Source organism: Sinisalibacter aestuarii (genome assembly GCF_027923545.1).
Taxonomy (GTDB): domain Bacteria; phylum Pseudomonadota; class Alphaproteobacteria; order Rhodobacterales; family Rhodobacteraceae; genus Sinisalibacter; species Sinisalibacter aestuarii.
On sequence record NZ_BROH01000015.1, the window covers coordinates 1 to 111,559 of the forward strand.

Genomic DNA, 111,559 nt, shown 5'->3' on the forward strand with positions numbered 1-111,559 from the left:
AAACCGGAAAACCGGAAAACCGGAAAACCGGAAAACCGGAAAACCGGAAAACCGGAAAACCGGAAAACCGGAAAACCGGAAAACCGGAAAACCGGAAAACCGGAAAACCGGAAAACCGGATTTCTGGATCTCAACTTATCCGGATTTCTGGAGACCTGGCGCGCCTCCCTCAGCGATCATGTCTATGACGCCTGGTCGTCCTCCGGCCCCAGCCTGGCGAAGCGCCGCCGCTACCCCTTGTCCGCCAGCGGATGGTGGGTCAGCACCAGCTCCTTCAGCCGTTCATCCAGCACGTGGGTGTAAATCTCGGTGGTCGACACATCGGCATGGCCGAGCAGGGTCTGGATCGCGCGCAGATCCGCGCCATGGGCGAGCAGGTGGGTGGCGAAGGCATGGCGCAGCCGGTGCGGCGTAACCGCGTCGGGAGAGACGCCGGCAGCCACCGCGATTTCCTTGATCAGCCCGTGAAAGCGGTGGCGGGTAAGGTGCCCCTCCTTGCCGGATGAGGGGAACAGATAGGGCGAGGGCCTCGCGCCGGTTTTCACCGCCGCATCCTGTGCCGCGTCACGGGTGGCGAGCCATACGGCGAGCGCGTCGCGGGCGGGCTGCGAGAGTGGCACCATCCGTTCCTTGCCGCCCTTGCCACGCACGAGCAGCATCCGCGGATCGCCGCGCGCCGCCGCGGCTGGCAGCTCCACAAGCTCCGACACGCGCATCCCCGTCGCGTAGAGCAGTTCCATCAGGCAGGTATTGCGCAGCCGGTCGGCGGGGCTGCGGCCATGGTTGCGGGCGGCGCCGATGAGCCGCGTCACCTCGTCTTCCGAGAGCGTTTTGGGCAGCTTTTTCGCCTTGCCTGGGCCGGCGATCCGCATCGCCGGGTTATCGGTGCGCCAGCCCTCCTCGAAGGCGAAGCGGTAGAGTTGTTTCACCGCCGAAAGCCGGCGGGCGCGGGTCGCGGCGGCCAGCCCTTCGGTTTCGCAGCCGATCAGATAGGCCTCGATATCGGCCTTGCCGGCGCGGGCGAAATCGAGCCCCTGCCGGTCGAGAAACCCGGCGAAGGCTTTGAGATCGCGGCCATAGGCGAGCAGGGTGTTTTCAGCGGCGTCGAGTTCGGCCGCCTGCGCCTCCAGAAAGGCCGAGATCCAGCGCGCGTCGTCCGGGCCGAGGGTCATCCCCGCCGGTCCAGGATCAGAAATTCCAGCGCCGTGCGCCGTGCGGTGTCTTCGAGGCCGACGGCGCGCAGCAGAGCCAGCGCGTCGGTCACCTGGTCGAGATCGCCCGAGGCGCCTTCGCTCAGCAGCGTCATGGCGCGCAGGATCGCCTCGCCCAGCCGGCCGCTGTCGACGAGCGAGGCCAGCCGCACCGGCGCCCCGGCGGCGGCGAAGCCGCCCTGCACGGCGGCGCTGCGCGCGTCGGGCGCTGGCGCGATGCCGGGGCTGCCCTGGGCGATGGCGGCGAGCAGGCTGTCGAGCGGTGTATCCGGCACCGCCGCAAGGGCCACGGTTTCGTAGCTGTCCGAGAGCAGGCCCATATGGAAGGCGATGCGCCCGGCTTCTCCGTCAAGCGCCATGCCCGCCAGCGCCGCGCCATGGATGCGGGCGATCGGCACTTCGACGCGCGCCTCCTGCAGCGCGGCCCAGGCGGCGGGCAGTGCCGCGGCGGTGCCGGCATGGTGATTGGCGGCCATGTTGGCCTCCAGCGCCTGTATCGCGGCGACCCGGTCCCAGACGCCGCCCGAGGCCGCCGGGCGGCGCTCGGTATAGAGGCCGAGAAGCTGGTTGTCGGACACGGCGCCAGTGCGGGCAAGCCGTTCGCCGGCTTCGATCCGCGCTTTCCAGCCCGCGCTCGGCAGCAGGTCGGTCTGGGCGAAGGCAAGCGGCAGGCCGGCGGTGGGGATCGCATCGCCGATCGCCTCGAACATGCGGAAGGTGAGGGGGCTGGGGTTCAGCGGCAGCGGCAGCGGCGCTTCGCCCTCGAACAGATCGGGGTCGAGGAAGCGGGCGAAGAGATCGGCGTCGTCCTCCGGGATCAGGCCGAGCGCCGAGCCGGTGCCAAGCAGGAGCGACGCGCCGGTCCAGTCGCCGGCGCGGGCAAGGCAGAAGATCCGCGCCTGATAGGTGGGCGAAAGATCCGGCGTGCCGGCCATGGTTTCGCACAGCGCCTGTTCCTCGCCGATCAGCAGGGCCACATCGAACCAGCGGCGGAAGATCTCGGGCTTGTCCGGCCCGGCGCGTTCGAGAAGGGCATTGGCCTGATCGAGCGCGCCCAGTTCCAGCAGCTTGTCGACCCGGGCGAGAAACAGCGTATCGTCCTTGCCGCCGGGCGCGACGGGCGGGTCCAGTTCGGCGAGCAGGATGGTGTAGAGCAGCGCCTGCAGCGCGGGCAGCATGTCGGGCGCCAGCGCGCGTACCCGGCGGGCGAGGTCTTCGGCGCCGGAGCTGCCCCAGAGATTGGCGGGCAGGCCGGTGACGGCGGGCGAGAGAATGCCGATCGCGTCGGGCCGGTTGCCGCCATCGAGCGGGGCAACGGCCACCGGGTCCACCGTTGCGCCCGGGGTCACGGCGGGCTCGTCGATGCCCGCGCCGGGCGCGGCGGCGGGCATGGCGACGCTGTCGGAGAGCCAGTCGATGGCCGACATGGGCGCGCCGCTATCCTGCGCCGGGGCGGGCAGGGGCGACAGCAGCGCCAGGGCAAGCGCCGGCGCGGCCAGGCGCCGATGGCTAGCTGCCGGCATCCAGTGTCACCGTAAGGCTCTGCTCGGAGGGCTCGGGCGCGAGATCGCCGATATAGGCATAACCCACGAGGCCGATCACCCCGATGACAACCACCAGCAAAAGGAATTTCACAAGCCGCCCGATCATGCCTCGCCTTCCGCGTTTCGCAGGTTTCATCGCCCGCGCCGTTCATATATGGCATGAAATCGAAGGTCACGCCATCACGCGGCGGGACAAAAAATCGGCGAGGTGCTGCCGTTTGGCACTGAAGGTGAAAAAGCCCATCGTCATGGTGGGAATGATGGGTGCGGGCAAGTCGGCGGTCGGGCGCACGCTGGCGCAGGTGCTGGGCGTGCCCTTTCTCGACAGCGATCACGAGATCGAGCGCGCGGCCGCCATGTCGATTGCCGAGGTGTTCGAGCGCGATGGCGAAGCCTTTTTCCGCGCCCGCGAAACCGAGGTGCTGAAGCGGCTGCTGACCACCGGACCTTGCGTGATTTCCACCGGCGGCGGCGCGTTTCTTGCAGAAGAAAACCGGCAGATGATGCACGATATCGGCGTTTCGGTCTGGCTCAGGGCCGATCTCGATCTGCTCTGGGAGCGGGTGCGCCACAAATCCACCCGGCCGCTCCTGCATACGCCCGATCCGAAGGGCACCTTGCGGGATATCTATGACCGGCGGGTGGGTATCTATGCCAAGGCTGACCTCGTGGTCGATGCGCATCCGGCCTATTCTCTGGGCGACATGACGAAACAGGTGATCCGGGTGCTCAAGACCCGGCCCGACGTGCTGGAGGAGAAGCGCAAATGAGTGCGATCGACGTGGTCCGGGTGGAACTGGGCGCCCGCGCCTACGATGTGCGGATCGGGCCGGGGCTCATCGCCCGCGCCGGGGCTGAAGTCGGGCCGCTTCTGAACCGGAAACGGGTGTGGATCGTCACCGAATCCCGCGTCGCGGCGCTGCATCTCGACGCGCTGAAGGCGGGGCTTGCGGCGGAGGGGATCGAGGCCGAGGCGCTGGTTTTGCCGCCCGGTGAGGCCACCAAGAGCTGGCTGCATCTGCAGGAGGTGGTGGAATGGCTGCTCGCCGAAAAGGTCGAGCGCAAGGATATGGTCGTTGCTTTCGGCGGCGGCGTGATCGGCGATCTGGTGGGCTTTGCCGCGGCGATCCTGCGCCGGGGCGTGCGCTTCGTGCAGATCCCCACCAGCTTGCTGGCGCAGGTCGACAGCTCGGTGGGCGGCAAGACCGGGATCAACTCGCCGCATGGCAAGAACCTCGTCGGCGCCTTCCACCAGCCCGCGCTGGTGCTGGCCGATATCGACGTGCTCGGTACGCTTGCGGAGCGCGACTTTCTCGCAGGCTACGGCGAGGTGGTGAAATATGGCGGGCTTGGCTCGCTCGCCTTCTTTGAATGGCTGGAGGCGCATGGCCCGGCGCTGGCGGCGGGCGATGCTACGCTGCGCCAGGAGGCGGTGCGCCGCTCGGTGCAGATGAAGGCCGATATCGTCGCGCGCGACGAGACCGAGGCCGGGGAGCGGGCGCTGCTCAATCTCGGCCACACCTTCGGCCATGCGCTGGAGGCGGCGACGGGCTATTCCGACCGGCTGCTGCACGGCGAAGGCGTGGCGATCGGCTGCGCGCTCGCCTTCGAGACCAGCGCAAGGCTCGGGCTGATGAGCCAGGAAGAGCCCTCGCGGTTCCGCGCCCATCTGGCGGCCATGGGCATGAAGCGCGATCTGGCCGATATCCGCTCGGAACTGCCCGATGCCGCCGGGCTGATGGGCCTGATGGCGCAGGACAAGAAGGTGGAGGCGGGGCGTATCCGCTTCATCCTCGCGCGCGGGATCGGCGAGGCGTTCGTGGCCGAGGATGTGGACCCTGAGGTGGTGCGCGACGTACTGAGCGAGGCGCTGTCGGCGCGCTGACCGGCGGCACTGGCTCAGCGGCGGCGGGCATTCGCCACCACCATCAGCTCGCCAAGGTTCTCGCGGGTGATATAGCCCACCAGCGCGCCATCCTTGCCGGTGACGCCCACCGCCGGGGCGCCCGCCTGCATCTTTTCCAGCACCGATGACAGCCCTTCGCCAAGCCGGGCAATCGGCAGGTTGGGGATCATCACATCCGATACCCGGCGCGGACGCGGATCGGCATCGAGCGCGCGGTAGAGATCGGCGCGGGTGAGCAGGCCGAGCGCCGCGCCGGTGATCGGTTCGATCACCGGAAATTCATGCTGGGTGGTGCGGATGAGCGTGGTGGCGGCGGCGTCGATGCTGTCATCGGGGCGCAGCGCCTCGTATTCGGTGATCATCGCATCGCGGGCGGCCAGATCGCGCGCGAGGCTCATCATCGCTTCCTGCGAGCTTTCGGCCCCCGCCGAGAGGAAGATGAAAACCGAGATCAGCACCATCACCGGGTTGCCGCTGACAAGGCCGAACAGGCCGAGGCCAAAGGCCAGCACCTGTCCGGCGCTGGCGGCGATCCGGGTGGCGCGGGCGCGGTCGGTCATCGCGGCGAGCGCCGCGCGCAGCACCCGCCCGCCATCCATCGGGAAGGCGGGGAGCAGGTTGAAAGCGGCGAGCAGGGCGTTGAGGAGCGCGATCTGGGCGGGCAGATCGGCCAGCGTGATCTGGTCGAGCGTGGTGCTGGCCAGCCGGTCGGGGCCGAGGATCAGCGCAAGGGCAAGGAAGATCACCACATTCACCGCGGGCCCGGCCAGCGCCACCAGCACTTCCTGACCCGGTTTTTCCGGCATCCGCTCCATCCGCGCGAGGCCGCCGATGGGCAGCAAGGTCACATCCGGGGTGCGGATGCCGAAGCGGCGGGCCATCAGCGCATGGCCGAATTCATGGGCGACGACGCAGGCGAAGAGCAGGAGCACATAGAGGATGTGCACGCCTGCGCCGGCCGCGCCACCGATCGAATAGCCCGCGATCCCGATCCAGGCGAGCAGCAGGAAGAAGGTGGCATGAACGCGGATTTCACTGCCGAAGAGATGCCCGATCGGGAAGGACCATGCCATTGCCGGCTCCATTGCAAAGGGCGCGCGGTGTGGCCGCACGCCCTGACATGATGGGCCGCCCCGGCCGCCGGCTCAAGCCCGGCCTGGCGCGGTCAGAACGGGATTTCGTCGTCGAACCCGCCGGAAGAGCCGCCGCCGGAACCGCCCGAGGGGGCGCCGCCGCCGCTGTCATAGCCGCCACCGCCATAGCCGCCGCCCTGATCGCCGCCATAGCCGCCGCTGCCGCCGCCGTAGCCACCACCACCGCTGCCGCCTTCGCCGCGCCCGTCGAGCAGGGTCAGTTCACCGCGATAGGGGCGCAGCACCACTTCGGTGGTGTAACGGTCCTGCCCGGACTGGTCCTGCCATTTGCGGGTTTCGAGCTGGCCCTCGATATAGACCTTGGAGCCCTTGCGCAGATATTGCTCGGCGATCCGGCCCAGCGGTTCGGAGAAGATCGCCACCGAGTGCCACTCGGTGCGCTCGCGGCGCTCGCCGGTATTGCGGTCTTTCCAGTTTTCCGAGGTGGCGATGCGCAGGTTCACCACCTTGCCGCCGTTCTGGAAGGTGCGTACCTCCGGGTCGCGGCCAAGATTGCCGATGAGAATGACCTTGTTTACCGACCCTGCCATGGGTGCCTCCCGAATCTCGTCAAATGGTTCCCTTGGTTACAACACCCGCACTTGGTTAAGAAAAGCCTTAAATCCGCCATTTGTCGCGGGTACTGGTCGTCGGCGCGCAAATCCTGTATTTTTGTGTGCGGGAACCTCGAAGGGGGAAGGATGCGACGCTTCGTGCTCGGCGCTTGTCTTGTGTGCCTGCCGGTCGGTGGACCGGCGGTGGCCGATACGTTGTTCTCCTCGTCTTCGGGCCGGTCGAGCTTCGAGAACGCGCTGAAAGTGCTCGATGGCCGGGCGGCGCAGCAATACGAAAACTCGGTGCGGCTGACGCCGAATTACGTGCCCGATCAGGGCTCGGGCGTGATTCCGCGCTATGCCGGCAATTATCGGGGCCAGTATCTGACCCATGCCAAGGCGGCGGCGCAGAAGCATGGCATCCCGGAAGATCTGTTCCTGCGCCTGGTGCAGCAGGAATCGGGCTGGAACCCCTCGGCCAAGAGCCATGCCGGGGCGCTGGGGCTGGCCCAGCTCATGCCCGATACGGCATTGCGGCTTGGCGTCGATCCGCTCGACCCGCTCGCCAATCTCGATGGCGGGGCGCGCTACCTGCGCCAGCAATATGACCGGTTCCGCTCCTGGCGGCTGGCGCTGGCGGCCTATAATGCCGGGCCGGAGGCGGTGGTGAAATACGAGGGCATCCCGCCCTATGCCGAGACCGAAGGCTATGTGAAGGCGATCCTCGGCGGCTGAGCCGGGCGCTCAACTCACATCGGACAGCTCTTTGCGATGCATCCAGTCGGCGTGGCGCGGCGCCTTCTTCGTGCGCGACCATTCCTCCAGCATCTCCCATTTCACCGCGTCGAGCTTTTCGAGCATGGCCTGTTCCGCGGGATCGGGGCAGGCCAGTTCGATCCGGTGGCCGCTCGGGTCGAAGAAATAGATCGAGTGGAAGATCGAGTGATCGGTCACGCCCAGAACGTCGACACCGCTCTTTTCAAGATGTTCCTTAAATTCAATAAGTTCCGCGCGATCCTTCACCCTGAAGGCGATGTGCTGAACCCATTTCGGCGTGTTCTCGTCACGCCCCATCTCGGGCTTGGTCGGCAGTTCGAAGAAGGCGAGCACATTGCCGTCGCCCGCATCGAGGAAGATATGCATGTAAGGATCGGGTTCATGGGTCGAGGGCACGTGATCCTCGGCGATGGCGAGGATGAAATCCATCCCCAGCATGTCGCGATACCAGTCGACCGTTTCTTTCGCATCCTTGCAGCGATAGGCGACGTGGTGGATTTTCTCGATTTTCATGAGCGTCCTCCCTGTTTGGGGGGAGCATAGCAAAAAGAACGTTGCAAATGAAATGAATTATTAGGAAGCGGTCTCGGTGAGGGACACGGTCGAAAACCCGTCGGGCAGGAAACGAACGAACGCCTCCGTCCCTTTGGACTTGGGGTCCAAATCGAAGAGGTGTGGGCGGGCTGAGAGGTAGCGCCGCCAAGTTCGTTCGGGCAACTCGCTAATTTTTATATCAAAACGCGGACGCATCTCGCCGTTGAGGTTGGCCAGGCGCATCCCGGCACCATTGCGACTATTTTGGGCGATCACGGTTCGGATGTTGTGGTCGAGTTCCGTGACGGCGCTCGTGGGCGGCGCACTGTCCAGAAACTGGAACTCAGTGCAAGCCTCAGAAAATCGGCTCGGCTTCTTTGCCGCCTCGCTCATACCCACCACGCGCATCCCGCGTTCGCGCAGGCGGGTGGCAAGGTGAACGAAATCGCCGTCCGAACTCGCAATCACAACGGTATCGAAGGCACCGGATGGGCAGAGGTCCATCGCGTCAATGGCGAGTAGCAGGTCGGTTGCGTTCTTGCCAGTTCCGGCGTGCACGAGCCGCACGCCCGGCGCATCGTTCCAACCTTTTGCCGTGGCCGCGTCGAGGTAGGCGCGGTGGAGGTCGATGCGCCCCTCGGCCGCACCGCGCTGCGCGATCCGCGCGGCGTGGACGGCACTCACATTGTCAGCGTCAACAAATATCGCAACCCGCGTCATGGGCGAACCTCACATGCATGTGTTCACCAAGATCGGGTATGAATCGGGCACGGTTAGGGCAGGGCAGTGAAAAAAGCTCGTCGCGTCAGGGAATGCGCGGGCAAACCCTGCGGCACCAGAACCGCCTCAGCCGCCGCGGCGGAATTGCGAGGGGGTGCGCCCGGTATGTTGCGAGAAGGCCCGGGTGAAATAGGCGGGCGAGGCAAAGCCAAGCGCGGAGGCGATGTCTTTCACCGGCATATGGGTCTCGGTCAGCAGGCGGCGGGCCTCGTAATGCACCCGGTCGGCGAGGATCGCCGAGGCGGGGCGGCCGCAGGCCTTGTTGCAGACGCGGCTCAGATGCGTCGGCGTCACGCCGAGCGCCTGGGCATAGTCGCGCACGGTTTTGGAGGAATGGAAATCCTTCTCCACCAGCGCCGTATAGGCGGCGGCGAGGCGGGCGGTGGCGTCTTCGCGCGGGGCATCCTCGTCGGGATCGGTCATTTGCCGCTCAAGCCAGACCGAAAGCAGCCCGGCATGGCTCAGAAGCGCGCGGTCCGACGCGGTGGCGCCATTGTCGAGCTCGGTCTGGATCGCGTCGATCAGCTTGTTGAGCTCGATATGCTGCTCGGCATCCGACAGGCGCAGATGCACCGGCTCTTCCGGCAGCGAAAGCTGGTCGTCGACCCCGGAGGGGAAAACCACGATCATCCCGGCGACGGAATTGTTCATTTCAAACCCGTGCATCGTGCCGGGCGGAATGTAGATGGCGTTATGGGCGGTGTAGCCGGAGGTGCGGCCATTCACGGTGATCCGGCCCTGGCCGCGGGTGAACCACAGCAGCACCGGCGCGCCATAGCTGCGCATCGCCTCGGTGCGCCAGCGGCCGCCTTTGGCCAGTCGGGCGAGCGGAAGTACGCGGAATGGCGACGAAAGCGTTTGAGTCCGGGTCATTGGGTGGCAGCTGTCCCTGTTGTCGTTTTTTATTCGCGCACCCGAATTGCCTAGCCGATTCTGTTTTTTGAGTCGCGCGAGTTATCCACAGCCTCCGGGCATTTTCTGTGGATAAGCTGTTTCCCACCGGCAAGTGTCGCAATTGAGACACGCAGGAACCGTTCAGTCAAGCGCCGTGGGAGAAAGTGCTTGCCATGCCGACATCCGCGCCCGGAACCAGGTGCGCTGGCGCTTGGCATATTGCCGGGTGGCGATCACGGCACTGTCGCGTGCGGCATCGAGGGTCATTTCGCCCCTGAGATGCGCGATCAGTTCGCGCGCCCCGATCGCTTTGGCCGAGGGCAGCGTGTCGGACCAGCCCGGCAGATTGGCGCGCGCCTCGTCCAGCGCTCCGGCGGCGAGCATCGCGTCGAAACGGCGCGCGATCCGGGCGTTCAGCCAGTCGCGCGGGGCGTCGATCAGCAGGGCGCTGGCCTCGCTCAGCGGCAGCAGGGGCGGCGGTGTCTCGTCCTGCCAGGCAGCAAGGCCGCGCCCGGTGGCGCGGTGCACCTCCCAGGCGCGCTGGACGCGGGCGGGGTTGCGGGTGTCGATCCGGGCGCGCGTGGCGTCGTCGAGATCGGCGAGCAGGGCCTGCGGCCCGTCTTCGGCCATGCGCGTATCGGCCTCGGCGCGCACCGCGGCGGGGGTGAGCGGGATATCGGCCAACCCCTCCGTCAGCGCGGTGAAATAGAGCCCGGTGCCGCCGGTGATGATCGGGCGCGGGCCGTCGGCGAGCAGCGGGGCGAGGTCGCGCAGCCAATGGCCGACGGAATAGGCCACATCGCCGGGCACATGGCCATAAAGCGCGTGCGGGGCGATGTCTTCCTCGGCGGGCGAGGGCCGGGCGGTGAGCACGCGCCAGTTGGCGAAGACCTGCAGCGCATCGGCATTGACGATGCGCCCGCCCTGTTCGCGCGCGATGGCGATGGCGAGGGCGAGCGCGGATTTGCCGCTGGCCGTGGGGCCGGCGATGAGCACCGGGCGGTCGGCGGGGAGGGTGGCGATGATCTGGTCCATGTCGGCGCAAGATGGGGCAGGGCGGCGCGGTTTGGAAGGGGCTGGGGCTTCGAACCCCCGTGCGCCCCTCAAGCCTTGCCCAGCAGCGCGTCCACTTCGCCGCCGGTGATCGAATGGGCCAGCCGCGAAAAGTCGCCGCGCTCGAACATGTCATGCCCCGCATCCACGATCAGCCGGTGCGTGGCGCGGGCGAGCGATGAGCCGAGCGAGAGCCGGGCCACCCCGATCCCGGCAAAACGGGCGCGGGGGATCTCGGCAAAATCGCCGGCCACCAGCGCGTTGACCGGCAGGGTGGTGCTGGCGCAGATGCGCGCCTGCGCCTCGATCCCGCCGGGCACGGGCACATAGAGGCAATCGGCCCCGGCGGCCTCGAACAGCGCCAGCCGCGCCAGCGCTTCGTCGAGGTCGTATTGGCCATTCATCACCCCGTCGGCCCGCGCCACCAGCACGAAGTCGCGCGGCAGCGCCCGGGCGGCGGCGGCGGCGGCGCGGATGCGCTCGGCGGCGAGGGCGCGTGCGTAGGGAATATCGCCGGGCAGCGCCGTATCTTCGACGGAGATCCCGGCCAGCCCCGCCTCGAAGGCGAGCCGCACGGTTTCGGCCACGGTTTCGGGCGCTTCGCCAAAGCCGTTCTCGAAATCGCCCGAGACCGGCACATTCACCGCCGCCACCAGATCCTGCGCATGGGCCAGCGCCTCGTCACGGCTCACAAGGCCCATATCGGGCCGCCCGAGCGTGAAGGCATGAGCCGCCGAGGATGTGGCGATGGCGGAGGCGCCGAGGGCCGCGAGCAGTTTTGCGCTGCCCGCATCCCAGGCATTGGCGAGGATGAAAGGATCGCCCGGCCGGTGCAGGGCGCGCAAGGCGGCGCCGATATCGCGGCTCATGCCGCCAGCTCCCCGGCGAAGGCGATGAGGCGGGCCAGCGCGTCTTCGAACAGATCGTCGGCCACCGTCATCGCCACCCGCACATGGCCTGCCGCCGCCTGCCCGAAGCTCTCGCCCGGCATCACAGCGATACGCTCGGCATCGAGCAGCCTTTCGGCGAAGTCCTGCCCCGACAGGCCCGTCGCCCGGATGTCGAGCAAGAGATACATCGCGCCCTGCGCCGGGGCATGGCGCAGGATGTTCTGCGCGCCGATCAGCCGCAGGGCGGCCTCCCGCCGCCGCCGGAACGGCGCGGCCAGCTCGGCCTCGAATTCCGGCCCCTGGGTCAGCGCGAAGGCGGCGGCCTCCTGAATATAGCCGGGCACGCCGAAAGTGGTGTGAATGGCGAGGTTGCCGAGATGGGCGATGGCCTCATCCGGCCCGATCACCCAGCCCACGCGGCTGCCGGTCATCGCATGGCTTTTCGACAGCGACCCGATCACCAGCGTGCGCTCCGCCATGCCGGGCAGGCTGCGCGGGCTTACATGGCTGCCATCCCAGATCTGGGTGTCGTAGACCTCGTCCGAGATCAGCCAGATGCCCGCCTCGCGCACCACCCCGGCGATCTCCGCGAGCGTCGCCTCTGGATAGACCACGCCGGTGGGGTTGTTGGGCGAATTGATCAGCAGGCTCTTTGCGTCATGGGCCGCTATCGCGGCGGCGAGATCGGCGGCGCGGGGCAGAAATCCGTCTTCGGCCCGGGTCGCCACCGCCACCGGCACGCCGCCGACGCCCCGGATCGTGCCCGGATAGGTCGAGTAGAACGGATCGAGGTAAAGCCCGGTCTGGCCCGGATCGAGCGCCAGCGCATGGGTGGCGAACAGCGCGGGCTGGCCGCCCGGCGTGATCATCACATTCTCCGGCGCGGTCTCCACCCCGGTGCGCGCGGCGACCCGTCTGGCCACCGTCTCACGCAGATGCGCGATGCCGGGGATCGAGGCATAGCCGGTATTGCCGGCCTCTGCGGCTTTGTGCATCGCGTCGAGGATCGCCGGCGCGGTGCCGATATCGGGCTCACCGATGGTGAGCATGGTCAGCTCTTCGCCCGCCGCCGCCATCCGCTGGGCACGAAAGAACACATCCCACGCCGCGCCGCCGCCGGCGAGGCCGGTGATCCGGTCGGAATATCCCATCGCAATCTCCGTTTTTTGCGAACGGGCCACGGGTTGGAGCGATTGTCCACCCCGGATCGGGTGGAAAACCGGCCCGCACCCCCAAGAAATTGCGTCGCGCCCCTTCCCAAAGGGTCACCAGCGTGAAATAGGGACGTGCCAAACGAAAACTCCAAAGGAGGCCACTCATGGAGATTCGCGAGGCGCTCACCTTCGACGACGTGCTGCTTGTTCCTGCCGCGAGCAGCGTTCTTCCCGCCACCGCCGACACCCGCACGCGGGTGACGCGCGATATCACCATGAACATCCCGCTGCTGGCCGCCGCGATGGACACGGTGACCGAGAGCCGCATGGCCATTGCCATGGCCCAGGCGGGCGGCATCGGGGTCATCCACAAGAACCTCACCGCCGAGGAACAGGCCCGCGAGGTGCGCCGGGTGAAGCGCTTCGAGAGCGGTATCGTCTACAACCCGGTCACGCTCACGCCGGAGCAGACGCTGGCGGACGCGAAAGAGCTGATCGAACGCTACAATTTCACCGGCTTCCCGGTGGTCGACGAAAAGGGCCATGTGGTCGGGATCGTCACCAACCGCGATATGCGCTTCGCCACCTCCGACCAAACGCCGGTGAAGGTGATGATGACCTCGAAAGACCTCGCCATCCTCAGGGAGCCGGCGGATCTGGAAGAAGCCAAAAGCCTGATGAAAGCGCGGCGGATCGAAAAGCTGCTGGTGACCGACGACAAGGGCAGGCTCACCGGCCTTCTGACCCTGCGCGACACCGAACAGGCGGTGCTGAACCCGACCGCCTGCAAGGACCCGCTCGGGCGGCTGCGGGTGGCGGCGGCCACCTCGGTGGGCGATGCGGGCTTCGAGCGGTCGCAGGCGCTGATCGAGGCGGGCGTGGACATCGTGGTGATCGACACCGCGCATGGCCATTCCGACGGCGTGCTGGAAGCGGTGCGCCGGGTCAAGGCGGTGTCGAACGAGGTGCAGGTGATCGCCGGCAACGTCGCCACCGGCGAGGCCACCCGCGCGCTGATCGACGCGGGCGCGGATGCGGTGAAGGTGGGGATCGGCCCCGGCTCGATCTGCACCACCCGGATGGTGGCGGGCGTGGGCATGCCGCAGCTTTCGGCGATCATCGATTGTGCCGAGGCGGCGGGCGACGTGCCGGTCATCGCCGATGGCGGCATCAAGTTCTCGGGCGATTTCGCCAAGGCGATCGCCGCCGGGGCCTCTGCCGCGATGGTCGGCAGCATGATCGCGGGCACCGACGAAAGCCCCGGCGAGGTCATTCTCTATCAGGGCCGCAGCTTCAAGGCCTATCGCGGCATGGGCAGCCTCGGCGCGATGGCGCGCGGCTCGGCGGACCGCTACTTCCAGAAGGATGCGGCCAACGACAAGCTGGTGCCCGAAGGGATCGAGGGGCAGGTGCCTTACAAAGGGCCGGTTTCGACCGTCATTCACCAGATGGTCGGCGGTCTGCGCGCCGCGATGGGCTATACCGGCAATGCCACCGTGGCCGAGATGCGCGGTGGCTGCCAGTTCGTCAAGATCACCGGGGCGGGGCTGAAGGAAAGCCACGTCCATGACGTGCAGATCACCCGCGAAAGCCCGAATTACCGGATCGGCTGATGACACCGGCGGCCCGCGTCGCGGCGGCGATCGAGGTGCTCGACGGCTGGCTTGCGGGCGGCGCGGCGGAGCAGCTGCTGACAAGCTGGGCGCGCAGCCACCGCTTCGCCGGCTCGACGGACCGCGCCGCGATCCGCGATCTGGTCTATGACGCGATCCGTTGCCGGCGCAGCTACGCCGCCCTCGGCGGGGGTGAAAGCGGGCGGGCGCTGATGATCGGCGCGGAGCGCGCCGCGGGCCGCGATCCGGCTGAAATCTTCACCGGCGAGGGCTATGCGCCCGCCGCCTTCGGCCCCGGCGATGCACCGCCACGCCCGGATCTGAGCGAGGAAGAGCGGCTCGATTGCCCCGACTGGCTGGCGCCGCAGCTGCGCGCGAGCCTCGGTGCGGACTTTGCCCCGGTGATGGAGGCGCTGCGCCACCGCGCGCCGGTATTTCTGCGTGTCAACCTCGCGCGGATTGACCGTGACGAGGCGATCGGCACGTTGGCGCAAGAGGGGATCACGGCGCGCCCGCATCCGCTCTCACCTTCCGCGCTGGAAGTGACGGAGGGGGCGCGGCGCATTCAGCAGGGTGCCGCCTATGCCAGCGGGCTCGTCGAATTGCAGGACGCGGCGAGCCAGGCGGTGGTAGATGCGCTCGCCATCTCGCCGGGCGACAGGGTGCTTGACTATTGTGCCGGCGGCGGTGGCAAATCGCTCGCGCTGGCGGCGCAGGGGGCTGAGGTGAGCGCCCATGATATCGACCCGCGCCGGATGTCGGACCTGCCGGGCCGCGCGGCGCGCGCCGGGGTGACGGTGGGCCTCCTGCCCACGGACCGGCTGCCCGGGGGCGGGAGCTTCGATCTGATCTTTGCCGATGCGCCCTGTTCGGGCTCGGGCGCCTGGCGGCGAAGCCCGCAGGGCAAATGGGATCTGACGGCGCGGCGCCTGGATGAGCTTTGTGCTATACAGGCTGGAATTCTCGATGAAATTGTGCGTTTGTCCGGGCCGGATACCCGGATAGGGTATGCGACCTGTTCGGTGATCGAGGCCGAGAACGGCGCTCAGGTGGCAGCGTTTCTGGCCCGTCACCCCGGCTGGCAGTGCAGCCTCAGCCGCAGCTTTACCCCGCGCGACGGCGGCGACGGCTTCTTCATTGCCCTGTTGACGCAGCGGCATGAATAGCACAAATTCAACTTCAGGTTGTGAGTGTCATGGTTTGGCCGGTGTTAAGGCTGCGTTAACGGCTCCCCGCGCAAAGTGGCACGGACGAATCGGATAAGGGGCTGTCGTGTCGCATCCCGCGCTTTCTCCGCGGCCCGTCACCCGGGCGGCGCTGGAGCTTTCGCCGCGCGCGGCGTGGCTGGCGCTGGCCATGGCGGGCTGCCTCGCCATTGCCGCCATCGTGCCCTGGGCGGCGCTGGCGCTGGCCCTGCTGGTGACGGGGCTCACCTTCGGTGCGCTTGTGCTACTGGTGAAGGGCTTGAGCCTCGGTCATGCGCGGGCCGAAGCGCAATTGCGCGCCAGCCTCGCCGAACTGATCGCCGAAGATGCCGCCCCCGGTTTCCTGACCGACCGTGACGGCGCGATCTTCTACGCCAACGCGGCGGCCAAGGCCCGCTTTGGTGCGGTGACGGGGGCCGCGCTGCGCAGCGCGCTCACCGATCTCAGCCCGGCGCCGGCCTCGCTGCTCTATCGGCTTCAGAACCGGGCTCTGGCGCAGGGCGCGGCGCGGGAGGATCTGAACCTGCGCAGCGGTGTCGCGCGGCTGTCGGTGCATCGGGCCGGGCAGGCGGGCTTCGTCTGGCGGCTCGACGATCTTGGCCGTGCCGAGGGGCGCATGGGCGGCGAGATCGCGCTGCCGATGATGATCGTCACCGCGACCGGCACGATCCTTGAGATGAACGAGGCGCTGCGCCACCTGCTCGGCGGGCGCGAGGCCGCGCTCGACCGGGTGATCGCCGATCTGCCGCTGCGTTCGGGCGAAGTGCACCGGGTGAATGCCGGGCAGGGCGCGGTGGCGGCGCTCGCCATCGAGCAGCCCTTGTCTGGCGGGCGGCGTGAAATCTATCTGTTGCCCGAACCGGCACGGGCGCGCATCGCCCCGGCCGAATGGGGCGTGGTCGAGAGCCTACCGGTGCCGCTCCTGCGTGTCGACCGGGCCGGGCGCGTGATCATGGCCAACCGGCGCGCGCGGGGGCTTCTCGGCGTCGGTGCGGCGACGGGGCAGCACCTGTCGGATCTGGTCGAGGGGCTGGGCCGCCCTGTCTCGGACTGGCTGCGCGAGGCCTGGGACGGGCGCAATCTCGGCCGTACCGAAACGCTGCGCGCCATCCATGCCGAAGAGCGTTTCCTGCAGGTCACGCTGGAGCGCTACCACGATGAGACCGGCCCGGCGCTGGTGGCGGTGCTGCATGACGCGACCGAGCTCAAATCGCTGGAGACGCAATTCGTCCAGAGCCAGAAGATGCAGGCCATCGGCCAGCTTGCCGGTGGGGTGGCGCATGATTTCAACAACCTGCTCACCGCCATTTCCGGCCATTGCGACCTCCTGCTCCTGCGCCATGCCGACGAGGCCGACCCGGATTATGCCGATCTTCACCAGGTGGCGCAGAACGCCAACCGCGCCGCCGCGCTGGTGGGCCAGCTCCTTGCCTTTTCGCGCAAGCAGACCCTGCGCCCGCAGATCTTCGACATTGCCGATACGATGGGCGATCTGACCCATCTGCTGGGCCGCCTCGTCGGCGAACAGGTGCGGATCGTCTATGAGGCCGCGCCCGGCGTGCGCCCGGTGCGCGCCGACAAGCGCCAGCTCGAACAGGTGCTGATGAACCTCGTGGTCAATGCCCGCGATGCGATGGCGCCGGGCGGCGGGCGGATCCGGCTGGTGCTGGAAAACCGTCACCTCGACGCAGCGCTGGAACGCGACCGCGCCACGGTGCCGCCCGGCGATTACGTGGCGATCCAGGTGATCGACGAGGGCAGCGGCATCGCGCCCGAACATCTGGCGAAGATCTTCGAGCCGTTCTTCACCACCAAGGGCGCGGGCAAGGGCACCGGGCTGGGCCTCAGCATGGTTTATGGGATCGTGAAGCAGTCGGGCGGCTTCATCTTCGTCGATTCCGTGCCCGGCAGCGGCACCACCTTCACGCTCTATTTCCCGGTCTTCGACGAGGATATCGCACCGGCGGATGCGGCGGACCCCGACATCGAGCGCCAAGCGCCCGAGCCTGCCGCGCCGGTCGCCCTGCCGCCGCAGGCGCCTGCGGCGGCACAGGCGGAGGCGAGCGGCGTCGTCCTGCTGGTCGAAGACGAGGCGCCGGTGCGCGCCTTCGCTTCGCGCGCCCTGCGCCTGCGCGGCCACACCGTGCTGGAAGCGGCGACCGGCGAGGCGGCGCTGGAGATCCTCGATGACGCATCGCTTTCGGTCGATATCTTCGTCACCGATGTGATCATGCGGGGGCTGGACGGACCCACATGGGTTGCCGAGGCACTGCGCCGCCGCCCCGGCGTGCGGGTGGTTTTCGTCTCGGGCTATGCCGAGGATTCGGTTTCCGAGCATCAGGCGCGGATCCCGAACTCGGTGTTTCTGCCCAAGCCGTTCTCGCTTGCGGAACTGACGGCCATTGTTGCGAAACAGCTCCACGAGACGGGCCGGGAGGGCGCTTTCGCCGCGCCTTCCGCTCAGGAAATTTCATATATAACAGACAACTAAAAGAAATCTCTCAGGAGTCTCTGGCCCGTTCATCTTTGATTAACACTCGGCGTGGCAAAGTCTCTCGATAAAATACGGCTTGAAATGTTCTCATTTTGTTTGCAATACGGAACGTAAGAACATGAGGCGAACATGAGCAGCGATTGCCGCCCCTGCGCGGGTGTGGAATAAGGAGAGAAACGATGGCAACGGCGGATCTACTGGACATGACGAAAATGCGCGACGGCGACAAGCAGAAGGCCCTGGATTCGGCGCTGGCCCAGATCGAGCGGCAATTCGGCAAAGGGTCGATCATGCGCCTTGGCGCCGATAACCCTGTTGCCGAGATCGAGGCGACCTCGACCGGCTCGCTCGGCCTCGACATCGCGCTTGGCATCGGCGGCCTGCCGAAAGGCCGGATCATCGAGATCTACGGGCCGGAAAGCTCGGGCAAGACCACGCTGACGCTGCATTGCATCGCCGAGGAACAGAAAAAGGGCGGCGTCTGCGCCTTTGTCGACGCCGAACATGCGCTCGACCCGCAATATGCCAAAAAGCTCGGCATCGACCTCGACGAGCTCCTGATCTCGCAGCCCGATACCGGCGAACAGGCGCTCGAAATCGTCGATACGCTGGTGCGCTCGGGCGCGGTCAACATGGTGGTGGTCGACTCGGTCGCCGCGCTCACCCCGCGCTCGGAGCTTGAGGGCGATATGGGCGACAGTTCGGTCGGCGTGCAGGCCCGGCTGATGAGCCAGGCGATGCGCAAGCTCACCGGTTCGATCTCGCGCTCCAATTGCATGGTGATCTTCATCAACCAGATCCGCATGAAGATCGGCGTGATGTTCGGCAGCCCCGAAACCACCACCGGCGGTAATGCGCTGAAATTCTACTCCTCGGTCCGGCTCGATATCCGCCGCATCGGCGCGATCAAGGACCGCGACGAGGTGGTCGGCAACGCCACCCGCGTGAAAGTGGTGAAAAACAAGGTCGCCCCGCCATTCAAACAGGTGGAATTCGACATCATGTATGGCGAAGGCATCTCGAAAACCGGCGAATTGCTCGATCTGGGCGTGAAGGCTGGCGTGGTGGAGAAATCCGGCGCCTGGTTCTCCTACGGTGACGAGCGGATCGGCCAGGGCCGCGAAAACTCCAAGACCTTCCTGAAGGAAAACCCGCAGATCGCGCTGGAGATCGAAGACAAGATCCGCGCCGCGCATGGGCTCGATTTCGATATGGGCGCGGATGACGAAGACGCGGGCGACGACATTCTCGAAGCCTGACCGCAGCGGAACCAGAGTGAAAAACGGGCCGGGCAGGGTGCTGCGCCGGCCCGTTTTTCTGCCTGCGCCGGGCGCGGGCATTGGCCGCCGCGAACCGGGCCGCACCCGCAAAACCCGGCTTCTCTTGTGGACAGTCACTTTGCGCTTAATTAAACCGGGACGACGGCCGATGGAGGCCCCAACCTAGCGCCCGGACAAGATTAGACAGATGGCCAGCCTGAACGATATCCGCTCCACCTTCCTCAGCTATTTCGAGAAGAACGATCACAGGGTGGTGGACAGCTCCCCCCTCGTGCCGCGCAACGACCCGACATTGATGTTCACCAATTCGGGCATGGTGCAGTTCAAGAACCTGTTCACCGGCGTCGAACACCGCGATTACAGCCGGGCGACCACGGCGCAGAAATGCGTGCGCGCCGGCGGCAAGCATAACGACCTCGACAATGTCGGCTACACCGCGCGCCACCACACCTTTTTCGAGATGCTCGGCAACTTCTCCTTCGGCGATTACTTCAAGGAGCAGGCCATCCCCTATGCCTGGGAACTGCTGACGAAGGAATTCGGCATCCCGAAAGACAAGCTGCTGGTCACCGTCTACCACACCGACGACGAGGCGGCGGACATCTGGAAGAAGGTGGCGGGCCTGCCGGACGACAAGATCATCCGCATCCCGACGGCGGACAATTTCTGGCAGATGGGGCCGACCGGCCCCTGCGGCCCCTGCACCGAGATTTTCTACGATCACGGCGACCATATCTGGGGCGGCCCGCCGGGCAGCCCGGAGGAAGATGGCGACCGCTTTATCGAGATCTGGAACCTCGTCTTCATGCAGAACGAGCAATTCGAAGACGGCTCGATGATCGAGCTTGAGATGCAGTCGATCGACACCGGCATGGGGCTGGAACGGATCGGCGCGCTCTTGCAGGGCAAGCACGACAATTACGACACCGATCTGATGCGCGCGCTCATCGAAGCCTCGGCGCATGTGACCCATGCCGATCCCGACGGGCCGGGCAATGTGCATCACCGGGTGATCGCCGACCACCTGCGCTCCACCTCCTTCCTGATCGCCGATGGCGTGATGCCCTCGAACGAGGGGCGCGGCTATGTGCTGCGCCGGATCATGCGCCGCGCCATGCGCCATGCGCATCTGCTTGGCGCCACGGATCCGGTGATGCACCGGCTGGTGCCCGAGCTGGTGCGCCAGATGGGGCAGGCCTATCCCGAGCTTGGCCGCGCTCAGGTGATGATCGAGGAAACCCTGCTCACCGAGGAGACCCGCTTCAAGGCCACGCTGGACCGGGGCCTGAAGCTGCTCGACGACGAATTGTCGGAGTTGCCCGATGGCGCCGAACTGCCGGGCGAAACCGCGTTCAGGCTCTACGACACTTACGGCTTTCCGCTCGATCTGACCCAGGACGCGCTGCGCGAAAAGGGCCGCAGCGTCGACACCGCCGGGTTCGACAGCGCGATGGCCGCGCAGAAAGCCAAGGCGCGCGCCGCCTGGTCGGGCTCCGGCGAGGCGGCGGATGCGACCGTCTGGTATGACATTGCCGAGGAAAAGGGCACGACCGAATTTCTGGGTTACGACACCGAACATGCCGAGGGCCAGGTTCTGGCGCTGGTGAAGGACGGGGTGCGCGTCGATGCGGCCACCGTTGGCACCGCGGTGCAGATCGTGGTGAACCAGACGCCGTTCTACGCCGAATCCGGCGGCCAGGTGGGCGATACCGGGCTGATCCGCACCGACAGCGGTTCGGCAAAGGTGTCGGACACGAAGAAGGTGGCCGGCGTGTTCATTCACATCGCCGAGGTGACCGAGGGACGGATCGAGCCGGGCCAGGGCGCCGAGCTCAGCGTCGATCATCTGCGCCGCAGCGCGATCCGGGCCAACCACTCGGCCACGCACCTGCTTCACGAGGCGCTGCGCCAGGAGCTTGGCGAGCATGTGGCGCAGCGTGGCTCGCTTAACGCGCCCGACCGGCTGCGCTTCGATTTCTCGCATAGCAAGGCGCTGACCGAGCGGGAATTGCACAATGTGGCCCGCGAGGTGAACGCCTTCATCCGCCAGAACAGCCCGGTAGAAACCCGGATCATGACCCCGGACGACGCGCGCGGGATCGGCGCGCAGGCGCTGTTTGGCGAAAAATACGGCGACGAGGTGCGCGTGGTTTCGATGGGCAATGCGCCCACCGGCAAGGGCACGGGCGGCGATACCTGGTCGATCGAGCTTTGCGGCGGCACCCATGTGAAGCGCACCGGCGATATCGGCATGTTCGTGCTGCTGGGCGATTCTGCCTCGTCGGCGGGGGTGCGCCGGGTCGAGGCGCTGACCGGCAAGGAGGCGTTTGCCTGGCTGGAGCAGGAAGCGGGCCGGGTGGCCGAGATCGCGGGCGTGCTGAAGGCGCAGCCCTCGGAACTGGTCGACCGGGTGAAGGCGCTGGTCGAGGAGCGCAAGGCGCTGAGCTCGGAACTGGCGCAGCTGAGGCGCGAGCTGGCGATGGCAGGTGGCGCGAAGGAAGCGGCAAAGCCGAAGGAAATCAACGGCGTGAAGCTGATTGCTCAGGTTCTGTCGGGCGTTTCCGGCAAGGATCTGCCGCCGCTCATCGACGAGCACAAGGCGGCGCTTGGCTCGGGCGCGGTGCTGCTGATCGCGGATGTGGACGGCAAGGCCGCCGTGGCCGCCGGGGTGACCGATGATCTGACCGGCACCGTCTCGGCGGTCGACATGGTGCGCGCCGCCGTGGCAGAACTGGGCGGCAAGGGCGGCGGTGGCCGGCCCGATCTCGCGCAGGGCGGCGGCAAGGATGCCGCCAATGCCGAGGCCGCCATCGCCGCTGCCGAAGCCGTGATTGGAGGATAGGATGCCCGCGCTCTGGATCGCTCATGTGACCGTCACCGATGAAGAGGCCTATGGCAAATACGCCAGGCTGGCGGGGCCGGCCGTTGCCAAGCATGGTGGCACCTTCATCGCCCGTGGCGGGCGCTACGTGCAGCTTGAGGGCAAGGACCGCCCGCGCAACGTGGTGGCGCGCTTTGCCTCGGTCGAGGCGGCGGAAGCCTGTTATCACAGCCCGGAATACCAGGCGGCGCTCGACCATGCCCGAGGCGCCTCGGAGCGGGAATTGCTGATCGTCGAAATCGACGAATAGGGCGGGCCGTCATATCATGACGCTCAGCCATGTGCTGCCGCTCCTGCTGCTGATCGCGTCGAACCTGTTCATGACGCTGGCCTGGTATGGCCATCTCGCCTATCCCAATCGCCCGCTGATGCTGGTGATCGTGGCAAGCTGGCTGATCGCCTTCATCGAATACACCCTCGCTGTGCCCGCAAACCGGATCGGGCACCGGGTCTATTCCGCCGCTGAACTGAAAACGATCCAGGAAGTCGTCAGCCTGACGATCTTCCTGGGCTTTTCCGCGCTCTGGCTGAAGGAGCCGGTCACGCTCAATCACGTGGTCGGTTTCGCCTTCATCCTGCTCGGCGCGGGCATCGTCTTTCGCGGGCCGTTCTGAGCCGGGAAGGCCCGGATCAACCGACGGTCTTCGCCGCCCGCTTGCGCTCGTGCGGGTCGAGGTAGCGCTTGCGCAGCCGGATCGCGTTCGGCGTGACTTCGACAAGCTCGTCGTCGTTGATATAGGCAATCGCCTGTTCGAGACTCATCCGCGAGATCGGGGTGAGCCGCACCGCCTCGTCGGTGCCAGACGCGCGCACGTTGGTCAGCTTCTTGCCCTTGAGCGGGTTCACCTCGAGATCGTTGTCGCGGCTGTGCTCGCCGATGATCATGCCGGTATAAACCTTTTCCTGCGGTTCGATGAACATCCGCCCGCGCTCTTCGAGGTTCCACAGCGCATAGGCCACCGCCTCGCCGTTTTCCATCGAGATCAGCACGCCCAGGCGGCGGCCCTCGATGGTGCCCTTATGCGGGGTCCAGCCGTGGAAGACGCGGTTGAGCACGCCGGTGCCGCGCGTATCGGTGAGGAATTCGCCGTGATAGCCAATGAGGCCGCGCGAGGGCACATGGGCGACGATCCGGGTCTTGCCCGCGCCGGAGGGCTTCATCTCGACCAGCTCGCCCTTGCGCACGCCGGTGATCTTCTCGATCACCGCGCCCGAATATTCGTCGTCCACGTCGATGGTCACTTCCTCGACCGGCTCGACGATCTGGCCGTTCTCCTCGCGCATGATCACCTGCGGGCGCGAAATCGACAGTTCGAACCCTTCGCGGCGCATGTTCTCGATCAGCACGCCCATCTGCAATTCGCCCCGGCCCGAAACCTCGAAGGCCTCGCCGCCCGGCGTGTCGGCGATCTTGATGGCGACGTTCGACTCGGCCTCTTTCATCAGCCGGTCGCGGATCACGCGGCTTTGCACCTTCTTGCCGTCGCGGCCCGCGAGCGGGCTGTCATTGATGCCGAAGGTGACGGTGATGGTCGGCGGGTCGATCGGCTGGGCGTCGAGCGGCGTATCCACCGCCAGCGCGCAGATCGTGTCGGCGACGGTGGCCTTGGTCATCCCGGCGAGCGAGACGATATCGCCAGCCACGCCCTCGTCGATATCCTGCTGGCCGAGGCCGCGGAACGCCTGCACCCGGGTGACGCGGAATTGCTCGATCTTCTGGCCGATGCGGCTGAGCGCCTGCACGGTCTGGCCCACCTTCACCCTGCCGCTTTCGACACGCCCGGTCAGGATGCGGCCCACGAACGGGTCCGACCCGAGGGTGGTGGCGAGCATGGTGAAATCCTCGTCCTGATGCTTGATCTGGCGCGGCGCGGGCACATGGTTCACGATCAGGTTGAACAGCGCGTGCAAATCCTTACGCGGCCCGTCCAGCTCCGGGTCGCACCAGCCGGAACGGCCCGAGGCGTAGAGATGCGGGAAATCGAGCTGGTCGTCATCGGCGCCGAGATTGGCGAAAAGATCAAACACCTCGTCAAGCGCGCGGTCGGGCTCGGCATCGGGCTTGTCGACCTTGTTGAGCACGACGATGGGGCGCAGGCCGAGGGCGAGCGCTTTCGAGGTGACGAACTTGGTCTGCGGCATCGGCCCTTCGGCGGCATCGACCAGCAGCACCACGCCATCGACCATGCTCAGGATGCGCTCCACCTCGCCGCCGAAATCGGCGTGGCCGGGGGTGTCGACGATGTTGATCCGGGTGACTTTCCACTCAACACTGGTGGCCTTGGCCAGAATGGTGATGCCGCGCTCGCGCTCAAGGTCGTTGGAATCCATCGCCCGCTCGGCGACCGCCTGGTTTTCGCGAAACGCCCCCGATTGCTTCAGGAGCTCGTCGACAAGCGTGGTCTTGCCGTGGTCGACGTGGGCGATGATGGCGATGTTTCTCAGGTCCATGGGGCGTCCTTTGTGCGCGTTCCGCGGGGCCATAGCCTGCGCACGGGTGAAACGCCAGCCCTATAGCGCAATCCGAAAAGTGTGAAACGGTTTTCGGGGCAGGTTGCGTTGCGCTCAGCTTACCACATACCAGTCGCGCCGGTGGTTGAAGGCGATCACCAGATTCAGCACCAGCGCGCCGAGCAGCGACCACAGCACCCGGTCGGGCGGCAGGATGAAGGCGGCGGCGGCAAACAGAGCTACGTCATGCAGGATCTGGGTGAGCCCGGCGCGGATGCCGAACCGGTCCTGCAGGATCAGGGCGACGATGGAAACGCCGCCAAGGCTGCCGGAATGGCGAAACAGGCCAAGCAGGCCGACGCCGGCGGAAACGCCGAACAGCACCGCTGCCGCGCCGGGGTGGATGGCGCCCACATCGAAGAGCGGCTTCAGCGCCTCGGCGAGCAGCGAGACGAGGGTGACGGTGGCGAGGGATTTGAGGAAGAACACCCGGCCGCGCGCCTTGTAGGCCAGCGCGTAGAAGGGGATGTTGACGAGGAAGAAGGTCAGCCCGAAGGACCAGCCGCCGAGATAGGAGAGGATGAGCGCAAAGCCCGCCGTGCCGCCCGTCACCAGCCCCGCCGCGCGCAACAGGTGAATCCCCAGCGCCGCCTGCAGCGAGGCGACGAGCAGGCCCTGCACGTCTTCATGAACGGCATAATGCGGGGCGGTATTTGGGTCAGCAACCATGACCCTTATATGCGCCTGCCGCGCGATCAGGTCAAGAGGGTTGACCTACTGGGCGATGTAGCGGTCGCGCCGGTGGTTCATGGTGATGAGCAGGTTCAGCAGCACCGCGCCGGCCAGCGACCAGGCCACGACGGGGGCCGGGAAGATAAACACCGCGACGACGAAGACAATAAGGTCGAAGCCGAGCTGGATGATCCCGGCGCGGATGCCGGCCTTGTCCTGGATGTAAAGCGCGAGGATGCCGACGCCGCCCAGCGTGGCGCCGTGACGAAACAGCACCAGCAAGCCGGTGCCCGCCGTGATCCCGGCAAAGAGCGCGGCAAGGGCGGGATGCGACACATCGAGCGTGACGAACCGGCTCATGAGTTCGGTCAGGCCCGAGAGCAGCGCGACGGCAAGAAAGGTCTTCACGGTGAAGCGCCAGCCCATCCGGGCCAGCGCGAAGCCGTAGAAGGGCAGGTTGAGCAGGAAGAAGACCAGGCCGAAAGACCAGCCGGAGACATAGGAGAGCACCAGCGAAAGCCCGGCGATCTGCCCGGTGATCAGCCCCGATGCCTGCAGGAATTGCACCGAGAGCGCCACAAGCCCGGTGCCGGTGACGAAGGCCAGCGCGTCTTCGAGCTTGGTGTGCTGATCGGGCGGAGCGGAGAGAAGCAGCATGGGGGCCTCGCGGGGGATGACGCGGGCCAGATAGCGCCGCGACGCAGAAAAGGCCAGCCCCGGAGGGCCGCTAATGCGGCGCGGTGCCCGAAAACAGGTGGATGACGAGGATGCCGCCAAGGATCATCGCCATCCCGGCGACGGCGGGCAGATCGAGCCGCTGGCCGAACACCACGAAGCCGATGGCGGCAATGAGCACGATGCCAAGCCCCGACCAGATCGCATAGGCGATGCCGACGGGCATGAACTTGAGCGCCCAGCCGAGCAGGGCAAAGCTGATCGCATAGGCGACGACCACCAGCGCCGACGGCGCGAGGCGGGTGAATTGCTGGCTCGCCTGCAGGGCGGTGGTGCCGATGGTTTCGGCGACAACGGCGAAAAACAGGATGAGGTAGGGCATCGGCGGACTCGTCGGGATGAAACATTGGGGGAGGGCGGTGACGCCCGCGCCACGCTAGCCGCGCCGGTGGCGGAAGGCCAGCCCCGCCGTCTCGCTCAGCCCGCCCGGCTGCGGTAATGGTCGAGCACGTAAACCCGGATTGCTGAAGCGAGCCCGGCGGAGACGCCGCGCGCTTCGTCGATCTCGGCGGCGAGCTCGTTGATCCCCTTGCCCTGTTCCTCGGCGACGGCGCGGAAGGCATCCCAGAACGCATCTTCGAGCGACACGCTGGTGCGGTGGCCGCGCAGGGTCAGCGAATGCTTGCGGGGGCGGGCGGTCATTCTGTCTCGTGGCCCTCGTGATCGCGCCTGGCTTTCTCGGCCCGGGCGCGTTCCAGCTCTTTCTGCGCCTTGCTGCGCCCGAACTTCACCGCATTCTCATCGCCTTTGCGCGCCTTGTCGGCGCGGGCTTTCTGCTTGCGGAACCGGTTGAGGTTGGTGACCTTCGACATGGCCGCAGCATAGGCCCGAGCCGACGAGCGGACCAGTCCCGTTTCTCTTCTCTGTTCCGGAAATACCGCGGGGGTGAGCCCGGCACGGGCGAGGGGGCAGAGCCCCCTCTGCCGCTCAGCCCTTCGGGCCGATCATGTCTTCGGGCCGCACGATCCGGTCGAAGGTTTCGGCATCGACGAAGCCGAGCGCGATGGCCTCTTCCTTCAGCGTGGTGCCGTTCTTATGCGCGGTCTTGGCCACCTTGGTGGCGTTGTCGTAGCCGATGGTGGGGGCGAGGGCTGTGACCAGCATCAGGCTTTCCTTCATCAGCTTGTCGATCCGCGCCGCGTTGGCCTGAATGCCCGACAGCATCCGCTCGGTGAAGCTGTCGGCCACGTCGCCGAGAAGCTGGATCGACTGCAAGAGGTTATAGGCCATCATCGGGTTGTAGACGTTAAGCTCGAAATGGCCCTGCGATCCGGCGAACTTGATCGCGGCGTCATTGCCCATCACATGGGCGGCGACTTGGGTCATCGCCTCGGCCTGGGTCGGGTTGACCTTGCCGGGCATGATCGAGGAGCCGGGCTCGTTTTCCGGCAGGATCAGCTCGCCGAGGCCCGAGCGCGGGCCGGAGCCGAGGAAGCGGATATCGTTGGCGATCTTGTACATGGCGCCGGCCATTGTGGCGAGCGCGCCGGAGAGGAACACCATCGCGTCATGCGCGGCCAGCGCCTCGAACTTGTTGGGCGCGGTGACGAAGGGCAGGCCGGTGATGCGCGCCATGTTGGCGGCCACGTCCTCGCCCCAGCCCGGCCGGGTGTTGAGCCCGGTGCCGACGGCGGTGCCGCCCTGGGCCAACTCGTAGATCCCCGGCATCGCCGCCTCGATGCGCTTGATGCCATTGCGGATCTGCATCGCGTAGCCCGAGAATTCCTGGCCCAGCGTCAGCGGCGTGGCATCCTGCGTATGGGTGCGGCCGATCTTGATGATATCGGCGAATTCGGCGGATTTGGCTTCCAGCCCGGCGGCGAGTTTGTCCAGCCCCGGCATCAGCACGTCGCGCACCGAGGTTGCGGCGGCGATATGCATCGCGGTCGGGAAGGTGTCGTTCGACGATTGGCCCATATTGCAATGGTCGTTCGGGTGGACCGGATCTTTCGAGCCGATCACGCCGCCGAGGATCTCGATGGCGCGGTTGGCGATCACCTCATTGGCGTTCATGTTCGATTGGGTGCCCGAGCCGGTCTGCCAGACGACGAGCGGGAAATTGTCGTCGAACCTGCCTTCGATCACCTCGCCGGCGGCGGCGATGATCGCATCGGCGATGGTCGCGTCCAGCGCGCCGGCCTCTTTATTGGCCTCGGCGCAGGCCTGCTTGATCACGCCAAGGGCGCGGATCACGGCGACGGGCTGTTTTTCCCAGCCGATCGGGAAATTCATCAGCGAACGCTGGGTCTGCGCCCCCCAGTATTTGTCGGCGGGCACCTCGAGGGGGCCGAAGCTGTCGGTTTCGGTGCGGGTCTTGGTCATCGGGGCCTCCCATGTATACACTTGCATGCCGTTTAACGCCCCAAAGGGCGCGGCGCAATCGCGGGTAACGCTAACGGCTATTTGCGGAAGCTGTCGAGGCGGACGACGTCGGCATCTTTCTTGTCGCCGCTCTGGTCGGGCGTGGCATCGCCGCCGGCGGGCGGCAGCGGATCGTCGCCATCTTCCCCGGCCTCGTCGCTCTCCTGCGTCTCGAACCGCAGGCCGAACTCGACGGAGGGGTCGACAAAGGTGCGGATCGCGTCGAACGGGATGTACATCCGCTCGGGATTGTTGCCGAAATTGAGGGTGATGGCAAAGCCGTCCTCATCGACGTCGAGATCCTCGAACCAGTGCTGCATGACCACGGTCATATCCTCGGGAAAGCGGTCCGACAGCCAGTCGGCCAGCTCCACGTCCGGGTGGCCGGTATCGAAGGAGATGAAGAAATGATGCGCGCCGGGCAGGCCGTTCTCGGCCACATCGGACAAGACCCGGCGGATCAGGCCACGCATGGCATCATGCATCAGGTTGCCGTAATCAATCGAACGCGACATCGCGAATTCCCGGGGCAGCTTTGCCCTCACCATAAGGGATTCGGATGCGAAGAAAAGGGCATGCGTGGATGTGGGGGGAAGTGCAGGCTTCTGTTGCCAGGTGCCTGCGAACCCCGCCTTACGCGGCTAGGCGCAAGGGCTTAAGTTTCGATCTTCCGCACCGCTTAGGCGGCGAGGGCGATCGGAGCACGATTGTCGTTGGCAATTATGCTTTTCGGACCGATAACGGTGGTACCTCACCGGGACAAAGCTAACCCTTTTAGACGTTCGTCGATCCTGTTTCGGCCCCATGTCCCCCCAACGAAGGGTGATTGGTGGAGCCGCCGGGTACCGCCCCCGGGTCCGATCCGCTTATTACGAGCGCGTTTATGTCCATAGCCGGTTGCCCGGCAGGGGGAATATAGGGGGTGGGGCGGCGGCTGTGAAGGGGCAGCCCGCCGGTGGAACGCCGAAATCTTACTAAGATTTCGGCCCGGTTTCTTAGAAAGAAACCGGGATCTGAAGCTCGGTGGAAAAGAGCGGCCGCACCGCCGCGCGCTTGCAGAAGATCACCACCTGACCGGAGTTTTCCACCGCCCGATAGCCGCGCCGCTCGATCTCGGCGCGAAACAGCGCCCAGCCGGCATAGCGCTCGATATCGCGCGCCTTGCGCTGGATCACCTCGCCGCGTTGCGCGGCTTTCGACGCAAAGAGCGCGTCGAGCCAGCCTTGCGGCGTGAGGGGGGGAGCATTGGGCCTGTCCATGCCGCGACGATCGCTCATTGCGGTTAATTGCCGGTTAACAGACTTCATTTCCGCGCCCCTGCGCTCTATCAGTGGCAAAACGGATCGGGAGGGCCGCATGTTCAAAGCACTTATTCTGGAACAGGACGCCGAGGGGCTGGCCAGCGCCAGCATCCGCGAGATCGGTGAAGACCGGTTGCCGGCGGGCGACGTGACCGTTGCCGTCGAGTATTCCACGGTGAATTACAAGGACGGGCTCTGCCTTTCGCCCAAGGGCGGCGGGCTGGTGCGCAACTACCCCCATGTTGGTGGGATCGACTTTGCCGGCACCGTCGAAGCCTCCGACGACGCCCGCTACAAGCCCGGCGACAAGGTCGTGCTGACCGGCTGGCGGGTGGGCGAGGTGCATTGGGGCGGCTATGCCCAGAAGGCGCGGGTGAAGGCCGATTGGCTGGTGCCGCTGCCCGAGGGGCTGACCACGGCTCAGGCGATGGCGGTGGGCACCGCCGGGTTCACCGCGATGCTGGCGGTGATGGCGCTTGAAGATCACGGGCTAAGCCCCGAGAAAGGCGAAGTTCTCGTCACCGGCGCGGCGGGCGGCGTCGGCTCGGTGGCCACCGCGATCCTGGCCAATCTCGGCTATGAGGTGGCGGGTGTGACCGGGCGGCCGGAACAGGAAGGCTATCTCAGGGGCCTGGGCGCGGCGCGGATCGTTCCGCGCGCCGACCTCGCCGAGACCGTGAAGCGCCCGCTGGAAACCGAGACCTGGGCGGGCTGTGTCGATGCCGTGGGCGGGGCAATGCTGGCGCGGGTGCTGGGGCAGATGAAATACGGTGCCTCCGTCGCTGCTGTCGGCCTTGCGGGCGGCGCGGCGCTGCCGGCGACGGTGGTGCCCTTCCTGCTGCGCGGGGTGAACCTGCTCGGCATCGATTCGGTGATGCAGCCGGTGGAGAACCGCAAACGCGCCTGGGCGCGGGTGGCGCGCGATCTGCCGATCGACAAGCTCGAAGCAATGGTCCAGCCCGCAACGCTGGCCGATCTGCCCGCGCTCGGCGCGGCAATTTTGAAAGGCCAGGTCAAGGGCCGTGTGGTTGTCGACGTGAACGCCTGACCGGAGACAAAAGCGACCCTGAATGTCGCTTTTTGGAAATTTTTCGCCGCAGACCTTTGCGGATCGCTCAAAAAATGGGCTAGCCTCGATGCAAGGGCGGACGTGATGCAGGCCCGCTGCATCGCCCCCCGAAGCCAAAACGACGCGAGGGGACCGACCCGCGCGACGCCAGGGCGTCCCGAGGGCTGATCCACCCCGCGCAGAGGGGAGAGATCATGTTCCGACACATCATGGTGCCGGTCGATCTGGCGCATGAAGAGCGGCTGGGGCACGCGCTGAGCGTCGCCGCCGACCTTGCCAGGCACTGGAGCGCCCGGGTCACCTATGTGGGGGTGGGTACCAATACGCCCGGCGTCCTGGCCCATACGCCCGAGGAATACACAGCCCGGCTCGCCGCCTTCGCGCAGGCACAGGGCGTTGCCCACGGGATCGAGGCGGCGGCGCATGCCACCATCGCCCATGACCCGACAACCGATCTGGACGATGCGCTGTTGCGCGCGGTCGACGAGACCGGGGCCGATCTCGTGGTGATGCAAAGCCATATCCCGGGGCTGATGGACTACGTCTGGCCCTCCAATGGCGGCAAGATCGCCGGTCATGCCAGCGCCTCGGTTCTGGTGGTGCGCGGCTGAGCCCGCGCGAGACAATTCAAGAGTAGCCAGGGAGAAGGAGATCGCGATGAGCGACACAGACAGCCAGGGCATACCCGCACCAGAGGGACACGCCCAGATCATCGAGACCGAGTACGAGATCGGTCAGGACAATATCGAAACCTCGATCGGGCCTTTCGGCCTCGACATTCACAACCCCGTCTTCCTGATTTCGGGGCTCGCGATCATCGCCTTCGTGTTCTACGCGCTGGCGCTGCCGGAGCAGGCCGAGGCCTTCTTCGGCTGGTTGCGCCCGGCGATCACCGCTCAGTTCGACTGGTTCTTCCTCGGTGCGGCCGACATCTTCGTGCTGTTCTGCCTGTTCCTGATCGTCAGTCCATGGGGCGGGGTGCGGCTGGGCGGGGCCGATGCGCGGCCCGATTACAGCTATATCGGCTGGTTTGCGATGCTGTTTGCCGCCGGCATGGGGATTGGCCTCATGTTCTACGGCGTGTCCGAACCGATGAGCCATTTTTCCACCGCGCTCGGCGGGGTCACCGAGGAGGGCGGCGTGCGCACCGACTGGGCGCCGCTTGGCGCGGCGGCGGGCAACGAGGCCGAGGCGATCCGGCTGGGCATGGCGGCGACGATCTTCCACTGGGGCCTGCACCCCTGGGCGATCTATGCCGTGGTGGCCCTGGCTCTGGCTTTGTTCAGCTATAACAAGGGCCTGCCGCTCACCATTCGCTCGGCCTTCTACCCGATCTTCGGCGACCGCGTCTGGGGCTGGGTCGGCCATGTGATCGACACGCTGGCGGTGTTCGCCACGCTGTTTGGTCTTGCCACGTCGCTCGGCTTCGGCGCGACGCAGGCCAATGCCGGGCTCAACATGCTGTTCGGCATTCCGGTGGGGCCGACCACGGAGGTGATCCTGATCACCGCCATCACCTCGGTGGCGCTGATCTCGGTGGTGCGCGGGCTCGACGGTGGGGTCAAGGTGCTCTCCGAGATCAATATGGGGCTGGCCTTCCTGCTGCTCGCCTTCGTGCTGCTGGCCGGGCCGACGCTCGCCATTCTCACCGGCTTCGGCTCCAGCCTCGTCGCCTATATCGAGTATCTGCCGGCGCTCGCCAACCCGGTGGGCCGCGAAGACCTGAACTTCTCGCAAGGCTGGACGGCCTTCTACTGGGCCTGGTGGATCTCCTGGTCGCCCTTCGTGGGCATGTTCATCGCCCGCGTCAGCCGGGGCCGCAGCGTGCGCGAATTCATCATCGCCGTGCTGCTGGTGCCCTCGCTCGTCTGCGTGCTCTGGATGACCGTTTTCGGCGGCACCGCGATCCAGCAATATGTGCAGACCGGCTATGAGGCGGTGATGAACGCGCCGCTGGAGCTGAAGCTTTTCGAGATGCTGAAGGAACTGCCGCTCACCGCGATCACCTCGTTTGTCGGGATCATCCTCGTGGTGGTGTTCTTCGTCACCTCGTCGGATTCCGGCTCGCTGGTGATCGACACGATCACCGCCGGCGGCAAGGTCGACGCGCCGGTGCCGCAGCGGGTGTTCTGGGCGATCTTCGAGGGCGCCGTGGCGATCGCGCTGTTGCTCGGCGGCGGGCTTTCGAGCCTTCAGGCAATGGTGATCTCCACCGGACTGCCGTTCACGCTGGTGCTCTTGCTGATGTGCTGGGCGATCATCCGCGGGCTTCAGGCCGAGAAACGCGGGGCGTAAAACAGCGCCCGCCCGCGGCGTTTCCGCGGGCGGGCGTTTTCGTGCCGTATCAGTCCGCTATGCGGCGGTCTTGATCTCGACCTTGTGCGCCGGGCGCTTCGCCCCGGCCGGTTTCGGGATCGTCACGGTGAGCACGCCGTTTTTCATGTCGGCCTGCACTGTGTCGGGGTCGATCTCGAACGGCAGGCGGGTGGTGCGGCGGAACGAGCCGGTGCGCCGTTCGAGCCGGTGATATTCACGGCCCTCATCGTCATCGGTCGTTTCTTCCTCAGCCACCTTGTCGCCGCGGATCGTGATCGTGTCGCCACTGATCTCGATATCGAGATCGTCGCGGTCGATCCCCGGCAGATCGGCGGTGATGCGAATCCCGGTTTCGGTCTCGCTCACATTGGTGCGCATCCGAAACTCGCCTTTCATCAACTCGCCCCGGTCGAAATCTTCGATCAGGCTGTCGATCTGCCTGCGCAGGGCGTAGAACGGGCTTTTCTCGTCTTCGCCCCAATCGCTCCACATCGTCGGGAGCCAGTCACGTTTGTTTGTCATCGAACCCTCCTGTATCGAGTGGCCAACAACAGAAGTGATCTACCACTCATCCCGAGTCGTTGCCTTGATCGCCGTCAACAGCATCGGGCCGGCGCACAAAAAAACCGGCTTGGGGACGGTCCCCCAAGCCGGGTGGCACGGGTGGGTCAGTCGGCCCTGGCGATGCGGACGAACCCGCCGGTTTCGCCTTCGAGCACCCCGTGCTCGGCGCCGGTGGGTTTGACCATCGCGTCGAGCAGCACCGGCACCGGGGTCCAGTAGGGGATATACCATTCCTGGTCGACTTCGAGGATCAGCACCGTGTCGGCGGCGGCGTCATACGCGCCGATCACCGAAACATGCGGGCCATCCCAGTCGCCGGTCACCACGCCCTGGTTGAAATAGACCAGCAGGGCATCGTCGGCGCTGGCCTCGTTGGCGGCCAGCCAGTCGCGCAGCGTGGCGAGGGTCTCCGCCGTCGCGGCTTGCGGCTGGAAGCTTTCGACGCGGGTGCCCGCCATCGCGAGGCTGGCCACCGCGGCTTCGGTGAAGCTCACAAGCTGGTCGAAGCGCACGCCGTCGCCGCCTTCGGCGGACAGCGCCGTCCACTCATCCGAGCCGACCAGGTCGAGCAGGCCGGGCTGGGTCAGCACCGTGTCTTCGGCATTGGCGGGCAACCCGTTCAGCCCGTTCACCGCGGCGGTGACGGCGGCGATGGAACAGGCGGAGGTGGTGTATTGCGGTTTTACGAAAGAGGCGAAAGCCCAGTAATCCGGGGCCGGGCTTTGGCGGAGGTAATCGGTCGCGTCGGTGACCGGGGTGGCGTTGGGGCCGAGTTTCGGCAAGGCATCACCGTCCTGCGCCAGAACCGGACCGGCCGCGACGCAGGCGAGGAGCGCAAGCATTCTGCGCATGATCTGTCTCCAAGAAAAAACCGGCACCGGGCCGGCAGGCCATAGTCGCCCAACCCGGGCCGCCCGCAAGCGAAATTTAGCGACATGGACGGGCCGCGCGCGCGCGCCTAGGCTGGCGGGCGAGTCGGCAAGGAGAGCGCAATGAGCTTGGATATGGACTGGGTGCGGGCGCAATTCCCCGCGTTTTCGGAGCCTTCGCTGGCGGGGCAGGCCTTCTTCGAGAATGCCGGCGGCAGCTATGCCTGCGCCCCGGTGATCGACCGGCTCACGCGGTTCTACCGCGAACGCAAGGTGCAGCCCTATGCGCCTTACGAGGCCAGCCGCCTTGGCGGCGCCGAGATGGACGAGGCCCGCGCCCGGCTGGCGGCGATGCTGGGGGTGGAGAATGATGAACTTTCCTTCGGCCCCTCGACCACGCAGAACACCTATGTGCTGGCGCAGGCGTTCCGCCAGATGCTGCAGCCCGGCGAGGCGATCGTGGTGACCAATCAGGATCACGAGGCCAATTCCGGCCCCTGGCGGCGGCTGGCCGAGGCGGGGATAGAGCTGCGCGAATGGCGGATCGACGCCGAGACGGGGCATCTCGACCCGGACCGGCTCGACGATCTGCTGGACGAGAAGGTGCGGCTTGTCGTCTTTCCGCATGTCTCCAACATCGTCGGCGAGATCAACGACGTGGCCGCAATCACCGCGCGTGCCCATGCCGCCGGTGCATTCGTCTGTGTCGACGGGGTGAGCTATGCACCGCATGGCCTGCCCGATGTGGGGGCGCTGGGGCCGGATATCTATCTGTTTTCCGCCTACAAGACCTATGGGCCGCATCAGGGCATGATGGTGATCCGCCGCGCGCTCGGTGACGTGCTGCCGAACCAGGCGCATCACTTCAATGCGGGCGTGCTTTACAAGCGCTTCACCCCGGCGGGGCCGGATCACGCGCAGGTGGCGGCAAGCGCGGGGATGGCGGATTACATCGAGGCGCTTTCGGCCCGTCATGGCGGGCCGCAGACGGGGGCGGGCGCGGCGCGTAAGGCGCATGATCTGATGCGCGCGCAGGAGGTGACGCTACTCCAGCCGCTGCTCGACTACCTTGCCGCGCGCAACGATCTGCGGCTGATCGGCGCGCGCGAGGCCGGCGCGCGCGCCCCGACCGTGGCCGTCGATCTGCACCGGGCGCCGGAGCCGGTGGCAGCGGCGCTGGCCGATCACGGGATCATGGCGGGAGGCGGCGACTTTTACGGCCACCGCCCGCTGACCGGCCTCGGGATCGACCCCGATCAGGGCGTGCTGCGGCTCTCCTTCGTGCATTACACCTCCGAGGCGGAAGTGGCGAAGCTGATCGACGCGCTCGACGCGGTGCTCTGAGCACCGATGCACGGCACGCCGCCCGTTCTGCTCTGGCTGCGCCGCGATTTGCGGCTGGCCGACCATCCGGCCCTGCGGGCGGCAATCGCCACCGGCCAGCCGGTGATCCCGGTTTTCATCCGCGACGACAGTGTCGATGGGCTGGGCGCGGCGGCGCGGTTCCGATTGGGTCTTGCGCTGGTGGCTTTGGCGGAGGGGCTGGGCGCTCTGCAGAGCCGCCTCACGCTGCGGGCGGGACCGGCAGAGGAAACGCTGGCGGCGCTTATCGCCGAGACCGGGGCGAACGCGGTTTACTGGACGCGCCTTTACGATCCAGCCAGCATCGCGCGCGATACCGCCGTGAAGGCGGCGCTGACGGCGCGCGGGGTGCGGGCCGAGAGCTTTCCCGGTCATGTGCTCTTTGAGCCGTGGAGAGTGGCTACCGGGCAGGGCGGGCCATACCGGGTGTTCACCCCGTTCTGGAAGGCGGTGCGCGCGCGCCATCCCGGCGTACCGCTCGACGCGCCCCGGCGCCTCGCGCCGCCGCAGGCCTGGCCCCGGAGCGATGAACTGGCCGCGTGGCGGCTCGGCGCGGCGATGAACCGGGGCGCGCCGATCGTTGCCGCGCACCAGTGCCCCGGCGAGGCGGGCGCGGCGGCGCGGCTGGAGCGGTTTCTCCATGAGCGGATCGCAGACTACGGCGCAGGGCGCGATTACCCGGCGCAGGCGGCGACCTCCGGCCTGTCGGAAAACCTTGCCTGGGGCGAGATCGGCCCGCGCCAGATCTGGGCCGCCGGCTGGCGGGCGCTGAACGAGGGCGCGGCGGGGGCGGAGGATTTTCTGCGCGAACTGGCCTGGCGCGACTTCGCCTACCACCTGATGTTTCATTTCCCCGCGCTGGTCACCGGCAACTGGCGTGCGGAGTGGGACAGCTTCCCGTGGCGCGGCGACCCGGAGGCGCCGGAGGTGCTGGCCTGGCAGCAGGGGCGCACCGGCGAGCCGCTGGTGGATGCGGCGATGCGCGAAATGTATGTCACCGGCAAGATGCATAACCGCGCCCGGATGATCGTGGCGAGCTACCTCACCAAGCACCTGCTGACACATTGGCGGATCGGGCTGGACTGGTTTGCCGAACATCTGACCGACTGGGACCCGGCCTCGAACGCGATGGGCTGGCAATGGGTGGCGGGGTCGGGGCCGGATGCCGCCCCCTATTTCCGGGTGTTCAACCCGGCGACGCAGGCGAAAAAGTTCGATCCCGACGGCGCCTACCGTGCCCGCTGGATCGCCGAGGGGCAGGCGCATCCGCCCGAAACGGCGCTGCGCTATTTCGATGCGGTGCCACGCCGGTGGCGGCTCAGCCCCGCCGCCGCCTATCCCGATCCGGTGGTCGACCTCGCCGAAGGCCGGGCACGGGCGCTGGCGGCCTATGCGGCCCATCGCGGCGGCTGAGGCATTTCGCCCTTGCGTGCGGCGGGCCTGCTGCCGAGAATGCCGCCAGACAAGCTGGAGGAAGAGCAGATGCCGACAACCGCGCGTCTCGTTGCTGCCGTGCTCATGGCGGCGCTCGGCTGGGGTGTGGCCACCCTCGCCACCGCCTATCTGCCCGAGGGGCAGCCGGTGGGGCTGTTCGCGCCGGTCATGGCGCTCTGGGGCGTGATCGTCGGATGGATCTGGACGGGCCGGAAAATCCAGGAGGGCAGCGGCAAGCCGCTTGGCGTCGGCCTTGTCGGCGCGGCGCTGCTGGTATTCTGGGTGCTGCTGTCTTTCGCGGGCTTCGAGATGGTCCGCCGCGCCACCCGCGTGCGCTATGGCGGCCCGGTCGAAGCGCTGGAAGACATGATGAAGATCGCGATGGAATATGTGCGCGACCAGATGCAGCCTGACGTGATCGGCGCGCTGGTGATCGGTGGCGCGCTGGCCGGCGTGCTGACCGCCTGGGTCGCCCGGCGCTTCCGGTGAGCCTGCCACTGTTTTTCTATGGCACGCTGTGCCATGCGCCCCTGCGTGAAGCGGTGCTCGGGCTCGGTCATACGGTGAACGAAGCCCGGCTCGCGGGCTATTCGGTGCATTGGGCCGAGGGGAGCGACTATCCGGTGATCGTGCCCGATGCCGCGGGTGTGACGCTGGGGATCGTCGTTGACGGGATCGAGGCCGGGGCCGAGGCGCGGGCCAACTGGTTCGAGGGCGGGTTCGGCTACCGGCTCGAAGAGGTCCGTGTGGCCGTCGACGGGCGCGGGGCGGTGGCGGCGCGGGTCTATATGCCGGATGGCAGGCTCACGCCCGGCGCGCCCTGGTCGCTGGACGATTGGGTTGGTGCTCATGCGCCGGTCTGGCTGCGGGCCGCCGAGGAGGCAATGGCCGTCTTCGAGCAGGAGCGTGGCCGGGGCGCGTCGCTCGCCGCGCGCTGGGAGATGATGAAGCAGCGCGCCGCCACGGCGCTCCGGGCACAGGCGCGCATCGCAGGCCATGTGCGCCGGGTGGATTACAGCACCGAGCGCGACGTTGCCGTCGAGCAGGCGCGCCACCCCCATACCGGCTATTTCAGTCTGCAGGACCACGATTTGCGCTATCGCCGCTTCGACGGTGCGATGAGCGCCCCGGTGCGCCGGGCCGGCTTCGTCGGCGGCGATGCGGCGACGGTTCTGCCCTGGGATCCCGAGCTCGATGCGGTGCTGGTGGTGGAGCAGTTCCGCGCCGGGCCGTTCTTTCGCGGCGATCCCCGGCCCTGGACGCTGGAGCCGATCGCCGGCCGGGTCGATCCGGGCGAAGACCCGGCAGCCTGCGTGCGGCGCGAGGCGATGGAGGAGGCGGGGCTTGCGCTCGGCCGGCTGCACCGGATCGCCGATTACTACCCGAGCCCCGGCGCGGTGAGCGAATTCGTCTATTCCTTCGTCGCCGAGGCGCAGCTTTCGGGCCGGGGTGGCGAGTTGGGCGGGATGGACGATGAGCACGAGGATATCCGTACCCACCTGATCCCGCGCGAAGAGATCATGGCGCTGGTGGCGAGCGGCGAGGTGGCGACGGGGCCGCTGATCCTGTCGCTCTACTGGCTGGAGATGTTTCGCGAGAAGCTGTGGCGGGGTTAGGATACCCGGCATGCAGGCAGCCGGAACGCCCTCCCATGACCGCTGGCAAATCGGGGCCGATGTCACGCGATTGCGCGGTTCGCGCTGCTTGAGTTCCCGCCCCGCGCCGCCTACACATTCAGGAGCGGCAGAACGTGGAAGGGCAGCGGCATGGACAAGCGCGAAACACTCTCCGAGCTGGTCGGCAACACGCCGCTGGTGAAGCTCAAGGCCGTATCCGAGGCCACCGGCTGCGATATCTACGGCAAGGCGGAATTCATGAATCCGGGCCAGTCGGTGAAAGACCGCGCGGCCCTGTGGATCATCCGCGACGCGGTGGCGCGCGGGCAGTTGCAGCCCGGCGGCACCATTGTCGAGGGCACTGCCGGCAATACCGGGATCGGGCTGGCGCTGGTGGGTGCTTCGATGGGGTTCAGGACGGTGATCGTGATCCCCGAGACGCAGAGCCAGGAAAAGAAAGACATGCTGCGGCTGGCCGGGGCCGAGCTGGTGGAAGTGCCCGCAGCACCCTACCGCAACCCCAACAATTTCGTGCGCTATTCCGAGCGGCTGGCGAATGAGCTGGCGCGCACCGAACCCAACGGCGCGGTCTGGGCCAACCAGTTCGACAACGTGGCCAACCGGCAGGCGCATATCGAGTCCACGGGGCCGGAAATCTGGGAGCAGACCGGCGGCAAGGTCGATGGGTTCGTCTGCGCGGTGGGCTCGGGCGGCACGCTGGCGGGGATCGGCATGGCCTTGCAGCCCCGGGGTGTGAAACTCGCCATCGCCGATCCAATGGGGGCGGGGCTTTACAGCTATTACACCACCGGCGAGATCGCGATGGAGGGCAGCTCCATCACAGAGGGGATCGGCCAGGTGCGGATCACCAGAAACCTTGAGGGCTTCACCCCCGACATGGCCTTCCAGGTGCCCGACGAGGAGGCGCTGCCCTATATCTTCGATCTGGCCCAGCAGGAGGGCATGGTGCTCGGCGGCTCCTCGGGCATCAACATCGCCGGCGCGGTGCGCATGGCGCGCGAGATGGGGCCGGGCCATACGATCGTGACGGTGCTGGCCGATTACGGCACGCGCTACCAGTCGAAGCTGTTCAACCCGGCTTTTCTGAAAGAGAAGGGCCTGCCGGTGCCGGGCTGGCTCGACCGGGCGCCCGCCGCCTTGCCGCAGGTGTTTGAAGAGGTCTGACCCGATGCGCCGGTTTTCCGCCCTCGCGGCGCTTCTCGCGCTCCTGACCCTTACCGCCCTGCCGTCCACCGGCCGGGCGCAGGAGGCGGCGGGCGGCGATGGCGCGGCGGTAAGCGCCGCCGGGGCCGAGAGCGCGCCGGAGCAGGTCTTGGCGGAGGAGGGCGCGGCGCAGCTCGCGCCCGGTTCCACCACCTCGACCATCGACTACGCGGCCTGGGAACGGGTCGCGGTGCGGGCCGAACAGGCGGTCGAGGCCGGGCGGGCCTCGGATCAGGCGTTGCAGAACCTGCGCTCGGAACTGGTGGGCTGGCGCGAAGTGTTCACCAGGGCGCGGGCCGACAATCAGGTGCGCATCACCACGTTGCGGACCCAGATCAACACCCTCGGCCCGGCCCCGGCGGAGGGCGAAACCGAACCGGTGGTGATCTCGGAGACGCGGCTGGAACTGACCCGCCAGCTTGAAGAGGCGCAGGCGCCGGTCAAAGCGGCCGAGCTTGCCCTTGCGCGGGCCAATGCGCTGATCAACCAGATCGACAGCACCTTGCGCGCGCGCCAGACCGACGCGCTTTTTGCCCTCGGGCCGACGCCGCTGAACCCGGCGCTCTGGGGCAAGGCGGCCGAGGAGCTGCTGACCACCTTCAACCTGAGCTGGGCCGGTGTCACCTCGTCCTGGCAGACCGAGACCCAGCGGGCCGAATTGCGCAAGAACCTGCCCGCCGCGCTGGTGCTGGCGGTGCTGGCGCTGGTGCTGCTGGTGCGGGGCCGCATCTGGGTGATGCGGGTTGGTGTCAAGATGCGCGAGCGCGGCAGCGGCGCGACGCTCGACGTCTGGAGCTTCATCCTGTCTCTCGGGCAGGTGCTCCTGCCGTTCTTCGGCCTCGTCGCGCTGATGGAGGCGCTGCGGCTGACCGGCGCGCTCGGCCTGCGCGCCCAGCTTGTGGCCGACACGCTGCCGGGAGCGGGGCTGCTGTTCTTCACCGCGCGCTGGATCGGCAACCGGGTGTTCGGTCAGCCCGGTGCGGATTGGCAGGTGTTCGATCTGACGCCGGCCAGGCGCACCGAAGCGCGGCTTTACAGCGCGACGCTCGGCTTCCTGCTGGGCCTCTATGCCGTCCTGCAGCGGGTGATGGAGTATGAGAGCTATTCCGATGGCAGCCGCGCGGTCTTGCTGTTTCCGGTGCTCGGCGCGGTGGCCTTTCTGCAATTCCGTCTCGGCCAGATCCTGCGCCGCCATGCGCGCGAGGTAACCGGCGAGGGCGAAGAGGGCGGCGGATTTCTCGCCCGCAGCGCCGGGTTCGTGGGGCTTTTGCTGAAGATCGTGGGCGTGTTGGGGCCGGTCGCCGTGGCGATCGGCTATACCGGGCTCGGCGACCGGATGTTGATTCCGACCGTGATGTCGCTCGGGCTGATTGGCGTCGTGCTCGCGCTGCATCACTTCTTCGTCGATCTCTACGCGCTTGTTGTCAGGGCCGATCAGGCCCAGGCACAGGAAGCGCTGGTGCCGGTTCTGGCAAGCTTCGTCGTCGCGCTGCTGGCGATCCCGGTGCTGGCGCTGTTCTGGGGCGCGCGAGTGACCGATCTCACCGAACTCTGGACGACGATCGGCCAGGGCGTCACCATCGGAGATACGGTGATCGCACTGTCCGACCTGATCACCTTCGCCATCGTCTTCGCCATCGGCTATGCCGCCACCCGGCTGGTGCAGGGCACGCTGAAGAGCACGGTTCTGCCCAAAACCCGCCTCGATATCGGCGGCCAGAACGCGATCAGCTCCGGCATCGGCTATGTCGGCATCTTCGTCGCGGCGCTCGTCGCCATCACCTCTGCGGGGATCAACCTCTCGGCTTTCGCCATCGTCGCCGGCGCGCTCTCGGTGGGCATCGGTTTCGGCCTGCAGAATATCGTGTCGAACTTCGTCTCCGGCATCATCCTGTTGATCGAACGGCCGATCAGCAAGGGCGACTGGATCGAGGTTGGCGGGCAGATGGGCTTCGTGCGCGATATCTCGGTGCGCTCGACCCGGATCGAGACCTTCGACCGCACCGATGTGATCCTGCCCAACTCCGATCTGATCTCGGGCGTGGTCACCAACTACACGCGCGGCAATTCCGTTGGCCGGGTGATCGTGCCGGTCGGTGTCGCCTATGGCACCGATACCAAGAAGGTCGAGGACATCCTCAGGGAGATCGCCAATAATCACCCGCTGGTCACGGTGAATCCGCCGCCCTCGGTCTTCTTCATGGAATTCGGGGCCGACAGCCTGAATTTCGAGATCCGGGCGATCCTGCGCGATGTGAATTTCAAGCTCGCGGTGCATTCCGAAATGAACCACGAAATCGCCCGGCGCTTTGCCGAAGAGGGGATCGAAATTCCCTTCGCGCAGCGCGATATCTGGCTGCGCAACCCCGAGGTGCTGGCAGGCGCGGTCGCCCCGCCGCCTGCCGCGCCGAAACCGAAAGCCCGCCGCAAGCCCGCCGCCCGGCCGGACGAGACCGATACCGCCGCCGCGCGCGCCCAGCTTGATGTCGAGGACATGCAGGATACCCACGGATACGGCAAGGAAGACAGCGAAGATGACTGACCCCCTGTATCGCGACGATGCCTATCTGCGTGCCGCCGGCGCGCGCGTGACGGCGCAGACCGAAAGCGGCGGCGTGGTGCTTGACCGGAGCGTTTTCTATCCCACAGGCGGCGGCCAGCCCGGCGACCGGGGCTGGCTGCGCTGGGAGGGCGGCGAGATGGCAGTGGCCACCTGTGTGAAGGGCGAGGGCGACGACATCGTGCTGGTGCCGCAGGAGGGTACTGCGCTGCCGCCCGTGGGCGCCGAGGTGGAACAGCTTATCGACTGGGATATGCGCAGCCGCCACATGCGGATGCATACGGCGCTGCATCTGCTGTCGGTGGTGCTGCCGTTTCCGGTGACCGGCGGGGCGATCGGCGCCGAGAAGAGCCGGCTCGATTTCGCGATGGAAGACCCGATTGACGACAAGGACGGGGTTGAGGCAGCGTTGAACGCCCTGATCGCACGCGATCTGGCGGTGACGACCGACTGGATCACCGATGCCGAGCTCGACGCCAATCCGGGGCTGGTGAAGACGATGTCGGTTCAGCCGCCGCGCGGCGCGGGCCGGGTGCGGCTGGTGCGGATCGGCACCGAGGCGGAGCAGGTCGACCTGCAGCCCTGCGGCGGCACCCATGTGGCGCGCACCGTCGAGATCGGCCCGGTGCGCATCGGCAAGCTGGAGAAGAAAGGCCGCCTCAACCGCCGCGTCAACATCCACCTCGCGGAATAGGAACGGATGGCGGCGATGGCGGACGAGACCAAGCCCCCCGAGGACTGGCGCAGCGCCAATCGCGCCACATGGGACGAGCGGGTGGGCCTGCATCTTGCGGCGGAGGCTTACGATCTTGCGCCGTTGCGGGCCGGACAGGCGGCGCTGCATCCGATCGAGGAGGCCGAGACCGGCGATGTGGCGGGGCTGAAGATCGCCCATCTGCAATGCCATTTCGGCCGCGACAGCCTGATCCTCGCCCAGAAGGGGGCCGAGGTGGTGGGGCTGGATTTTTCGCCTGCCGCCATCGCCGCCGCCCGGGCGCTGGCGGGCGAGCTGGGGCTCGCGGCGCGCGCGCGCTTCGTCGAGGCCGATCTCTATGCCGCGCCAGAGGCCCTGGCGGCGGAGGGGCCGTTCGATATGGTCTTTGTCACCTGGGGCGCGATCGGCTGGCTGCCGGACCTTGATGGCTGGGCGCGGGTGGTGGCAGCGCTGCTCAGGGAGGGCGGGCGGCTCTACCTCGCTGAAGGCCACCCTTTCGCGATGGTTTTTGAGACCGACGACCTCGGCGCCGACGAGGCCGGCCGGCCGCGCTGGTACATGCCCTACCTCGATTTCGGCCTGTGGAAAGACGAGGCCCCGCGCGACTATACCGGCGATTTTCCCGCGCTGAAGGCCGGGCATGAATATTGGTGGGATCACCAGCTCGGCCATATCCTTACCGCGCTTGCCGGGGCAGGGCTGCGGCTCGACTGGCTGCATGAGCACGACGCGGTGCCCTGGCCGATGTTTTCGGTGCTGGAGCCGGCGCCCGGCGGCATGTTCCGCTGGCCGGGCAAGCGCTGGCTGCCACTGTCATTTTCGCTTTTTGCAACGAAAATGGCCCGTTGAGCAATCTGGCGGTAAAAGTTTGGCCCTGACCGGTTGCATGGAGTAAGCTGGATTTATGTAAGGCCGACCGGGCCGTGCCTTTCCGGGCGCAGCCATTGAGAAGAGGGTCCGGTTGCTGAAATTCTGGGGGATAGTTCTATGAAGACATTATGGGTTCTTGCCGTTCTGGCCATTGTGATGGGCGCGCCCGCGGTTGCGCAGGATACAGGTGGGATGACGGCGGCGCCGGTTCAGCCGGCCGACTCGACGGCGGCGCCGGTGGCGGAAGATCCGGCTGTCGAGCTGACATTCTGGGATTCGATCAAGGACAGCGACAACCCCGACCTCTTCCTCGCCTATATGCAGCGCTATCCCAATGGGGCCTTCCGGGTGATCGCCGAAGCGCGGCTGAAAGAGATCTACAGCGGCGGCAACGACATGGCCGAGGATGACGGCGACGCCGATACCGAAGAGGCCGCGCCGACGACGCAGATCATCACCGTCCAGCCCGCGCCGACGCAAACCGCGCCTGGCGTCAGCCGGCGCGACATTGCGGCGGGCATTCAGCGCCAGCTGAGCCGGCTTGGCTGCTACCGCGGTGCCGTCGACGGAATCTGGGGACCGCAATCGCGCGCCGCCGCCCGGCGCTTCAACCGCAATTACGGGGCCACGAATATCGCGGTGAACAGCCCGAACCTGAATGCGCTGCGCAAGTTGCGCGGGATCAATCGCCGGGTCTGCTTCTAAACGCCTGGAGGGGCGGTCGATTTTCCGCCCCTCTCCCTCTTGCCACCCGACTGGTTCAGAGGATAGATAGCCCGCACGGAGAGGTGGCCGAGTGGTCGAAGGCGCACGCCTGGAACGCGTGTAGGCGGGAAACCGTCTCCAGGGTTCGAATCCCTGTCTCTCCGCCACCGACATAAGTTATTGATATTGAATGAAAAAACACCGGTAATTCGGTCGTTTTTTCCGTAAGTTATGCCTGCATGACCTATCCAGAGACTCGCTTGTGAGACCGTTTTTCCGGCACCGCCGCGATGGGTCTCTGACGGGCGCATCTGCGGGTTCGGTTTTGACCCAAAATTCCCTGCCAGCAGGGAATTTGCAGGGAATTTGTTCGGATTTCGCCTGATTTCGGCGCCATGCGGTGGACTAACCTGTTTGGTATCAGTGGCTTAGAGGGAAATTCCCTGGGCGGATAAACAGGGAATACGCACGGAATTCTCACATCGGTCACTGAGATCATTGCGTCCCCTGGGAGTCCAACGCAAATCCAGTGCCGGAACGGGCTCTCAGATCCCGTACATCCTCTCCTGTTCTCGCCAATCTAGCGGGACCGGTTGTCGCAAGATCTGACGCAGTGTCAGTTCTGGAGAGAATGTTCCGTTTACGATCGCCAGCTGAAGTTTTGGGGAGAGGAAGGCGAGGGGCGTGCGGGTCCGGATGAATGCGTCGTGGTGGCCGGCCTTGCGAGCAATCTCGATGAGCGGGGTTCCATCCTGCAGTGCTGAGGCCCACCGATGTGCATCGGCAAGCGTACGGCGCAGCACGGGGTCGGGATTGGGTGCCGTTGTGCCGAGCGCCAGTTTTGCCTCGACGCCGCGGCGGCGGAGGTGAACCGGTGCCGACAGATCGAGGAGATCGGGCGAAAGTTCACTGGCCGGAAAATGGAGCGCGTCGGACAGCACGGCGGGATCGAGAGTTAACACGATCTCCCTTGGTGCGATGGTGCCCCCGACAAGGAGGCTGCGCAGCAGATCGGGGTCGCGTGCGCGGAGCGCCCGTACGAGATCTCGCGCTGCGGTGAGGAGGGCAGGATCTGCGCGGAGATCTGGCTTGGCCTGCAGCCGATGGTTGGTTGTCGCCTGTAAGATGTGATCGGCAACGGCATTGGCGACCAGCGTGTCGAGCTTTCGGCCGGGCAGGCGCCATCCGGTGGAATCCGGCCCTCCAGAGATCAGTCGGTTCGAGACGAAATAGGGATGGCGCTTGCCGGCCTTGAGGCTGTGGGTCGGCGTCAGCCGGTCTCGTCGCGGAGCTTCCCGGTGAGCGTCGCTGTCTCCGCATCGGTCCTGCGGCCGCGTTTGCGCCGTGATGCCGCCTTCAGCTTCACCTGTACGTTTTCCCAGAGTGCTTCATCGACGATCGCCGGGTGACGCCCAGGCCAGACCCGGTCTTTGTGGCGGATCTGGCCACGGTAGACCGGGTTTGTGAGGATCTTGTGTATCTGCCCGGCTGAGAGATGTCCGCCGCCCTGTTCCCGGCCGGACTGAAACCGGTGCAGCTTCGAGCGCAGGTCGGCGTCGGCCGCGGCCCGTTCGACGTCCGTGATCTTGCCGTGCTGGTCGTACAAGGTGAAAAGGGTGCGAACTGTTTCGGCCTCGCGCGCATTGACCACGAGTTCGCGAACCAGGGGATCGGGATGTGGATCGTAGCCCAGGGGCGGCAGGCCGCCCATCCACATTCCCAGCTTTTTCGAGGCGGCGATCTTGTCGCGGATCCGTTCGGCTGTGACCTCGCGCTCGAACTGGGCGAAAGAGGGAAGCACGTTGAGGGTGAGACGCCCCATCGAGGACGCGGTATTGAAGGCCTGGGTGACGGAGACGAAGGAGCAGCCGGCGGCGTCGAACCGCTCGACGAGCTTCGCGAAATCGGTCAGCGACCGGGTGAGGCGGTCGATCTTGTAGACCACGACCATGCCAATGCGGCGGGCATCGATCTCGGGAAGGAGCCGGGTGAGCGCAGGGCGGTCGAGCGTGCCGCCCGAGACGCCGCCATCGTCGAAGCGGTCGCGCGCAAGGATCCAGCCCTCGTGTTTCTGGCTGGCGACGTAGGCCGCGCGGGCCTCGTGTTGGGCGTCGAGCGAGTTGAAGCTCTGGTCCAGCCCGTCCTCAGAGGATTTGCGGGTATAGATCGCGCAGCGGATCTTCGGGGCCGACATCAGCCTGTCGCCTTCAGGCCGAAGAAGCGCGGCCCCGACCAATGTGCGCCAGTGATTGCCCGGGCGACGGCTGAGAGCGAGGGGTAGGTTTCCTTGTCCCAGAGATAGCCGGTCTCCGTTACCTCGACCACGTGGGTCACCCCGTTCCATTCCCGGAGCAGTCGCCCACCAGTATTGAGGATTGGTGACGATGGCCCTCCAACGCTACCCGCCCGCCGTTCCAGGTCCGCGACAAACCCTTTGGGCAGTGCGCCATAGCGGCGGGCATGAACTTCGAAAGCGAGGAACCGGCGTAGGAAGGCCTGGCTCAGGCTCTTCGGTACCGGGGTCTTGAAGATATGGTCCCAGGCGGCGATGAGCGCCGCCCGGTCCATTGTCTCGATTTGATCGACGGAGAGCTTCATGCGACCTCCGGTGTCGCAGTGATCCGGTAGATGGCTGTGCCGCCGTCCTTTTTGGGGGGCAGGCGGTCGATGGTATAGCCGGCCTTGCGCAAGGTGCTGAGGGCGGCCCTGACAGAATGCGGCTGCCAGCCGGTGGCGTCCTGCAGAGCGGTGAGATCTGTGCCGGATTTGCGCTCAAGCAGCCTAAGTACAAGAGCGGATTTGGTCTCTCGGCGCTGGGTTTTGGTCGTCTTGGTCATGATGTTCTCCTCGGGTTCACGGGCCGTTGGGATTGCCTGGCCCTCACCGAGGCGCGCCCGGGCTCTGAACCGGGCGTGGGACCAATGACGCTCTCTTTGGCGACGAAGTCCAGTCCGTTTTTCGGTTTCAGAAATCCATGCCCCCAAAGGTCGTTTGTCAACTTTACTATTTTTAATCAATGCCTTGACTGATTTTGATCTTGCGTCCCCGTGCTGGATGCGCCATGATTATCTTGCCCGTATCGGAAAGCTCAGTAGAACGCTTTCCGATACCACCGACGGGTATCAGCTCAAACCGCGGTGGTGGTTCGACGTCCTTTTTGTTTGCGTCGAATCCCTTGGAGACCCCGCTTCTTGGAAAAGAAGGGAGTCCTCATGGGCGAAGATCTATCTCAACAAACTCCAACTAACCTGCATGCCGGCAAGAACGACTTATTCCGGGAAGTCACTTCCGTCTGGCTGCTGGTCAATCTGATCGACCAGGCGCCGCGCCGGGTTCGGAGGGTTCTGGAGCGCCAGACCGAAGCCGTGATGCGGTCGATCAAGCGCTTCGGTTTCCGGATTCCGCTCCTTGTGCGCAACAAGCCAGGGAGCGAGCGTTACGAGGTGGTCGATGGTCATACCCGGCTCGCGGCCGCCCTGCGTCTGGGCGCGGAGAAACTGCCCTGCATCCTGGTCGACGACCTTCCCGATGTCGAAATCCGCCGTCTGGTCCTATCGCTCAACAAGCTGCAGGAAACCGGCGAATGGGACCCCGATGTCCTGCGCCTGGAGATCAACGAGATCATAGAAATCGACGGAGACTACGAAATTCCTGGTTTCGAGATTCCGGAAATTGACCTTCTTCTGCAGGACCCATCGGTCGATGGTTCGGACCCTGATCCGCTAGATGATCTCGCTGGTTTGACTTTTGACAGTGCCGATCCGGTGACGAATTTCGGAGATGTCTGGGTTGGTGGCGGCCACACAATCGCATGTGGGCGAGCGCAGGACGTGTCGGGCATCGCTATTGCGGCCTCGATGGGGCCCCCGGCGATGGTAATCACTGACCCGCCCTTCAATCTCCGGGTGAATGGTCACGTCAGCACGATTCCGGGGCGCCACGGGGAATTCGCGGAAGCCTCGGGCGAGATGCAGCCTGAGGAATTCACCGAATTCCTGGTGAAGAGCCTAGGCGCCATGATCGCGATGCTTCAACCAGGTGGCATAGCATTTGTCTTTATGGACGGCGGTACCAGCGGGAGCTCATTTCGGCCCTTCGCCAGCTGGATGTGGAATTGATCAACTTGGCGGTCTGGGTCAAACCAGCAGCAGGGATGGGAAGCTTCTACCGGTCACGCCATGAGCTCGTCTTCGTTGTCCGCAAACCCGGAGCGCCCCACCGCAATAACGTTCAGCTCGGCAAATATGGTCGTAATCGCTCCAACGTCTGGGAATATGGCGGTGCGACGAGCGGCAACACCGACGAGGATGATTTCTCGGTACATCCGACCGTCAAGCCGGTCGCGATGATCCGCGATGTCTCGGCGCCAGGCGACCTCGTCATCGACTGTTTCCTGGGTTCCGGCAGTACGTTGATCGCCGCTGAAACGTCACACCGGCGTTGCGTCGGCGTAGAAGTCGAGCCTGTCTATGTCGATCTGGCGCTTCGGCGCTGGATGGCGCTGACGGGAAATAATGTCCGTCTCGCCACAACCGGCGAGACATTTGAGCAAGTCGCGGAACGGCGGTCCGTCAAGCTCTTGCCAGCGCCCGCCGAGGAGGGGACCGATGTCTGATGATTTCGAAGTGGGCTACGGGCGCCCGCCCAAACATGGGCAGTTCAGGAAAGGGCGCTCGGGAAACCCAGCGGGCCGCCGGGCCGAACAGGAGCGCTTCGCATCGGTGTTGCGTGAGGAACGGGCCAACGAAATCGTCATGAAGATCGGCGACAAGAAGATCAAGGCGTCGGTCATGCGCGGGCTGACGAAGCTGATGATCAATATGGCACTTTCTGGCGACAAGAAGGCACTTTCCGAGCTCATGCGGCAGATCAACCGATATTTTCCAGAACCACCGGCACATGAGGACGCGTCACTGCCTCCCACGGACGACGATCTGAGGATCCTGGAAAGCTACGTCCGGCGGCGCCTTGCGCAGGACCAGCGTGGCGAAGGGGAGGCGGACGATGACCAGCAATTCTGACCTCAGTGCGGTCCTACGGCAGGATTTCAGGGCCTTTGTCGAAAAGGTCTTTGCGACCTTAAATCCGGGCCAGAAGTACGTGGACAGCTGGCACATCGGTGCGATCATCTGGCTTCTGCTGAGCGTGGAAAACCGCGAGACACGCAGGGCCATGATCCATGTTCCACCTCGGATGTTGAAATCGATCATAGTGTCAATTGCGTGGCCAGCATTCCTGCTCGGCCACAATCCCTCGTTGCAGGTCTTTGTCGTCTCCCACAGTCTCGACCTGGCCCAGGAACATCACGCTGCTTTCAGAAAGATCATCGAGTCGGACTGGTACAAGGATGCCTTCCCAACAATGTCCCCGACAGCTGACAAGGACACTACGCTGATGCTCAGGACGAGCCGCGGTGGGTTCCGAAAGGCGCTTTCCGTAGAGAGCAAGATCACGGGGCAGGGCGCAGATATCATAATCCTGGACGATCCTCTCGATGCTTCGGACGCACTGAACGAGGCGGCCTGCGCAAAGCTCAATCACTGGATCGACACGGTCCTCATGCCGAGGTTCAACAATGCTGCCGACGGGATCATGGTCCTTGTAATGCAACGGCTTGCCGTGAACGATCCCGCAGCGCACCTTAAGCGGCAGGGAAAGTGGACGGTACTGTCACTGCCGGCATGTGCAGAGACCGACATGAATGTTTCGGTTGGCCCTGACGATGTCAAACTGTATGCGAAAGGAACGTTGCTCAACGCGGTTTGTACTCTGGCAAAGAAAGGCATCGTGCTTCTCTCGCGCTACCTGCCGGGGCTCTCCGCATTCAAGCAAGGGCTCCTGGACTTCGCGAGCGGTGGTTATGTGAATCAGGTTGACGTTCCTGTTTCTCCCGAATTTTTTGCCAAAAGACACGGGTCCTGGCAGGCCCTCGGCAGAGAACCCCCTGTCAAAAGACCTGTCAAAAGAACGGCGAGAAAAGGATATGCGGCCTCGTGACGAATACAGAAGATAGCGTTGGATTCTGGTCGGGACCGGAGAAATCGTGCGAGAACAGTCTTTTCTCTGATATAACGAGCTTGGAAGGCTGAGGTCTTACCACTACACAACGCCCGCGCCGGAGATCATTGCCTATTTCATTGCGGTTTTTGCGTCAAGGTGCCTGTACGGGCGCGATGGCCTAAGACCCGCTGACGGACTGTTCCGGCCATTGCGGGCGCAGCCTAACGCTGCGATGAAGCTGATTCAAATCAGGCATCCATCGGCTGGGCCGCTGTGAAGCCCTTCGCTGGATCAGCGTCGGGTCATCCCTTAGATCTATCTCCGGACCGCTTGTCTGGTCTCTCCCTCAACGGATCGGAAGGAACACACCATGGAGTATCGCAAACTCGGCAACAGCGGCGCCGTCGTATCGCATCTTGCCCTTGGCACCATGACCTTCGGGCACGAGGCCGACGAAGCGACGTCGAGAAAGCTCATGAGCGACTACGTCGCGGCGGGCGGCAATTTCATTGATACCGCGGATGTCTACAGTCAGGGCCTCTCCGAGGAGATCGTCGGCCGGTGGCTGACCGACCACCCTGCCGATGCCGATAAGGTCGTCCTGACCACTAAGGCACGGTTCCCGATGGGGGACGGCCCGAATGATCTCGGCCTGTCGCGCGTCCACCTGCGTAAGGCGTTGGATGCGTCTCCGCCCGAACTGCGCTTCCGCTTCCGGCCCTTGGCCGACATTCGTAGAATTCGTTATTGCTGCGCCGCGGCTTCTCGAGAGTTGTCGTTCAAAACTCACCTATCGCAGGCCCTTCAACCCATTGGCGTTGGACGCCTGTTAAGGCAGAATTTGGTCCCGTGGATAACCGCAAGAACAACCCATTTTGGTATCGAAGCTGACCACACAGCGCCTGTAACTTTGCGAGATCATGCTCGTCACCGACGGCATTGGTGGACTTCTTCACTTCGACGACCAAAAAGTTGCGAAGATTGTGCCCACGCTCATGCACCATGATATCCGGAAAAACTCGATTGGTCGTCAATTCACCGTTCTCATCCGGCATCTCAATTTCTTTCGGTTCCAGGCCTGGACCCTTGCGATTGTACTCAATATCCACGCTGTACACCGGAAACTTAGGGTCCATCAGCATAGCCACCCGCATTCGGGATTGGCTTCAATCATCAAACCCCATCTGAAGTACCTGAGGGACGACACGCTAGGCACTGAACGCGAAGTCTGTATCATATATTGATATTAATTCAAAAAAAGTGAAGCGACAATTCATATTGTGATTGTCGTCGGCGTGATTTCCTGCCAGGTGCATGTCTGTCAGATTAGCGGAGCAGGAAATGAGCGCCGACCAAAAGCTATTGCGCGAGGCTGCGCTTGTCGGGGCCCGCTGGGTCGAGACGGGCGAAAACGCCATCGAGGTGCACAATCCCGCGACCGGCGCGCTGATCGGGCGCGTGCCCCGGCTGGGCGAGGTCGAGACCCTGGCCGCGATCGACTCCGCCGAGGCCGCGCAAATCGACTGGGCCGCGCGCACGGCCAAGGAGCGGGCCGTGATCCTGCGTCGCTGGTACGACTTGATGATCGAGAATGCCGACGATCTGGCGCGCATCTTGACGATGGAGCAGGGCAAGCCGTTGGCCGAGGCCAAGGGCGAAATCCTCTATGGCGCCTCGTTCATCGAGTGGTTCTCGGAAGAGGCGCGGCGCGTCTATGGCGACGTGATCCCGGGCCATGCGGCCGACAAGCGGATTGTCGTCATAAAGCAGCCCATCGGCGTTGTTGCCGCGATCACGCCGTGGAACTTCCCCAACGCGATGATCACTCGCAAGGCCGGCCCCGCGCTGGCCGCCGGCTGCGCCATGGTGCTCAAGCCCGCGGCGCAAACGCCATTCTCGGCAATTGCGCTCGCGGTTCTGGCCGAGCGGGCCGGGCTGCCAGCCGGGCTGTTCTCGGTCATCACCGGTGCCGCGCGCGCCATCGGTGGGGCGATGACCGCCTCGCCCAAGGTGCGCAAGCTCACCTTCACCGGCTCGACCGAGGTGGGGATCGAGCTGATGCGACAATCGGCGCCGACGGTGAAGAAACTCGCCCTCGAACTGGGTGGCAACGCGCCCTTCATTGTGTTCGACGATGCCGATCTCGACGAAGCGGTCGAGGGTGCGATCATCTCGAAATTCCGAAACAACGGCCAGACCTGTGTCTGCGCCAACCGGATTTACGTGCAATCCGGCGTTTACGACGCCTTTGCCAATAAGCTCTCGGCGGGGTTGGCGACGCTCAAGGTGGGGGCGGGCTGGAAGAAGACACGGTGTTCGGCCCGCTCATCGACAGCGCCGCCGTCGCTAAGGTCGAGGAGCACATCGCCGATGCCGCCGCCCACGGCGCGTCGGTTACTCTCGGTGGCAAGCCCCACGCGCTCGGTGGCACCTTCTTCGAGCCGACCGTGCTCACGGGCGTCACGCAGGACATGGCGATTGCCCGCGAAGAAACCTTCGGCCCCGTCGCACCGCTGTTCAAATTCGAGACCGACGACGAGGTCGTGGCCCTGTCGAACGACACCGAGTTCGGCCTCGCGTCCTACTTCTACACTCGCGATCTCACCCGCGCCTGGCGGGTGGGCGAGCGTTTGGAATACGGCATGGTGGGGATCAACACCGGGTTGATCTCGACCGCCGAAGCGCCGTTCGGTGGCGTCAAATCCTCAGGCTTGGGGCGCGAAGGCTTGCGCTACGGCATCGAGGAATTCATTGAAATCAAGTATCTCTGCTTCGGCGGGATCGCCTGAGGAGAAGTCCCATGACCAGACCCATTCCCGCCCGCGCGGTTGCCTTTCACGCCAACGGGGCCGACCGTTTTGGCGTGCTCACCGAGGCCGGTATTGTCGACCTGACGCCGGAGTATGGCGCACGGTTCACGGGGCTGAAGGAAGTGATCGAAGCCGGCGCGCTGGCCGAGGTCATCGCTGCCGCCGAGGGCCGCGCCGCGACCTTCGCGGAGGACGAGGTGCGCTTCCTCATCCCCGTCGCCAATCCCGAAAAACTCATCTGCATCGGCGTCAACTTCCCCGACCGCAACGCGGAATACAAAGACGGGCAGGAAGCCCCGGGCAAGCCGTCGATGTTCATCCGTTTCCCGCGCTCATTCGCCGGCCACGGCGAAAACCTGGTGCGTCCACCCGAAAGCCCGCAGCTCGACTACGAGGGCGAAGTGACCATCGTGATCGGCAAGGGCGGGCGGCGCATTTCGCGCGAGGACGCCTATGACCACATCGCCGCGATCACGCTCTGCAACGAGGGCACGATCCGCGACTGGGTGCGGCATGCGAAATTCAACGTCACGCAAGGCAAGAACTGGGACAAGTCTGGCAGCATCGGCCCGTGGCTCGTGCCCTTCACCAGTGCCGATCAGCTCGACGACATCAAGCTGGAGACCCGGGTGAACGGCGAGGTTCGCCAGCAAGACCGGACCGGCCGGATGATGTATGACTTCCGCTACATCGTGAACTACATCTCGACCTTCACCACGCTGGTGCCCGGCGACGTGATCGTCTGCGGCACGCCCACCGGAGCGGGCGCGCGGTTCGATCCACCGATCTGGCTGAAGCCCGGCGACGTGATCGAGGTGGAGGCCGAGGGGATCGGCATCCTGCGCAACGGCGTCGAGGACGAGCAATGCTGAGCGCGGTTGAGATCGAGGCCGCCGCGTCTGATCTTTTGGCGGCGGAAACGTCGCGCACCCAGATCGGGCTCTTGTCGCTCCGCCACCCTGGGATGACGCTCGACGATGCCTACGCAATCCAAACTGCCCAGATCGAGCAGAAGCTGGCGGCGGGCCGCGAGATCATAGGCTGGAAGATCGGCCTTACCTCGAAGGCGATGCAGGATGCGCTCGGCATCGACACGCCCGACAGCGGCGTGCTCTACGACGACATGCTGTTCCGGACCGGCGATACCGTACCGGCCGGGCGCTTCATCCAGCCGCGGATCGAGGCCGAGATTGCCTTCGTGATGAAAGCCCCGCTGGAAGGTGAGGTGAGCCGCGACGATGTGTTGGCGGCAACAGACTATGTCTGCCCCTCCATCGAGATCCTCGACACCCGCATCCTTCGCGCCGACCCCGAAACCGGTAAGGCGCGCATTATCACCGACACGGTGTCGGACAATGCCGCCAACGCCGGAATCGTGCTTGGCGCCGAGCGGCATGACCCGGCGGCAATCGACCTGCGCTGGGCCGGGGCCATCGTGAAAAAGAACGACGAGGTGGTTGCGACCGGGCTTGGCGCGGCGGTGCTCGACGATCCGGTTACGGGGCTGGTCTGGCTTGCGCGCCGCATGGGCCAATATGGCCAGCGGATCGAGGCAGGGCAGGTGGTGCTCTCGGGCTCGTTCATAGGCCCGGTCGAATGCCCGCCCGGCACCGAGATCCGCGCCGATTTCGGCAGCTTCGGCCGCGTCGATATCGACTTCGCCTGAGGAGACCCGCCATGCCAGCACCGTCAAACAGCTTCAAAGCGCGCCTGAAATCCGGCGAAACGCAGATCGGCCTCTGGGTCGGACTTGGGGATGCGAGCGTGGCCGAGTTGGCGGCGGTCACTGGCTTCGACTGGCTGGTGATCGACGGCGAGCACGGCCCAACGGGTTGCGCGACGTGCTTGCGCAGTTGCGGGCGGTGGGCGGCAAGAGCCATCCTGTGGTGCGGCTGCGTGACGACAACCGCGCCGAGATCAAGCAGATGCTCGACATCGGTGCGCAGACGCTCCTGGTGCCGATGATCGAGACCGCCGAGCAGGCACGCGAGGTTGTGCGCTCGGTCAATTATCCGCCGCAGGGCGTGCGCGGTGTCGGCGCGGCCCTCGCGCGGGCTTCGGACTACAACGCCATCGCCGACTATCTGCAGACGGCAAATGAGGAAATCTGCCTGTTGCTCCAGGTCGAGAGCCGGGCCGGGATCGCCGTACTTGACGAGATCCTTGCGGTCGAGGGGGTGGACGGAGTGGTCATCGGTCCCGCCGACCTTGCCGCCGACATGGGCCACCTCGGCAAGCCAGGAGCCCCCGAGGTGCAGGCAGTGGTGAACGACGCGCTTGCCCGCATTCGTGCGGCGGGCCGGGCGGCGGGCATCCTCACCTCGGACCGGGCCTTGGCGCAAGGCTATGCTGCGATGGGTGTTGAGTTCCTTGCCGTCGGCTCCGACGTGGGCGTGATGCGCGCGGGCCTGACCGCGCTGCGCGCGGCGTTCTGAACCGCGAGGCTCAGGCGGCCTCGGCGAATTGCCCCGGGGCGCAACCGAACAGCCGGCGGAACTGGCGGTTGAAATAGGATACGTCGTTGAAGCCGCAGGCATAGGCGATCGACGATACCAGCATCGGATCGCGCTCCGACGCACAGCGGGTCGACCCACTTGATCGCCTGCCTTCATTAGGTGCATTGATCGCCGCCACATTGATGACAGCTATGATCATGCGCACTCAGTTCCCGACTCGCCAATCATGAAAAACGTCGTTTGTGAACAGAACCCATGGTCTGGCTGCGAACCCATGTGAGCCGCCCCAATGCTTTTCGCGATACCTCAGGTGAAAGACCGACTTGGTTTGTCTGCCACTAGCTCATTCGGCGAAAAGTTCATCAAAATATCATAATATGATACAAGTAGGCAAAATAGTATTACAAAGATCACAAAATGGACTACCTAGAGGAAAGTACATTGATGAAAACGAAGTGAGGACCGAAATGACTGGACTTTCCGCCGGGGCAAAATTCCGACAGGCTTTGAATGAGGAAAGCCCGCTGCAAGTGATGGGGTCGGTTAACGCCTACACGGCGATGATGGCCGAGCGTGTGGGCTACAAGGCCCTCTACCTTGCGGGCGCGGGGGTCGCGAATGCTTCCTATGGTCTCCCGGATCTCGGAATTACCAACCTTACTGATGTGTTGACTGACCTCCGCCGGGTGACCGACGCTGTGGACCTTCCAATTCTTGTCGATGTCGATACCGGATTTGGCGGCGCGTTCACGATTGCGCGTCTCGTGAAGGGCCTGATCAAGGACGGCGCCGGCGCGATGCATATGGAGGACCAGGTTCAGCTCAAGCGCTGTGGGCATCGCCCGGGCAAAGAAATCGTGTCCAAAGACGAGATGGTGGATCGTATCAAGGCCGCAGTTGACGCAAAGACTGATAGTGACTTCTTCATTGTCGCGCGGACAGATGCTTTGGCGATTGAAGGGCTCAATGGCGCCGTCGACAGAGCGTGCGCTTATGTAGAGGCAGGCGCGGACATGATCTTTGCGGAAGCCTGCACCGAGCTTGAGCAATACAAGGCCTTCGTGGATGCTATCCATACACCGCATCCGGTGCTGGCCAATATTACTGAGTTTTCAAAAACTCCGAATTTCACCCTCGATGACTTGCGCGGGGTGGGCGTGTCGGCTGCGTTGTACCCACTTTCTGCGAACCGTGCCATGAACGCCGCGGCGCTCAAAGTATATCGGCACATTCGTGAGGTCGGCTCGGCCAAAGGAGTGCTGGACATCATGCAAACACGCGAAGAACTCTACGATTTCCTGAACTATCACGACTACGAACAGAAGATCGACGAGTTGTTCCGCAAGCAAAACTAACCGAAAGCAGACTAGGGAGGACGTCATGTTTAACAAACGCGGATTTCTAAAGATGGTGGTGGGGGCGATGACGCTGGCGACGGCCACGCCAGCACTCGCACAGGATAGCTTTCCGTCGAAACCGGTGCGACTGATTGTGCCGTATTCGCCAGGTGGCGGCACGGATGTCACGGCTCGCATCGTCGCTGACGGAATGTCAAAGTACCTCAGCCAACCTGTCGTGGTGGAGAACCGGCCGGGCGCATCGGGGACTGTGGGAACGCTTCTTGCAAAGGAAGCCGATGCGGATGGATACAACATTCTTTTTGGGATCCAGGCAACTTTGGCTCTGAACCCATCGCTGTTTACTTCGGCCACCTACGACTCCAAGGAAGACTTCACCGGCGTGGCACTGCTTTCCGAGTCACCCTACGTGATTACGGTGCCAGGCGCGTCCGATATCACGGACTATGAGAGCTTCGCGGACGCGGCGAATGACAATATGACGATGGCAAACGGTGGTAGCGCCGCGCTACTGGCCGCGCGTCTCCTTGCAAGGCAGGCTGATCTCAACTTCACCAACATTCCGTACCCGGGCTCAGGCGATGCGATTTCTGACATCCTAGCCGGGCGTGTTAATGCGATGATCAGTTCACCGGTTTCGGTACTGCCACATGTGGAAAGCGGTGCGCTTCGGCCCATACTCGTGACAAGTTCTGAGTCCTATCCGGCATTGGCAGACACACCGACCGCCGACTCACTTGGGTTCGACGGCTTCAACGTTGTCGGTTGGTACAGTGTCGTGGCACCGGCAGGTGTGCCACAGGATCGGATCGACATTCTGAACGCTGCGTTCAATGAAACGTTGGCCGACGAGGCTGTGCGCCAGAAGCTCATCGACGTAGGTGTGACGCCTTCATCGCGCGGCCTGGATGCAGCCGCAACTTCAGCCTTCATTGCTTCGGAGGTGGACCTGTGGTCGAAAGAGATCGCCGACGCGGGCATCGAAGCGAAGTAACCACCGATCAAATCGCGAATGGCCGGGAGGGCGGTGCCCTCCCGGAAACCGGAGACATGACATGCCACATGCGTGGATCGAGTATTCGAAAAACATAGCCGAAGAACCTGAGCTCAAAACGTTTCGGGAAGGCGTTCGGGATGCCATGTTGGAAACCGGGATTTTCCCGGTAGCGGGGCTCCGGATACGGCTCCAGGAGGTTGATTGCCTCGTCGGTGACGGCAACGCCGACAACGCGTACATACACCTCAAGATCAGGATCGGCGAAGGCCGCAGCGCTGATGTCAAACAAAATGCTGCAGATCTGATATTTACGCGTACCTCGACCCATCTAAAGCCACTCGCAGACCGGGGTCCATTGGCATATGCCTTCGAGATGCAGGAGATTCCGAGCGCTTACAGTTACAAAATGAACAACCTGCGGGAATACATCGGAAAGATTTGAGCAGAATACAGCGGGGAGGAGCGAGCATGAAGGCAATGTCGGCAATATACGGCGGCCTTCTGGTCGCGATTTTTGGGGTCATCTTCTTGGTCGGAAGCACAGGCTTCGACATGGGGACACCACGCAATATGGGGCCAGGTATGTTCCCAATCGTGTTGAGCATTCTCACGATCGTGGTTGGGTTTGCTGTTGCTGTAGGCGATCTAGTGTCGGGAAACACACCCCAAGGGCCCTTTCCCTGGCGGCCATTGTTCACTGTCGGCACGGTCATCGCCTTGTTTGCCTTGTTGATCGAACCGGCGGGCATTGCTGTCACAACTATGTTGGCCATTGGCTTGATGGGTTTTTTCGTTTCGCGGATGAAACCGGTCGAGACCCTGTTGTTAGGTGTAGGCCTAGCTTTGTTTCTCTGGGTGGTATTCGTTCTCGGTCTGGGGATGCCGCTTAACTTCCTCCCGGAGGCAATCCAATGATGGACTTTTTTCAAGGTATCCCCGTCGCCCTGCAGCCCATTAACCTTTTTTATGTGTTGGCCGGTGTCGTTCTGGGCAACATTGTTGGGGTGCTGCCCGGAATTGGGGCAATCGCCGCGATCTCGATCCTGTTGCCAGTCACATTCTATCTGGAGCCCACTACGGCCGTCATCATGCTAGCAGGCGTGTACTACGGCGCGGAGTATGGCGGATCGATCGCGTCAATTCTGCTCAACCTTCCGGGTACAGCCTCCAACGCGATCACCACGCTCGATGGCTACCCCATGGCCAAGCGTGGGGACGCAGGCCTTGCCCTTCTGACGGCACAGCTTTCCTCTCTGGCTGGGGGTACCTTTGGCATTCTCTGCATGGTTCTGTTGTCGCCTTTGATCGTTCGGTTCTCTCTATCTTTCGGCCCGGCAGAGTACTTTGCAACCTTGTTCCTCGGTCTTGTAGCAGGGTCGGTTGCAGTAGGTGGCGCCCCGATACGGGGCGTGGCGATGGTCCTCTTTGGGATGTTGCTCGGTACCATTGGACTCGACCTCAACTCCGGTGTCGCGCGATTTGATATGGGGACGCCGAACCTGCTCGATGGCCTGTCAATTGTTGCGGTCGCTATGGGTCTGTTTGGTATCCCGGAGGTCATTTCCAATCTCGGTGATAGAAACGATGGTCGCCACGCCATTACTATTACGGCGCGGGAGATGTTTACGGCTTTCAAGCGGCTCAAACGGATCATTCCGTCAATCCTGCGCGGCGCAAGTGTGGGGAGTCTGATGGGACCGCTGCCCGGAGCTGGCCCGACGATCGCTTCGTTCCTTGCCTATTCTCTGGAGCGTTCCGTCGGTGGTAAGAAGCATGAGTTCGGGACCGGCCGTATCAATGGTATCGCAGCGCCTGAAGCAGCAAACAACGCGGCGGCGCAAACAGCGTTTATTCCGACAATGACTCTGGGGATTCCTGGGACGCCGACAATGGCGATCATCCTCGGGGCACTCATGATCCACGGTATTGCTCCCGGCCCGCAACTTGTCAGCGGGCACCCGGAACTGTTTTGGGGTCTCGTGGCGAGTTTCTGGATTGGCAACATCATCCTGGTTGTTCTCAACGTGCCTTTGATCGGAGTTTGGGCGCGGCTTATTTCGGTTCCGCGCCGGTTCTTCTTCCCGGTAATTATCGCGCTGATTTGTGCAGGTGTTTTTGGGGTCGCTAACTCGACCTTCGATATTTGGGCCGTGTTGGTGATGGGGGTGTTCGGTACGGTGCTGCGATTTTTTGGGTTCTCGCCTGCGCCGCTGCTTGTCGGCTTCGTTCTTGGACCTATGATTGAAGAGCACCTGCGCCGTGCACTGATGATCTCGGGCGGCGAATTTGCATACCTGTTCAGTTCACCTACAGCGATCGTACTGCACTCAATCACGCTATTGATGGTCATTTCGCCCATTGTTGGCGCGATCTGGAAACGTCGCCGTCGATTGGCCCAGTCGAAGACCACTCGCGAGATGGATCAGCGACCGTAGGTCATCGGCCGCATTCGCGACAGCTTGTGCTCCAGGCGAGCCACTTCCTTCTCGAGCGCATTAACGACCAAATCTAGATGCTCCCCCTGCATGCGATCGCGGATGCTCGAGACGCTCATAGATGCGAATGGCACCTCGCGGCAGTCACGGATCGCCTTAGCGATCGTCCTTACGCCGAAGTCGGGTACATCACGGTGGACATATCCTACGACGCGCGCCTTTTCGATTACATCGAGCAGTGAGTCATTCCCACCGCGGAAGGCGGATAGTTCTTCGGCGTGTGCCTGTAGATGTGCATCTGCAGCGTTCGGGGCCATGGCCGCCAATATGGCGATCCCGCCCGCTCCAAGGCCTATCGTGCGCTGGACACCGACATCAAGCATGAATGCCTTCACTGGATAGCTGCCGCTTTCGCGTACGATACAGGTCACACTGCCGCCGGTCACACGATTCAGGAATACGGTGTCACCAGTAGTGTCGACAAGGCGGTTAACGCTTGGCTCAGAGAGTGCTTTGAAGTCAAAGACCGGCTGAACCATAAGGCTTAACTCATAGATACGGGGCCCCAAGTAGTATCGACGGGTTTCGCGATCCTGGGCAACATAGCCGTGTTGAACGAGGGCATGAAGCATGCGCCGGGCCGTTGGTCGGGTCAGGCCACACGCTGCTTCGATCTCATTGAAGGATACGCCGTCAGTTCGGCCGTCGGCGACGATGTCCATGATCACTGTGGCACGGTCGATCGTTTGAGTCCCAGTTACCATTTTGCTCCTTGAGGATGGGCCGCGAGTGCTTGATTTCTAACCGTATGAACGAGTTGTTACCAGCCTGTGCTTAGCTGTGCAGAGGGTTTTGTAAGGAAACCTTGGTTTGAGCGGTGCATGCTCGCATCGAAGCTGTGGACCGATCGAAACCAGCACAGAGCTTGGCATAGGTGGGATAAAAACACTTGGATCAAATTCCGTCCGCTCCGGACCAGATGCCGACGTGTTCTGGGACTTCAGCTAAGGTAGGGATCGGGCGAAATCAGATGCAATATTGTTTGCCGGGAATTTTTTTGCCCCCCCGGACCCAACGGGAAAAATGTTGACGTAGGGTAGGGCACTTGGAGGACAGCGCATCTAACCTACTGTTTTTAAATCTTTTTGTGTTCGTAGAAGACTCAACTCCCTATCGGATTAGAAAACTTAAGCATGAGCGGGAAAAAAATCTGCGCGTTGTGGAGAGTGCAGGTCTGCAGCGAACCGAGGTCGGAGTTTTCACCCCCCCCCCCCGCCCTCGTTCAAGCAGGAATTGCGATGGTTGGTAACGGCAGGGTGTCCGGTTCTTTTGCGGCCTCGGAAAGTCCTAGGAGCCGTCAGTCGCTGGGACAAATGGAACGTTTCCGGGACAATCCGAAGTCCCAGAAAGAAGCTTGAAAAACAACAACTTTTTCGACATGTGACAAAGGACCTTGACCAAAAGATGGACTGGTATTGGGGTCAGTTTATCCTCGTGTGGTGGGGAGGTTTGTCCGCAGCAGACGCGCGCGAACCTAGGGAATTTTCTAGTTGGACGCCGAATTCGGATCCGCTGGAATTATGCCACGGCTGAATGACCTCGGCTTTTCTGCTGCCTCAAGGATTGTGCTGAATCGGGACGCATTTTGCGACGCACTGTATCCCATTCAGCCCTCCACTCGTTGTTCGATCCATTTTTGAACGTCGCAAACCCGGTATCGAACTGATCGGCCAAGTCTGACGATTGGCGGGCCGTCACCCCTAGAAACTGCTAACTCGAGAAATCTAACCGGAATACCAAAATTCTCTTCCACCTCACTCCGATTCATAAGACGAACCGGCGTTGTCAGAAGAACCGGGCTTGAGACGGGCGGGGGCGCCTCGTAGCCTTGGCGGATGATCAAGCGCTCTCCATTCCGCTACTTCAAGACCAGTCCTGAAATCATCCGCCTTGCAGTGATGTTGTACGTCCGGTTCCCGTTGTCGCTCCGAAATGTCGAAGATCTTCTTCATGAGCGCGGTATCGATGTGAGCCACGAGACGGTTCGATTTTGGTGGCATCGGTTCGGCCCGATGCTCGCTTCCGAGATACGAAAACGCCGCATTGAGGGCATGCGATCGAGCCGTTGGCGGTGGCACCTGGACGAGATGTTCGTCAAGATCAACGGCGAAATGAATTACCTTTGGCGTGCTGTGGATCACGAAGGCGAGGTCCTCGAAAGCTTTGTCACAAAGACACGTGGCAAGAAAGCGGCCTTGAAATTCCTAAAGAAAGCAATGCGCAAGCATGGTCGACCGGAGGAAATCGTCACGGACCGGTTCAGGTCATATGGGGCGGCGCTGCGCGTCCTCGGTTCCGAAGATCGTCAACAGACAGGGCGCTGGAAAAACAATCGCGCGGAGAATTCCCACCTCCCATTTCGACGACGGGAGCGGGCGATGCTTCGCATCCGTCCACGCCTTCGTCTCGAACCATTTCAGCCAAGAACGCAGCCTCTCAAGTCGCGACGTCTTCAAGAGGAAACGCACCGCCGCTCTCGCCGAGTGGCGCGGTCTTCTCGCGGCATAAGGGACAGTGTCACTGTCCAAATGGAGACTGGTTCGAATTATTCTGCCAGCACCATCATTGGGCACGGGTCAATGCAGGGATCTCTGATTGAAGACTGAATTCCAGTGCTGCCACGAGAGCTGCGCAATCCCATTCGCGAGGAGTTCGCACACGAAGGTTGGGAATCCTCTACCATCTCAGCCTAGGAAAATTCGTGGGAGGTGGACATGAACAACCGCACTTGGCGACCAGATCTTTCCGATCCCGGCGTTCAAAAACGACTCGCTCCGCGGAATGCGATCTACTTCAATCTGATCTCTTATTGCCGACACATCGGTCTCAGAAAGCTCGACGATAGAAATTCGACGTGGGTCGCGCGTATCAGGCGGAAAGATGGGGGCTACACACAGAACTGCCTCGGCCATGCAACGCAAGCCGGCGAAAACCTTATGAGCTATGAAGAGGCTGTGGAATGTGCAGAACGGTGGTTTCGTCGCAGTGACGTGCGGCGGATTGCTGCGGAACCCTACCAGGTTGGCTCAAAACGAACCTTGTCGATTTGCCCAATCGGGCTGGAGTACTCAGTTGGGCACGCGTTGGCTGACTATCTGGATTGGAAGCGCTTACGCCGACATCTCGAATGTCGCGACTTCTGCATTGCGATGGGATGAGGTTGTGATCGACCGAACCAATCGACGATGGCAGGAACTCCTGAGCATGGCGCGGCTCTTTTTGCAGGGACGCTATCAGACGACCACAGGCGGTTCGGGGCAGGGCACAGCGTTGCTTTTCGAAATGAACACTCTCTTCGAAGAGTACGTCGGGCGCCTGGTCACCCGTGCCTTGTCCAAGACAGACTTCAGTGTTTCGCTACAAGGTGGGCGTCTCTTTTGTCTCTCTGCGGAAACGACTGAGCGAGGTCTGTTCCCTACGAAGCCGGATATGGATCTGCATTGTTATTAAGTGGCGGTAGAACACATAGGTCCTCGACTAGCCTGACACCGCCTTGCTGAGGGTCTGTGGGGTCAGGCTTCAAGCGCGGCTTTCCAAGCTTTTCGATACAAGGTGAGCCTATCCGCCAGGGACGCATCATCATGCGCCTTGGTATTGGGCGAAAGCACCTTCCCCGTGGCGGCAAGCAGGGCCGCTCCTTCCGAAGTGCCGGTGGTGGAGGCCGCCGTTTCGATTGGACTGCCGCTGGCGACCGCGAGCATGGCGATGAAAGCCCGGTTGCGTGCGAATGGACCTTCGACCACGACCGGGCCACGATGGCCGATAAGATTGAGGCATTCGGCCACCACGAGCGCCAGGTAGAAGCCCATCGCCGCGCCGCGTTGGGGGCTGTCGGTGGCGGGTTCCGCGCCGACCCAGTGGGCCTCGCGCCCCTGAAACGGACCGCTCTCGGACACAAGTGCGGGCAGAAGCATGATGCCGCTGTCCAGCACCTCTGCCATCGCGGCCTCGCCGGGATCGACTTGCGCACCCTGCATTGCAAGTGCCCACTCGCGCCCACCCATGAAGCGAGCCGAGGGAACCGGGTCGCCCAGAGCGTTGACGTTGACCAGCGTGTCGCGGTTCGGGTCAAGCGCAACCGGATCACCGCCAACGGCCATCGAAATCACCCAGGTGCCGGTCGACACGACCGAGAACGGGGCTTTTCTTCCGAGCACATAAGGAAGGAGTGACGCGTTCGAGTCATGGATGCCGACATGGACGGGTGTTTCGGTGGAGAGCCCTGTGTGCAGAGCAATGTCGGGCAGGACCGTGCCGAGCACCTCGGCCGAGGGCCGCGCCGGGGCGAGTGTCTCCGCGATGCCGAGCCGGTCGACCAGCGAAGAGAAGCCCCGGGCCTCGGGATTCCACAAATCGGTGTGACAGCCGAGTGAAGATACGTCCGTCGCTGTGACGCCGGTCAGCCGGTAGCCCCAGTACTGAGGATAGGTAACGATGGTCGCGGTGCGCCGGGCCAATTCCGGATCGGTTGCGAACATCCAGTGGATCTGCGCGCCTAGGTTCAGCCCCATAGGCAGCCGCGGTGAGCCCGTTTCGGAGAAGGGAGGGCGGATCTCGTCATAGGCGGTGGCCATCTCGTCGGGGCCGGTATGCTCATAATCGAGCATCGGGGCGGCAAGGCTGCCATCGGCGGCGAGCAGCACGGCTGCCGCGCCGTGGGTCGTGACCGAAATCGCGTCGACACCATGCTCGCGGTGAAACGCACCCAGGGCGTCGAGCAAAAACCCCCAGTGCCCGTCGAGGTCGAAATGCGGCCACGGTGGGCCGGGCAGAACCTTGTTGGGGCGCGTGACCACGGCGATCTCGCCGAGGGTGTCGAGGTCGACCAAAGCGAGCTTTGCATTGGTCTTGCCGATGTCAAAAACGGCGACGTGGGTCATGGAATGTGGAACACGGTCTCAAGCGGGATCGAAACCGGTTCATTATCCGCGTTCGTCTCCATTATGTCAGCCATGTGGGCCCACCACTTCTGCATCACTGGGTGAGAGGGCAGATCGTCCATCTTGTGGTCGTCGGTGCGCCAGAGCACGCCGAAAAGCGTGTTCGTTTCCTCGTCGAGATGGATGGAGTAGTCCGACACGCCGGCCTCTTTCAGCAAGGAGACAAGTTCCGGCCAGATCTCGTCGTGTCGTTTTTTGTACTCTGCCTTCATTCCAGGGTTCAGGCGCATCTTGAACGCGTGTTTCTGCATCAGGGCCTCCGGACCATGTTCCAAAGGCGGGGCAGGGCGATAACAGAGATGAGCAGCGCGCCAATGACAATCGACATCACGATGCCGGGAACGTTCAGCAAGCCCAGCCCGAAAGTGACCAGTCCCATCACGAAAGCCGCGATCACCACGCCGGGGATCGTTCCCGAACCACCCAGAATGTTGACACCACCCAGCACGACCATCGTCACCACCTCGAGCTCCCAGCCAAATGCAATAGAGGGCCGCGTCGAGCCCAGCCGCGAGGTCAAGCACACCGCCGCGACACCGGCCATCAGCCCGGTGAGCAGGAACAGGATGAATTTCACCCGCGCCACCCGGATGCCGGAAAACAGGGCGCCGGTGGGGTTGTTCCCGATGGCAAAAATGGCTCGGCCGAAATTGGTCTTGTGCAGCACGATTCCGTAGATCACGGCAAGCACTGCGAAGAGCACAAACTCGAAGCTGATCACCCACCAGACATAGCCTTGCCCGAAGAACGCGAAGCTCTCCGGATAGCCCCGATAGGCCTGGTCGCCGAGCACGATATAGGCGATGCCGCGAAACAAACTCATCGTGCCGATGGTTACGACGATTGAAGGCAGGCCGAGGCCTGTGACGAGAAAACCGTTGAAGGCGCCTGCCGCTAGCCCGACGGCAAGTCCAATGGCGACGATCGTAGGCGTATCCGCACCCATCTGAACCGCCGCCCCCATCGCGGTCGACGCAAGCGCAATGATCGAGGCAACCGAAAGGTCGATCTCGCCCGAGATGATCAGGAGTGCCATGGCGAAAGCGATCATCGCCTTTTCGGTGAAGTTGAACGTCGCGTCCGACAGGTTCCACGCGTTAAGGAAATAGGGCGAGGCAAACGAGTTTGCGATGAAGATCGCCACCGCCACGATCAGCAGCAGCGTCTCCCAGCTCTTCAGCCGACGTGCCAGCGGAGATTGCAGCCGATCGGGAACGAAATGCGATGACGTGCTCATGCTGCCTGCTCCGCTCTCTTGAGGATGACCCGGCCCTTGGTGCGGTTGGCACGCGCATTGAGGGCAACAGCTATGATGATTGCGCCGCCGGAAATCGCGAGTTGCCAGAAAGGTGAGACGTTGATCACCGGAAGGGCATTGTTGATGACTCCGAGGAACACTGCGCCGAGGAGCGCACCGATGACGGAACCGATACCACCGGCGATCGATACGCCACCGATCACGCAGGCCGCGACGACTGTGAGCTCGAAGCCCCCGGCGATATCAACATAGGCCACGGCGTAGCGCGAGACCCAAAGATAGCCCGTGATCCCGGCCAGCGCGCCAGCGATGGTATATGCCCAGAACTGGGTGCGCCCAACGTTGATGCCGGCATAGACCGCCGCATGCGGATTTCCACCCACAGCGTAGAAGGCCCGCCCCAGCGTGGTACGTGTCATCAACAGGTAAATGACTACGACGGCGAGGATCGCAACCCAGGACAACACTGGTAGGCCGAGGACTTCAGCACGCGGGAAGGCTTTGAATGGGTCGGACATCTCGTGAGAATTGACCCATTTGCCTTCCGAAATTAGGAAGATGATACCCCGGTAAATGGTCATCGTGCCGAGCGTGACCACGATTGGCGGGATCTCCAACTTCCAGACCAGAAGGCCGTTAAACAAGCCCATGATCGTTCCGAGCGTCACCGCGATTACAAGGATGACTGGGACCGGAACGCCGGGATAGGCGACATTCAACATTGCCACGACCATGCCAGTGAGAGCGAGGTTGGCGGCGACTGAGAGATCGATGCACTTCGTGAGGATGACGATCATCTGCCCCAAGGCGAGGAGGATCAACGGCGATGTGTCGTTGAATACCGAGGCGAGGTTGCCCGGCGCGACAAAACCCGGAAAACGTGTCGCGATTAGCGCCAGAAGCATAACGATGGCGCCCAGGAGGATCGTTTCGCGTGCGGTGACGAGACGTTTCAACATTGCTTAGCCTTCCATGGCTTCGGTGGCAATACCGGCCGCGTGGCGGACCAGGGTTTCTGGGGTCATGTCGTCTCCGTCGACCTCGGCCACGATCCGACCCTCACGCATCACGATGATGCGATCGGACATGCCAAGAACTTCGGGTATCTCGGAAGAGACCATAATGACGGCGAGGCCCTGGGCGGCGAGCTCAGTCATGAATTCGTGCACGGCGGCCTTGGAGCCGATGTCGATACCTTTGGTGGGTTCGTCGAGGATGATGACCTTGGGCTGTGTGGCAAGCCACTTGGCGATGACCACCTTCTGCTGGTTTCCGCCCGAGAGGCTCTCCACCGGGGTATCCAGCGAGGCCGCGCGCAGGTCGAGCCGCTCGGTGAAACTGCGCGCGAGCTGAAATTCCTCTGCAAGCCGGATGAAACCCTTGCGCGAGGTTCGTGCGAGTGAGGGCAAGGTGATATTCTGAAAGATAGGCATGGGCGTGATCGCGCCCTGCTTGCCACGGTCCTCAGGCACGTAAACGATGCCGTGGCCAACCGCATCTGCTGGCGAATGAATCGAAACCGCGGTCCCGTCGATTTTGACCATCCCGCCGGCGGGTTTGGTGATCCCAAATAGCGACTGCATGAATTCAGAGCGCCCGGCGCCCACGAGCCCGTAAAAGCCAAGGATCTCACCTTTCTTCAGCGAAAAGCTGATATCCGCGAATTCGGTTGGGTGCTCGTAACCATCTACTTCAAGCACAGTCTCGCCGGGGGAGGCCGTGCGGGTAGGGAAGATGTTGTCGACCTCGCGGCCTACCATCATCTTGACCAGCGCATCGTTGTCGACTTCGGCAATACGTCCCTCACCGACGAACTGACCGTCACGGAACACGGTGTAATTATCAGCGATCCGAAAGATCTCGTCGAACTTGTGGCTGATAAACAGGATCGCTTTGCCTTGCGTTTTCAACTGCTCCACCAACTCATAGAGCTCCTGGATTTCCTTGTGGCTGAGTGCCGCGGTTGGCTCGTCCATGATGACTACGCGCGCATCGATCGACAGCGCGCGGGCGATGGCCACAAGGTGTTTGTTGGCGATGCCGAGATCTCTGAGCTTGTGCGATGGGTCGATTTCGGCGCCAATCTCATCAAGGATGGCGCGCGATTTCCGGACCATCTCGGGCCAGTCCATCAGGCCAAACCGCCCACGCGGGGCATGGCCGAGGAAGATATTCTCCGCCACCGAAAGCTCGTCGAACAGCACCGTCTCCTGGTGGATCGCGGTGATACCTGCGTCAGCCGCTGCTTGGGCGGTAGAAAACCGCGTCGCTTCGCCGTCGACGATAATATGGCCCTCAGTGGGCTGGTAGATACCGGTCAGAATCTTGACAACGGTCGACTTGCCCGCGCCGTTCTCTCCGACCAGAGCTGTGACCTGTCCCGGGAAGAGGCTCAACGATACTTCCGAGAGTGCTTTCACCCCAGGGAACGTCTTGGTGATGCCGTCGAGGGCGAGGATCGGAGTAGATGCGGTCACGGCTGCTGCCTCGGTACTTTTTTCGGACTTCATCAACATGGCACGCCTCACCCTGATGGCATATTGGCTCCCCGGCACGAACGCAGCCCGCGCCGGGGTGGGAGGAAGCGATCAGAAGATCGACTTGAATTCCTCGATGTTCGACGCGTCGTAGGTGAAGGGATCCGACATCGCGCCCGTGTTCGTGTCGTCCAGCGTCACCGCGCCGATCCGGCCCATCGAGATCGAGGCGCCGGGCTCGGCGGCCGCGTTGCCAGCGGCCAGTTCATGGGCGATGTAGGTCGCCGCGTAGCCGAGGTCGATCGGATTCCAGATCGCGAAGCTCTCGGTGGCCCCCGATTCGACGCAGCCGGCCATTTCCGACGGCAGGCCGAGGCCGGTCACGTTGACCTGGCCGATTTTGCCTTCGTCGGTCACGGCCTGGCACGAGGCGAGAATACCCACGGTCGTCGGCGCGATGATCGCCTTCAGATCAGGGTAGGTCGCCATGAGGCCCTGCGCTTCGCGGTAGGATTTGTCCGACAAATCGTCGCCGTAAACGGTCGCGACGAGGTTGATGCCCGGGTAGTTCGGCAACACTGCCTTGGCGGCTTCGATCCAGGCGTTCTGGTTGGTCGCGGTGGCCGAGGCCGAAAGGATCGCGACGTCGCCGCCATCGGGCATGTGATCTGCGGCCAGCTTCAGGATCGTATTGCCGATCAGTTCAGTCGACGACGGGTTGAGGTGCATCATGCGGCCTTCCGGCGCCACACCTGAATCCCACGAGATCACGGTAATGCCGCGGTCCATCGCCTTCTTCAGTGCCGGGACAAGCGCGTCGGGGTCGTTTGCGGAGATCGCGATTGCGTCGACACCTTGCGCGATCAGCGAGTTGATCACTTCGATCTGGCCTTCAGCGGTGGTGTCGGTCGGGCCGGTGTAGATGATCTCGGTGCCGCCAAGCTCGCCGGCAGCTTCCTCGGCGCCCTTTGCGGCCGCTTCGAAGAAGCCGATGCCCAGTGCCTTGACGACGAGCGCGATGCGCATGTCCTGGGCGTTGGCGGCGGTGGTGGTGGCGGCCAGCGAAGTTGCCATTGCCGCCGTGGTCAGTACTTTTTGCATAACACTCATGATGTCCTCCCTGAGCGTGTTTCGTGGTGCGGTTATGAGGCCGCGCCTTCCTCGCTTTCGCGTCCCGTCGCGACGTTTGCGACGATCAGCTTGATCTCCGCCGCCTCGAGCATCGCTGCCGCGCGGTCGGAAATGCCATCGTCGGCCACCACCACGTCGATCCGCTCGAGGGGGATCAACACCAGCGACGACCGGTTTTCAAACTTCGTGCTGTCGACGAGCACCACCAGCTCGTCGGTCTGGCCGATGAGCTTGTGCTCGGCTTGGATCAGCAGGGGATCGGCCTCCATCAGCCCAAGCGGCCCGATCCCTTGCGCGCCCATGAACATCCGCCGTGCGTAGAAATTGCGTGTCACGTCGTTTTCGAAGGGGCTGAGCACGATCTGCTGCTCGCGGTAGATCACGCCGCCTGAGAGCATCACTGTGTTCTTTGAGTGCTTCAACAAATGCTCGGCGATCGGGAAGGAGTTGGTGAAGACCTGCAGCCGTTTCGAGGCCAGCGGATGGACCATCTGGAAGGTCGTCGTGCCGCCGTTGATGATGATCGGTTCGCCGTCTTCGCACAGGTCCGCCGCCGCTTTGGCGATGGCCTGTTTCTGCTTGATGCGGTGGGTCTCGTTTACCGCGAAGGTGCGCCCTGCAAGGCCGACGAATTGCGGCGGGGCGATGGCTTCGGCGCCCCCGCGCACGCGCCGGAGCTTCTTCTGCATGTGGAGCGTGGCGATGTCCCGGCGCACGGTGGCTTCGGACACGCCCGTGAGGTTCACGAGGTCGACCACGGTCACGACAGGACGATCCTGGACAGCGGACAGAATGAGCCTGTGGCGTTCACTCTCGTGCATCTTTTCCTCCCTTGAGGCGTGACGCTGCGAAGATTCTCGCTCAAAGTCAATCAAATTTTGTCACATATGCACATAATAAAATGCATTATGATTGGAAATGATCGTTTCTGATTGACATTTCGCCGCACCAGCCGCAGCCTTGCGGCGGCAACAGACTCGGGCGCGCGGCGCCTTTGGGAGGACATCAGCATGACCAAGACCTCTGCCGCCTCGCGGCTAGAAAACCTTTGGGACGACAGCCGCGCGGCCTCGATGAGCGAGCCAGAAAAGCTGCTGTATCGGTCCAACCTGCTTGGCTCCGACAAACGGATCACCAACTACGGCGGTGGCAACACGTCGGCGAAAGTAATGGAGAAAGACCCGCTAACCGGAGAGACGGTTGAAGTGCTGTGGGTCAAGGGCTCGGGCGGCGATGTCGGCTCGATCAAAGTCGACGGCTTCGCCACGCTCTACATGGACAAGCTGAACGCGCTGAAGGGTGTCTATCGCGGCGTCGAGTTTGAAGACGAGATGGTCGGCTACCTGCCGCATTGCACATTCAACCTGAACCCGCGCGCCGCTTCGATCGACACGCCCTTGCACGCCTACGTGCCCAAGAAGCACGTCGACCATATGCATCCGGACGCGGTAATCGCCATCGCGGCTGCGAAAAATTCGCGCGCGCTCACCGCGGAGATCTACGGCGATGAGATCGGCTGGCTGCCGTGGAAGCGGCCGGGCTACGAGTTGGGGCTGTGGCTCGAGAAGTTCTGCCTCGAAAACCCGGAGGCCAAGGGGGTCGTGCTCGAAAGCCACGGGCTTTTCACCTGGGCCGACGACGCGAAGGATTGCTATGAGCTGACGCTGGAGATCATCCAGAAGGCGACGGACTGGTTTGCAGCAAAGACCGAGGGCAAGCCGGCTTTTGGCGGCGCGCAGCACGAGAGCTTGTCGGCTGAAGACCGGCGCGCCGTGGCAGCGAAGCTGATGCCCGCCGCGCGCGGTATGGTTTCCGGTATACAGCACATGGTCGGCCATTTCGACGACCAAGACGCGGTGCTGGATTTCGTGAATTCGCAGGACTTCGTGGCGCTTGCGGCGCTCGGCACGTCCTGCCCCGACCACTTCCTTCGCACCAAGATCCGTCCGCTGGTGGTGGCTTTCGATCCGGCCAAGGGAAATATCGACGAGGTCCTGGCCCATCTGCCGGAGCAAGTGGCCGCCTACCGCGCCGACTACACCGCCTATTACGATCGCTGCAAACACGACAACTCGCCCGCCCTGCGCGATCCCAACGCGGTGGTCTGGCTGGTGCCGGGCGTGGGCATGATCACTTTCGCCAAGGACAAGGCCACCGCGCGTATCTCGGGTGAGTTCTACGTCAACGCGATCAACGTGATGCGTGGTGCCTCAGGGGTGAGCGAGTATGTCGGCCTGCCCGAGCAGGAGGCCTTCGATATCGAGTACTGGCTGCTCGAAGAAGCCAAGCTGCAGCGCATGCCGAAGCCTAAGCCGCTGGCGGGCCGCGTCGCGCTGGTGACCGGCGGGGCAGGTGGCATCGGCTCGGCGACAGCCGAAAAATACCTCGCCGAAGGCGCCTGTGTCATGTTGGCGGATATCAACGCCGACAGCCTCGCGGCAACCGCCGAAAACCTCTCGGGCCGATACGGCAAGGACGTTGTGCGCACTGTGCAGATGAACGTCACCGACGATGCCGCCGTGGCTGCCGCCTACGCAGAGATCGCGGTGGAGTTCGGCGGGGTTGATATTCTGGTCTCGAACGCCGGAATCGCCAGTTCGGCCCGGGTCGAAGAAACCACGCTGGATCTGTGGCAGAAGAATATGGATATCCTGTCCACCGGCTATTTCCTCGTCTCGCGCGAAGCCTTCAAGGTGCTGCGCGCGCAGGGCATCGGTGGTGCGGTCGTGTTCGTCGCGTCGAAGAACGGCCTCGCCGCGTCGCCCAACGCCTCGGCCTATTGCACCGCCAAAGCGAGCGAAATCCACCTCGCCCGGTGCCTCGCGCTGGAAGGCGCCGAAGCCGGGATACGGGTCAACGTGGTGAACCCCGACGCCGTGCTGCGCGGGTCGAAGATCTGGGAAGGCGAATGGCTGGAGCAGCGCGCCTCGACTTATGGAACTGACAAAGAAGGTCTTGAGGAGATGTACCGAAATCGTTCGATGCTCAAGCGCTCTGTTTTCCCGGAGGACATTGCGGAAGCGGCTTATTTCCTTGCCTCCGATCTCTCGGCCAAGTCGACCGGAAATATCATCAACGTCGATGCCGGCAATAAGGAGGCGTTCACGCGCTGACGCTGGATCGGGGAGGACATTATGCGGCTCAGCCAATGCCATAACTTCCATGACTTCAGAGAGTTGGCGCGTCGACGCCTGCCCGGACCGATCGTCAACTACATCGACGGTGCGGCGGAGGACGAAACCACTTATCGCCGCAACACCGCCGCTTTCGAGCAGGTCGACCTGCTGCCGCAGGTGCTGCGCGGAGTCGAAGAGGTTGACCTGTCGGTCGAGATCATGGGTCAGAAGCTGGCGCTGCCCTTCTACCTTTCGCCCACCGCCTTGCAGCGGTTGTTCCATCACGACGGCGAGCGCGCCGTGGCTGCGGCGGCGGCGAAATACGGCACGATGTTTGGCGTCTCCAGTCTCGGAACCGTGAGCCTCGAAGAGCTGCGCAGGGCGCATTCCAACCCGCAGGTCTACCAGTTATATTTCCACAAGGACCGTGGGTTGAACCGGGCGATGATGCAGCGTGCCAAGGAGGCGGGCGTTGAGGTGATGATGCTCACCGTCGACAGCATTACGGGCGGCAACCGCGAGCGCGACAAGCGCACCGGGTTTTCAATCCCGTTCCGGCTCACGCTCGCCGGGATGATGCAGTTCGCGCTGAAACCGATGTGGGGGATCAACTACGTCACCCACGAGAAATTCAGTCTGCCGCAGCTCGACGAACACGTCGACATGGGCGGCGGCACAATGTCGATCGGGCGCTACTTCACCGAGATGCTGGAGCCGACCTTGAACTGGGACGACCTCGCCGAGATGGTCGAGGAATGGGGCGGCAAGTTTTGCCTGAAAGGCATCATCCACCCCGACGACGCCGTGCGGGCTGCCGAGGTTGGCTGCGACGCGGTGATCCTGTCAAACCATGGTGGACGCCAACTCGACGGCTCGCGCGCACCGTTCGACGGGCTGGCCGAGGTGCTCGACGTGGCGGGCGACAAGCTCGACGTGATCCTCGACTCGGGCGTCCAGCGTGGCACCCATATCGTTAAGGCGCTTGCGATGGGCGCGAAGGCGGTCGGTATCGGGCGCGGCTATCTGTTTCCGCTTGCCGCGGCCGGGCAGGCCGACGTCGAGCGAATGATCGGCCTCCTGAAAGAAGAGGTCGAACGAGACATGCGGCTCATGGGAGCGGCCTCGGTGGCCGATCTCGGCCGCGACAACCTGCGGTTTCGCTGACCGCGAAAAGGAGAACCCAGATGAGCAAATCCTACGATGCCGCCCGCGACGTCTTCGCCGGTTGGGAGGTGGACACAGAGGCTGCGCTCACGGCGCTGAGTCAGATCCCGATCTCGATGCACTGCTGGCAGGGCGATGACGTGGTGGGCTTTGAGAAGAAAACTGGCAGTTCCGGCGGCGGCATCCAGGCCACCGGCAACCATCCCGGGCGCGCCCGCACCCCCGAAGAGCTGCGTGCCGATCTCGAGTTTGCCTACTCGAAGATCCCTGGCAAGCATCGCCTCAACCTCCATGCCTTCTACATGGACACGGATGAAAGCCCGGATCGTGACGAGATCGAGTATCGCCACTTCATCCCCTGGGTCGACTGGGCGAAGGAGCAGGGGCTTGGTCTCGACTTCAACCCGACCTTCTTCGCGCACGCCAAGGCCGACGACAACCTGACGCTCTCACACCCCGACGCGGGAATCCGCGACTTCTGGATCGAGCACGGCAAACGCTCGCGTGAGATCGCAGCGCGGATGGGAGAGGCGCTGGGCAGCGCTGCGGTCAACAACATCTGGGTGCCGGACGGATACAAGGACATACCGGTCGATCGCATGGCGGCGCGTCAACGGCTCGAAGCCTCGCTAGACACGATGTGCGCGGAAAAGCACGACAAGGCACACATGCTCGACGCAGTCGAGTCGAAGCTCTTCGGGATTGGTGTTGAGGCCTGCACCGTCGGCAGCCACGAGTTTTATCTCGGCTACGCGATCAAGCGCGGGACGCTGCTCTGCCTTGACATGGGGCATTTCCACCCGACCGAGAACATCGCCGACAAACTTTCGTCGGTCGCCCTGTCGGTCGACGAGCTGCTCCTCCATGTCTCGCGCCCGATGCGTTGGGACAGCGACCACGTGATCCTGCAAGACGACAGCATTCTCCAAATGGCACAGGAGCTGGTCTTCACCGGCCTGCTCGACCGCACCCATATCGGGCTCGACTTTTTCGACGCCACGATCAGCCGCACCGCCGCTTGGGTGATCGGCAGCCGCAACATGCAAAAGGCACTGCTGCGCGCGCTCTTGCTCCCACAGGACCGGCTGAAAGAAGTCGAGGAGAACCTCGATTGGACCACCCGCCTCATGCTCACCGAAGAGGCGCGGGATCTGCCTTTCGCGGCGGTCTGGGAAGAGTTCTGCGAGCGCAACGAAGTGCCCGCCGGCCTGGGCTTGATTGACGACCTCGATGCCTATCAGGCTTCGGTGGCTGGGAGGGGTTGAGATGGCGACTTTCACGCACCCGATCAGTTTCGTCAAAGAAGCCGCGCCGTTCGTGCATCTTTGCTGGAAGATGGGATGGAACGAAGCCAACGGCGGCAATTTTTCCTGGCGCCTGCCAACGCAGGAGATCGAAGGCATCCTCGCGCGCCACTATGCGGAGCTTCAGCCCGGCCCGACAGTGCCGATGCCCATCGACGAGCCCAACCTGGACGGCGAATACTTCCTCGTCACCGGCTCGGGCCAGTTCTTCCGCCATGCGCTGGAACGGCCGAACCAGGTGTTTGGCATCGTTCAGATCGTTGAGGGCGGTAGGGCCTGGCGGCAGGTTTGGGGTTTCACTTCAGGGGCGCGGCCGACGTCAGAGTTCGCCACCCATCTTGTAGCCCACGCCATCCGCAAGCGCCTGTCGGATGGGCGTGAGCGGATGATCCTTCACGCGCATCTGCCGGAGTTCATCGCTCTCTCTTTCCTCGAGGACCTCGACAGCCGGGCGCTAACCAGGGCGCTGTGGGAGAAGATGCCCGAATGTATCGTAATCTTCCCCGACGGCGTGCGCGTGGTGCCACTCTTGTTGCCGGGCACGGTCGAGATCGCCGAGGCGTCGGCGCTTGAGTTGGAGAAATCGCGGATCATCTCGTGGAGTCACCACGGGATATTCGTTTCCGAGGAAAGCCCCGACAAGATCTTCGGCCTTGTCGAGACCATCGAGAAAGCCGCTGCGATCCACCGCAAGGTGCTTTCGGCGGGCGGGCCAAAACGGGCCATTTCCGACGATATTCTGCGTGAGCTGACCGCAAAGTTCGGGCCCATCATGGTTGCCCGACCGGAGTGGATCGACGGCTGAGCTAGGGACCGGCCCAACCGACAACAGCAAGCCAGCGGGCGCTGTCAGTGGGGCTTGGCTTTAGGCGGGCAGGTCTTGTCAGAGCAAATTGTTCCGGTACAGTTGGAAGTCGGAATTTCAGTGCTGATCGCAGTCACTTGCCTGGCCATTGGCCAGCAAACAGGGGAGTTTTGATCCGGCCTTGGAGCTGCCGGACGGGGAGGGACAGGCACCGACTTTTGTTTTGACAGTACCTTCGGGCGAGACGGCGCTGCGCAAAAAATGCAAAGATTTGAATGGGCTCTGTCAGAAAAACCCGCCTTGAGTGGGGCAAGGCGGTCTCGTAGCCTTGGGCTATGACCAAAAGCTCGCCCTTCAAGTACTTCAAGACTTCGCCTGAGATCATTCGCCTGTCGGTGATGCTCTATGTGCGGTTCCCGTTGTCTTTGCGACACGTCGAAGACTTGCTCCACGAGCGCGGTGTCGAGGTGAGCCACGAGACGGTCCGATTTTGGTGGCATCACTTCGGTCCGATGTTCGCATCCGAGATCCGCAAACGCCGGATCCAGGGCATGCGATCGAGCCGGTGGCGTTGGCACCTGGACGAGATGTTTGTGAAGATCAATGGCGAGATGCACTACCTTTGGTGAGCTGTGGACCACGAAGGCGAGGTTCTCGAAAGCTATGTCACGAAGACACGAGACAAGAAGGCAGCATTGAAATTCCTCAAGAAATCCATGAAACTCTATGGTCGGCCTCAGGTCCTGGTGACCGACAAGCTCCGGTCCTACGGCGCGGCGATGAAGGAGATCGGCAATGCCGATCGCCACGAAACCGGCCGCTGGTTGAACAATCGGGCTGAGAATTCACACCTGCCGTTTCGACGAAGAGAACGGGCAATGTTGCGTTTCCGGCGGATGCGAAGTTTGCAGAAATTTGCCGCCATCCATGCCTCGGTCTTCAACCATTTCAATTCGGAGCGGAGCCTCTCCTCCAGAGCAAACTTCAAGCTAAATCGTGCCGCCGCTCTCGCCGAGTGGCGTCAACTCTGCACGGCATAAAGGACAGCGTCATGGTTGCCCCAGCGGGCACGCAGCACCCTCTGCGAGAACTTCTTTGTCTTGAAATGGTCGAGGATCTCCCCGTCATTGGCGAGCATGCTCGACGCGGCAGGAAGCGAGAGACTGAGACTGCAGTTGGCCTTCCTCAGTCCCGATCACCACTGGGATGGGCAAGCTCGACAGTAGCATTGTCCACCCCGGCGTCCGGGGCTGCGCTGACGAGTTGTATCCTCCTGTAAGGAGCAATGCTTCCGGCACGGCGGAGAGCATCGTCGATCAGACTGTAGACTTCATCCCGACAATCCACGACGCGCTCGAACCGCGGTACCCAGTATCGGACGGTATAGCTGATGCCACCTTCTTCATAGGATCGCACGCGGATATCCGGGGCCGGCTCCTGTTGGATCAGTTTTCCCTCTCCTAATGCTTCCAGCATGATCTTCCGTGCGTTTCCGATTGATAGCACGTGGTCCAGAGTGATGTTGATCTGCGCGCGAAATTCCTTCTTTGGTGCGGAAAAGTTTGTGATCCGCTGACGTGAAATCTGGCTATTTGGCAAGATCATATACGTACCATCGACCGTAAGCAGCCGCGTCGTCCGCCAGCCGATCTCGATGGCCTTGCCCTGTGCCAATGTATCAATGTCAATCCAGTCTCCTATGCGGAACGGCGCTTCGATGGCAAGAGCGATGCCCGAAAGGGTGTCAGCGACCACGTTGCGGATTGCAAAGCCTAATAGCGCCAAAATGATGGTTGAGCCTGCGACGGCACCAAGCGCACCTTGCCCCAGGTAAAGCGACCCGATTGCCGCAAAGGCTGCTGTGAAGAAGAATGCAGCGATGAGGTCTTTCAAAAGGCGGGGGTAGGGCCGATTCCCACCCATCTGATCCAAAGCCATTGCCACCACACGGCTCGCAACCCATGCAGCGGCCAGATAGATCACGGTTGTGAGAAAAAGCGAGAATTCCTCACTTGTGGCAAGAAATTCGGGCAAGTCAGATTGGTATACTGTAAGACCGACACTGATCAACAGAACTGCGGCTGGAAAGATAACGCGGGTCAGATGGCGGATTAAATTCACGGGGAATCTCCTTTGGCGTTCGGTGCCATTCCTCATCACTGTTCGAGATACCGCAGGTTTTTGGCGGACGGACAAGTGCGCAGGAACGCCAGGTGGAACAAGATGGGATGCACGTTATCCTCCAGTCTCATCAGGAGTGAAAGCAGTGACAACTTCATGCAACAACGTTCCCTCCAACGAGGAGGTGCAGATGTTGTTGTCAAACGGTTGGGATCATTCGATCCGCGATGCCCCGAGGCGTGAAGCGGCACAACGTGACGCCCCGCCCGGGGCTACCGGCGATTGAGTGTCTGTCCTGCGAAGCACAGGGACCTCATATGTGTGCGGATCTTCATGCACCGGACATGGGCGATGTGACCCCCATTTCCAACTCTGCCGGCCGAGTAAGTCGGTATCTATTGCAGGTTTCGCGCCGACTGGGCCATTTAAGTCACTAAAGCGCCAATCCGACAATACCTACGCCGCTCGATTGACGCTCAAGCCGCGCAGACATACATTACCGCCATGATGGATCAGCTAGATCATTTTCGATTTATACTGCTGAACCGCCCGTTTCTCCGGGCGGTCTAGGCGCGTTCGCGCCTGCCATACCTCCCAGGGTCTCCTCACATACTTGAAACGTGAATGCGGTGAAATTCGCCCGAGGAGAAACTATGTGCGACTTCAATCAGCCCCATCAGCCAGCTATCCAACCGCGATCGCTTGCGAGAATATTGCGGAACATTCCGCTTGCCTTGCCCGCTACCGACTACCAAGAGCTCCAAGCGCATCTCGAAGATTGCGAATGTGCCTTGCGTCCTGGCTCGAAGCTGCTGGCGTATGTGCTGGCAAACAAACTGATGAACCGTCGGCCCGAGGACGCTGTGCATCACAGCGACCTTGTGGTTGGTGGGTCCTGCGTCACGTACGTCGTAGATGGGGAGCGCCCCAGACAGGCCTTCTCGTTTATCGCGCCAGAGCAGGACTGCCCTGCGGTGTCATCCCAGTTGCATCGCTGCTTGGGGCTACGTTGATCGGTATGAAGATCGGGCAGCGTGGCCCGCTCCTAATCTGAAAACGGCAGTATCAGAAGGCTTCTTGTGAATGACGTTAAAAGTCCAATTTGGGTCTCTGGGAAAAGCCAATGTCATCACCAAAGTAAGGAGAGTTAAAGATGCCTCAATCTATTCAAACAGCAGCGAAGCCGACCAAACGAAATCCAAAGATCATTCTCAATGCAGAAGACCTCACGCATCTGGAGGCCTTGGCCGACGGCATGATGAAGCGTTACCCGGCTGTCGCGGACCGCCTGTTTGACGAGATCGGGCGTGCCCGTATCGTGTCATACTCAAAGATGCCCCGAGACGTCGTCAGCATGGGCAGCACCGTGACCTATCGTGATGAAAGCACCGGGCAGGAAAAATCTGTTACGCTGGTCTATCCCGACGAGGCAGATATCGCCAAGTTGCGCGTATCGGTCATGACACCTATTGGTGTCGCGCTTCTGGGCTTGGCTGAGGGCGCCAGCTTCTATTGGGACACGCGGGAAAACCAGCGGCGTATGTTGACGGTCCTAAGCGTTAAGCAACCTTCTCTGCAAAACTGAAGCTGTGCGTAGACCTCGAACCGCTCGATGAACGCCGTCCTTGCAGGATGATGCTTATCTTCGATCATTTTAACGGCAGTCAGGGCTTTGTGGCTAAGGCTGCAGACGAAAAGGTTTTTTCTCATGACGGTTGTTATCAAGGGCGTGGGCGTTATCGGCGTCACCACCGCATATTATTTGGCAAAGCAAGGCGCTGAGGTCGTGGTGATCGACCGCCAAGCCGGACCGGGCCTGGAGACCAGCTACGCTAATGCAGGTCAGTTGAGCTATGGCATGACTTCTCCTTGGGCGGCTCCCGGCATCCCGATGAAAGCCGTCAAATGGATCTTCATGAAGCGCAGGCCCCGGTTCATCTGGCCGTTAATCAGCCCGACCATGCGGAAATGGTGCGTGCAAATGGTGCGCAACTGTAATCAGTAAAGCTACCGGATCAACAAAGGTCGCATGGCGCGTGTGTCCTGGAAAATACTGCATAGGCAAGGGTAGTCGCAGTCGCCAGCACCGCGAAAATGGCGAAAGCGCGGATGTGACCGATCCGGCAATTCACGCGCTTGCCGCGCAGCCCCCCAAGTACGAGTTCCCGTTAATGGATCCCATTTGCGCTCCGGTAACGCGGAAGTGCCGTGCCTTTACGAAAACGTATCAAAGCACATGACCCGTCGCAAACGCTTGGCGCAGGCTCTCATCGGCGCAATTGCGCCGAGCGCTCGAGACTTACTGTGACGCTATTGAAAGGCGTATCGGCAGGGCTCATATCAGTTTCATGACGATGTTCAGTCTTCATAAGAGGTTCCTGCTTTCAGCAGGAAAGCTGCTGAACCGCCGGTGACCCCGGGCGGGGCAGGCCAGTACGGCTGTCTCACGCCTCGGGGCTAACTCTTATCTCTCACCGATCTACACATGTGACGGAGGCTCCCGTGCTGTCCGGTTGTAACTTGCGCAATTCCGCAAGTTGACCGCGTTCGGCTGCCCGGTCTCACGTAATAGCTTCAGTATCTCTGGAATGGAGAATGACATGCACCCCTATATGTTCTTTCGAAACGATCCCGCACCTGCGCTGCGCTACGCACGCGCTTATCGCAAGCCTTCAAAATCGGGGGAGGCTCTGCGCCGATGGCTGCGAGCCGCATTCCGGCGTTGGGAGCGACGCAAGATGATTGCGGCGCTGGAAGCCATGGATGACCGGCTTCTACGGGACATCGGCATATACCGCAACGACATCCCGCGTTTGGTAGATGGCTTCGACGATCGCGAACTTCGGATGCGCCCGCTGGCGACTACGAATGCCAAGCCGGAGGAGATCTACGAAGAGGTTTGTCGCAACGTAGCTTGAGCGGCATCCCTGACCCGTGTCGCGCCATGGCGTTCTATGGCGCGACAATAATGAATTTAGATGAGACGCCGCGAAAAGGAGTTGGACCGATGATGCTCAGCAATGCCGATTTCGAAGAGATTTTCCCCGACTTGTTCAGGCCGGAGCGCCGCGCCCTCGTGAGCCAGTCGGTCAGGGCGGCCAGTCCCGCCTGTATCGCCCGCTGGGAAGACGATGGTGGCAGGCTCTGCGACAGGACGCAATCACACGATGTGTCTGACCGGAGAAGAGAAGTCGGCTACGCTGTCCATGATCCCGTGGAAACGCGCCATGCCCTCGAAACGCTGCCGGTTGCGGCGGCCCTTGGAGCCGCGTGGATGATGCTCGCGAGCTTTGGTCGGGTTGTGGATGGCCGATGATCGCAACCGTGAACGCCGCTTTGGAAGGCGCTGCGGCGTACAGTAGCGACACGCCAGGAACGACAATGAGGCTTGCCAACAACATGGCGGCCACGTCCCGATTTCAGAAAACCTGTGCGGTAGTGCCCCGGCACCACAAGGCCTCATCCGCCACACACGACAACATGTAGCAATGGAGACTCAAATGCTTGATACTCAGACGAAAGTTTTGGACGCCATGAACAGGCATAGCGGCGATCTATATTCCCGTCCCGCGCTCGCGGTGCTGGGCGAGGTGTTGAATGATACTTATCGGCTGATCGTCAAATCCCATACATACCATTGGAACGTGACCGGCCCGCTCTTCTACTCGATCCACAAGATGACCGAAGAGCAATACACCGACATGTTCGCCGCGGTGGACAAGCTGGCCGAACGAATCCGCGCACTCGGTAAGCCGGCATCGGTCAACTTTGCGCCCTTGACTGCTGAAGAGGGGGGCGCTGGCGATGCACAAATTGCAGATGAGATGGTCAAGGACCTGATCGCCGATCACGAAAGCCTCGCGCAACGGTTGCGCGCGCTTGTGAAGCTCGCGGAAGTGGAAGATGATCCGGCGACAGCCGACTTGGCCACCGAACGCGCCGCTTTCCACGAGGAGGTGGTCTGGATGCTCCGCGCGACGGCTGCATAGGTTGCCTCGACAGACAATGAACGGTCCCGGCTTAGGTCGGGGCCCTTCTTTGCAGGGTCCTTGCCCGCTTAGGAGGTGGCGGCTGGAAGTCTTCTCCCTTGGGTGTAAGTGATGTTCTGGAGCGCGTCGGGAGGTCATGTCAAAGGAACTTGGCTTGCGGCGGGGCAGGGGGCTGGATAGCGTCCCGGTATGACGAAACGCGATCCTTTCAAATACTTTAAGACCAGCCGCGAGATCATCCGTCTGGCCGTGATATTGTATGTCAGGTTTCCGCTTTCATTGCGGAACGTCGAGGATCTGCTCCATGAACGGGGTATCGATGTCAGCCACGAAGCCATTCGATATTGGTGGCATCGGTTCGGGCCGATGTTTGCATCGGAAATCCGAAAGCGGCGGATTGCCAGGATGAAATCCAGCCACTGGCGCTGGTACCTGGACGAGATGTTCTTGAAGATCAACGGTGAACGCCATTACCTCTGGCGGGCCGTGGATCACGAAGGCGAAGTCCTGGAAAGCTTCGTGACCAAGACGCGTGACAAGAAGGCGGCGCTAAAATTCCTAAGGAAAGCAATGCGCAAGCACGGACGCCCAGATGCCATTGTCACGGACCGGCTGCGCTCATATGGCGCTGCACTGAAGGAGATCGGCAACGCCGATCGACAGGAAACGGGGCGTTGGCTGAACAACAGAGCAGAGAATTCACATCGGCCGTTCCGACGACGGGAACGGGCAATGCAACGCTTCCGCCAGATGCGAAGTTTGCAGAAATTTGCCTCGGTCCACGCCTCGGTCTTGAACCTGTTCAATTCGGAACGCAGCCTCACCTCAAGATCACATTTCAAGCTGAACCGAGCCGCCGCCCTCGCCGAGTGGCGCGGCCTTTGCGCGGGATAAAGGACAGCCATCCTGCCCTTGCGGAGACCGGTTCGAATTGGTCTGGCAGCACCGCCACTACATAAATCATTGATATTAATCGATTTTACGCCTCGCGTATTGTGGCGTGTTTTTCGCGACTTGTGCGGGGTATCGACCCCTAGAGACTTGAAATTGCAGGCGAAATAGCCGCCCAATACGGCCCGAGTCTCTGTTTGGCATTTGGCGCGATACGGTTTTCGGCGGCCGCTTCTGGCGCTGGACTTGACTTGCCGTCAATTCGAAGCCGACTGGCTCCGATCGTGTGTATTACAGCATGCCGTTGTTTGTCTGCACACCAGCAAGGATAGTAACTATTTTGCCGCGCCGGGAGCGTCCGCCCGCACGTAAGTAACTAGAAGTTTTTCAGCATTCGGTGTTCCTGCAAACGGTCGCCGAGCGAAAAGCCCTCGGTTCTTATCGGCGGCTGGAAGATGTCGAGGCCCCGATCGAGAACGACCTTCCAGCCTGTGTCAGTTACGATGTCGCGTGCATGGGCCGTACCGGACGTATCAAAAGCCCAACTGAATTCGACGCCAGTACCGGTACAGGCTGTCGTAATCGACTCCAGCAGTTCACGCTGTCTGGAAATGTTGCCCTCGTCTGGGCCTGTGACGAGGTGGATCCTGACCTGGTTCTCAGGGGGGTCAGTCGGATCTGCTTCATTTCCTCAACATAAGTCTCGACGTCACTTTCTTCTGCCAGATACGGCTTGGCATATTTCGGCCTGATTTCAGGAGCGTTGATGTATGATGGTGGCGTGGGCGCCGCCGAACCTCCTCAGCCAACCCAAAGAATCGGGGGCCCGACCAACGGGCTCCCGTGATTTTTCGGGCTATGGCGGAAAGCGACACATACCGCTCCCCGGCCGTCAGGAAGCCGCCGTCGATCACTTCGACGGTCCAGGTGCGCCCCTGCCATTCCCGAATGAGCTTGGTACCGGTGCGCAGTCTGGTGCCAACGGACGCCCGAGACGCACTGCCGGCGGCGATGCGGTTCAGATCCTTGATCGTTCGGGCCTTGGGTCCGCCACGCACCTGACATTGCAGTTCGAAGGCGATGGCCCGGCGCAGGAAGGGCAGCGAGAGGTTCTTCGGGGGAGGTGCCCCGATCAGTTCGCGCCAGTGATCGAGTAGATCGGCGCGGTCTGCGGTTTCAAGAGCGGTGAGAGCCTCGGGCAGGTCCTTCAAGGCAGCCGGTTGGTGGGCCGAGTTCACTGGCCGGCCTCCGAACTGCTGTTGGCCTTCGCGTCGGCGCTAGCGCTGAGGGCGATCCGATAGATCAGCCCGGAGCCACCATCCTCCGGCTTGGCCGTTTCGACCTTGTGGCCTGCCTTGCGCAAGCCGGTGATCGCTGCGCGGGTGGTATGCGGTTGCCAACCGAGTGCCGAACTGATCCCAGCAATCGTGGTGCCACCGTCACGGCCCAGCATGCTGATCAGTTGATCCTTCTTGCTCGCGGTGCGGGCCGAAGCTTCCGTTACGATCGTTCCGCTAGAAACGTCGGTTTTGTCGGATGTGGTCGTGGGTTTCTTCGCCATAGTTAGCCTCCTGATTGGGGCCGGATCCATACCGGCCTTCCTACCAGGCAGAGCCCGGAGTTCCGGGCGGTGGCGCCGGACGAACCTGCTGTGTCGGCATGACCTGACTACCGCTTGCGGGGCCGACGAAGTCCAGCGAGAAATTGTAGGTGGGCAGGTGGGGCGGGAAGCCAACTGAGAGCAATTCGGCAAGGCAAATGCAGGAAGTGTGGAAGAGTCGCCATTCTTAGCGGTGAGCGCGGCTCTGCCGGTGGTTGCGCAGATTGTCTTCGTGATTCTGGATGGACTCAGGCCCATAGGGCCGTCCGTGCAGCCGCTTGGCCGATGGCCTATGCCCTCTCGTGGATTTCCGTGGCTGGCGGAGAGTCCGTGATGCCGCCATCGGTGCGTATGCAGTTCCGCGAGGCCGCGCTCATCGTGCGCCATTTGCGTGATACGGTCTGCGACAGCCCCGACTGTGCCTGGTGTCGCGAAAAGAATGATCCCAAGCGCGCGCTCTCGCGCTGGTTCGGTTTCGAGGCTTTCCGGCCTCAGCCAATGGACGACATGGGCCGACCCTTGCAGGAACGGATCGTCGATGAGGCGATGCACGGACAGAGCGTCCTCGGCATCCTGCCTACCGGCACCGGGAAATCGGTCTGCTATCAGATCCCGGCGCTTTCCAAGTTCGACAAGACCGGGGCGCTGACAGTCGTTATCTCGCCTCTGGTGGCGCTGATGTCCGATCAGGTGCAAGGGATGGCCAGAGCCGGGATTTCCTCTGCTGTCACAGTAAACGGCATGCTCTCGCTACCCGAACGGCAAGACGCGCTCGACAAAGTACGCAAGGGCGAAGCTGCAATGCTGCTGATCTCGCCCGAGCAGCTGCGCAGTGTCTCGGTCCGCTCGGTCCTGGCGCAGCGCGAGGTCGGTCTTTGGGTCCTGGATGAAGCCTACTGTATTTCGAAATGGGGCCACGACTTTCGGCCCGACTACCGCTATGTCGGACGCTTCATCAAGGAATTCTCGGGCGACGAGCCCTCGGCGCCCATCCTATGCTTGACCGCCACCGCCAAACCTGAAGTCGTCCGCGATATCCGGGAGCATTTCCTGTCGCGACTTGAAGCCGACCTTCTGCTCCTGGACGGCGGCGCGGTCCGGACCAACCTGACTTTCGAGGTACGGCCGACCCAACGCGGGACCAACCTTGCCGATATCCTCAACGTGATCGAAGCGAAGCTGCCGCGCGAAGGAGCCTCTGGCGCTGTGGTCTACTGCGCGACGCGCAACACAACAGAACGGGTCGCGGAGTTCCTCAAACAACAGGGTCTCGCGGCCGAGCACTTCCATGCGGGACTGAAGCCGGACGAAAAGCGGGACGTTCAGGAACGGTTCCGCATCGGAGAGCTCTGGGTGATCGCCGCCACCAATGCCTTTGGCATGGGGATCGACAAGCCCGATATCCGGCTTGTCGTTCATGGCGACATTCCCGGCTCTCTGGAAAACTATCTGCAAGAGGCTGGTCGCGCAGGCCGAGATCGGGAGCACGCCAATTGCGTCCTCCTCTTCGCCGGCGATGATGTTGAGCGCCAGTTCTCGCTCTCGGCCCGTTCAAGGCTCGCACGGCATGAGATTGGCGCGATCCTGAAGGCGCTCCGCCGACTCGACGGCAGGACCTCAAAGCACGGCGAAGTTGTCGCAACCTCGGGCGAGATCGTGCGTGCCGAAAAGGATCTGGAGTTCGAGCGCGACAGCGCAAGGCCATGCTCCAGCTCATCGATCAGGATCATCGGAGCATCGCCCGCGACATGCCTCTGCAATCCGGCGACGAGCAGTCTGACCGAGCCCAGTCCGAGTCCACGCAGGGGCACACCGTCCCCACCATGAAGTGAGATCGTGCCGCCGGTGAAGTTTACGCCATGGGCATCGAGCAGAGCCTGAACCTGCCCAGTAATTGGCACGCCGAGTCTGCCGGCCGTCGTCTGGACTGCAGCAAGGGCTTCGCCGAGCTGATCCTTCGCCTTGTCGCCAAAGGAGATGCGCGCGTCGCGCGCGGCTTGTGCAATCGCCGAAGCGGCGCTGGCCCGTTCCTCGGAGACCTTGTTGAGGATCGAACCGCGTTTCCAGCTTAGATTGTGCTCGCCCGATTGGCCGAGCCGGGTGGGCGCAAGGCGGACACGATCGGCCCAGCTCAGGCTGCGCGACTGTCCGAGTGCCGCCGCTCGATCGGAGACAAGCCGCCATTGTGGTTCGAGATCGTCACCCACCGCCAGCTCAACCGTCAACACCGTATCGAGGCCCGAACCTGGTTCCTCATCGATAGCGCCGCTCTGCAAATCGAAGCCCCGCAGATACAAGCCATAGGCCTCCATCGAGCGAAGGTGGCTGTCGAGCTCCCCGAGCGTGACGCTGATCTGGATAGGCTGGTCAAGCTGAAGCCGGTGGAAATCATCATCGCAAATGGCGAGGTTCCGCCGCGCGCCCAGGCAGAAATCGATTGCATCCAGGATCGTCGATTTACCACTGTCTCCCGGACCGATCAGGCAGTTGATTCCGGCCAGCGGAAACCAGTCGAGCCACCCAATAGACCGAAAGTTCCTGATTTCGATTTTACGAATCCGCGCCATTCAGCTCAATGCCTCCAATGCTGCAGGGCAAAGACTAGCGGTTAGCGCGGTCTGTCGATAGTTAAAGCCCGCCGCCTGGTGTGGGCCAACCAATCCCTGTTATCTTGCCAAGTTATTGCGAAAACCTTCCCCGCCTTTTAGCAAACCTTTGTAGTTCGGAAGACAGGAGCAGTGGAGCGCGCGATCCATGCCGATTAGGGCAACGATAGCGCAGCCCAGCTCTTGCGGGATGCGCATCCTACCTTCACGGAGAGCGAGGTAGATGGCCTCGGTTTGGCCAGCCTCGCCAAGCGTAGCTGGCACCGCAGGATGTTGAAACAGGTCTAGAGTCCATCCTGGCCCTTCGCCGCCCATTCGAATGACGGCTTGGGCACGGCCCTTCTTCTCATCGATGACAGCGCGAAAACGACGTCGCGCGGCGATGGCAATCGTAGCGGCCTCGCCGTCGTCGAGTGACGCTGTTCCGGAAGTGAGGCCGGCGAAATCCTCGTACTCATCGTCCGTCATGGCGACGATGCTAACCTTCCCCTGACCCACGAGCCCATGCAGGAAACCGCGGTCGCCGTTCCTTCGGCCCGTTTCGTTGTCGAGTTCAACCGCGACTATGTCGGGGACCACGACTGCGTTGGGAATCGCTGTGAGTATCTTAACGAAATCTGAGAACTTTGGACCGCATCCAGTTAGCTGTGGTTTCCATCAACATCATCGATACTGACGCGTATCGCACCGCCTTTTCCGAGTATCTTCGTCGGGGCACACCGATCCGGTTGTCGTTTAAACAGGTTGCGGACACGGAGCGGTATGTCTGGCGTACTCAGCGGGACGAGCGCGTGCGACCTTCACATCGGGTAAATGATGGCCGAATCTTCTCATGATCGAATCCGCCGGATACTGGCCATCCGGGCGAGGACTATAACTGTCGCTGCGAGGCTATTCCGTATGTCGAGGGGCGGACCGAGTTTGCATTTTTCGATCTTGTGACCGATACCGATTCAATGGTCGATCGCTGGGAGAACCATGATTTCATCTGGCACTTCTTTGCCGGTGCCGGTCGGGAGGTGGCACTGCCCGAAATCGGGCATCTTCGGGAGATTGTCGATCAGTATGCCACAAGGATGGAACGGAGGGGGCTTTTCGCCGCTTGGCCGATCAGATAGCGGACAGGGCGCGAGTGGGCGATCTACCGTACGATTTTGAGGCACCCTACGATTTCGAAGGTGTCGAATTCTCGCACGGAGATGCCACGGTCCAGGGGCGATTCAGCGGCACGGCTATGGTATCCGGTGATATGGTGCAAATCGAAGGCGTGGCACGTTTTCGGTTCAAAGACTATTTTACGGATCCGGTTGACCTGCGCGAGTTCTCGGCGTGGTTGCGGGAGCGCCCGGACCGGTTCTGGCGATTGTTGCAGACAGTCGGTGACCTCGTCGGGATTGGTGGCGGTCCGCAAGGCGCGCCGCTCGAGATCGACGAAAACGATGTTTCATCAATCTTCATGGCCGTTTCCGAAATGGGAGGGACCTCGTACATAATTACTGGTGAATGGGAGGCACACTTTCGTGCAGCAGTGCACCGAGAGCGAAACCGGAGCCACTACTGGGATCCGAACCTCGGTTCGCCATGATCAGAAACACTTTATGCATAGGTTGGAGATCACTTCACCGTCTTCTGAAGGGCCTGCTATTGCTTATGGTGGCTTATCCCTTTCTTTTGGTCATGATGTATTACACGACCGACGCGTTCTTTCCCAATGGCGCCGAACTTAATCGGAACTTCGATTTGAAAACTCGGTCGCGTGGAGATTTTTATCTACCCAATGGCCGATTGATCGTCCGACATGTACGGAACCTTTGCTGGAACGAAACGGCGGTTTCGGGATGGGGAGAGCCGGAGGGATTTGTGTGGCTAGGTGGAGATCACGAGGTGATTTACGCTAGCGATCCAAGATATTTGGCGACCATCGAGGAAAGCGGTCTGGGCCGCCCGACAGGGCCATGTCGAGGTTTCTATTCAACCCGGTTCGACGCGGAAACGCTGCTCGGTAACTGGAGATCAATGCGACCCGAGAATTGACGGCTGTCACCGCCCCTCCGAAAATGTGGTGCGAAGAAACGCGAAGGACGCGCACTTGGTCCGATATCGGCACGAGAGAGAGTTGGTCGCCGGAGTCATTTCCTCCGCCACCGCATAAGCCCTTGATATTACCTTGAAAATACTAAGTGTGCGGTTGCTTTGGCCCGTGTGCTACGCCCCCGCCGCCGGTGCAGAGACTCGCGTGAGGGGCCGTTTCGCCGGCTGGGCCGCTATATGTCTTGGTCTGACAGCGCCTGTCAGCCAAGTGCCAGGCCGGTGCGGTGAGCCGAATATGTCTGGACCATGCGGTCGAGTTCGGCGCGCGCTCCGGAAGAGGGCTTAGCGATCGGCAGTCGGGCATCCGGCCCGATATGTCCGGCCTCTGAAAGAAGATATTTCACCGGAGCTGGGCTATTTTCAATGAACATCGCCTCGGCGGCTGGGCGCAGAACCTCGTGAATTTCGAGGGCGCGTTGGGTGTCGCCCTCTGCCCAGGCCCGATGCAAAGCCACGCAGATTTCGGGGTCGTAGTTGGAAAAGACGCTGGTGAGCCCCGCCGCGCCGAGGGCGAAGAAGGCCAGCGCCAGACCGTCATCACCGCAATGGACGATGAAATCGGGGCCGGCGGCAGCGCGCAGCGCTTGCCCGCTTCGGCGGTCAGATCCCGAACATCCGCGCCTGGTCGTCCCAGTCGAGCGGGATCGGATGACGCGGGATTCGTTTCAGGGTGAGTTCCGGCGGCAGGGCTCCATCGCGGATCGCGTGCTGGATCTTCGGGGCGAGGAAGGCGAACTGACCACGGGTGCGGATCAGGGCGTCGTGGTGGCCTGCATCATGGGCAACCCTGTTGAGAGGCACACCGTCTCGCAAGGCTTCGGCCCATCGATGGGCCTCGAGAAGCGCTTTCAGCAAGTTCGGGTCGCGGCGGTATTCTTCCACCAGGATCGGCGTGTCACGCCCGTCGCGGCTGGCGAGGATGGCGGTCGCCGATGCCGTTCCCCTTTCAGATCCCGATGCACTGATCGAGCGGCTCACCGCGCTCATTGGGGGCGACGCCGCCCTTGTTGTCGCGGTCGCGGTCATGGGGTTCAGCCGGAAGGAAGCGGGCCACGTGCTCGGGTTCGGCCACGATGCGGCGCGCAAACGCTACCAGCGGGCGATTGTCAAATTGCGCGAGGAACTGGGGGATGCGTGCGATGTCCCATTCTGACCCGTGCAATGGCGTTTCTCCTGTGACGGCCCGATCTGGCCGCCGCAAACAGGAGACAGCGTGATGGACGCGAATGACATGGACGGGTTACTGGTCGGGCGATCGCAAGCAATCGACGCTGTGGAGCATCGGGAGCCGGGATCAGGATGCGGAGACGGTGCACGGCACCCAGAAACCGGTGGAATGCATGCGCCGGCCGATGCTCAACAATGCCTCGCCGGGCCAGGCGGTCTACGAGCCGTTCTTGGGATTGGGCACGACGATCATCGCCGCCGAGACCTCGGGCCGTATCTGCCTCGCGATGGAACTGGACCCGGCCTATGTCGATGTGGCCGTTCTGCGCTGGCAGGCCTTCACCGGCCAGGATGCGATGCTCGACGGAGATGGCCGGTCGTTCGCGGTGGTTGCCGCGGAAAGGGCGGCGTCATAAGCTAGGAGCCCATTCCCGATCGGATTGCTGCGTTTTCCGAATGGGTCTTGTGGACCCTGGTCTGCGTCCTGTGTCTCGTCACGGGCACGCCGTTTTCCGGGCATCGCGCGTGCCGCGCCTCGGGTCGCAAGGGGCGGGACTGATGGCCCGTCCACACATCACTCTGTCACCCGACCAGTGCCGCGAGGTGGAGACGCTGGCGGCGCTCCTGAACCAGGAGCAGATTGTCGATTATCTCGGGATTGCGCGCAATACGTTCCGCGCCATCTGCGACCGCGACGAGGAGGTTGCTGCGCGGTATCAAAGGGGTAAGGCGAAGGCCATCGCCCATGTTGCCAACGGCCTTTTGCAGAAGGCGCGCGCCGGCGATACGACGTCCTCGATCTTCTATCTCAAGACCCAGGCCGGCTTGCGCGAGACGCAGGAACCGTCGGGCGAGGAGGAACGCCGGGATCTGTCGGAGATGTCGGATGCGGAGACCCAAGCCAAGACCCAAAGCCGGCACCTTGTCGGGCAAGGCCATTGGTGCCCTGCCGCGCTGCCCGTCGCATCTGTCCGATGCGGCACGGAAGGAATGGCGGCGCCTCGCGACACCTCTGCACGAGGCGGGGCTTGTAACCCTTGCGGACCGCGCGGCCCTGGCGGCCTATTGCCAGGCCTGGGCCCGCTGGGTCGAGGCGGAAGAGCACCTGCGGAAGACCCCGTCGCTCCTAAAAACCCCGTCCGGTTCCCTCCGCCACATCCCCCGCCGCTACCCGACCTGCATTCCCCATCGCCTCAGCCAGTTCCAGGACCGGACCCTGCGGAGCAGAGCCGTCGCGGCTTCTCAGAGCAGGGAACGCACCATCCGCTCACCGCAGCGCGTGATCCGGCCGTTTCAACCGGCCTCCGCGGAGGCATATTTGCGCGGCGTTAGACCGAAGTGTGCGCCAAGCAACGACGCCTTCACATATGCAACCCGATTGGCGAAGACGGGTTCGAATTAATCTGCCAACCCAGTCGTCGCTTGCGCCCGGACGGGCGCAAGCGACTGATCTGTCGACCGTCTGTCCCGAAGGCATTAGAAATGGCACGCATAGCCGCGCGTCTTCATCAGGTCCTGTGGATCGCGGGAACGGCAGATGTCGCGGTCGGGTTTGAACTTGGGTCCGGCCGGACAGCGATCCTGAAATCGGCACCCGGTCGCGTTACGGGGCCGTTCCATGATATCCCCAGTCAATGGGGCGTGATCCATTCGCACACCCAGACGCGGCACAGCCGCCAGAAGGGCGCGGGAATAGGGGTGCTGCGGGTTCTGAAAGAAAGTTTCGGCGTCGTTCTCTTCGACGATGCGTCCCAGATACATGACGGCGATCCTGTCGCACATAAATCGAACGGTATCCAGATTGTGGGAGATGAACAGGTAGCTCAGGCCAAGCTTGCTCTGAAGCTCGCGCAGCAGATTCAGTATGGCAGCCTGCGCCGAGACATCCAGCGCCGAAGTCACTTCGTCGAGTATGATGTAGGACGGCTTGACCGCCAGAACCCGCGCGATTGCGACCCTCTGACGCTGCCCACCTGACAACTCATAGGGATAACGGTCCGCAAGTTCCTTGTTGAGATGTACCATATCCAGATAGTGACCCACTTCACCCGGCACCATCGCTCTGTTCACCTTGATGGCTTCCTGGATGCTGTCTCCCACCCGCATGCGCGGATTGAGCGACGCCGTGGGATCCTGGAACACCATTTGCATACGGCTGCGCAGATATTTCAGGTCACCCGACGACACGACTTTGCCATCGAGTGATATCTTTCCCGAATAAGGCGTCATGAAAGACGCTGCGCGCCCGATGGTGGATTTTCCGGAACCTGACTCGCCGACCAGACCAACAACACTCCCGGGCGGCACGTTGATGCTGACATTGTCGATTGCCTTGAATGCACCGAAGCGGACGGTGAGGTTCTCGATGATCAGACCTTGCATGTGGCGCAGACCTCCGGGTTGAAAAGAACTGGGCGTCGCGGTCCCGCTGACGAAGGGGGTTAGGGCTTCGCGCTTTGTCATGTCACACCGCTACGCTTTTGAGCGGACGAAGGTCTTCCGCCAATGAACCGTCTTCCTGGAAGCATGCAACCGTGTGGTTCGGGCCGACATCGGTCATGGCGGGAAAGTCGCCCTTGCACTTGGCGCGTGCCGCCGAGCACCGGGGGTGAAACGGGCAACCAGACGGCATCTCACCAAGAGCAGGTGCGCGGCCGGGAATTGCATATAGCGGTTTGTCCTTCGGATGCGTCGCGTCGAGCACCGCACTCAGCAGGGCCTTTGTATACGGATGTCTCGCTTCGTTCAGGATGACGTCAACCGGGGCGTCCTCGACGATCTTGCCGCCATACATCACGATGATCCGTGTACAGATCTGGTACAGGACTGCGATGTCATGCGAGATGAGCAGAATGGCGGTTCCATGTGTTTTGTTGATGCCGCGCAATTGATCGAGCACCTGGGCCTGCACCGTGACATCGAGTGCTGTCGTGGGTTCGTCCGCAATGATCAGTTTCGGGCTGTTCATCAGTCCCATGGCAATCATCGCGCGTTGCCGCATACCTCCCGAGAACTCGTGTGGGTACTGGTTGACAACCTGCTGCGCCCCCGTGATCCCGACTTCCTGCAAACGTTTGACGGCAGCCTCCCGCGCGACCTTTGGGGGAACAGCGCGATGATAGATTGCCGATTCGGTCAATTGTGTTCCGACCCGAAGGGCAGGGTTCAGCGAAGCCGAGGGATCCTGGAAGACAAGTGCAATCCCGGTTGCCAGAAGCTTTTTCTTTGCCTCCTGGTCAATGTTGTTCAGGTCGACATCCTCGAACCGATGGCTTTGAACCGATACCGCCGCACCCGGAGGCGGCAGCACGCCCAGCGAAAGGGCCATGAGCGTCTTGCCGCTGCCGGATTCCCCGAGAATACCAACGATTTCTGAATCGTTGATCGTCACATCGACATCGCGGACAGCGGCCACTTCGCCGTCGCCGTCTTCGGTCGGGAAACTCACGCGCAGCCCTTTGACGCTGATCAGCGCCCCGGCGTCAGAGCCAGATCCGGTCGACCACACTTCCTGCCCGCCCGAGGTAGAGGTGCCCGCTTTGCCCTGTTTGCGTCGCTGCGGGTTGAGCAGGCGCCCTATCGCCTCGCCGGCGAAGCTGAAGATAATCCCCGAAATCGCGATCGCGGCAGCTGGTCCCAATGCCGCCCAGGGGGTCGAGTAGATCGACTGCGCTCCGTCGACGAGCATCGTTCCCCAGTCATAGGCCGGAGGGTGCACACCCAGTCCGAGAAAGCTCAATGAAGCGAGTTCGACGATGGCCAGGCTGATGGAGGATGCGATGGCGACTGCGAAGGTATCGCCGGTATTGGGAATGACATGGCGCGTGATAATGTACCACGGTGAGACACCGAGATTGCGCGCGCCGTGAATATAGTCGCGTCCGGCAACTGAGGCGGACAGGGTGAAACTGAGGCGTGCAATTGTCGGCATCCCGGCAATCGCCACAGCAATGACCGCTCCGTGCGCGCTGGGGCCGATGATGGTCGTGATAACGATTGCGACCAGAATCGAGGGCAGTGCCAGCGCGCCATCAATCATGCGCGCGCCAAGGTTCCGAATACGCTTTGGAGCGATGGCCAGGGCAGCGCCAAGAGGAACCCCGACCAAGAACTTGAAGAAGGTTGCCGCAATAGCGAGACCGATCGAGAGCCGCGCGGCAACCAGCGTGCGTGCCAGAACATCGCGCCCCAGATTGTCGGTGCCAAGCCAGTATTCCTTTGACGCAGGCTCGGCAGCTACAAGAACGTCCATGCGCTCGGCAGGTTCGCTCAGGAAGACCGGAGCGACAACGGCGATGGCAAGCAAAATGACGAGGCCAGTAAGCCCGACGACGCCCTCAATGCCAATTCGTTTGGAAAAACGTTTCATTGTGCCACCAGGGATCTAGGGTCAAAAATGGTCAGCAGAATATCGACCACCAGGTTCATCAGGATCACGATCAGCCCCAGAAGCAGGACACAGCCCTGGATGACCGGGAAATCCGCTGTCTTCACGCCCTGCACGACGGTCGTTCCTATGCCGGGCCAGGCGAACACGTTCTCGACAACGACCGCGCCTCCGATCAGAAGAGGGGCCAGCAGGCCGCCGATGGTAAGCGCCGACGTCGCAACGTTTGGCGCGAGGTGGCGGACATAGAGCAGACGGGGTGGAAGGCGTTTGCTCTGCGCCGTGCGCATATAATCTGATCGCAGGGCATTGCCGGCTTCGACCCGAACGATCCGCGCAAGATTGATCGCCGGTCGAATCCCGATTGCCAGCGCCGGAAGCACGATCGAAGCGGGGGTGTTCGCACCCGAGACCGGGAGCCATCGCAAGCTCACGGCAAAGATGAAGGCCAGTACGATCCCGGCCACCAATTCGGGTACGGCGCCAAGCAGGCCGGTTACGGCGGTGAAACCGTGTTCGAACCAGCCGTTTCGCCCGTTTCGGGTGAATATGGCGGCGAACATGCCCAGAAGATAGCCGAACACAATAACGAAGAGCAGGGCGTAGCCTGCAAGCTTGATTGTGTAGGGCAGACGCTTACCGAGCGTTTCGGACACTGGCGCGCCCGTCACGAGCGATTTGCCGAGATCGCCGCGCAGGAGCCCGCCGGCATAGGTTACAAACTGGCGGGGTACAGACTCATTCAGCCCCATCTGTTCGCGCAATTGCTCGATATAGGCGGCGTCGGCGCTGGTGCCGGCCTGCCTGATCGCCGGATCTCCCGGGATGAGCCGCACCATGAAGAAGGTGACGGCGACGAGTGCAGCGAGCAGAACGATCAGGGCCAACAATCGTCGCCAGATGAAGTGTGCCCACATTTGCAAAGTATCGTTCATGTAATCGCGCTCCTCCAGGTCCCGACCGCTTCTAACTGTGTCGTATGTTCGAGCACCCCTCCGGGCGGCATCGAGCCGCTATAGACCCCGCTCATCGACCCACGCGGCAAAGCCTCCTCCGCTTCGTCAGCCGCGACCGTGTCCCCGAAGTGTATGTGCGGCGTTTCACAACTGCGATCAGGCTAATGTTCAAAATGGTCTTTCTGCTGATCGGCGGACAGAGCCAACGGCGATACGGTCATGATACGCATGGGGTGCGCCGACCCGCGGCCTGAGCGAACCAACTGCCAATCGTTGAATAGGAGAGATCCTGAATGTCCACAAACCGCGTTCTCAAGATCTCGTCGGCTGACATGGTCGCCCGCGCCCGAGCAAGGATAACAGAGATCGGCGCAATCGAAGCGGTTCATCTGCACGGAGACCCTGGTGTCATCTTTGTCGACATACGCGATATCCGCGAACGGCAGCGTCAGGGCTTCATCCCGGGCAGCATTCATGCGCCGCGGGGCATGCTTGAGTTCTGGTTCGATCCCGCAAGCCCATATGCGCGGTCCGAACTGATGACGGACAAAACCTACATCCTGCATTGTGCGTCCGGATGGAGATCGGCCCTCGCCGCGTCGACCCTGCTCGATATGGGTTTGGAGGTTGCGCATATCCGGGAAGGCTTTTCTGGCTGGGTCGAGTCGAAAGGCCCGGTCGAGCATCCCATCGACCGCCGCAATGCCTGAGATATGTTGGCACCAACTGAGGAGCTCTCTGGCCTGTCCCTGGAGCCGTCTGGACCCGCCGGGATGCCGCAGGACCTTTTCCGTTTGCAATGCTGTGTCGGTCGCGATCGCGGTTTGCGTGAAAATCCGTGTTTGGTCATTTTGGACATTTTTTCGAGCCCTCCCGGGGGCATCGCATTGTTAGCCTGTTAGCCTAGATGCAAGGTCCGGGTTCACAGGAAGGCCAAAAGGGTGGACGTACCGGACCTCTCAACTCAATGGGAGGAAAGTATGAAGAACCGTATCGGAATGACTTTGATCGCGTCAGCGGCAATTGCGCTGGGGAGTGCGGCGACGGCTGAAACGATAACGATCCGTATGTCTTCGCCGCCGGATACGCTCGACCCCGCCAAGTCGGCCGGAACGGAAAGCACCTATGGTCTGATTTCGGCGGCATATGAGACACTGGTAAAGAGGAACATGGACGGTGAAATCCGCCCCGAAGTCGCGGTTTCCTGGGAGACGACCGCTGACAGCGCGACCCTTAAGCTGCGCGACAGCATCGTTTGTTCGGACGGGACGGAAATGACCCCGGCGATGGTGGCCAGATCTCTCGAGCGCATGGGTGCACCGGAAACCGCCAGCCCGTACATTTCGCGTGTCGTTGGTACTGCCGGGTATACGGTAACCAGCGACGACGCCGAGAGAACCGTGACGATCAAGCTGAACGCGCCGAACAGTGACCTCCTGCTTGGCCTGTCCAATCCGGCAACTTCGATCACATGTCCCGCCGGGCTCGACTCCGAGGATCAGCTCAGGAACACGTCGTTCGGCACCGGCCCTTACATGATTGATACGTCGCGAAGCCTCGACGGTGAAACCTACACTCTTGTCGCCAATCCTTACGCCCCTGAGCGAGAGGGGGCATTTCCGGACGAACTCGTATTTCGTGTTATCGTGAACAACACGACGGCTGCAAACGAACTGATCTCTGGTGGCATCGATATCGCGTCCATCACCGGTCGTGACCAAGACCGGCTGCGTGCGGACCCATCTCTGACAGTGACCGATCTGGCTCAATGGGGAAGCCAGTATCTGAGCATGAATCACCGGGAGGATCACCCAACAAGCGACATGGAGGTGCGGCGGGCGATCATGACTGCCATTGACCGCGAAAAGGCGGCCCGTGTTGGCACGTTTGATCATGGCGTCGTGGCGTCCAGCCTCGTGAGCAGCAACCAGGAATGCTACGACCCGACGACGGAAGATGCTCTGCCGGAGGCCAGCATCGAGGCGGCGCGGGAGATCCTGACGAATGCAGGTTGGACTCCGAACGACAAAGGTATCTTTGAGAAAGACGGGCAGCCGCTGGTGCTTCGGGTCATTGGCACGCCGACGCTGTCAAACTCGACGCCCGAATATGTGCTTCAGGCGCTCACCGAAATGGGTGCGCAGGCATCCTTGAAAACCGGGTCGGTGCAGGAATACATCGTGATGTTCCGGGGCGATGACTGGGATGTAGAGGTGCGCCCGTACATCGCGTCGATCGACACGCCCAATGCGATGAGTGCACATGTCTCCGGCCCCAACAACCATGCAAAGATCGAGAACGCCAAGTTCGATGCTGCACGTGATCGGGCGCTTGCTGCGGCTCCCGGCAGCGACGAGCGCTGTGCGGCATGGTCCGAAGCCCAGCACGCGATCCTGGAAAGCTGGGATGCCTTGCCGCTCTTCGGTTCCTACTACACCTTCTTCAACCGCAACGGCATCTCGTTCGAGATGATGGTGCCGGCAACGCTGGATGCAGCAACCATTCGCCTGGATTGAGCTCAGGCACATGGTGGCAGTGGAGCAAATGTGTATTGCTCCACTGCCACCTTTCTCGACCGGACCGAATATGGCGACATTGTCGATCTCATTCGAGCCGGACACGGATTCAAAAGCTTGCCGCGGGCTGGTCGCGCAGCGGGTTGGGCAGCTCAGGTGAGCCGCTTGCAGTAAGCCCGTGTTCGTGGCGAGCACGAATTGACTGCGTTCTGCAAGATTGTCCACGGTGAACATTTGCTGCCTTCGCCAGCGCACGCACGAGACATATTGTCGGCCAAGAAATGTTGCGCGCGGTGTGATGAGAAGTTTCGTTATCTGGTTGGCGTCGGAGGGTCTGGCCTCGCTACGGCCTGCGCCAATACACAGCCGCGACGGCATCTCGTGTCCATCGGCACAGATCACAAGTCGGCACCAAATTGGTTGATGAACTTGTTGACCGATCAGCACTCCACAAAGGCCCGAAGAGCCGAAGTTAAGAAAAGGGAAATATATGTCGAAGCTATTCGATGGTTACAATCTCGCCGGGCTACAACTGCAAAATCGCGTCGTTATGGCTCCGATGACACGTTCACGCGCCATTGATAACAATCCCAACGAGGATACAGCTCTGTATTATAGTCAGCGCGCTTCGGCGGGGTTGATCATTACAGAGGGCGCTCCGATTTCACCCGAAGCGCGCGGCTACCTCTACACGCCTGGAATTCATAGTGCCGAACAGGTGGCGGGCTGGCGCCGGGTTACGGATGCTGTCCATGAAGCCGGCGGGCGCATCTTCATACAGCTTTGGCACGTTGGTCGGGTCTCACACACGTCTTTGCAGCCCAACGGCGGCGATCCGGTAACCTCGTCGACGGCACCCTGTGAAACCACAACCTGCTTTGCATATACGGATGATGGTGGAACGGGGCACGTCCCGGTCTCTCCGGCGCGGGCGCTCACGAAACCGGCGATCGCGCGTGTCGTCGGGGACTATGTTGATGCTGCCAAGCTCTCGGTGGATGCCGGTTTCGACGGCGTGGAAATACACGGTGCGAATGGCTACCTTATTGAGCAGTTCGTGAATGCTTCGGTGAACAACCGGCAGGACGAATACGGCGGCTCCATCGAAAATCGGCTCCGGTTTGTATTTGAAGTCATTGACGCAATCAGCGCGGCAATCGGGGCGCAGCGCGTGGGAATTCGTGTCGCGCCTTTTGGCCGGCTTTTCGACATGCAGCCTTTTCCGGATGAGCGCGAGACCTGGATCGCGTTCGCGAAGGAAGCGAACAACCGAGACATCGCCTATGTTCACCTTTCCGATCAGCTAACAGATGGATCACACAGTCTCCCGGAAGACTTCAGAAGAGAGTTCCGGAACACGTTCAAAGGCACTCTGATGGCCGCCGGCGGTTTCACGGCCGAGACCGCATCAGCGGCGGTCGAGACCGGAGAACTGGATCTTGTCGCGTTTGGAAAGCCTTTCATTTCAAACCCGGATTTGGTGGAAAGAATGAAAAACCGCTGGGAACTGACGGAGCCGGACCGGCAGACATTCTATACCCAGACGCATGAGGGATATATTGATTACCCAACCTTCGGGGAATCCCACCAAGCAATGCCCGCAAGGGTATCCTCGTGATGTTTGGTGCGTGGTTGCGGCAACCGAGCGACGGCTCATACCCCTGAGAAACGCCTGCCATCTGCCGTAGGCCGTGCCGATTGGGCTGTGCCTGTGACAGCCAGCGCTGCCCGCATAGAAATTCGGGACTGAGATCACAGCTGCCCCGGCGGCCGCATGGTCTGCCTGTCGCCGACACCGGCCCGGCATCTACGCGCCGATGAAGTCGGCCCGGCGTTCGAGAAGGGCGACGCAGGGTTCTGTCAAAGGAACTCGACTTGAGGCGGGCAGGGCGGTCAGGTAGCCTGCGAAGATGAGCTAACCTTCCCCATTCAAGTACTTCAAAACCAGCCCTGAGATCATTCGTCTGGCTGTGATGCTCTACGTCCGGTTCCCGCTGTCACTCCGGAACGTCGAGGACCTGCTGCATGAACGTGGCATCGACATTAGCCACGAGACCGTCCGGTTTTGGTGGCATCGATTTGGTCCGCTGTTCGCGGCGGAGATCCGAAAACGTCGGGTCGCGGGTATGTGGTCCAGTCGGTGGAAATGGCATCTGGATGAGATGTTCGTGAAGATCAGCGGCGAGCGGTGCTACCTGTGGCGCGCGGTAGATCACGAGGGCGAGGTTCTCGAAAGCTTTGTGACGAAGACGCGGGACAAGAAGGCCGCATTGAAATTCTTGAGGAAATCTCTGAAAGACATGGTCCGGCCGAAGAATTGGTGACCGACCGTCTGCGCTCCTATGGCGCGGCCTTGGGAGATCTCGGTATCCGTGAACGCCAGCAAACTGGCCGATGGATGAACAACCGTGCGGAGAATTCACACTTGCCATTCTGAAGGCGGGAGCGGGCGATGCTCCGATTTCGGCGGATGCGAAGTTTGCAGAAATTTGCCGCCGTTCACGCCTCCATCCACAATCACTTCAACAAAGAACGAAGCCTTTCAAGCCGATCCCTCTTCAATGCCAATCGTGCCGCAGCTCTTGCCGAGTGGCGGTGTCTTCTTGCGACATAAGGGACAGTCATCCTGTCCTTGTAGAGACGGGTTCGAATTTGTTGACCTGCTCCCCTGAAAAGTCCTCGCTTTGAGGTTAGCCTGTTCCCCAACCGAGGAGACAGACGATGAACGAGCACCTCTTTTTGCCAACCTGCGCCATGCCCGCCATTTAATTGCGGCATGGCGCGACGACTATCCAATCGGGATGAGGCGTTGGATCAGCTTCGGAAAACAGCTTCGCTCCTTGGACGGTACGTAGCACATTCGCGACTTGGCCGCGTTCATGCGGAGTCATGCTCTTCGGGCTGTGCTGTGCTTTCAATATGACCGACGTTCGCCACCTACGCGGATCGTCAGCACGTTCGGCCCAGGCTTGCTGCCGCTACTGAACGACCGGTCCGAGGGGTCCGTCGAGTTCAAGCACCAGAACATCAGTGCGGTGCTGAAGGGCCTCGACGAGAACCGGATCCCCGGTTACAAGCCCGCGTTCAACTTCCAGATGACCTTGGTGGATGCCGTGGCGCGGTGGCTGGCGCTGAACCCGGCCTGGCTCGGGCGCCAACCGGGGCTGCAAACCGCCGCTGGCCTGCGCAAGGCGGCGCAGATCTGGATCGGGCCGCCGCCGACGCTGTCGAACCAGCCGCCCCCGCAGGAGCTGGACCAGATGCTGCACATCGCCCGCAAGTTCGATGTGGCGGGCCGGGACGAGCGCAACCGGGCCCTCGGACGTGCGGGCGAGGAGCGCGTGCTGGCGCGCAAGGTGCGCTGGGTGTTGGAGGAGGAAGGCGACGGCGCGGGCTATGACATCGCGAGTTTCGCCCCGGACGGGCTCCCACGGCTGATCGAGGTCAAGACCACGAACTGATGCCCGAGCAGCCGAACCAGCCCGAGCGCCAGCAGGCCGCATAGTTCGGCGCAGCGCTCGGCGGCGGTCATTTGGTCGGGAGGAAGCGGGTTCGGGCGTTTCATGTCTCGGTAGCCCTCCACCGCATCAGTTCAAATCGTTTAAGCAGGAATGGAGCGCCTTTGTAGGCACCCCATTTTTTAACATCCGAACGCGCGGGTTCAGCGGAGGTATACCGCGGTATCGCGCTCGTATTGCTTAGCGCCGGACCAGACCAGATCGGCGCACGACTGTTTCTCCGACGGCGTGATCAGGCTATTGTCTACTTGGAACTGGGCAAAGTTATCGATCCCCTGGCAATTGAAATAGGGGCTGACCAGCGGGCCGAGACGATCCAGCACGGAAATCATCACGTCCTGCGTCAGGGCCTTGTTATACTTGCTCCAGATTTCTGCAGTCGCGGTTCGATTGGCCGGGTTGCTGATGAATTCGAGGGCCTCTTCATGCGCCTTCTGGAAGGCATGCATTGCATCGGCGTTTTCGTCTGCGTGTTTGCGCCTTGTGTGCCAGACGCTCGACGTCCAGGATTCGAACTGCGGAACGGACTTGTCCAGCGCGAGGTCAAGCAACACCGTTCCGCCGATCCCTTTCAGCAGTTCCGCCACCGGTTCGATCGCGATGATCGCATCGAGCTGGCCCGCCTTGAAAGCGGCAAGCGCATTCGGCCCCAGACCGGCTGCGACATAGGTGACATCCGTTTCAGGGTTCAGTCCAGCATCGGAAGCAAAGCGCCGCATGAAGTTGTGCCCGTCCGAGCCGATCGCCGGGACCCCGACTTTCAGGCCTTTCAGATCAACGATGAGTGACGGGTAGCCGTCGCCCTTGTGAGGCGTTGCGATGCCCTTGTTGACAACGATGACCCATACCGGGGTCGGGTAGCCTTCGATCACCGTCACCATGTCCATACCCTGTTTGTTCACCAGCATGAGGTTGCCCACGCTGTTGCCCATCAGGTCGATCGCCCCGCTCATCATGGCAGCGGTTGCTTCGGGTGCCGAACGGAAGTCGACGGTGCTGACGTCAAGCCCGTGTTTTTCGTAGATGCCGCTTTCGACACCCACATAGATCGGCAACGAAACGAACGAGCCGGTGTAGACGCCGATGCTCATCGGCTTGAGGTCCTGCGCATTCGCCATACTGGCAATCAGGAGTGTGAGAGCCGCCGCCCATAAAGCCAACGCTCTTTTGACAATAACCATAGTTTTCCTCCCTAAGTGGATATTGCATTCTGGTCTTCTCACAACGACATGTTCCTCAATCATGCATGTTGTGATCTCTTCGTTGATCCTTTCAGTTCTGGTCAGTAGCGCACGATCCTGAAGGGGCGGTGCATCGCGTTATCGGGTTACCGAGCAGGACATCATTCAGCTCGGTTGATATAGACTGCGAGGTTCAACAATGCCAAAGTTGTCCTCGAATTGGTCAAGCAGACCGATGAGTTGGTCCATGGCAGACGGATCGCCTTCGGCCTTGATCCTGCCTTGCTCGGCAGCCTCCGAAAACAACCCTTGTGAGGCCAGCAGATCGTTGAAGTCGCCGCGCGTGATTTCATATCTTGCGTCCGCAGCGGTGTTGGAAACCGGAAGGCCATAGGTGAGAACGCCACTTTCAAGGCATACCTCAAGGCACTCTTCCGTGTCTGTGAACCTGAAGAGCATATTAAGCTTCTGGGCCTCTGCCTTCGGTCCGTTGACGCGGACCGACAGAACATCCCAGACTTGCCGCGTCGACAATGAGCCCAAAGAGTTTGGCAATCCGCCCGCCGCTTTTGAGTGCTCACCCGCACCGTTTCGCAATTCGAGCGCCCCGAACAAGTAAGCGTTTCGCCAGTTTGCACTTTCGGCAAGGTAGCCCAATTGTTCAAAAGCATCCGCCAGCAGGGCCCGTGCCTCGGTATTGTCCGGCTCGGCGAAAACCAGATGGCTGAGCACCTGTGAAACCCACCGGAAACTTCCGGCCTCCATATCTGACCTGGCCCGCTCAAGAACAGCCTTCGCGCCCCCCATGTATTCTATGTATTTCCGGCCGGATTCGATACGTGGCAGAGGGTTGAGATTGGCGGGGTTGGCATCATACCAGCCCAGATATTTCTGATAGATGGCTTTCACGTTGTGGCGAAGATGGCCGTAGTAACCACGCAGATGCCAGGCGTGATCGAGTTCACGCGGCAGTGTCAGGGTCTCGGCGATCTCTTCTGCGGTCAGGCCGTGGTTGATCAAACGCAGGGTCTGGTCGTGGACATATTTGTAAAGATCGCGCTGTTGGCGGACCAATTGAACCACGCGATCGTTTCCCCATACCGGCCAGTGATGTTGACCGCACACCACATCTGCCTTTGTCCCCCAAAGCTCCAGCGCTTCGGTGAGGTAATAGGACCAGGCCAGCGGATTGCGCACCTCGGCGCCGCGAAACGGCAGAAGATTGTGGAACGTATGAGTGCAGTTTTCGGCCAGATTGAGCAGCTTGTACTTCGGCGCATAAAAGTGCATCTCGGCCGGCGCTTCGCTGTCGGGTGCCATCTGGAATTCAAATTCGACACCATCAATCGTTCTTGTGTCTCCGGTCTCCATAATGAGGTCGTTCGGACGCACAAGTGCCTGTGGTCCGCGGGCCACGGCCTTGCCAAGCCCGCAATCCACCAGTCCGTGAATACTTGGCTCAAGGGACATCCCGACCTGATAAAGTATCCGCCGCCGCATCGCCGGCCCGGCGATAATGTTTTCCGAGACGGCATTTTCGATAAACTGATCCGGGGCGATTATCGGGATCTCGCCTGCGGCAATTTCTTCTTCGGTGAGAACGCCAAGGGTGCCGCCCCAGTGGTCTTCGTGGGTGTGGGTGAAGATGACCCCGGTGATCGGCCGCTTTCCGCGATGTTCGAAATACAGTTCGATCCCGGTGCGCGCGCTGTCGATGACCATCAGACAATCGACCACGATCACGCCCTTGTCGCCTTCGATCAGGGTCATGTTTGCGATGTCGAAGCCGCGCACCTGATAGACACCGGGCACCACCTCGAAAAGACCATGCTCCATGTTCAGGCGCGCCTGACGCCAGAGGCTGGGATTGACGGTCGGTGCAGGCTCTTCAGCGTCCAGAAAGCTGAACGGCTCTAGGTCCCATGTGCACGATCCATCAGCACGCCTGACCCTTGCGTGTTCACGGGTGCCGATAAACCCGCGCCGGGCATCGTCAAAGTCGGCCGTATCTTCGAAAGGGAGCTCGTCTTTGAGCTTTGAGAATTCATCTACGACAGATTGGCTGGCAGCTTTGTGCGCTCGAAAACTGTCTTGTTTCATTCAGTAGTCCTCCTGCGGCGCCCTGTTTCCATTCCGCCTCTTGAGCAACATAAGAACTCTCGCCCCCTATTCAGGCTCGTCGCCACGAACCCGGCGACCACGAAGCCGGAGCTCCATGTGGCAAGCTTTCGACGCTTGGCCTGCCGTATGGCAGATTTTTCGTTCCTCACCTTTGGAGCAAATCGAAAGAGTAAGGGTGAAATACAGCGGCCCAATTGATGAAGCAAATTCATAAATATCATATCCTCATGATTTTTTTGAATATTCAATCAAGCCGACGTCACGACAGTCACCTGCTGCAAATGCCCAGATGATCGCCGGGCTCAAGGAACTGTTATTCGGGCCAAGGGTCCCAAGATCATGGAGCGGCGATCGTGGCGCGACAGCAGAGCACCATCCAAGCGCGTGATGTAACCGAGCCCGGACGCATCCGTGCTGACGCACCCTGTCGGGAACCGCCCGGGTATCGGCGGACATCGCCGCACCGGCGGCCGAAGCGAGTCGCGCAGGATCGACCTTCGATTCGGCTGCCCCCATTCTGGGCTGTGCGGTGCCCGAAGCCGTCGCCACGCCCAGACGTTTGCTGGGCGCCCGCAGGGCAAAGCCGGCAAGCGAGGGGCCGTGCCGGTTCTTCGCATGGAGCGAAGCATAGAGCTGGCGCTGCTGCAACTGCCCGACAGGCACCCACCGAGAATGGGCGCAATCAGCCCCGATTCGAACACCCCCCTGTCCCGTGACCGACCAGGCGACACCCTCAAGGCCGATCTCGACGTCTGGCTCGATTACGACCACGCCGAACGTCGGCACTTGGGCTGCCGCGTGCAGTGCCGAGGGCCCGTGGGAGCGGTGATGTCAACCGACGGTCGGGAAGCTCACGCGGGCTTTCACTTCGCCAATCTGGATTTCGCCAATTCGATGAGCTTCTTTATTGGTGCCAGATCTAGCATGCTGGTTCGCACGGCCACCGATGACTCGAATGAATAGATCTTTTCCTCAGGCGCTATTCTCTTGAAACCTCTCGACGTCATTTCTTCTTCGAGAATATCGGTCGCGAAAGCAATGTGGTCGGTCTCGCGCGCAATGGACATCAAGGCGAGCAGCGACATGATTTGCATCTCGAAGGGCCGGTAGGGGCGGTTGGTCCTCTCGCAATAGTCGGCGATGCGCCGGTGCAGTTCTATGTGGTGTGCGAACCCCATCCAGGGATAGCGGTGAACATTATCGAGCAGAGGGCCGTCGTCTTGAAATATGGGGTGTGAGCCCCGTGCGTAAATCGCGACGTCAATGCTAGCACCGTCAAGGATCGTATAGTTGGTGAACTGAGCGCTGTCAGGAGGAAGGCCAAAATAGATGTCCAGCACACCCTCTTCCAGATAGGGAACGAGATAGTCGCCCGATCCAGAAACCAGCTCTATCTGAACGAGCGGATACTCCCGGTGCAGCTCCGTGATCATGGGTGGGAGAAGCTTTGCCGCCCAAGATGGCCCGGCGCCTATTGCGATCTTGCTGCCATTCATGTTCAGTTCGCTCATCATTTCATCGGCGGCAAGTTCGAGCTCGCGTTCAATGAAGCGCACGCGAGTCCGTAGAACCTTTCCGGCTGGCGTGGGCAAGGTGCCGCGGGGGCTGCGCGCCAGAAGCCGCGTTCCCAGCTGGTTCTCGAGAGCGATCAGACTTTTCGATGCCGCGGACTGGGTCAGCCCCAGCGCTTCAGCCGCTAGTGACACGCTCTGGAGGTCATAGGTTTTGGCAAAGATGCTCAACTGTCTGGGCAGCGAAAGGCGCATCACATAATTCCTTCGTTTCATACCGATATGATACTTATGACTTTGTTTCATCAATTTGACTAGTGTAGTTTGTCGTCGAGGTCCAAGATATTCAGGGCGCTCCGGGAGGATCGGCGCAATGCATCACGAACCAGAATCGTCTCTTGCTGTCGTTAGGAGCGGCGTCTGCTCCGTCCGGACGGCGATTGCGGCAGCGTCCTGCTATGGCCACCCGACGAATTCAGCGACATTCGGGCCCCGTAGGTCCACTGGCCGGAGTGCCGACCAGTGACGCGCCCGGGCGAAGAAGAGGTGGTAGCGAATCTCGCGGGTCAAGCCGGCGGCGCCGACGGCATTTCCATCGAAAAGGTTGGACATGCGTTTCCGACCAAGGACGGCGGCTCGATACTCGTCCTTGGCGATGTGTCTTTCTCGGTTCCGAATGGGCAGTTCCTGGCCGTCGTGGGCGCCAGCGGATGCGGAAAGACCACCATCCTGAATATGGCCGCGGGGCTGGTTCGACCGGTCTCCGGGCGTGTCAGGGTTGGCGGAAAAGATGTCGTGAAGCCACTGCGCGATACCGGCTACATGTTCGCTCGCGATGGGTTGTTACCCTGGCGATCTGCGCTGAAGAACGTCGAAGTCGGGCTCGAGCATCGTGGCGTTCCGAAAGCAGAGCGGCGCGAGCGAGCTTTGAAAATGCTAGACATCGTGGGTTTGTCCGGATTCGGGGATTCTTACCCTGCGCAATTGTCTCAGGGCATGCGGCAACGTGTTGCCATCGCGCGCACGCTCGCTATCAACCCAGCAACACTGCTGATGGACGAGCCGTTTGCAGCACTCGACGCGCAGACCAAACTCGCGCTGCAGGCCGAGTTCCTGAAGATTTGGGAAAAGGATCGCCAGACAGTCATGTTCGTTACGCACGACCTTGCCGAGGCCGTTTCCATGGCCGACCGCGTGATCGTTTTGACCAGCCGCCCCGGTCGGATCCATGCTGAATTCGAAATTGATCTGCCAAGACCGCGCGATCCGGCGGAGATCCGGTTCGACGAAGGCTATCTGCGCCAGCTTGACCAGGTCTGGCACGCGCTGAAGGAAGCGGAGGAACGGGCCGGATGACCCCTACAAGTTATGCTGAAAATGTTCAGTTCAAGCTGGCCCGGCAAGTCGACGTGGACAAGGCGAAGCGTCGCAAGCGCACGATCAATGTCGTCATCATGCGTATTTTGGTGCTGGCGGCTCTGCTCGTGCCCTGGCAGTTGGGCGTTGAAGCAGGTTTGATCGACCCGCTCTTCTTCTCGAGCCCGAGTGCGATCTTGACCTTTCTGGTGACCGAGTTAGGTAGCGGCGGGGTTTGGCCGCACGTCCTGGTGACGGTGCGCGAAGCGCTTATGGGGTTCCTGATCGGAGCCGTTGCAGGCGTGGCTGCGGGTATTTTGAGGATGCAGTTCCCGCTGCTGGCAGATGTCACCAACCCGTTCCTTACGATTTTGAACGTGTTGCCCCGTGTTGCCCTGGCGCCGATGTTCGTCCTTTGGTTCGGGATCGGTGAAGGGTCGAAGATCGCTCTTTCAGTGAGCCTGGTTTTCTTCATTCTGATGTTGAATACGGAGGCCGGCATCAAGTCGCTCGACCGCGAACTCATCATCACCCAGCGCGCCCTAGGCGCCACACGCACGCAACTGTTCTGGAAAGTCATGCTTCCCGGTGCCGTGCCGGCCATGTTCAGCGGCATGCGGCTCGGCGTGGTGTATTCGCTGCTGGCCGTGGTCGTCGGGGAAATGATCGCCTCGCAAATGGGTCTGGGCCAGCGCATCGCCTTCTACGCGGCGAGCTTCCAGGGCGATGGGCTGCTTGGCACCATTCTGATCTTGGCTGCGATTGGTCTGATCTTCAACGTGGTGGTTGTGAATGTCGAAGCCAAACTCATGCACTGGAGGCTCCATGATGAAGATTGATCCAGATTCCGTAATCCGCTTGCTCAACATCATCGACGAGTACACCTCTGGGAGCCCGGACGTGAAGCCGCTCTATGTCGAGTCCGGATCACCCTGCGAGAAAGGATTTGCGAGAGCTTCAAAGGCAAGCGGAGACGCGAGTGCCTGAGGTTTTAGGTAGCAAATGCACCAAGTTGGCAGCTGGGTTGGGCTCGCATCGCGGTTTTCAATGGCGGCATGTCCGAACCGTCTGTCATCCAAACTTTGACCCAGAAGTTTGCCGAGATACCAGGCCAGATCCGGGCATATCCATCAACATATCATTTGAGCCATTTCGTAGGCGCCGGATCACTTAAATCAGGAGGAAATTTCATGAGTGTAGAGGGCAAGGTGGTACTGATCAGCGGTGCGGCCAAGGGCATGGGCGCACATCACTCGCGCGTTTTCGCGGCAGCTGGCGCCAAGCTTGTTTTGGGCGATGTTCTGGATAATGAGGTCAATGCCCTGGCCGACGAACTGGGTGAAAATGCGATTGCGGTGCACCTCGATGTCAGCAAGACAGCCGATTGGGATGCTGCGGTCAATGCGGCCATGGACCGGTTCGGCCGGATCGACGTACTGGTCAACAATGCCGGCATTTTGCGCATCGCGACGATCGAGGACTATTCAGACGAGGTCTGGGATCAGGTGATCGCTGTCAATCTGAGTGGCATGTTCAAGGGCATCCGCGCCGTGATCCCCGCCATGACGGCAGCGAGCGGCGGCTCGATCATCAACATCTCGTCGACCGCGGGCCTCAAGGGCTTTCAAAGCTGCTCGGCTTACATCTCATCGAAGTTTGGCGTGCGCGGGCTCACCAAGGCAGCGGCGATCGAATTAGCCGAGCACAATATTCGGGTCAATTCGGTCCATCCTGGCAATATTGAAACGGAGATGACGGACGGGCTTTACCCCAATTACAAGCACGTTCCAATGAACCGGATCGGGCGGCCCGACGAAATCAGCAAGCTTGTTCTGTTTCTCGCCAGCGACGACAGTTCGTTCAGTACCGCAGCCGAATTTGTTGCTGATGGCGGCGAAACCGGAGGCATGCCGAATCTGTTCGCATGAGAGCGCAGTTCTTCGTCAGAGATTTGGGCACATGGCGGGCCGTACTGGAACAATGGCTGAGCTTCGGCCTCTGTTTCAGGTGGTGTTAGACATGCGCGGACCAGTCTTGGGTTGGTCGGTAACACTGTCCCTTATCCTACGCAGATCCTACGCAGAGACCGCGCCACTAAGGGACTGCGCCGCTGTCCATGTTGAGACTGGTTCGAATTCGTCTGCCAGCACCGCCACTTACCCGTGAAATTATTGGATAATTTCTAGATCAGGGAAAGCTATTGCTGCATTAAAGCGTTTCGGCGTGAACCTGACTCGCGGGGGATTCCCTTGAGGCATCGGATATGATTCATCCTTGTTGGGAGGATGGATCATGTCAGCCCCTTTGCCATCGGCACTCAGGGCGCGATTTCAGAGATACATTGAAGAAGGGTTAAGCGGGCGCGCGGCAGCGTTGCGTTTGCAGCTTTCGCCCGCGACGGGCGCACGTTGGGCGCGCCAGGTGAGGACGATGGGCCATGCGGAACCAGC

General features: G+C 62.5%; 107 protein-coding genes, 1 tRNA gene, 1 other RNA gene and 11 pseudogenes. 68 read left to right on the forward strand and 52 right to left on the reverse strand.

All coding sequences use genetic code 11. The features are described 5' to 3' along the window. Positions 1-303, forward strand: a pseudogene (locus QMG28_RS18450) (hypothetical protein); the annotation flags it as partial. Here QMG28_RS18450 and QMG28_RS18455 read toward each other — a convergent pair. Genes QMG28_RS18455 through QMG28_RS18465 form a run of 3 tightly spaced genes read right to left on the reverse strand, consistent with a single transcriptional unit; the run spans position 231 to position 2,861 of the window. After that, entirely contained in the window at positions 231-1,172 is a 942-nt protein-coding gene (locus tag QMG28_RS18455) for a site-specific tyrosine recombinase XerD (protein ID WP_281843713.1), read from the reverse strand. The pseudogene QMG28_RS18450 and the gene QMG28_RS18455 overlap by 73 nt on opposite strands. Next, complete coding sequence (locus QMG28_RS18460) at positions 1,169-2,734, reverse strand: hypothetical protein (RefSeq protein ID WP_281843714.1); 1,566 nt, start codon at positions 2,732-2,734, stop codon at positions 1,169-1,171. Before QMG28_RS18460 ends, QMG28_RS18455 begins: the two co-directional genes overlap by 4 nt. After that, complete coding sequence (locus QMG28_RS18465) at positions 2,721-2,861, reverse strand: hypothetical protein (protein ID WP_281843715.1); 141 nt, start codon at positions 2,859-2,861, stop codon at positions 2,721-2,723. The genes QMG28_RS18460 and QMG28_RS18465 overlap by 14 nt, the downstream gene beginning before the upstream one ends. Before the next feature lie 112 nt (positions 2,862-2,973). On the opposite strand from QMG28_RS18465, the gene QMG28_RS18470 reads away from it, so the two are divergent. Both QMG28_RS18470 and aroB read left to right on the forward strand, forming a co-directional pair. Next, on the forward strand, positions 2,974-3,525 hold the full coding sequence (locus QMG28_RS18470; protein WP_281843716.1) for a shikimate kinase: 552 nt from the start codon (positions 2,974-2,976) through the stop codon (positions 3,523-3,525). Then, a complete protein-coding gene (gene aroB / locus QMG28_RS18475) occupies positions 3,522-4,640 on the forward strand; it encodes a 3-dehydroquinate synthase (RefSeq protein WP_281843717.1) in 1,119 nt (372 codons plus the stop codon). The genes QMG28_RS18470 and aroB overlap by 4 nt, the downstream gene beginning before the upstream one ends. 14 nt (positions 4,641-4,654) lie before the next feature. Here aroB and QMG28_RS18480 read toward each other — a convergent pair whose 3' ends face one another. After that, a complete protein-coding gene (locus tag QMG28_RS18480) occupies positions 4,655-5,734 on the reverse strand; it encodes a site-2 protease family protein (protein ID WP_281843718.1) in 1,080 nt (359 codons plus the stop codon). A 92-nt stretch (positions 5,735-5,826) separates the two neighbouring features. Continuing rightward, positions 5,827-6,345, reverse strand: a complete 519-nt coding sequence (ssb, locus tag QMG28_RS18485; protein ID WP_281843719.1) for a single-stranded DNA-binding protein — start codon at positions 6,343-6,345, stop codon at positions 5,827-5,829. A 150-nt stretch (positions 6,346-6,495) separates the two neighbouring features. Here ssb and QMG28_RS18490 point away from each other — a divergent pair, with 150 nt between their 5' ends. Further along, positions 6,496-7,083, forward strand: coding sequence for a lytic transglycosylase domain-containing protein (locus QMG28_RS18490; protein ID WP_281843720.1), 588 nt, complete (start codon positions 6,496-6,498; stop codon positions 7,081-7,083). A 9-nt stretch (positions 7,084-7,092) separates the two neighbouring features. On the opposite strand, the gene QMG28_RS18495 is transcribed toward QMG28_RS18490, so the two are convergent. The 6 genes from QMG28_RS18495 to QMG28_RS18520 form a co-directional block, all read right to left on the reverse strand. Beyond that, a complete protein-coding gene (locus QMG28_RS18495) occupies positions 7,093-7,638 on the reverse strand; it encodes a VOC family protein (protein WP_281843721.1) in 546 nt (181 codons plus the stop codon). Between the two features lie 60 nt (positions 7,639-7,698). Next, a complete protein-coding gene (locus QMG28_RS18500) occupies positions 7,699-8,379 on the reverse strand; it encodes an NYN domain-containing protein (protein ID WP_281843722.1) in 681 nt (226 codons plus the stop codon). A 126-nt stretch (positions 8,380-8,505) separates the two neighbouring features. Further along, the gene (locus QMG28_RS18505) at positions 8,506-9,312 is read right to left on the reverse strand and encodes a helix-turn-helix transcriptional regulator (RefSeq protein ID WP_281843723.1); all 807 of its coding nucleotides are present in this window, start codon (positions 9,310-9,312) and stop codon (positions 8,506-8,508) included. 162 nt (positions 9,313-9,474) lie between these two features. Next, positions 9,475-10,368 (reverse strand): tRNA (adenosine(37)-N6)-dimethylallyltransferase MiaA, encoded by an 894-nt coding sequence (gene miaA / locus QMG28_RS18510; protein WP_281843724.1) that lies wholly within the window; start codon positions 10,366-10,368, stop codon positions 9,475-9,477. A gap of 68 nt (positions 10,369-10,436) precedes the next feature. Further along, a complete protein-coding gene (locus tag QMG28_RS18515; protein WP_281843725.1) occupies positions 10,437-11,255 on the reverse strand; it encodes an isocitrate lyase/PEP mutase family protein in 819 nt (272 codons plus the stop codon). Next, positions 11,252-12,427, reverse strand: a complete 1,176-nt coding sequence (locus QMG28_RS18520; protein ID WP_281843726.1) for a pyridoxal phosphate-dependent aminotransferase — start codon at positions 12,425-12,427, stop codon at positions 11,252-11,254. The genes QMG28_RS18515 and QMG28_RS18520 overlap by 4 nt, the downstream gene beginning before the upstream one ends. A gap of 167 nt (positions 12,428-12,594) precedes the next feature. On the opposite strand from QMG28_RS18520, the gene guaB reads away from it, so the two are divergent. From guaB to QMG28_RS18555, 7 genes are all read left to right on the forward strand, one after another. Further along, complete coding sequence (gene guaB, locus QMG28_RS18525) at positions 12,595-14,043, forward strand: IMP dehydrogenase (RefSeq protein ID WP_281843727.1); 1,449 nt, start codon at positions 12,595-12,597, stop codon at positions 14,041-14,043. Then, positions 14,043-15,209 carry an RsmB/NOP family class I SAM-dependent RNA methyltransferase gene (locus tag QMG28_RS18530; protein WP_281843728.1) on the forward strand — a complete coding sequence of 389 codons (1,167 nt, stop codon included), beginning with the start codon at positions 14,043-14,045 and terminating at the stop codon, positions 15,207-15,209. Before guaB ends, QMG28_RS18530 begins: the two co-directional genes overlap by 1 nt. A gap of 106 nt (positions 15,210-15,315) precedes the next feature. Further along, positions 15,316-17,739 (forward strand): ATP-binding protein, encoded by a 2,424-nt coding sequence (locus QMG28_RS18535; RefSeq protein ID WP_281843729.1) that lies wholly within the window; start codon positions 15,316-15,318, stop codon positions 17,737-17,739. Positions 17,740-17,921: 182 nt separating this feature from the next. Beyond that, positions 17,922-19,001: a recombinase RecA gene (recA, locus tag QMG28_RS18540; protein ID WP_281843730.1), complete on the forward strand. Its 1,080-nt coding sequence runs from the start codon at positions 17,922-17,924 to the stop codon at positions 18,999-19,001. Between the two features lie 208 nt (positions 19,002-19,209). Beyond that, the gene (alaS, locus tag QMG28_RS18545; protein ID WP_281843731.1) at positions 19,210-21,864 is read left to right on the forward strand and encodes an alanine--tRNA ligase; all 2,655 of its coding nucleotides are present in this window, start codon (positions 19,210-19,212) and stop codon (positions 21,862-21,864) included. A 1-nt stretch (position 21,865) separates the two neighbouring features. Then, complete coding sequence (locus QMG28_RS18550; protein WP_281843732.1) at positions 21,866-22,153, forward strand: DUF1330 domain-containing protein; 288 nt, start codon at positions 21,866-21,868, stop codon at positions 22,151-22,153. Between the two features lie 16 nt (positions 22,154-22,169). Further along, positions 22,170-22,517: a DMT family protein gene (locus QMG28_RS18555; RefSeq protein ID WP_281843733.1), complete on the forward strand. Its 348-nt coding sequence runs from the start codon at positions 22,170-22,172 to the stop codon at positions 22,515-22,517. A 16-nt stretch (positions 22,518-22,533) separates the two neighbouring features. Here the strand turns inward: QMG28_RS18555 and typA are convergent, their stop codons facing one another. From typA to QMG28_RS18605, 10 genes are all read right to left on the reverse strand, one after another. Then, positions 22,534-24,354, reverse strand: coding sequence for a translational GTPase TypA (gene typA / locus QMG28_RS18560; RefSeq protein WP_281843734.1), 1,821 nt, complete (start codon positions 24,352-24,354; stop codon positions 22,534-22,536). 114 nt (positions 24,355-24,468) lie between these two features. Continuing rightward, positions 24,469-25,083: a YitT family protein gene (locus QMG28_RS18565; RefSeq protein WP_281843735.1), complete on the reverse strand. Its 615-nt coding sequence runs from the start codon at positions 25,081-25,083 to the stop codon at positions 24,469-24,471. A 45-nt stretch (positions 25,084-25,128) separates the two neighbouring features. Continuing rightward, positions 25,129-25,743: a YitT family protein gene (locus QMG28_RS18570; protein ID WP_281843736.1), complete on the reverse strand. Its 615-nt coding sequence runs from the start codon at positions 25,741-25,743 to the stop codon at positions 25,129-25,131. A gap of 70 nt (positions 25,744-25,813) precedes the next feature. Continuing rightward, positions 25,814-26,143 (reverse strand): SMR family transporter, encoded by a 330-nt coding sequence (locus tag QMG28_RS18575; RefSeq protein ID WP_281843737.1) that lies wholly within the window; start codon positions 26,141-26,143, stop codon positions 25,814-25,816. Between the two features lie 95 nt (positions 26,144-26,238). Next, a complete protein-coding gene (locus tag QMG28_RS18580; protein WP_281843738.1) occupies positions 26,239-26,463 on the reverse strand; it encodes a ribbon-helix-helix domain-containing protein in 225 nt (74 codons plus the stop codon). Beyond that, entirely contained in the window at positions 26,460-26,633 is a 174-nt protein-coding gene (locus QMG28_RS18585; RefSeq protein ID WP_281843739.1) for a DUF4169 family protein, read from the reverse strand. Before QMG28_RS18585 ends, QMG28_RS18580 begins: the two co-directional genes overlap by 4 nt. Before the next feature lie 115 nt (positions 26,634-26,748). Continuing rightward, on the reverse strand, positions 26,749-28,143 hold the full coding sequence (fumC, locus tag QMG28_RS18590) for a class II fumarate hydratase (RefSeq protein ID WP_281843740.1): 1,395 nt from the start codon (positions 28,141-28,143) through the stop codon (positions 26,749-26,751). A gap of 77 nt (positions 28,144-28,220) precedes the next feature. Next, on the reverse strand, positions 28,221-28,697 hold the full coding sequence (locus QMG28_RS18595; protein WP_281843741.1) for an SspB family protein: 477 nt from the start codon (positions 28,695-28,697) through the stop codon (positions 28,221-28,223). A 79-nt stretch (positions 28,698-28,776) separates the two neighbouring features. Then, positions 28,777-29,127: a transfer-messenger RNA gene (ssrA, locus tag QMG28_RS18600) on the reverse strand. 50 nt (positions 29,128-29,177) lie between these two features. Beyond that, entirely contained in the window at positions 29,178-29,459 is a 282-nt protein-coding gene (locus QMG28_RS18605) for a hypothetical protein (protein ID WP_281843742.1), read from the reverse strand. 79 nt (positions 29,460-29,538) lie between these two features. Here QMG28_RS18605 and QMG28_RS18610 point away from each other — a divergent pair, with 79 nt between their 5' ends. The 3 genes from QMG28_RS18610 (at position 29,539) to QMG28_RS18620 (ending at position 32,847) form a co-directional block, all read left to right on the forward strand. Further along, positions 29,539-30,531, forward strand: a complete 993-nt coding sequence (locus QMG28_RS18610; protein ID WP_281843743.1) for an MDR family oxidoreductase — start codon at positions 29,539-29,541, stop codon at positions 30,529-30,531. Positions 30,532-30,746: 215 nt separating this feature from the next. Continuing rightward, positions 30,747-31,163 (forward strand): universal stress protein, encoded by a 417-nt coding sequence (locus QMG28_RS18615; protein WP_281843744.1) that lies wholly within the window; start codon positions 30,747-30,749, stop codon positions 31,161-31,163. 46 nt (positions 31,164-31,209) lie between these two features. Beyond that, positions 31,210-32,847, forward strand: coding sequence for a BCCT family transporter (locus QMG28_RS18620; RefSeq protein WP_281843745.1), 1,638 nt, complete (start codon positions 31,210-31,212; stop codon positions 32,845-32,847). A 57-nt stretch (positions 32,848-32,904) separates the two neighbouring features. On the opposite strand, the gene QMG28_RS18625 is transcribed toward QMG28_RS18620, so the two are convergent. Both QMG28_RS18625 and QMG28_RS18630 read right to left on the reverse strand, forming a co-directional pair. Further along, positions 32,905-33,390, reverse strand: coding sequence for an Hsp20/alpha crystallin family protein (locus QMG28_RS18625; protein WP_281843746.1), 486 nt, complete (start codon positions 33,388-33,390; stop codon positions 32,905-32,907). A 146-nt stretch (positions 33,391-33,536) separates the two neighbouring features. After that, positions 33,537-34,283, reverse strand: coding sequence for a phytochelatin synthase family protein (locus QMG28_RS18630; protein ID WP_281843747.1), 747 nt, complete (start codon positions 34,281-34,283; stop codon positions 33,537-33,539). Positions 34,284-34,424: 141 nt separating this feature from the next. Between QMG28_RS18630 and QMG28_RS18635 the strand changes: the two genes are divergently transcribed. The 10 genes from QMG28_RS18635 to QMG28_RS18680 all read left to right on the forward strand — a co-directional run bounded on the left by QMG28_RS18635 (position 34,425) and on the right by QMG28_RS18680 (position 44,954). Continuing rightward, positions 34,425-35,645, forward strand: coding sequence for an aminotransferase class V-fold PLP-dependent enzyme (locus QMG28_RS18635; protein ID WP_281843748.1), 1,221 nt, complete (start codon positions 34,425-34,427; stop codon positions 35,643-35,645). Between the two features lie 6 nt (positions 35,646-35,651). Further along, positions 35,652-37,076, forward strand: coding sequence for a cryptochrome/photolyase family protein (locus tag QMG28_RS18640; protein ID WP_281843749.1), 1,425 nt, complete (start codon positions 35,652-35,654; stop codon positions 37,074-37,076). 39 nt (positions 37,077-37,115) lie between these two features. Beyond that, entirely contained in the window at positions 37,116-37,586 is a 471-nt protein-coding gene (locus QMG28_RS18645) for a TrgA family protein (protein WP_281843750.1), read from the forward strand. After that, positions 37,583-38,713 carry an NUDIX domain-containing protein gene (locus QMG28_RS18650; protein ID WP_281843751.1) on the forward strand — a complete coding sequence of 377 codons (1,131 nt, stop codon included), beginning with the start codon at positions 37,583-37,585 and terminating at the stop codon, positions 38,711-38,713. Before QMG28_RS18645 ends, QMG28_RS18650 begins: the two co-directional genes overlap by 4 nt. Positions 38,714-38,863: 150 nt before the next feature. Next, positions 38,864-39,898, forward strand: coding sequence for a cysteine synthase A (locus QMG28_RS18655; protein WP_281843752.1), 1,035 nt, complete (start codon positions 38,864-38,866; stop codon positions 39,896-39,898). 4 nt (positions 39,899-39,902) lie between these two features. Further along, a complete protein-coding gene (locus tag QMG28_RS18660) occupies positions 39,903-42,479 on the forward strand; it encodes a DUF3772 domain-containing protein (RefSeq protein WP_281843753.1) in 2,577 nt (858 codons plus the stop codon). Continuing rightward, positions 42,472-43,191 (forward strand): alanyl-tRNA editing protein, encoded by a 720-nt coding sequence (locus QMG28_RS18665; RefSeq protein ID WP_281843754.1) that lies wholly within the window; start codon positions 42,472-42,474, stop codon positions 43,189-43,191. Before QMG28_RS18660 ends, QMG28_RS18665 begins: the two co-directional genes overlap by 8 nt. A 15-nt stretch (positions 43,192-43,206) precedes the next feature. Then, positions 43,207-44,061, forward strand: coding sequence for a class I SAM-dependent methyltransferase (locus QMG28_RS18670; RefSeq protein ID WP_281843755.1), 855 nt, complete (start codon positions 43,207-43,209; stop codon positions 44,059-44,061). A gap of 138 nt (positions 44,062-44,199) precedes the next feature. After that, complete coding sequence (locus tag QMG28_RS18675; RefSeq protein WP_281843756.1) at positions 44,200-44,787, forward strand: peptidoglycan-binding domain-containing protein; 588 nt, start codon at positions 44,200-44,202, stop codon at positions 44,785-44,787. Positions 44,788-44,864: 77 nt separating this feature from the next. Further along, positions 44,865-44,954 (forward strand) — tRNA-Ser (locus tag QMG28_RS18680). A gap of 378 nt (positions 44,955-45,332) precedes the next feature. On the opposite strand, the gene QMG28_RS18685 is transcribed toward QMG28_RS18680, so the two are convergent. The 4 genes from QMG28_RS18685 to QMG28_RS18700 all read right to left on the reverse strand — a co-directional run bounded on the left by QMG28_RS18685 (position 45,333) and on the right by QMG28_RS18700 (position 47,624). After that, positions 45,333-45,749, reverse strand: a complete 417-nt coding sequence (locus tag QMG28_RS18685; RefSeq protein ID WP_281843757.1) for a hypothetical protein — start codon at positions 45,747-45,749, stop codon at positions 45,333-45,335. Positions 45,750-46,057: 308 nt separating this feature from the next. Then, positions 46,058-46,981 (reverse strand): recombinase family protein, encoded by a 924-nt coding sequence (locus QMG28_RS18690; protein ID WP_281843758.1) that lies wholly within the window; start codon positions 46,979-46,981, stop codon positions 46,058-46,060. After that, a complete protein-coding gene (locus tag QMG28_RS18695) occupies positions 46,981-47,385 on the reverse strand; it encodes a DUF2924 domain-containing protein (RefSeq protein ID WP_281843759.1) in 405 nt (134 codons plus the stop codon). Before QMG28_RS18695 ends, QMG28_RS18690 begins: the two co-directional genes overlap by 1 nt. Further along, positions 47,382-47,624: a DUF3489 domain-containing protein gene (locus tag QMG28_RS18700; protein WP_281843760.1), complete on the reverse strand. Its 243-nt coding sequence runs from the start codon at positions 47,622-47,624 to the stop codon at positions 47,382-47,384. The genes QMG28_RS18695 and QMG28_RS18700 overlap by 4 nt, the downstream gene beginning before the upstream one ends. A gap of 375 nt (positions 47,625-47,999) precedes the next feature. Between QMG28_RS18700 and QMG28_RS18705 the strand changes: the two genes are divergently transcribed. The 5 genes and pseudogenes from QMG28_RS18705 to QMG28_RS20995 all read left to right on the forward strand — a co-directional run. Continuing rightward, positions 48,000-48,905: a ParB N-terminal domain-containing protein gene (locus tag QMG28_RS18705; RefSeq protein ID WP_281843761.1), complete on the forward strand. Its 906-nt coding sequence runs from the start codon at positions 48,000-48,002 to the stop codon at positions 48,903-48,905. Continuing rightward, a complete protein-coding gene (locus tag QMG28_RS18710; protein ID WP_281843762.1) occupies positions 48,896-49,402 on the forward strand; it encodes a DNA-methyltransferase in 507 nt (168 codons plus the stop codon). The genes QMG28_RS18705 and QMG28_RS18710 overlap by 10 nt, the downstream gene beginning before the upstream one ends. Next, positions 49,395-49,808 carry a DUF5681 domain-containing protein gene (locus QMG28_RS18715; RefSeq protein ID WP_281843763.1) on the forward strand — a complete coding sequence of 138 codons (414 nt, stop codon included), beginning with the start codon at positions 49,395-49,397 and terminating at the stop codon, positions 49,806-49,808. Before QMG28_RS18710 ends, QMG28_RS18715 begins: the two co-directional genes overlap by 8 nt. Further along, the gene (locus tag QMG28_RS18720; protein ID WP_281843764.1) at positions 49,792-50,784 is read left to right on the forward strand and encodes a hypothetical protein; all 993 of its coding nucleotides are present in this window, start codon (positions 49,792-49,794) and stop codon (positions 50,782-50,784) included. The genes QMG28_RS18715 and QMG28_RS18720 overlap by 17 nt, the downstream gene beginning before the upstream one ends. 478 nt (positions 50,785-51,262) lie before the next feature. Continuing rightward, positions 51,263-51,430: pseudogene (locus QMG28_RS20995) on the forward strand (aldo/keto reductase); the annotation flags it as partial. Between the two features lie 136 nt (positions 51,431-51,566). On the opposite strand, the gene QMG28_RS18730 reads toward QMG28_RS20995, so the two are convergent. Then, on the reverse strand, positions 51,567-51,929 hold the full coding sequence (locus QMG28_RS18730) for a hypothetical protein (RefSeq protein WP_281843766.1): 363 nt from the start codon (positions 51,927-51,929) through the stop codon (positions 51,567-51,569). A 172-nt stretch (positions 51,930-52,101) separates the two neighbouring features. Here QMG28_RS18730 and QMG28_RS18735 point away from each other — a divergent pair. The 4 genes and pseudogenes from QMG28_RS18735 to QMG28_RS18750 all read left to right on the forward strand — a co-directional run bounded on the left by QMG28_RS18735 (position 52,102) and on the right by QMG28_RS18750 (position 56,032). Further along, positions 52,102-53,576, forward strand: a pseudogene (locus tag QMG28_RS18735) (NAD-dependent succinate-semialdehyde dehydrogenase). An 11-nt stretch (positions 53,577-53,587) separates the two neighbouring features. Beyond that, a complete protein-coding gene (locus QMG28_RS18740) occupies positions 53,588-54,469 on the forward strand; it encodes a fumarylacetoacetate hydrolase family protein (protein WP_281843767.1) in 882 nt (293 codons plus the stop codon). Further along, complete coding sequence (gene hpaH, locus QMG28_RS18745) at positions 54,463-55,263, forward strand: 2-oxo-hept-4-ene-1,7-dioate hydratase (RefSeq protein WP_281843768.1); 801 nt, start codon at positions 54,463-54,465, stop codon at positions 55,261-55,263. The genes QMG28_RS18740 and hpaH overlap by 7 nt, the downstream gene beginning before the upstream one ends. A gap of 11 nt (positions 55,264-55,274) precedes the next feature. After that, positions 55,275-56,032, forward strand: a pseudogene (locus QMG28_RS18750) (aldolase/citrate lyase family protein). Positions 56,033-56,042: 10 nt separating this feature from the next. On the opposite strand, the gene QMG28_RS18755 reads toward QMG28_RS18750, so the two are convergent. Then, on the reverse strand, positions 56,043-56,252 hold the full coding sequence (locus tag QMG28_RS18755) for a helix-turn-helix domain-containing protein (protein ID WP_281843769.1): 210 nt from the start codon (positions 56,250-56,252) through the stop codon (positions 56,043-56,045). A 268-nt stretch (positions 56,253-56,520) separates the two neighbouring features. On the opposite strand from QMG28_RS18755, the gene prpB reads away from it, so the two are divergent. The 5 genes from prpB (at position 56,521) to QMG28_RS18780 (ending at position 60,843) form a co-directional block, all read left to right on the forward strand. Next, complete coding sequence (gene prpB / locus QMG28_RS18760; RefSeq protein ID WP_281843770.1) at positions 56,521-57,408, forward strand: methylisocitrate lyase; 888 nt, start codon at positions 56,521-56,523, stop codon at positions 57,406-57,408. Between the two features lie 25 nt (positions 57,409-57,433). After that, the gene (locus tag QMG28_RS18765; RefSeq protein WP_281843771.1) at positions 57,434-58,405 is read left to right on the forward strand and encodes a Bug family tripartite tricarboxylate transporter substrate binding protein; all 972 of its coding nucleotides are present in this window, start codon (positions 57,434-57,436) and stop codon (positions 58,403-58,405) included. Positions 58,406-58,466: 61 nt separating this feature from the next. Further along, the gene (locus tag QMG28_RS18770) at positions 58,467-58,850 is read left to right on the forward strand and encodes a hypothetical protein (protein ID WP_281843772.1); all 384 of its coding nucleotides are present in this window, start codon (positions 58,467-58,469) and stop codon (positions 58,848-58,850) included. Between the two features lie 26 nt (positions 58,851-58,876). Further along, entirely contained in the window at positions 58,877-59,323 is a 447-nt protein-coding gene (locus tag QMG28_RS18775) for a tripartite tricarboxylate transporter TctB family protein (RefSeq protein ID WP_281843773.1), read from the forward strand. Beyond that, entirely contained in the window at positions 59,320-60,843 is a 1,524-nt protein-coding gene (locus tag QMG28_RS18780) for a tripartite tricarboxylate transporter permease (protein ID WP_281843774.1), read from the forward strand. Before QMG28_RS18775 ends, QMG28_RS18780 begins: the two co-directional genes overlap by 4 nt. On the opposite strand, the gene QMG28_RS18785 is transcribed toward QMG28_RS18780, so the two are convergent. Continuing rightward, positions 60,831-61,607: an IclR family transcriptional regulator gene (locus QMG28_RS18785; RefSeq protein ID WP_281843775.1), complete on the reverse strand. Its 777-nt coding sequence runs from the start codon at positions 61,605-61,607 to the stop codon at positions 60,831-60,833. The two genes, QMG28_RS18780 and QMG28_RS18785, sit on opposite strands and share 13 nt — an antisense overlap. Positions 61,608-62,738: 1,131 nt before the next feature. On the opposite strand from QMG28_RS18785, the pseudogene QMG28_RS18790 reads away from it, so the two are divergent. The 3 genes and pseudogenes from QMG28_RS18790 (at position 62,739) to QMG28_RS18800 (ending at position 64,353) form a co-directional block, all read left to right on the forward strand. After that, positions 62,739-63,411 (forward strand): annotated as a pseudogene (locus QMG28_RS18790) (IS6 family transposase). 206 nt (positions 63,412-63,617) lie between these two features. Beyond that, positions 63,618-64,061, forward strand: coding sequence for a hypothetical protein (locus tag QMG28_RS18795; protein WP_281843776.1), 444 nt, complete (start codon positions 63,618-63,620; stop codon positions 64,059-64,061). Between the two features lie 4 nt (positions 64,062-64,065). Further along, positions 64,066-64,353 (forward strand): 5-methylcytosine restriction system specificity protein McrC, encoded by a 288-nt coding sequence (locus QMG28_RS18800; RefSeq protein ID WP_281843777.1) that lies wholly within the window; start codon positions 64,066-64,068, stop codon positions 64,351-64,353. A 62-nt stretch (positions 64,354-64,415) separates the two neighbouring features. Here the strand turns inward: QMG28_RS18800 and QMG28_RS18805 are convergent, their stop codons facing one another. The 7 genes from QMG28_RS18805 to QMG28_RS18835 form a co-directional block, all read right to left on the reverse strand. Continuing rightward, complete coding sequence (locus tag QMG28_RS18805) at positions 64,416-65,783, reverse strand: FGGY-family carbohydrate kinase (protein WP_281843778.1); 1,368 nt, start codon at positions 65,781-65,783, stop codon at positions 64,416-64,418. Beyond that, positions 65,780-66,094 carry an L-rhamnose mutarotase gene (gene rhaM, locus QMG28_RS18810; protein WP_281843779.1) on the reverse strand — a complete coding sequence of 105 codons (315 nt, stop codon included), beginning with the start codon at positions 66,092-66,094 and terminating at the stop codon, positions 65,780-65,782. The genes QMG28_RS18805 and rhaM overlap by 4 nt, the downstream gene beginning before the upstream one ends. Then, positions 66,094-67,080, reverse strand: a complete 987-nt coding sequence (locus QMG28_RS18815) for an ABC transporter permease (protein ID WP_281843780.1) — start codon at positions 67,078-67,080, stop codon at positions 66,094-66,096. Before QMG28_RS18815 ends, rhaM begins: the two co-directional genes overlap by 1 nt. Then, a complete protein-coding gene (locus tag QMG28_RS18820; protein ID WP_281843781.1) occupies positions 67,077-68,060 on the reverse strand; it encodes an ABC transporter permease in 984 nt (327 codons plus the stop codon). Before QMG28_RS18820 ends, QMG28_RS18815 begins: the two co-directional genes overlap by 4 nt. 3 nt (positions 68,061-68,063) lie before the next feature. Then, complete coding sequence (locus QMG28_RS18825; protein ID WP_281843782.1) at positions 68,064-69,617, reverse strand: sugar ABC transporter ATP-binding protein; 1,554 nt, start codon at positions 69,615-69,617, stop codon at positions 68,064-68,066. Between the two features lie 72 nt (positions 69,618-69,689). Next, on the reverse strand, positions 69,690-70,688 hold the full coding sequence (rhaS, locus tag QMG28_RS18830) for a rhamnose ABC transporter substrate-binding protein (protein ID WP_281843783.1): 999 nt from the start codon (positions 70,686-70,688) through the stop codon (positions 69,690-69,692). Positions 70,689-70,720: 32 nt separating this feature from the next. Then, positions 70,721-71,530 carry a DeoR/GlpR family DNA-binding transcription regulator gene (locus tag QMG28_RS18835; protein ID WP_281843784.1) on the reverse strand — a complete coding sequence of 270 codons (810 nt, stop codon included), beginning with the start codon at positions 71,528-71,530 and terminating at the stop codon, positions 70,721-70,723. A 189-nt stretch (positions 71,531-71,719) separates the two neighbouring features. Between QMG28_RS18835 and QMG28_RS18840 the strand changes: the two genes are divergently transcribed. The 6 genes and pseudogenes from QMG28_RS18840 to QMG28_RS18865 all read left to right on the forward strand — a co-directional run bounded on the left by QMG28_RS18840 (position 71,720) and on the right by QMG28_RS18865 (position 78,138). Beyond that, on the forward strand, positions 71,720-73,822 hold the full coding sequence (locus QMG28_RS18840) for a bifunctional rhamnulose-1-phosphate aldolase/short-chain dehydrogenase (protein WP_281843785.1): 2,103 nt from the start codon (positions 71,720-71,722) through the stop codon (positions 73,820-73,822). A 21-nt stretch (positions 73,823-73,843) separates the two neighbouring features. Further along, a complete protein-coding gene (locus QMG28_RS18845; RefSeq protein ID WP_281843786.1) occupies positions 73,844-74,989 on the forward strand; it encodes an alpha-hydroxy acid oxidase in 1,146 nt (381 codons plus the stop codon). 20 nt (positions 74,990-75,009) lie between these two features. After that, the gene (locus tag QMG28_RS18850) at positions 75,010-76,254 is read left to right on the forward strand and encodes an L-rhamnose isomerase (RefSeq protein WP_281843787.1); all 1,245 of its coding nucleotides are present in this window, start codon (positions 75,010-75,012) and stop codon (positions 76,252-76,254) included. A gap of 1 nt (position 76,255) precedes the next feature. After that, positions 76,256-77,098, forward strand: coding sequence for a rhamnulose-1-phosphate aldolase (gene rhaD, locus QMG28_RS18855; protein ID WP_281843788.1), 843 nt, complete (start codon positions 76,256-76,258; stop codon positions 77,096-77,098). 148 nt (positions 77,099-77,246) lie between these two features. Beyond that, entirely contained in the window at positions 77,247-77,402 is a 156-nt protein-coding gene (locus QMG28_RS18860) for a hypothetical protein (RefSeq protein WP_281843789.1), read from the forward strand. Positions 77,403-77,433: 31 nt separating this feature from the next. Beyond that, a pseudogene (locus QMG28_RS18865) lies at positions 77,434-78,138 on the forward strand (IS6 family transposase). Positions 78,139-78,283: 145 nt separating this feature from the next. On the opposite strand, the gene QMG28_RS18870 reads toward QMG28_RS18865, so the two are convergent. Further along, positions 78,284-79,219, reverse strand: a complete 936-nt coding sequence (locus QMG28_RS18870; RefSeq protein ID WP_281843790.1) for a mechanosensitive ion channel family protein — start codon at positions 79,217-79,219, stop codon at positions 78,284-78,286. Between the two features lie 1,153 nt (positions 79,220-80,372). Here QMG28_RS18870 and rnk point away from each other — a divergent pair. The 6 genes from rnk to QMG28_RS18900 all read left to right on the forward strand — a co-directional run bounded on the left by rnk (position 80,373) and on the right by QMG28_RS18900 (position 84,102). Next, entirely contained in the window at positions 80,373-80,804 is a 432-nt protein-coding gene (rnk, locus tag QMG28_RS18875) for a nucleoside diphosphate kinase regulator (protein ID WP_281843791.1), read from the forward strand. A 123-nt stretch (positions 80,805-80,927) separates the two neighbouring features. Then, on the forward strand, positions 80,928-81,224 hold the full coding sequence (locus tag QMG28_RS18880; RefSeq protein ID WP_281843792.1) for an FAD-dependent oxidoreductase: 297 nt from the start codon (positions 80,928-80,930) through the stop codon (positions 81,222-81,224). A 595-nt stretch (positions 81,225-81,819) separates the two neighbouring features. Next, positions 81,820-82,137: a DUF1127 domain-containing protein gene (locus QMG28_RS18885; protein ID WP_281843793.1), complete on the forward strand. Its 318-nt coding sequence runs from the start codon at positions 81,820-81,822 to the stop codon at positions 82,135-82,137. A 26-nt stretch (positions 82,138-82,163) separates the two neighbouring features. Next, a complete protein-coding gene (locus QMG28_RS18890) occupies positions 82,164-82,535 on the forward strand; it encodes a hypothetical protein (RefSeq protein ID WP_281843794.1) in 372 nt (123 codons plus the stop codon). 217 nt (positions 82,536-82,752) lie between these two features. Next, positions 82,753-83,208, forward strand: a complete 456-nt coding sequence (locus QMG28_RS18895; protein WP_434784458.1) for a Dps family protein — start codon at positions 82,753-82,755, stop codon at positions 83,206-83,208. Positions 83,209-83,397: 189 nt separating this feature from the next. Further along, positions 83,398-84,102, forward strand: coding sequence for an IS6 family transposase (locus tag QMG28_RS18900; RefSeq protein WP_281843796.1), 705 nt, complete (start codon positions 83,398-83,400; stop codon positions 84,100-84,102). A gap of 373 nt (positions 84,103-84,475) precedes the next feature. Here the strand turns inward: QMG28_RS18900 and QMG28_RS18905 are convergent, their stop codons facing one another. Genes QMG28_RS18905 through QMG28_RS18915 form a run of 3 tightly spaced genes read right to left on the reverse strand, consistent with a single transcriptional unit; the run spans position 84,476 to position 85,660 of the window. Beyond that, positions 84,476-84,745 carry an MIT C-terminal domain-containing protein gene (locus QMG28_RS18905; protein WP_307726361.1) on the reverse strand — a complete coding sequence of 90 codons (270 nt, stop codon included), beginning with the start codon at positions 84,743-84,745 and terminating at the stop codon, positions 84,476-84,478. A 37-nt stretch (positions 84,746-84,782) separates the two neighbouring features. Further along, positions 84,783-85,337, reverse strand: a complete 555-nt coding sequence (locus QMG28_RS18910) for a DUF2924 domain-containing protein (protein ID WP_281843797.1) — start codon at positions 85,335-85,337, stop codon at positions 84,783-84,785. Beyond that, positions 85,334-85,660 (reverse strand): DUF3489 domain-containing protein, encoded by a 327-nt coding sequence (locus QMG28_RS18915; RefSeq protein WP_281843798.1) that lies wholly within the window; start codon positions 85,658-85,660, stop codon positions 85,334-85,336. The genes QMG28_RS18910 and QMG28_RS18915 overlap by 4 nt, the downstream gene beginning before the upstream one ends. Positions 85,661-85,975: 315 nt before the next feature. Between QMG28_RS18915 and QMG28_RS18920 the strand changes: the two are divergent. After that, a pseudogene (locus tag QMG28_RS18920) lies at positions 85,976-87,397 on the forward strand (RecQ family ATP-dependent DNA helicase); the annotation flags it as partial. A 59-nt stretch (positions 87,398-87,456) separates the two neighbouring features. Here the strand turns inward: QMG28_RS18920 and QMG28_RS21000 are convergent. Further along, positions 87,457-88,266 (reverse strand): annotated as a pseudogene (locus QMG28_RS21000) (ATP-dependent nuclease); the annotation flags it as partial. Between the two features lie 99 nt (positions 88,267-88,365). Continuing rightward, a complete protein-coding gene (locus tag QMG28_RS18935; protein WP_491850075.1) occupies positions 88,366-88,911 on the reverse strand; it encodes a PIN domain-containing protein in 546 nt (181 codons plus the stop codon). A gap of 350 nt (positions 88,912-89,261) precedes the next feature. Between QMG28_RS18935 and QMG28_RS18940 the strand changes: the two genes are divergently transcribed. Further along, entirely contained in the window at positions 89,262-89,423 is a 162-nt protein-coding gene (locus QMG28_RS18940; RefSeq protein WP_281843802.1) for a hypothetical protein, read from the forward strand. A 14-nt stretch (positions 89,424-89,437) separates the two neighbouring features. Next, a complete protein-coding gene (locus tag QMG28_RS18945; RefSeq protein WP_281843803.1) occupies positions 89,438-89,890 on the forward strand; it encodes a hypothetical protein in 453 nt (150 codons plus the stop codon). A gap of 706 nt (positions 89,891-90,596) precedes the next feature. Here QMG28_RS18945 and QMG28_RS18950 read toward each other — a convergent pair. Both QMG28_RS18950 and QMG28_RS18955 read right to left on the reverse strand, forming a co-directional pair. After that, positions 90,597-91,046, reverse strand: a complete 450-nt coding sequence (locus QMG28_RS18950) for a dihydrodipicolinate synthase family protein (protein WP_307726362.1) — start codon at positions 91,044-91,046, stop codon at positions 90,597-90,599. Further along, positions 90,997-91,278, reverse strand: coding sequence for a hypothetical protein (locus tag QMG28_RS18955; RefSeq protein ID WP_281843804.1), 282 nt, complete (start codon positions 91,276-91,278; stop codon positions 90,997-90,999). Before QMG28_RS18955 ends, QMG28_RS18950 begins: the two co-directional genes overlap by 50 nt. Before the next feature lie 37 nt (positions 91,279-91,315). Here QMG28_RS18955 and QMG28_RS18960 point away from each other — a divergent pair, with 37 nt between their 5' ends. Both QMG28_RS18960 and QMG28_RS18965 read left to right on the forward strand, forming a co-directional pair. Next, entirely contained in the window at positions 91,316-91,549 is a 234-nt protein-coding gene (locus QMG28_RS18960) for a hypothetical protein (RefSeq protein ID WP_281843805.1), read from the forward strand. An 85-nt stretch (positions 91,550-91,634) separates the two neighbouring features. Continuing rightward, positions 91,635-91,979: pseudogene (locus QMG28_RS18965) on the forward strand (DNA methyltransferase); the annotation flags it as partial. Positions 91,980-92,145: 166 nt separating this feature from the next. Here QMG28_RS18965 and QMG28_RS18970 read toward each other — a convergent pair. Next, positions 92,146-92,502: a hypothetical protein gene (locus QMG28_RS18970; RefSeq protein ID WP_281843822.1), complete on the reverse strand. Its 357-nt coding sequence runs from the start codon at positions 92,500-92,502 to the stop codon at positions 92,146-92,148. On the opposite strand from QMG28_RS18970, the gene QMG28_RS18975 reads away from it, so the two are divergent. Next, positions 92,450-92,965 (forward strand): phage terminase small subunit P27 family, encoded by a 516-nt coding sequence (locus QMG28_RS18975; protein WP_281843806.1) that lies wholly within the window; start codon positions 92,450-92,452, stop codon positions 92,963-92,965. The two genes, QMG28_RS18970 and QMG28_RS18975, sit on opposite strands and share 53 nt — an antisense overlap. Positions 92,966-93,039: 74 nt before the next feature. On the opposite strand, the gene QMG28_RS18980 is transcribed toward QMG28_RS18975, so the two are convergent. The 3 genes from QMG28_RS18980 to QMG28_RS18990 form a co-directional block, all read right to left on the reverse strand. Next, positions 93,040-93,945: an oligopeptide/dipeptide ABC transporter ATP-binding protein gene (locus tag QMG28_RS18980; RefSeq protein ID WP_281843807.1), complete on the reverse strand. Its 906-nt coding sequence runs from the start codon at positions 93,943-93,945 to the stop codon at positions 93,040-93,042. Between the two features lie 82 nt (positions 93,946-94,027). Beyond that, on the reverse strand, positions 94,028-95,932 hold the full coding sequence (locus QMG28_RS18985; RefSeq protein ID WP_281843808.1) for a dipeptide/oligopeptide/nickel ABC transporter permease/ATP-binding protein: 1,905 nt from the start codon (positions 95,930-95,932) through the stop codon (positions 94,028-94,030). Then, positions 95,929-96,885: an ABC transporter permease gene (locus QMG28_RS18990; RefSeq protein ID WP_281843809.1), complete on the reverse strand. Its 957-nt coding sequence runs from the start codon at positions 96,883-96,885 to the stop codon at positions 95,929-95,931. The genes QMG28_RS18985 and QMG28_RS18990 overlap by 4 nt, the downstream gene beginning before the upstream one ends. Positions 96,886-97,199: 314 nt before the next feature. On the opposite strand from QMG28_RS18990, the gene QMG28_RS18995 reads away from it, so the two are divergent. The 5 genes and pseudogenes from QMG28_RS18995 to QMG28_RS19015 all read left to right on the forward strand — a co-directional run. Next, positions 97,200-97,616, forward strand: a complete 417-nt coding sequence (locus QMG28_RS18995) for a rhodanese-like domain-containing protein (protein ID WP_281843810.1) — start codon at positions 97,200-97,202, stop codon at positions 97,614-97,616. Between the two features lie 270 nt (positions 97,617-97,886). Beyond that, entirely contained in the window at positions 97,887-99,422 is a 1,536-nt protein-coding gene (locus QMG28_RS19000) for an ABC transporter substrate-binding protein (RefSeq protein ID WP_281843811.1), read from the forward strand. Between the two features lie 490 nt (positions 99,423-99,912). Beyond that, a complete protein-coding gene (locus tag QMG28_RS19005; RefSeq protein ID WP_281843812.1) occupies positions 99,913-101,040 on the forward strand; it encodes an alkene reductase in 1,128 nt (375 codons plus the stop codon). 355 nt (positions 101,041-101,395) lie between these two features. Next, positions 101,396-102,036, forward strand: a pseudogene (locus QMG28_RS19010) (IS6 family transposase). 352 nt (positions 102,037-102,388) lie between these two features. After that, positions 102,389-102,880 (forward strand): annotated as a pseudogene (locus QMG28_RS19015) (protein NO VEIN domain-containing protein); the annotation flags it as partial. Positions 102,881-103,083: 203 nt separating this feature from the next. Here the strand turns inward: QMG28_RS19015 and QMG28_RS19020 are convergent. From QMG28_RS19020 to QMG28_RS19030, 3 genes are all read right to left on the reverse strand, one after another. Next, entirely contained in the window at positions 103,084-104,121 is a 1,038-nt protein-coding gene (locus tag QMG28_RS19020) for an ABC transporter substrate-binding protein (protein WP_281843813.1), read from the reverse strand. Between the two features lie 165 nt (positions 104,122-104,286). Then, positions 104,287-106,221, reverse strand: coding sequence for an alkyl/aryl-sulfatase (locus QMG28_RS19025; RefSeq protein WP_281843814.1), 1,935 nt, complete (start codon positions 106,219-106,221; stop codon positions 104,287-104,289). Between the two features lie 884 nt (positions 106,222-107,105). Continuing rightward, positions 107,106-108,008: a LysR family transcriptional regulator gene (locus QMG28_RS19030; protein ID WP_281843815.1), complete on the reverse strand. Its 903-nt coding sequence runs from the start codon at positions 108,006-108,008 to the stop codon at positions 107,106-107,108. A gap of 267 nt (positions 108,009-108,275) precedes the next feature. On the opposite strand from QMG28_RS19030, the gene QMG28_RS19035 reads away from it, so the two are divergent. From QMG28_RS19035 to QMG28_RS19050, 4 genes are all read left to right on the forward strand, one after another. Beyond that, positions 108,276-109,109, forward strand: a complete 834-nt coding sequence (locus tag QMG28_RS19035) for an ABC transporter ATP-binding protein (protein WP_281843816.1) — start codon at positions 108,276-108,278, stop codon at positions 109,107-109,109. Beyond that, positions 109,106-109,948: an ABC transporter permease gene (locus QMG28_RS19040; RefSeq protein ID WP_281843817.1), complete on the forward strand. Its 843-nt coding sequence runs from the start codon at positions 109,106-109,108 to the stop codon at positions 109,946-109,948. The genes QMG28_RS19035 and QMG28_RS19040 overlap by 4 nt, the downstream gene beginning before the upstream one ends. Next, a complete protein-coding gene (locus QMG28_RS19045; protein WP_281843818.1) occupies positions 109,935-110,096 on the forward strand; it encodes a hypothetical protein in 162 nt (53 codons plus the stop codon). The genes QMG28_RS19040 and QMG28_RS19045 overlap by 14 nt, the downstream gene beginning before the upstream one ends. A 203-nt stretch (positions 110,097-110,299) precedes the next feature. Then, entirely contained in the window at positions 110,300-111,037 is a 738-nt protein-coding gene (locus QMG28_RS19050) for an SDR family oxidoreductase (protein ID WP_281843819.1), read from the forward strand. The last annotated feature ends 522 nt before the right edge of the window (positions 111,038-111,559 follow it).

What these genes read in the sequence shown, in the direction of transcription:
- QMG28_RS18615 (WP_281843744.1), top strand. Translation starts at nt 30,747, where the DNA reads ATGTTCCGACACATCATGGTGCCGGTCGATCTGGCGCATGAAGAGCGG.
- QMG28_RS19020 (WP_281843813.1), bottom strand. Translation starts at nt 104,121, where the DNA reads ATGGTTATTGTCAAAAGAGCGTTGGCTTTATGGGCGGCGGCTCTCACA.
- QMG28_RS18765 (WP_281843771.1), top strand. Translation starts at nt 57,434, where the DNA reads ATGTTTAACAAACGCGGATTTCTAAAGATGGTGGTGGGGGCGATGACG.
- QMG28_RS18840 (WP_281843785.1), top strand. Translation starts at nt 71,720, where the DNA reads ATGACCAAGACCTCTGCCGCCTCGCGGCTAGAAAACCTTTGGGACGAC.
- QMG28_RS18820 (WP_281843781.1), bottom strand. Translation starts at nt 68,060, where the DNA reads ATGTTGAAACGTCTCGTCACCGCACGCGAAACGATCCTCCTGGGCGCC.
- QMG28_RS18995 (WP_281843810.1), top strand. Translation starts at nt 97,200, where the DNA reads ATGTCCACAAACCGCGTTCTCAAGATCTCGTCGGCTGACATGGTCGCC.
- QMG28_RS18610 (WP_281843743.1), top strand. Translation starts at nt 29,539, where the DNA reads ATGTTCAAAGCACTTATTCTGGAACAGGACGCCGAGGGGCTGGCCAGC.
- QMG28_RS18480 (WP_281843718.1), bottom strand. Translation starts at nt 5,734, where the DNA reads ATGGCATGGTCCTTCCCGATCGGGCATCTCTTCGGCAGTGAAATCCGC.
- QMG28_RS18890 (WP_281843794.1), top strand. Translation starts at nt 82,164, where the DNA reads ATGGCGTTCTATGGCGCGACAATAATGAATTTAGATGAGACGCCGCGA.
- QMG28_RS18895 (WP_434784458.1), top strand. Translation starts at nt 82,753, where the DNA reads ATGAACAGGCATAGCGGCGATCTATATTCCCGTCCCGCGCTCGCGGTG.
- QMG28_RS18795 (WP_281843776.1), top strand. Translation starts at nt 63,618, where the DNA reads ATGAACAACCGCACTTGGCGACCAGATCTTTCCGATCCCGGCGTTCAA.
- QMG28_RS18465 (WP_281843715.1), bottom strand. Translation starts at nt 2,861, where the DNA reads ATGATCGGGCGGCTTGTGAAATTCCTTTTGCTGGTGGTTGTCATCGGG.
- QMG28_RS18580 (WP_281843738.1), bottom strand. Translation starts at nt 26,463, where the DNA reads ATGACCGCCCGCCCCCGCAAGCATTCGCTGACCCTGCGCGGCCACCGC.
- QMG28_RS18695 (WP_281843759.1), bottom strand. Translation starts at nt 47,385, where the DNA reads ATGAAGCTCTCCGTCGATCAAATCGAGACAATGGACCGGGCGGCGCTC.
- aroB (WP_281843717.1), top strand. Translation starts at nt 3,522, where the DNA reads ATGAGTGCGATCGACGTGGTCCGGGTGGAACTGGGCGCCCGCGCCTAC.
- QMG28_RS18635 (WP_281843748.1), top strand. Translation starts at nt 34,425, where the DNA reads ATGAGCTTGGATATGGACTGGGTGCGGGCGCAATTCCCCGCGTTTTCG.
- QMG28_RS18850 (WP_281843787.1), top strand. Translation starts at nt 75,010, where the DNA reads ATGAGCAAATCCTACGATGCCGCCCGCGACGTCTTCGCCGGTTGGGAG.
- QMG28_RS18980 (WP_281843807.1), bottom strand. Translation starts at nt 93,945, where the DNA reads ATGCAAGGTCTGATCATCGAGAACCTCACCGTCCGCTTCGGTGCATTC.
- QMG28_RS18815 (WP_281843780.1), bottom strand. Translation starts at nt 67,080, where the DNA reads ATGAGCACGTCATCGCATTTCGTTCCCGATCGGCTGCAATCTCCGCTG.
- QMG28_RS19000 (WP_281843811.1), top strand. Translation starts at nt 97,887, where the DNA reads ATGAAGAACCGTATCGGAATGACTTTGATCGCGTCAGCGGCAATTGCG.
- QMG28_RS18775 (WP_281843773.1), top strand. Translation starts at nt 58,877, where the DNA reads ATGAAGGCAATGTCGGCAATATACGGCGGCCTTCTGGTCGCGATTTTT.
- QMG28_RS18530 (WP_281843728.1), top strand. Translation starts at nt 14,043, where the DNA reads ATGACACCGGCGGCCCGCGTCGCGGCGGCGATCGAGGTGCTCGACGGC.
- QMG28_RS18460 (WP_281843714.1), bottom strand. Translation starts at nt 2,734, where the DNA reads ATGCCGGCAGCTAGCCATCGGCGCCTGGCCGCGCCGGCGCTTGCCCTG.
- alaS (WP_281843731.1), top strand. Translation starts at nt 19,210, where the DNA reads ATGGCCAGCCTGAACGATATCCGCTCCACCTTCCTCAGCTATTTCGAG.
- QMG28_RS18740 (WP_281843767.1), top strand. Translation starts at nt 53,588, where the DNA reads ATGACCAGACCCATTCCCGCCCGCGCGGTTGCCTTTCACGCCAACGGG.
- QMG28_RS18660 (WP_281843753.1), top strand. Translation starts at nt 39,903, where the DNA reads ATGCGCCGGTTTTCCGCCCTCGCGGCGCTTCTCGCGCTCCTGACCCTT.
- QMG28_RS18880 (WP_281843792.1), top strand. Translation starts at nt 80,928, where the DNA reads ATGACGGTTGTTATCAAGGGCGTGGGCGTTATCGGCGTCACCACCGCA.
- QMG28_RS18500 (WP_281843722.1), bottom strand. Translation starts at nt 8,379, where the DNA reads ATGACGCGGGTTGCGATATTTGTTGACGCTGACAATGTGAGTGCCGTC.
- QMG28_RS18505 (WP_281843723.1), bottom strand. Translation starts at nt 9,312, where the DNA reads ATGACCCGGACTCAAACGCTTTCGTCGCCATTCCGCGTACTTCCGCTC.
- QMG28_RS18490 (WP_281843720.1), top strand. Translation starts at nt 6,496, where the DNA reads ATGCGACGCTTCGTGCTCGGCGCTTGTCTTGTGTGCCTGCCGGTCGGT.
- recA (WP_281843730.1), top strand. Translation starts at nt 17,922, where the DNA reads ATGGCAACGGCGGATCTACTGGACATGACGAAAATGCGCGACGGCGAC.
- QMG28_RS18675 (WP_281843756.1), top strand. Translation starts at nt 44,200, where the DNA reads ATGAAGACATTATGGGTTCTTGCCGTTCTGGCCATTGTGATGGGCGCG.
- ssb (WP_281843719.1), bottom strand. Translation starts at nt 6,345, where the DNA reads ATGGCAGGGTCGGTAAACAAGGTCATTCTCATCGGCAATCTTGGCCGC.
- QMG28_RS18785 (WP_281843775.1), bottom strand. Translation starts at nt 61,607, where the DNA reads ATGGTAACTGGGACTCAAACGATCGACCGTGCCACAGTGATCATGGAC.
- QMG28_RS18825 (WP_281843782.1), bottom strand. Translation starts at nt 69,617, where the DNA reads ATGTTGATGAAGTCCGAAAAAAGTACCGAGGCAGCAGCCGTGACCGCA.
- QMG28_RS19005 (WP_281843812.1), top strand. Translation starts at nt 99,913, where the DNA reads ATGTCGAAGCTATTCGATGGTTACAATCTCGCCGGGCTACAACTGCAA.
- QMG28_RS18655 (WP_281843752.1), top strand. Translation starts at nt 38,864, where the DNA reads ATGGACAAGCGCGAAACACTCTCCGAGCTGGTCGGCAACACGCCGCTG.
- rhaM (WP_281843779.1), bottom strand. Translation starts at nt 66,094, where the DNA reads ATGCAGAAACACGCGTTCAAGATGCGCCTGAACCCTGGAATGAAGGCA.
- rhaS (WP_281843783.1), bottom strand. Translation starts at nt 70,688, where the DNA reads ATGAGTGTTATGCAAAAAGTACTGACCACGGCGGCAATGGCAACTTCG.
- rhaD (WP_281843788.1), top strand. Translation starts at nt 76,256, where the DNA reads ATGGCGACTTTCACGCACCCGATCAGTTTCGTCAAAGAAGCCGCGCCG.
- QMG28_RS18520 (WP_281843726.1), bottom strand. Translation starts at nt 12,427, where the DNA reads ATGGGATATTCCGACCGGATCACCGGCCTCGCCGGCGGCGGCGCGGCG.
- QMG28_RS18715 (WP_281843763.1), top strand. Translation starts at nt 49,395, where the DNA reads ATGTCTGATGATTTCGAAGTGGGCTACGGGCGCCCGCCCAAACATGGG.
- QMG28_RS18640 (WP_281843749.1), top strand. Translation starts at nt 35,652, where the DNA reads ATGCACGGCACGCCGCCCGTTCTGCTCTGGCTGCGCCGCGATTTGCGG.
- QMG28_RS18515 (WP_281843725.1), bottom strand. Translation starts at nt 11,255, where the DNA reads ATGAGCCGCGATATCGGCGCCGCCTTGCGCGCCCTGCACCGGCCGGGC.
- QMG28_RS19040 (WP_281843817.1), top strand. Translation starts at nt 109,106, where the DNA reads ATGACCCCTACAAGTTATGCTGAAAATGTTCAGTTCAAGCTGGCCCGG.
- QMG28_RS18630 (WP_281843747.1), bottom strand. Translation starts at nt 34,283, where the DNA reads ATGCGCAGAATGCTTGCGCTCCTCGCCTGCGTCGCGGCCGGTCCGGTT.
- QMG28_RS18705 (WP_281843761.1), top strand. Translation starts at nt 48,000, where the DNA reads ATGGGCGAAGATCTATCTCAACAAACTCCAACTAACCTGCATGCCGGC.
- QMG28_RS18565 (WP_281843735.1), bottom strand. Translation starts at nt 25,083, where the DNA reads ATGGTTGCTGACCCAAATACCGCCCCGCATTATGCCGTTCATGAAGAC.
- fumC (WP_281843740.1), bottom strand. Translation starts at nt 28,143, where the DNA reads ATGACCAAGACCCGCACCGAAACCGACAGCTTCGGCCCCCTCGAGGTG.
- hpaH (WP_281843768.1), top strand. Translation starts at nt 54,463, where the DNA reads ATGCTGAGCGCGGTTGAGATCGAGGCCGCCGCGTCTGATCTTTTGGCG.
- QMG28_RS18550 (WP_281843732.1), top strand. Translation starts at nt 21,866, where the DNA reads ATGCCCGCGCTCTGGATCGCTCATGTGACCGTCACCGATGAAGAGGCC.
- QMG28_RS18670 (WP_281843755.1), top strand. Translation starts at nt 43,207, where the DNA reads ATGGCGGACGAGACCAAGCCCCCCGAGGACTGGCGCAGCGCCAATCGC.
- QMG28_RS18915 (WP_281843798.1), bottom strand. Translation starts at nt 85,660, where the DNA reads ATGGCGAAGAAACCCACGACCACATCCGACAAAACCGACGTTTCTAGC.
- QMG28_RS18845 (WP_281843786.1), top strand. Translation starts at nt 73,844, where the DNA reads ATGCGGCTCAGCCAATGCCATAACTTCCATGACTTCAGAGAGTTGGCG.
- QMG28_RS18455 (WP_281843713.1), bottom strand. Translation starts at nt 1,172, where the DNA reads ATGACCCTCGGCCCGGACGACGCGCGCTGGATCTCGGCCTTTCTGGAG.
- QMG28_RS18720 (WP_281843764.1), top strand. Translation starts at nt 49,792, where the DNA reads ATGACCAGCAATTCTGACCTCAGTGCGGTCCTACGGCAGGATTTCAGG.
- QMG28_RS18595 (WP_281843741.1), bottom strand. Translation starts at nt 28,697, where the DNA reads ATGTCGCGTTCGATTGATTACGGCAACCTGATGCATGATGCCATGCGT.
- QMG28_RS18985 (WP_281843808.1), bottom strand. Translation starts at nt 95,932, where the DNA reads ATGAAACGTTTTTCCAAACGAATTGGCATTGAGGGCGTCGTCGGGCTT.
- QMG28_RS18730 (WP_281843766.1), bottom strand. Translation starts at nt 51,929, where the DNA reads ATGCTGATGGACCCTAAGTTTCCGGTGTACAGCGTGGATATTGAGTAC.
- QMG28_RS18900 (WP_281843796.1), top strand. Translation starts at nt 83,398, where the DNA reads ATGACGAAACGCGATCCTTTCAAATACTTTAAGACCAGCCGCGAGATC.
- QMG28_RS18665 (WP_281843754.1), top strand. Translation starts at nt 42,472, where the DNA reads ATGACTGACCCCCTGTATCGCGACGATGCCTATCTGCGTGCCGCCGGC.
- QMG28_RS18940 (WP_281843802.1), top strand. Translation starts at nt 89,262, where the DNA reads ATGGTCGATCGCTGGGAGAACCATGATTTCATCTGGCACTTCTTTGCC.
- miaA (WP_281843724.1), bottom strand. Translation starts at nt 10,368, where the DNA reads ATGGACCAGATCATCGCCACCCTCCCCGCCGACCGCCCGGTGCTCATC.
- QMG28_RS18805 (WP_281843778.1), bottom strand. Translation starts at nt 65,783, where the DNA reads ATGACCCACGTCGCCGTTTTTGACATCGGCAAGACCAATGCAAAGCTC.
- QMG28_RS19050 (WP_281843819.1), top strand. Translation starts at nt 110,300, where the DNA reads ATGAGTGTAGAGGGCAAGGTGGTACTGATCAGCGGTGCGGCCAAGGGC.
- QMG28_RS18755 (WP_281843769.1), bottom strand. Translation starts at nt 56,252, where the DNA reads ATGATCATAGCTGTCATCAATGTGGCGGCGATCAATGCACCTAATGAA.
- QMG28_RS18960 (WP_281843805.1), top strand. Translation starts at nt 91,316, where the DNA reads ATGGCGGTCGCCGATGCCGTTCCCCTTTCAGATCCCGATGCACTGATC.
- QMG28_RS18570 (WP_281843736.1), bottom strand. Translation starts at nt 25,743, where the DNA reads ATGCTGCTTCTCTCCGCTCCGCCCGATCAGCACACCAAGCTCGAAGAC.
- QMG28_RS19025 (WP_281843814.1), bottom strand. Translation starts at nt 106,221, where the DNA reads ATGAAACAAGACAGTTTTCGAGCGCACAAAGCTGCCAGCCAATCTGTC.
- QMG28_RS18700 (WP_281843760.1), bottom strand. Translation starts at nt 47,624, where the DNA reads ATGACCAAGACGACCAAAACCCAGCGCCGAGAGACCAAATCCGCTCTT.
- QMG28_RS18770 (WP_281843772.1), top strand. Translation starts at nt 58,467, where the DNA reads ATGCCACATGCGTGGATCGAGTATTCGAAAAACATAGCCGAAGAACCT.
- QMG28_RS18990 (WP_281843809.1), bottom strand. Translation starts at nt 96,885, where the DNA reads ATGAACGATACTTTGCAAATGTGGGCACACTTCATCTGGCGACGATTG.
- QMG28_RS18585 (WP_281843739.1), bottom strand. Translation starts at nt 26,633, where the DNA reads ATGTCGAAGGTCACCAACCTCAACCGGTTCCGCAAGCAGAAAGCCCGC.
- QMG28_RS18605 (WP_281843742.1), bottom strand. Translation starts at nt 29,459, where the DNA reads ATGAGCGATCGTCGCGGCATGGACAGGCCCAATGCTCCCCCCCTCACG.
- QMG28_RS18975 (WP_281843806.1), top strand. Translation starts at nt 92,450, where the DNA reads ATGCGGAGACCCAAGCCAAGACCCAAAGCCGGCACCTTGTCGGGCAAG.
- QMG28_RS18970 (WP_281843822.1), bottom strand. Translation starts at nt 92,502, where the DNA reads ATGGCCTTGCCCGACAAGGTGCCGGCTTTGGGTCTTGGCTTGGGTCTC.
- QMG28_RS18625 (WP_281843746.1), bottom strand. Translation starts at nt 33,390, where the DNA reads ATGACAAACAAACGTGACTGGCTCCCGACGATGTGGAGCGATTGGGGC.
- QMG28_RS18885 (WP_281843793.1), top strand. Translation starts at nt 81,820, where the DNA reads ATGCACCCCTATATGTTCTTTCGAAACGATCCCGCACCTGCGCTGCGC.
- rnk (WP_281843791.1), top strand. Translation starts at nt 80,373, where the DNA reads ATGCCTCAATCTATTCAAACAGCAGCGAAGCCGACCAAACGAAATCCA.
- QMG28_RS18645 (WP_281843750.1), top strand. Translation starts at nt 37,116, where the DNA reads ATGCCGCCAGACAAGCTGGAGGAAGAGCAGATGCCGACAACCGCGCGT.
- QMG28_RS18690 (WP_281843758.1), bottom strand. Translation starts at nt 46,981, where the DNA reads ATGTCGGCCCCGAAGATCCGCTGCGCGATCTATACCCGCAAATCCTCT.
- QMG28_RS18835 (WP_281843784.1), bottom strand. Translation starts at nt 71,530, where the DNA reads ATGCACGAGAGTGAACGCCACAGGCTCATTCTGTCCGCTGTCCAGGAT.
- prpB (WP_281843770.1), top strand. Translation starts at nt 56,521, where the DNA reads ATGACTGGACTTTCCGCCGGGGCAAAATTCCGACAGGCTTTGAATGAG.
- QMG28_RS18780 (WP_281843774.1), top strand. Translation starts at nt 59,320, where the DNA reads ATGATGGACTTTTTTCAAGGTATCCCCGTCGCCCTGCAGCCCATTAAC.
- QMG28_RS19030 (WP_281843815.1), bottom strand. Translation starts at nt 108,008, where the DNA reads ATGCGCCTTTCGCTGCCCAGACAGTTGAGCATCTTTGCCAAAACCTAT.
- QMG28_RS18620 (WP_281843745.1), top strand. Translation starts at nt 31,210, where the DNA reads ATGAGCGACACAGACAGCCAGGGCATACCCGCACCAGAGGGACACGCC.
- typA (WP_281843734.1), bottom strand. Translation starts at nt 24,354, where the DNA reads ATGGACCTGAGAAACATCGCCATCATCGCCCACGTCGACCACGGCAAG.
- QMG28_RS19045 (WP_281843818.1), top strand. Translation starts at nt 109,935, where the DNA reads ATGATGAAGATTGATCCAGATTCCGTAATCCGCTTGCTCAACATCATC.
- QMG28_RS18495 (WP_281843721.1), bottom strand. Translation starts at nt 7,638, where the DNA reads ATGAAAATCGAGAAAATCCACCACGTCGCCTATCGCTGCAAGGATGCG.
- guaB (WP_281843727.1), top strand. Translation starts at nt 12,595, where the DNA reads ATGGAGATTCGCGAGGCGCTCACCTTCGACGACGTGCTGCTTGTTCCT.
- QMG28_RS18555 (WP_281843733.1), top strand. Translation starts at nt 22,170, where the DNA reads ATGACGCTCAGCCATGTGCTGCCGCTCCTGCTGCTGATCGCGTCGAAC.
- QMG28_RS18575 (WP_281843737.1), bottom strand. Translation starts at nt 26,143, where the DNA reads ATGCCCTACCTCATCCTGTTTTTCGCCGTTGTCGCCGAAACCATCGGC.